Origin of the sequence: Mesorhizobium sp. B2-9-1, from assembly GCF_006439455.1 — a bacterium.
Lineage (GTDB): Bacteria > Pseudomonadota > Alphaproteobacteria > Rhizobiales > Rhizobiaceae > Mesorhizobium.
The window spans coordinates 55,195-170,537 of the sequence record NZ_VFTP01000002.1; the positions used below are offsets into that span (position 1 = coordinate 55,195).

The 115,343-nt window shown below is 64.4% G+C and carries 98 protein-coding genes and 1 pseudogene (2 of these 99 only partly in view); 41 read left to right on the forward strand and 58 right to left on the reverse strand.

The window, feature by feature from the left end; all coding sequences use genetic code 11:
• The 5 genes in view from FJW05_RS04530 to FJW05_RS04550 are tightly spaced (each overlapping or abutting the next) and all read left to right on the forward strand, a layout consistent with a single transcriptional unit that may run on beyond the window.
• A protein-coding gene (locus FJW05_RS04530) for a molybdopterin-dependent oxidoreductase (protein WP_246673209.1) crosses the window boundary here: on the forward strand, positions 1-1,923 show its 3' portion. It extends 840 nt beyond the left edge of the window; 1,923 of the gene's 2,763 nt are visible here — the last part of the coding sequence; the start codon falls outside the window, past its left edge; its stop codon occupies positions 1,921-1,923.
• The gene (locus tag FJW05_RS04535) at positions 1,920-3,461 is read left to right on the forward strand and encodes a 6-hydroxynicotinate reductase (RefSeq protein WP_140628399.1); all 1,542 of its coding nucleotides are present in this window, start codon (positions 1,920-1,922) and stop codon (positions 3,459-3,461) included. Before FJW05_RS04530 ends, FJW05_RS04535 begins: the two co-directional genes overlap by 4 nt.
• Positions 3,461-4,345 carry a UPF0280 family protein gene (locus FJW05_RS04540; RefSeq protein WP_140628401.1) on the forward strand — a complete coding sequence of 295 codons (885 nt, stop codon included), beginning with the start codon at positions 3,461-3,463 and terminating at the stop codon, positions 4,343-4,345. The genes FJW05_RS04535 and FJW05_RS04540 overlap by 1 nt, the downstream gene beginning before the upstream one ends.
• A complete protein-coding gene (locus FJW05_RS04545; protein ID WP_140628403.1) occupies positions 4,338-4,922 on the forward strand; it encodes an amino acid synthesis family protein in 585 nt (194 codons plus the stop codon). The genes FJW05_RS04540 and FJW05_RS04545 overlap by 8 nt, the downstream gene beginning before the upstream one ends.
• Positions 4,919-5,380: a MarR family transcriptional regulator gene (locus FJW05_RS04550; RefSeq protein ID WP_140546466.1), complete on the forward strand. Its 462-nt coding sequence runs from the start codon at positions 4,919-4,921 to the stop codon at positions 5,378-5,380. The genes FJW05_RS04545 and FJW05_RS04550 overlap by 4 nt, the downstream gene beginning before the upstream one ends.
• Before the next feature lie 288 nt (positions 5,381-5,668).
• Here FJW05_RS04550 and FJW05_RS04555 read toward each other — a convergent pair whose 3' ends face one another.
• Together FJW05_RS04555 and FJW05_RS04560 are read right to left on the reverse strand one after the other, a co-directional pair.
• Complete coding sequence (locus tag FJW05_RS04555; protein ID WP_140628405.1) at positions 5,669-7,357, reverse strand: hydantoinase B/oxoprolinase family protein; 1,689 nt, start codon at positions 7,355-7,357, stop codon at positions 5,669-5,671.
• A 1-nt stretch (position 7,358) separates the two neighbouring features.
• The gene (locus tag FJW05_RS04560) at positions 7,359-9,431 is read right to left on the reverse strand and encodes a hydantoinase/oxoprolinase family protein (RefSeq protein WP_140628407.1); all 2,073 of its coding nucleotides are present in this window, start codon (positions 9,429-9,431) and stop codon (positions 7,359-7,361) included.
• A 221-nt stretch (positions 9,432-9,652) separates the two neighbouring features.
• Between FJW05_RS04560 and FJW05_RS04565 the strand changes: the two genes are divergently transcribed.
• The 5 genes from FJW05_RS04565 to FJW05_RS04590 all read left to right on the forward strand — a co-directional run bounded on the left by FJW05_RS04565 (position 9,653) and on the right by FJW05_RS04590 (position 16,528).
• A complete protein-coding gene (locus FJW05_RS04565) occupies positions 9,653-10,480 on the forward strand; it encodes a ferredoxin--NADP reductase (RefSeq protein ID WP_140628408.1) in 828 nt (275 codons plus the stop codon).
• Between the two features lie 396 nt (positions 10,481-10,876).
• Positions 10,877-11,923, forward strand: a complete 1,047-nt coding sequence (gene deoC, locus FJW05_RS04570) for a deoxyribose-phosphate aldolase (protein WP_140628410.1) — start codon at positions 10,877-10,879, stop codon at positions 11,921-11,923.
• 235 nt (positions 11,924-12,158) lie between these two features.
• Positions 12,159-14,534: an aldehyde dehydrogenase family protein gene (locus FJW05_RS04580; RefSeq protein ID WP_140628412.1), complete on the forward strand. Its 2,376-nt coding sequence runs from the start codon at positions 12,159-12,161 to the stop codon at positions 14,532-14,534.
• Between the two features lie 220 nt (positions 14,535-14,754).
• Entirely contained in the window at positions 14,755-15,486 is a 732-nt protein-coding gene (locus tag FJW05_RS04585) for an SDR family oxidoreductase (protein ID WP_140628414.1), read from the forward strand.
• A gap of 196 nt (positions 15,487-15,682) precedes the next feature.
• Positions 15,683-16,528 carry a fumarylacetoacetate hydrolase family protein gene (locus FJW05_RS04590; RefSeq protein WP_140628416.1) on the forward strand — a complete coding sequence of 282 codons (846 nt, stop codon included), beginning with the start codon at positions 15,683-15,685 and terminating at the stop codon, positions 16,526-16,528.
• A 205-nt stretch (positions 16,529-16,733) separates the two neighbouring features.
• Here the strand turns inward: FJW05_RS04590 and FJW05_RS04595 are convergent, their stop codons facing one another.
• From FJW05_RS04595 to FJW05_RS04620, 6 genes are all read right to left on the reverse strand, one after another.
• Entirely contained in the window at positions 16,734-17,732 is a 999-nt protein-coding gene (locus FJW05_RS04595; protein WP_140628418.1) for an ABC transporter ATP-binding protein, read from the reverse strand.
• A 15-nt stretch (positions 17,733-17,747) separates the two neighbouring features.
• Entirely contained in the window at positions 17,748-18,809 is a 1,062-nt protein-coding gene (locus tag FJW05_RS04600; RefSeq protein WP_140628420.1) for a Gfo/Idh/MocA family oxidoreductase, read from the reverse strand.
• Positions 18,806-19,645: a carbohydrate ABC transporter permease gene (locus FJW05_RS04605; protein WP_140628422.1), complete on the reverse strand. Its 840-nt coding sequence runs from the start codon at positions 19,643-19,645 to the stop codon at positions 18,806-18,808. The genes FJW05_RS04600 and FJW05_RS04605 overlap by 4 nt, the downstream gene beginning before the upstream one ends.
• 8 nt (positions 19,646-19,653) lie before the next feature.
• On the reverse strand, positions 19,654-20,583 hold the full coding sequence (locus FJW05_RS04610) for a sugar ABC transporter permease (protein WP_140629709.1): 930 nt from the start codon (positions 20,581-20,583) through the stop codon (positions 19,654-19,656).
• 242 nt (positions 20,584-20,825) lie between these two features.
• The gene (locus FJW05_RS04615) at positions 20,826-22,085 is read right to left on the reverse strand and encodes an ABC transporter substrate-binding protein (protein ID WP_140628424.1); all 1,260 of its coding nucleotides are present in this window, start codon (positions 22,083-22,085) and stop codon (positions 20,826-20,828) included.
• Between the two features lie 154 nt (positions 22,086-22,239).
• Positions 22,240-23,148, reverse strand: a complete 909-nt coding sequence (locus FJW05_RS04620) for an N-acetylmuramic acid 6-phosphate etherase (protein WP_140628427.1) — start codon at positions 23,146-23,148, stop codon at positions 22,240-22,242.
• Between the two features lie 201 nt (positions 23,149-23,349).
• Between FJW05_RS04620 and FJW05_RS04625 the strand changes: the two genes are divergently transcribed.
• Genes FJW05_RS04625 through nagA form a run of 4 tightly spaced genes read left to right on the forward strand, consistent with a single transcriptional unit; the run spans position 23,350 to position 27,239 of the window.
• The gene (locus tag FJW05_RS04625) at positions 23,350-24,231 is read left to right on the forward strand and encodes an N-acetylglucosamine kinase (RefSeq protein WP_140628431.1); all 882 of its coding nucleotides are present in this window, start codon (positions 23,350-23,352) and stop codon (positions 24,229-24,231) included.
• A gap of 43 nt (positions 24,232-24,274) precedes the next feature.
• The gene (locus FJW05_RS04630; RefSeq protein ID WP_140628439.1) at positions 24,275-25,054 is read left to right on the forward strand and encodes a GntR family transcriptional regulator; all 780 of its coding nucleotides are present in this window, start codon (positions 24,275-24,277) and stop codon (positions 25,052-25,054) included.
• A complete protein-coding gene (locus tag FJW05_RS04635; protein ID WP_140628442.1) occupies positions 25,051-26,082 on the forward strand; it encodes an SIS domain-containing protein in 1,032 nt (343 codons plus the stop codon). The genes FJW05_RS04630 and FJW05_RS04635 overlap by 4 nt, the downstream gene beginning before the upstream one ends.
• Positions 26,079-27,239, forward strand: a complete 1,161-nt coding sequence (nagA, locus tag FJW05_RS04640; protein ID WP_140628445.1) for an N-acetylglucosamine-6-phosphate deacetylase — start codon at positions 26,079-26,081, stop codon at positions 27,237-27,239. The genes FJW05_RS04635 and nagA overlap by 4 nt, the downstream gene beginning before the upstream one ends.
• A gap of 229 nt (positions 27,240-27,468) precedes the next feature.
• On the opposite strand, the gene FJW05_RS04645 is transcribed toward nagA, so the two are convergent.
• The 12 genes from FJW05_RS04645 to FJW05_RS04700 all read right to left on the reverse strand — a co-directional run bounded on the left by FJW05_RS04645 (position 27,469) and on the right by FJW05_RS04700 (position 45,150).
• Positions 27,469-28,989: a malonyl-CoA synthase gene (locus tag FJW05_RS04645; protein ID WP_140628448.1), complete on the reverse strand. Its 1,521-nt coding sequence runs from the start codon at positions 28,987-28,989 to the stop codon at positions 27,469-27,471.
• Between the two features lie 108 nt (positions 28,990-29,097).
• Positions 29,098-29,835 carry a GntR family transcriptional regulator gene (locus tag FJW05_RS04650; protein ID WP_246673210.1) on the reverse strand — a complete coding sequence of 246 codons (738 nt, stop codon included), beginning with the start codon at positions 29,833-29,835 and terminating at the stop codon, positions 29,098-29,100.
• A gap of 261 nt (positions 29,836-30,096) precedes the next feature.
• On the reverse strand, positions 30,097-30,774 hold the full coding sequence (gene rpe, locus FJW05_RS04655) for a ribulose-phosphate 3-epimerase (RefSeq protein ID WP_140628456.1): 678 nt from the start codon (positions 30,772-30,774) through the stop codon (positions 30,097-30,099).
• Between the two features lie 171 nt (positions 30,775-30,945).
• Positions 30,946-34,830, reverse strand: a complete 3,885-nt coding sequence (locus tag FJW05_RS04660; RefSeq protein ID WP_140628459.1) for a DUF11 domain-containing protein — start codon at positions 34,828-34,830, stop codon at positions 30,946-30,948.
• An 11-nt stretch (positions 34,831-34,841) separates the two neighbouring features.
• Positions 34,842-36,806 (reverse strand): hypothetical protein, encoded by a 1,965-nt coding sequence (locus FJW05_RS04665; RefSeq protein ID WP_140628461.1) that lies wholly within the window; start codon positions 36,804-36,806, stop codon positions 34,842-34,844.
• A gap of 366 nt (positions 36,807-37,172) precedes the next feature.
• Entirely contained in the window at positions 37,173-38,105 is a 933-nt protein-coding gene (locus FJW05_RS04670) for an alpha/beta hydrolase (protein WP_140628466.1), read from the reverse strand.
• 214 nt (positions 38,106-38,319) lie between these two features.
• Entirely contained in the window at positions 38,320-39,102 is a 783-nt protein-coding gene (locus FJW05_RS04675; RefSeq protein WP_140628469.1) for a carnitinyl-CoA dehydratase, read from the reverse strand.
• Positions 39,095-41,173 (reverse strand): acetate--CoA ligase family protein, encoded by a 2,079-nt coding sequence (locus FJW05_RS04680; RefSeq protein ID WP_140628473.1) that lies wholly within the window; start codon positions 41,171-41,173, stop codon positions 39,095-39,097. The genes FJW05_RS04675 and FJW05_RS04680 overlap by 8 nt, the downstream gene beginning before the upstream one ends.
• A gap of 64 nt (positions 41,174-41,237) precedes the next feature.
• Complete coding sequence (locus FJW05_RS04685; protein WP_140628476.1) at positions 41,238-42,401, reverse strand: acyl-CoA dehydrogenase; 1,164 nt, start codon at positions 42,399-42,401, stop codon at positions 41,238-41,240.
• A gap of 4 nt (positions 42,402-42,405) precedes the next feature.
• A complete protein-coding gene (locus FJW05_RS04690) occupies positions 42,406-43,527 on the reverse strand; it encodes a carnitine 3-dehydrogenase (RefSeq protein WP_140628479.1) in 1,122 nt (373 codons plus the stop codon).
• A gap of 5 nt (positions 43,528-43,532) precedes the next feature.
• Positions 43,533-44,156, reverse strand: coding sequence for an HD domain-containing protein (locus FJW05_RS04695; RefSeq protein WP_140628481.1), 624 nt, complete (start codon positions 44,154-44,156; stop codon positions 43,533-43,535).
• Positions 44,157-44,226: 70 nt separating this feature from the next.
• Entirely contained in the window at positions 44,227-45,150 is a 924-nt protein-coding gene (locus tag FJW05_RS04700) for a 3-keto-5-aminohexanoate cleavage protein (protein ID WP_140546746.1), read from the reverse strand.
• A gap of 131 nt (positions 45,151-45,281) precedes the next feature.
• Between FJW05_RS04700 and FJW05_RS04705 the strand changes: the two genes are divergently transcribed.
• Positions 45,282-46,262, forward strand: coding sequence for a GlxA family transcriptional regulator (locus FJW05_RS04705; RefSeq protein ID WP_140628484.1), 981 nt, complete (start codon positions 45,282-45,284; stop codon positions 46,260-46,262).
• On the opposite strand, the gene FJW05_RS04710 is transcribed toward FJW05_RS04705, so the two are convergent.
• The 3 genes from FJW05_RS04710 to xylA all read right to left on the reverse strand — a co-directional run bounded on the left by FJW05_RS04710 (position 46,243) and on the right by xylA (position 48,765).
• Positions 46,243-47,004: a TIGR01458 family HAD-type hydrolase gene (locus FJW05_RS04710; RefSeq protein ID WP_348639802.1), complete on the reverse strand. Its 762-nt coding sequence runs from the start codon at positions 47,002-47,004 to the stop codon at positions 46,243-46,245. The two genes, FJW05_RS04705 and FJW05_RS04710, sit on opposite strands and share 20 nt — an antisense overlap.
• A gap of 60 nt (positions 47,005-47,064) precedes the next feature.
• Positions 47,065-47,268, reverse strand: coding sequence for a hypothetical protein (locus FJW05_RS04715; RefSeq protein WP_140546749.1), 204 nt, complete (start codon positions 47,266-47,268; stop codon positions 47,065-47,067).
• Between the two features lie 171 nt (positions 47,269-47,439).
• Positions 47,440-48,765 carry a xylose isomerase gene (xylA, locus tag FJW05_RS04720; protein WP_140628493.1) on the reverse strand — a complete coding sequence of 442 codons (1,326 nt, stop codon included), beginning with the start codon at positions 48,763-48,765 and terminating at the stop codon, positions 47,440-47,442.
• Between the two features lie 111 nt (positions 48,766-48,876).
• On the opposite strand from xylA, the gene FJW05_RS04725 reads away from it, so the two are divergent.
• Positions 48,877-49,239, forward strand: coding sequence for a nuclear transport factor 2 family protein (locus FJW05_RS04725; protein WP_140628501.1), 363 nt, complete (start codon positions 48,877-48,879; stop codon positions 49,237-49,239).
• A 197-nt stretch (positions 49,240-49,436) separates the two neighbouring features.
• Here the strand turns inward: FJW05_RS04725 and xylB are convergent, their stop codons facing one another.
• Both xylB and FJW05_RS04735 read right to left on the reverse strand, forming a co-directional pair.
• The gene (xylB, locus tag FJW05_RS04730; protein WP_140628507.1) at positions 49,437-50,891 is read right to left on the reverse strand and encodes a xylulokinase; all 1,455 of its coding nucleotides are present in this window, start codon (positions 50,889-50,891) and stop codon (positions 49,437-49,439) included.
• An 82-nt stretch (positions 50,892-50,973) separates the two neighbouring features.
• On the reverse strand, positions 50,974-52,299 hold the full coding sequence (locus FJW05_RS04735) for a tetratricopeptide repeat protein (protein ID WP_140628517.1): 1,326 nt from the start codon (positions 52,297-52,299) through the stop codon (positions 50,974-50,976).
• A gap of 323 nt (positions 52,300-52,622) precedes the next feature.
• On the opposite strand from FJW05_RS04735, the gene FJW05_RS04740 reads away from it, so the two are divergent.
• Positions 52,623-55,313 carry an autotransporter outer membrane beta-barrel domain-containing protein gene (locus tag FJW05_RS04740; RefSeq protein WP_246673213.1) on the forward strand — a complete coding sequence of 897 codons (2,691 nt, stop codon included), beginning with the start codon at positions 52,623-52,625 and terminating at the stop codon, positions 55,311-55,313.
• 216 nt (positions 55,314-55,529) lie between these two features.
• Here FJW05_RS04740 and FJW05_RS04745 read toward each other — a convergent pair whose 3' ends face one another.
• A complete protein-coding gene (locus tag FJW05_RS04745; RefSeq protein ID WP_140628546.1) occupies positions 55,530-56,153 on the reverse strand; it encodes a LysE family translocator in 624 nt (207 codons plus the stop codon).
• 304 nt (positions 56,154-56,457) lie between these two features.
• Between FJW05_RS04745 and FJW05_RS04750 the strand changes: the two genes are divergently transcribed.
• The 6 genes from FJW05_RS04750 to FJW05_RS04775 all read left to right on the forward strand — a co-directional run bounded on the left by FJW05_RS04750 (position 56,458) and on the right by FJW05_RS04775 (position 62,390).
• Complete coding sequence (locus FJW05_RS04750; RefSeq protein ID WP_246673246.1) at positions 56,458-57,147, forward strand: L,D-transpeptidase; 690 nt, start codon at positions 56,458-56,460, stop codon at positions 57,145-57,147.
• 85 nt (positions 57,148-57,232) lie between these two features.
• A complete protein-coding gene (locus FJW05_RS04755; RefSeq protein ID WP_140628570.1) occupies positions 57,233-58,399 on the forward strand; it encodes a diphosphate--fructose-6-phosphate 1-phosphotransferase in 1,167 nt (388 codons plus the stop codon).
• 14 nt (positions 58,400-58,413) lie between these two features.
• Positions 58,414-59,160 (forward strand): MBL fold metallo-hydrolase, encoded by a 747-nt coding sequence (locus FJW05_RS04760; protein WP_140628573.1) that lies wholly within the window; start codon positions 58,414-58,416, stop codon positions 59,158-59,160.
• Between the two features lie 189 nt (positions 59,161-59,349).
• Positions 59,350-60,888, forward strand: coding sequence for a DegQ family serine endoprotease (locus FJW05_RS04765; protein WP_140628576.1), 1,539 nt, complete (start codon positions 59,350-59,352; stop codon positions 60,886-60,888).
• A gap of 125 nt (positions 60,889-61,013) precedes the next feature.
• Positions 61,014-61,625 carry a sulfite oxidase-like oxidoreductase gene (locus tag FJW05_RS04770; protein ID WP_140628579.1) on the forward strand — a complete coding sequence of 204 codons (612 nt, stop codon included), beginning with the start codon at positions 61,014-61,016 and terminating at the stop codon, positions 61,623-61,625.
• A gap of 24 nt (positions 61,626-61,649) precedes the next feature.
• Positions 61,650-62,390: a ferredoxin reductase gene (locus FJW05_RS04775; RefSeq protein WP_140628584.1), complete on the forward strand. Its 741-nt coding sequence runs from the start codon at positions 61,650-61,652 to the stop codon at positions 62,388-62,390.
• Between the two features lie 12 nt (positions 62,391-62,402).
• On the opposite strand, the gene FJW05_RS04780 is transcribed toward FJW05_RS04775, so the two are convergent.
• Genes FJW05_RS04780 through FJW05_RS04800 form a run of 5 tightly spaced genes read right to left on the reverse strand, consistent with a single transcriptional unit; the run spans position 62,403 to position 66,808 of the window.
• Complete coding sequence (locus FJW05_RS04780; RefSeq protein ID WP_140628588.1) at positions 62,403-63,872, reverse strand: nucleotidyltransferase family protein; 1,470 nt, start codon at positions 63,870-63,872, stop codon at positions 62,403-62,405.
• Positions 63,872-64,549, reverse strand: coding sequence for a glycosyltransferase family A protein (locus FJW05_RS04785; RefSeq protein WP_140628591.1), 678 nt, complete (start codon positions 64,547-64,549; stop codon positions 63,872-63,874). Before FJW05_RS04785 ends, FJW05_RS04780 begins: the two co-directional genes overlap by 1 nt.
• On the reverse strand, positions 64,549-65,301 hold the full coding sequence (locus FJW05_RS04790; protein ID WP_140628594.1) for a glycosyltransferase: 753 nt from the start codon (positions 65,299-65,301) through the stop codon (positions 64,549-64,551). Before FJW05_RS04790 ends, FJW05_RS04785 begins: the two co-directional genes overlap by 1 nt.
• Positions 65,298-66,347 carry a serine kinase gene (locus tag FJW05_RS04795; RefSeq protein WP_140628597.1) on the reverse strand — a complete coding sequence of 350 codons (1,050 nt, stop codon included), beginning with the start codon at positions 66,345-66,347 and terminating at the stop codon, positions 65,298-65,300. Before FJW05_RS04795 ends, FJW05_RS04790 begins: the two co-directional genes overlap by 4 nt.
• 38 nt (positions 66,348-66,385) lie before the next feature.
• On the reverse strand, positions 66,386-66,808 hold the full coding sequence (locus FJW05_RS04800; RefSeq protein WP_140628600.1) for a PqqD family peptide modification chaperone: 423 nt from the start codon (positions 66,806-66,808) through the stop codon (positions 66,386-66,388).
• 622 nt (positions 66,809-67,430) lie between these two features.
• Here FJW05_RS04800 and FJW05_RS04805 point away from each other — a divergent pair.
• Positions 67,431-67,637 (forward strand): DUF680 domain-containing protein, encoded by a 207-nt coding sequence (locus tag FJW05_RS04805; protein WP_095768185.1) that lies wholly within the window; start codon positions 67,431-67,433, stop codon positions 67,635-67,637.
• Between the two features lie 68 nt (positions 67,638-67,705).
• Complete coding sequence (locus FJW05_RS04810) at positions 67,706-67,939, forward strand: DUF680 domain-containing protein (RefSeq protein WP_140546639.1); 234 nt, start codon at positions 67,706-67,708, stop codon at positions 67,937-67,939.
• Between the two features lie 84 nt (positions 67,940-68,023).
• On the opposite strand, the gene ugpC is transcribed toward FJW05_RS04810, so the two are convergent.
• The 5 genes from ugpC to FJW05_RS04835 form a co-directional block, all read right to left on the reverse strand.
• A complete protein-coding gene (ugpC, locus tag FJW05_RS04815; RefSeq protein WP_140546640.1) occupies positions 68,024-69,136 on the reverse strand; it encodes a sn-glycerol-3-phosphate ABC transporter ATP-binding protein UgpC in 1,113 nt (370 codons plus the stop codon).
• Positions 69,137-69,171: 35 nt separating this feature from the next.
• Entirely contained in the window at positions 69,172-70,836 is a 1,665-nt protein-coding gene (locus FJW05_RS04820) for an alpha-glucosidase (RefSeq protein WP_140628603.1), read from the reverse strand.
• 4 nt (positions 70,837-70,840) lie between these two features.
• Complete coding sequence (locus FJW05_RS04825; RefSeq protein WP_140546642.1) at positions 70,841-71,995, reverse strand: carbohydrate ABC transporter permease; 1,155 nt, start codon at positions 71,993-71,995, stop codon at positions 70,841-70,843.
• A 1-nt stretch (position 71,996) separates the two neighbouring features.
• Complete coding sequence (locus FJW05_RS04830) at positions 71,997-73,010, reverse strand: sugar ABC transporter permease (protein ID WP_140628606.1); 1,014 nt, start codon at positions 73,008-73,010, stop codon at positions 71,997-71,999.
• Positions 73,011-73,174: 164 nt separating this feature from the next.
• On the reverse strand, positions 73,175-74,530 hold the full coding sequence (locus tag FJW05_RS04835; RefSeq protein WP_140628609.1) for an ABC transporter substrate-binding protein: 1,356 nt from the start codon (positions 74,528-74,530) through the stop codon (positions 73,175-73,177).
• A 358-nt stretch (positions 74,531-74,888) separates the two neighbouring features.
• On the opposite strand from FJW05_RS04835, the gene FJW05_RS04840 reads away from it, so the two are divergent.
• Both FJW05_RS04840 and FJW05_RS04845 read left to right on the forward strand, forming a co-directional pair.
• Positions 74,889-75,911, forward strand: a complete 1,023-nt coding sequence (locus FJW05_RS04840; RefSeq protein ID WP_140628612.1) for a substrate-binding domain-containing protein — start codon at positions 74,889-74,891, stop codon at positions 75,909-75,911.
• Positions 75,912-75,999: 88 nt separating this feature from the next.
• Positions 76,000-76,359, forward strand: coding sequence for a VOC family protein (locus tag FJW05_RS04845; protein WP_140628614.1), 360 nt, complete (start codon positions 76,000-76,002; stop codon positions 76,357-76,359).
• An 80-nt stretch (positions 76,360-76,439) separates the two neighbouring features.
• On the opposite strand, the pseudogene FJW05_RS04850 reads toward FJW05_RS04845, so the two are convergent.
• A pseudogene (locus FJW05_RS04850) lies at positions 76,440-76,658 on the reverse strand (S8 family serine peptidase); the annotation flags it as partial.
• Between the two features lie 239 nt (positions 76,659-76,897).
• Between FJW05_RS04850 and FJW05_RS04855 the strand changes: the two are divergent.
• Positions 76,898-78,244, forward strand: a complete 1,347-nt coding sequence (locus tag FJW05_RS04855) for an FAD-binding oxidoreductase (RefSeq protein WP_140628617.1) — start codon at positions 76,898-76,900, stop codon at positions 78,242-78,244.
• A 535-nt stretch (positions 78,245-78,779) separates the two neighbouring features.
• Here FJW05_RS04855 and FJW05_RS04860 read toward each other — a convergent pair.
• Positions 78,780-79,319, reverse strand: a complete 540-nt coding sequence (locus FJW05_RS04860; protein ID WP_140628620.1) for a GNAT family protein — start codon at positions 79,317-79,319, stop codon at positions 78,780-78,782.
• 546 nt (positions 79,320-79,865) lie between these two features.
• Between FJW05_RS04860 and FJW05_RS04865 the strand changes: the two genes are divergently transcribed.
• Both FJW05_RS04865 and FJW05_RS04870 read left to right on the forward strand, forming a co-directional pair.
• A complete protein-coding gene (locus tag FJW05_RS04865) occupies positions 79,866-80,744 on the forward strand; it encodes a hypothetical protein (RefSeq protein ID WP_140628623.1) in 879 nt (292 codons plus the stop codon).
• A gap of 14 nt (positions 80,745-80,758) precedes the next feature.
• Positions 80,759-81,112 (forward strand): hypothetical protein, encoded by a 354-nt coding sequence (locus tag FJW05_RS04870; protein ID WP_140628626.1) that lies wholly within the window; start codon positions 80,759-80,761, stop codon positions 81,110-81,112.
• Positions 81,113-81,245: 133 nt separating this feature from the next.
• Here FJW05_RS04870 and FJW05_RS04875 read toward each other — a convergent pair whose 3' ends face one another.
• The 10 genes from FJW05_RS04875 to FJW05_RS04920 all read right to left on the reverse strand — a co-directional run bounded on the left by FJW05_RS04875 (position 81,246) and on the right by FJW05_RS04920 (position 94,299).
• Positions 81,246-82,769 carry a S8 family serine peptidase gene (locus FJW05_RS04875; protein ID WP_246673214.1) on the reverse strand — a complete coding sequence of 508 codons (1,524 nt, stop codon included), beginning with the start codon at positions 82,767-82,769 and terminating at the stop codon, positions 81,246-81,248.
• Entirely contained in the window at positions 82,759-83,424 is a 666-nt protein-coding gene (locus tag FJW05_RS04880; protein ID WP_140628629.1) for an anti-sigma factor, read from the reverse strand. Before FJW05_RS04880 ends, FJW05_RS04875 begins: the two co-directional genes overlap by 11 nt.
• Positions 83,421-83,987: a sigma-70 family RNA polymerase sigma factor gene (locus tag FJW05_RS04885; protein ID WP_140628633.1), complete on the reverse strand. Its 567-nt coding sequence runs from the start codon at positions 83,985-83,987 to the stop codon at positions 83,421-83,423. Before FJW05_RS04885 ends, FJW05_RS04880 begins: the two co-directional genes overlap by 4 nt.
• 280 nt (positions 83,988-84,267) lie before the next feature.
• Positions 84,268-85,107 (reverse strand): alkaline phosphatase family protein, encoded by an 840-nt coding sequence (locus tag FJW05_RS04890; RefSeq protein ID WP_140628637.1) that lies wholly within the window; start codon positions 85,105-85,107, stop codon positions 84,268-84,270.
• A 75-nt stretch (positions 85,108-85,182) separates the two neighbouring features.
• On the reverse strand, positions 85,183-86,772 hold the full coding sequence (locus tag FJW05_RS04895; protein ID WP_140628639.1) for an ABC transporter substrate-binding protein: 1,590 nt from the start codon (positions 86,770-86,772) through the stop codon (positions 85,183-85,185).
• Between the two features lie 178 nt (positions 86,773-86,950).
• Complete coding sequence (locus FJW05_RS04900) at positions 86,951-88,606, reverse strand: ABC transporter ATP-binding protein (protein WP_181164868.1); 1,656 nt, start codon at positions 88,604-88,606, stop codon at positions 86,951-86,953.
• 29 nt (positions 88,607-88,635) lie between these two features.
• Positions 88,636-89,457: an ABC transporter permease gene (locus FJW05_RS04905; RefSeq protein WP_140628644.1), complete on the reverse strand. Its 822-nt coding sequence runs from the start codon at positions 89,455-89,457 to the stop codon at positions 88,636-88,638.
• 58 nt (positions 89,458-89,515) lie between these two features.
• Positions 89,516-90,475, reverse strand: a complete 960-nt coding sequence (locus tag FJW05_RS04910) for an ABC transporter permease (RefSeq protein WP_140628647.1) — start codon at positions 90,473-90,475, stop codon at positions 89,516-89,518.
• A gap of 100 nt (positions 90,476-90,575) precedes the next feature.
• Positions 90,576-92,165, reverse strand: coding sequence for an ABC transporter substrate-binding protein (locus FJW05_RS04915; protein ID WP_140628650.1), 1,590 nt, complete (start codon positions 92,163-92,165; stop codon positions 90,576-90,578).
• A 148-nt stretch (positions 92,166-92,313) separates the two neighbouring features.
• The gene (locus FJW05_RS04920; protein ID WP_140628653.1) at positions 92,314-94,299 is read right to left on the reverse strand and encodes a CocE/NonD family hydrolase; all 1,986 of its coding nucleotides are present in this window, start codon (positions 94,297-94,299) and stop codon (positions 92,314-92,316) included.
• A 175-nt stretch (positions 94,300-94,474) separates the two neighbouring features.
• Here FJW05_RS04920 and FJW05_RS04925 point away from each other — a divergent pair, with 175 nt between their 5' ends.
• Positions 94,475-94,732 carry a BrnT family toxin gene (locus FJW05_RS04925; protein WP_140629714.1) on the forward strand — a complete coding sequence of 86 codons (258 nt, stop codon included), beginning with the start codon at positions 94,475-94,477 and terminating at the stop codon, positions 94,730-94,732.
• On the forward strand, positions 94,719-95,030 hold the full coding sequence (locus FJW05_RS04930) for a BrnA antitoxin family protein (protein ID WP_140628656.1): 312 nt from the start codon (positions 94,719-94,721) through the stop codon (positions 95,028-95,030). The genes FJW05_RS04925 and FJW05_RS04930 overlap by 14 nt, the downstream gene beginning before the upstream one ends.
• A gap of 10 nt (positions 95,031-95,040) precedes the next feature.
• Here FJW05_RS04930 and FJW05_RS04935 read toward each other — a convergent pair whose 3' ends face one another.
• The 4 genes from FJW05_RS04935 to puuE all read right to left on the reverse strand — a co-directional run bounded on the left by FJW05_RS04935 (position 95,041) and on the right by puuE (position 98,504).
• Positions 95,041-95,634, reverse strand: coding sequence for a nucleoside deaminase (locus FJW05_RS04935; RefSeq protein ID WP_140628660.1), 594 nt, complete (start codon positions 95,632-95,634; stop codon positions 95,041-95,043).
• A gap of 15 nt (positions 95,635-95,649) precedes the next feature.
• A complete protein-coding gene (locus FJW05_RS04940; RefSeq protein WP_140628663.1) occupies positions 95,650-96,141 on the reverse strand; it encodes an ureidoglycolate lyase in 492 nt (163 codons plus the stop codon).
• Complete coding sequence (locus FJW05_RS04945; RefSeq protein WP_140628666.1) at positions 96,138-96,998, reverse strand: bifunctional allantoicase/(S)-ureidoglycine aminohydrolase; 861 nt, start codon at positions 96,996-96,998, stop codon at positions 96,138-96,140. Before FJW05_RS04945 ends, FJW05_RS04940 begins: the two co-directional genes overlap by 4 nt.
• Before the next feature lie 81 nt (positions 96,999-97,079).
• The gene (gene puuE, locus FJW05_RS04950; protein WP_140628671.1) at positions 97,080-98,504 is read right to left on the reverse strand and encodes an allantoinase PuuE; all 1,425 of its coding nucleotides are present in this window, start codon (positions 98,502-98,504) and stop codon (positions 97,080-97,082) included.
• Between the two features lie 169 nt (positions 98,505-98,673).
• Between puuE and uraH the strand changes: the two genes are divergently transcribed.
• From uraH to xdhC, 4 genes are read left to right on the forward strand one after another with little or no spacing between them, the layout of a single operon-like run.
• The gene (gene uraH / locus FJW05_RS04955) at positions 98,674-99,048 is read left to right on the forward strand and encodes a hydroxyisourate hydrolase (RefSeq protein ID WP_140628674.1); all 375 of its coding nucleotides are present in this window, start codon (positions 98,674-98,676) and stop codon (positions 99,046-99,048) included.
• Positions 99,049-99,051: 3 nt separating this feature from the next.
• Entirely contained in the window at positions 99,052-100,527 is a 1,476-nt protein-coding gene (gene xdhA, locus FJW05_RS04960) for a xanthine dehydrogenase small subunit (RefSeq protein WP_140628677.1), read from the forward strand.
• On the forward strand, positions 100,527-102,890 hold the full coding sequence (gene xdhB, locus FJW05_RS04965) for a xanthine dehydrogenase molybdopterin binding subunit (protein ID WP_140628680.1): 2,364 nt from the start codon (positions 100,527-100,529) through the stop codon (positions 102,888-102,890). Before xdhA ends, xdhB begins: the two co-directional genes overlap by 1 nt.
• A 53-nt stretch (positions 102,891-102,943) precedes the next feature.
• Positions 102,944-103,846: a xanthine dehydrogenase accessory protein XdhC gene (gene xdhC / locus FJW05_RS04970; RefSeq protein ID WP_140628683.1), complete on the forward strand. Its 903-nt coding sequence runs from the start codon at positions 102,944-102,946 to the stop codon at positions 103,844-103,846.
• 38 nt (positions 103,847-103,884) lie between these two features.
• Here xdhC and dps read toward each other — a convergent pair whose 3' ends face one another.
• Positions 103,885-104,373, reverse strand: a complete 489-nt coding sequence (gene dps, locus FJW05_RS04975) for a DNA starvation/stationary phase protection protein Dps (protein WP_140628686.1) — start codon at positions 104,371-104,373, stop codon at positions 103,885-103,887.
• A 225-nt stretch (positions 104,374-104,598) separates the two neighbouring features.
• Between dps and FJW05_RS04980 the strand changes: the two genes are divergently transcribed.
• Positions 104,599-105,429 (forward strand): PhzF family phenazine biosynthesis protein, encoded by an 831-nt coding sequence (locus FJW05_RS04980; protein WP_140628689.1) that lies wholly within the window; start codon positions 104,599-104,601, stop codon positions 105,427-105,429.
• Between the two features lie 92 nt (positions 105,430-105,521).
• Here FJW05_RS04980 and FJW05_RS04985 read toward each other — a convergent pair whose 3' ends face one another.
• Positions 105,522-106,442, reverse strand: a complete 921-nt coding sequence (locus FJW05_RS04985) for a LysR family transcriptional regulator (protein WP_140628692.1) — start codon at positions 106,440-106,442, stop codon at positions 105,522-105,524.
• Between the two features lie 132 nt (positions 106,443-106,574).
• On the opposite strand from FJW05_RS04985, the gene FJW05_RS04990 reads away from it, so the two are divergent.
• The 4 genes from FJW05_RS04990 (at position 106,575) to FJW05_RS05005 (ending at position 110,956) form a co-directional block, all read left to right on the forward strand.
• Entirely contained in the window at positions 106,575-107,801 is a 1,227-nt protein-coding gene (locus FJW05_RS04990; protein WP_140628695.1) for a urate hydroxylase PuuD, read from the forward strand.
• Between the two features lie 2 nt (positions 107,802-107,803).
• Positions 107,804-109,117 carry a guanine deaminase gene (guaD, locus tag FJW05_RS04995; RefSeq protein ID WP_140628698.1) on the forward strand — a complete coding sequence of 438 codons (1,314 nt, stop codon included), beginning with the start codon at positions 107,804-107,806 and terminating at the stop codon, positions 109,115-109,117.
• 79 nt (positions 109,118-109,196) lie between these two features.
• Positions 109,197-109,700, forward strand: coding sequence for a heme-degrading domain-containing protein (locus tag FJW05_RS05000; RefSeq protein ID WP_140628701.1), 504 nt, complete (start codon positions 109,197-109,199; stop codon positions 109,698-109,700).
• Complete coding sequence (locus tag FJW05_RS05005) at positions 109,697-110,956, forward strand: glycerate kinase (protein WP_140628704.1); 1,260 nt, start codon at positions 109,697-109,699, stop codon at positions 110,954-110,956. Before FJW05_RS05000 ends, FJW05_RS05005 begins: the two co-directional genes overlap by 4 nt.
• Before the next feature lie 279 nt (positions 110,957-111,235).
• Here the strand turns inward: FJW05_RS05005 and FJW05_RS05010 are convergent, their stop codons facing one another.
• The 4 genes from FJW05_RS05010 to FJW05_RS05025 all read right to left on the reverse strand — a co-directional run.
• Entirely contained in the window at positions 111,236-111,979 is a 744-nt protein-coding gene (locus tag FJW05_RS05010; protein ID WP_281405764.1) for a UdgX family uracil-DNA binding protein, read from the reverse strand.
• A 78-nt stretch (positions 111,980-112,057) separates the two neighbouring features.
• Positions 112,058-113,464 carry a glutamine synthetase family protein gene (locus tag FJW05_RS05015; protein ID WP_140628711.1) on the reverse strand — a complete coding sequence of 469 codons (1,407 nt, stop codon included), beginning with the start codon at positions 113,462-113,464 and terminating at the stop codon, positions 112,058-112,060.
• Between the two features lie 11 nt (positions 113,465-113,475).
• Complete coding sequence (locus FJW05_RS05020; protein WP_140628714.1) at positions 113,476-114,852, reverse strand: aspartate aminotransferase family protein; 1,377 nt, start codon at positions 114,850-114,852, stop codon at positions 113,476-113,478.
• A gap of 131 nt (positions 114,853-114,983) precedes the next feature.
• Positions 114,984-115,343 carry the 3' portion of a WD40 repeat domain-containing protein gene (locus tag FJW05_RS05025; RefSeq protein ID WP_140628718.1) on the reverse strand. It continues 615 nt past the right edge of the window, so the window shows 360 of its 975 coding nt (coding positions 616-975); its start codon lies off the right edge, out of view; its stop codon occupies positions 114,984-114,986.

The following is a 115,343-nucleotide window of genomic DNA, read 5'->3' on the forward strand; positions in this document are numbered from 1 at the left end:
CTCGATCTCGACCTGACGGATTTTCCAATCAGCTGGACCGAGCTGCCGCACATGCTGCAGCCGCGCGAGGCGAAGGCCGAAGGCGCGGCACTGATCCATCCGCACCGCCCGGCGAATCTCCTGACCTCCGGCTATGTCGAACGCGGCGATCCCGATGGCGCGCTCGCCGGCGCAGCGGTCAGTGTCTCAGGCGCCATCGAGACCTCCTTTGTCGAGCACGCCTATATCGAGCCGGAAGCCGGCTATGCCTATATGGATGGCGATACGCTGGTCGTCGTCGCCTGCACCCAGGCGCCCTATATGGACCGCGACGACACGGCCAAGGTGCTGGGCCTTGCCGTAGACAAGGTGCGCATCGTGCCGACGGCGACAGGCGGCGGCTTCGGCTCGAAGCTCGATGTCTCGCTGCAGCCTCTCATCGGCCTCGTGGCGATGAAGATCGGGCGGCCGGCGGCACTTGCCTACACGCGCAACGAATCGATGATGTCGACCACCAAGCGCCATCCGGCCGAGATGAAGGCGACCATCGGCGCCGATGCCGAGGGCCGGGTCACCGGCATGGTCTTCGAGGGCGATTTCAACACCGGAGCCTATGCCAGCTGGGGCCCGACGGTCGCCAACCGCGTGCCGGTGCATGCCTCCGGTCCTTACTTCACGCCGAACTACCGGGCGACGGGCTACGCCATCCACACCAATGGCCCGATCGCCGGCGCATTCCGCGGCTTCGGCGTGCCGCAAGCCACCATCATGCAGGAGACGCTCTATGACGAGCTCGCCGCAAAGCTCGGCATGGATCGTCTCGATTTCCGGCTGAAGAACTGCCTTCGTAACGGGTACGAAACGGTCACCGGCCAGCGTCTGGAATCCGGTGTCGGTATCGGCGAATGCCTGGAACAGCTCAAGCCGCACTGGGCGCGTGCGCTGGCGGACGCGGAGGCGTTCAATGCGACCCATGCCGCAAGCAAGCGCGGCGTCGGCGTCGCCTCCTGCTGGTATGGTTGCGGCAACACCTCGTTGCCCAATCCGTCCACCATCAAGGTCGGCATCTCGGCCGCGGGTGACGTCGTCCTGCACCAGGGTGCGGTTGACATCGGCCAAGGCTCCAACACCGTCATCAGCCAGATATGTGCCGACGCGCTCGGCCTGCCGCTGGCCTGTTTCAAGCTGAAGAGCGCCGATACCGCCATCACGCCCGACGCCGGCAAGACATCCGCCTCGCGCCAGACTTTTGTAACGGGCAAGGCGGCGGAGAAGGCCGGCCGCGCATTGCGCGAAAAAATCCTGCGCTTCGCCAATGTCTCGGAACAGGCGTCGATCGCGCTCGACGGCGCCAGCATCTCCATCCGCGAAGGCGATGCCGCGCGGCGCATCGATCTTGCGGCGCTGAAGGCCGATGCCGACGGCTTCGTCTTCGTCGCGGAAGAAACCTACGACCCGCCGACGCTGCCGCTCGATGCCAAGGGCCAAGGCAAGCCCTATGCGGTCTACGGCTATGGCGCGCAGATCGCCGAGCTTGAGGTCGATCTCAAGCTCGGCACCGTGAAGCTAATCAAGATCACCGCCGCGCATGATGTCGGCAAGGCGATCAACCCGGTGCTGGTCGAAGGCCAGATCGAGGGCGGCATCGCGCAAGGCATCGGCATGGCGCTGATGGAGGAATATATCCCCGGCCGCACCGAGAACCTGCACGACTACCTCATCCCGACCATCGGCGACGTGCCGCCAATCGAACATATATTGGTCGAGGTTCCGGATCCGGAAGGACCCTTCGGCGCCAAAGGGTTGGGCGAGCATGTGCTGATCCCGACCGCGCCGGCGATCCTCAATGCCATTCGCCATGCCACAGGCGTCCTGGTCGCCAAGGTGCCGGCGACGCCGAGCCGCATCTTGGCGGCGATCCGCGAGAAGGAGGCGCGCCTATGAGCGAGCTTGCCGAACGTTTCGAGACCCATGACCCCGGCGAGAAGCAGGTGGCGGAAAAGATCCGCTGCGATGCCTGTCCGGTCATGTGCTACATCGCCGACGGCCGCACCGGCGCCTGCGACCGCTACGGCAATGTCGGCGGCCGCATCGTGCGCATGGACCCGCTGACCATCCTCGACCACGCGGCCGAAACCGGCGGCGCGGTCGTGCCCTTCGTCGCCGAGGGCGAGGCGTGGCGCGGCGAGCTGGTCAACACCGGACGCCGCTTCGTCACCGCGATCGGCGCCGGCACCACCTATCCGGATTATAAGCCGGCGCCCTTCATCGTCAGCCAGGAGGTGGAAGGCGTCGATCTCGTTACAATCGTCACCGAAGGCATCTTCTCTTACTGCGGCGTCAAGGTGAAGATCGACACCGACCGCCACATCGGCGACGAGACGGCGACGGTGCGCGCGCAAGGCGAGGCGATCGGCCATGTCACGACGGGCGAATACGGCTCGCAGATGCTGTCGCTCGGCGGTGTCCATCATTTGACCGGCGGCTCTAAGGCCGAAGGTCGCGCCACTTGCGACGCGCTGCTCAATCTGTGCAACCGCAAGCCCGTCGAGCTCACCATCGACGGCGGCGCGACGGTCATCGTCGAAGCCGGCAAGGCGCCGGTCATCGACGGCACGGTCGAGCATCGCATGCGAGTCGGCTGCGGCTCGGCCACCATCGGCATGTTCGCCACGCAATGGCGCGGCCTCGTCGACGAGGTGGTGGTGGTCGACGATCACATCACCGGCGTCGTCTCCGAGCATCAGGCCGGCAAGGTGCTGGGCTGGGAGGATACCGGGATAAAGATCATCGGCCGCCGCTCGACGCCCGGCCGCTACTTCAAGGTATCCGAGCCCGGTCTCGGCTGGGGCGGCACCACGATCTCCGACCCGCTGTCGATCCTCGGCGACTGGAACGCCAAGAAGGGCGCGCGTCCCGGCCTGTCGCTGCTGATGGTGTCGACCACCGGCGAGCAGTTCGCCTATTACGAGCTCGACGACCAGCTGAAGCCGATCCAGAAGCCATTTCCCGAGCGGCTGCAAAAGTCCGTCGGCCTGATCGAGGACAATTGCGAGCCGGCGCTGTGCACGGTGCTGTTCATCGGCGGCGCCGGCGGCTCGCTGCGCGCCGGCGTCACCGAAAACCCGGTAAACCTCACCCGCTCGGTGCAAGGGCTGAAGACCTATGTGACCGTCGGCGGCGCGCCGGTCTATGTCTGGCCGGGCGGCGGCATCACGCTGATGGTCGACGTCACCCGCGTGCCGGAAGGCGCCTTCGGCTATGTGCCGACGCCGGCGCTGGTGGCGCCGATCGAATTCACCATGCGCCGCGACGACTATGTCCGGCTCGGCGGCTATGAGAACGAGATCCGCAGCATCGAGGACATCCTCGCCAAGGGCGGCGAGTATCTCAACCCGCGCCGGGGCACCGGCGCGCCGGCCGATAACCCCTGGCCGCCATTGGCGCAGTTGCGGCGCGCCGTGGCGAACGGGGCCGGGTGATGAACGGCCCGCAGGCGCATTGGCTTGCCGACGGCAGGCGGCTCCATCTCAACCATGGGCCGATCGACCTCATCGTCGAGGCGTTTGGTACCGCCGATGAATGCCGCGCCGCTTACGAACAGGCTGTCGCCCGCTTTCAGACGATCCTGATCGAGGTGGTCGAGGAACTGCCCGAATTGCGCTTGCCGGCCTTCTTCCTGGCGCCGCGCGACTTCGCCGGCCCGACCGCGCGCCGCATGGAGGCTGCCGTCATGCCGTTGGCGGAATGCTTCATCACGCCGATGGCCGCCGTTGCCGGTTCGGTAGCCGACGAAGTTCTCAGCGCAATGCTCGCCGGTCGCCGGCTCGATCGCGCTTACGTCAACAATGGCGGCGACTGCGCTCTCCATCTTGGCATCGGCCAGACGATGACGGTGGCGATCGCCGGTACCGGGAATGGCATGGCCGACCGCGTCGCCATTCGCGCCGAGGACGACGTGCACGGCGTTGCCACCAGCGGCTGGCGCGGCCGGTCGTTTTCACTGGGCATAGCCGACGCCGTCACGGTGCTGGCGCCGACCGGCGCGGAGGCCGACGCGGCGGCAACGCTGATTGCCAACGCCGTCGATCTGCCTGGACATCCTGCCATTGCACGCGTTGCGGCGCGCGAGCTGGCGCCGGACAGCGATCTCGGCGAGATGCTGGTGACGCAAAGCGTCGGCGCGCTTGATGCCGCCGAAATTGCGCGCGCGCTGGACAACGGCCTTGCCGTCGCCGAGGATTTTCGCCGGCGCGGCCTGATCGCCGCATCGGCGCTGTTTCTGGCGGGCGAGGCCCGCATCAGCGGCTCGGTGACGCTCGCCGCGCCCAACAAACATAAAGCGAAGGAAATTGCCCATGCCTGACTTTCCGATCCGCAAGGTCGCGGTCTTGACCGAGGAGATTTTTCACGACGGCGGACCCGTGGCGAAAGAGCCGCGCCTGCGCGCGGCGGCTCTCGCCGTGGTCAAGAATCCCTTCGCCGGCCGCTATGTCGAGGACCTGCAGGGTGCGATGGAAGACCTGAAGCCTTTAGGACTTCTGCTCTCCGACAGGCTGATCGCGGCGCTCGGCGGCGACGTGAAGAAGATCGACGGCTACGGCAAGGGCGCCATCGTTGGCTCGGCCGGCGAGTTGGAACACGGCGCGCTGTGGCATGTGCCGGGCGGCTATGCCATGCGCGAGCGCCTCGGCGACGCCAAGGCCATCGTGCCGTCGGCCAAGAAGGTCGGCGCCTTCGGGTCAAGGCTCGACGTGCCGCTCGGCCACATCAACGCCGCCTATGTGCGCAGCCATTTCGACGCCATGGAGGTCGGCATCAGCGACGGCCCGCGTCCGGACGAGATCCTGTTTTGCCTCGCCATGACCTGCGGTCCGCGCGTCCACAACCGCATGGGCGGCCTGGCTGCCGAGGCTATCAAGGCATGGGACGGCTTGAGATGAGCGGCGAGGACAATCTGCTGCGGCTGGTCGAGGCCGAGGACGGCGACGAGAACAACTATCACCTGCAGGACCAGGTCGGCTTCATCCTGCGCAAGGCGCATCAGCGCCATGTCTCGATCTTTGCCTCGCACATCGGCGACCTGACGCCGCCGCAATTCGCGGCTTTGGCCAAGCTTCACGATATCGGCGAAACCTCGCAGAACCAGCTGGGAACGCTGATCGCCATGGACGCCGCAACCGTGAAGGGCGTCATCGACCGGCTGAAGGCGCGAGGCCTTGTCGAAGTCTCCAAGCACGAGGTCGACAAAAGGCGGCTGCTGGTCAATCTGACGCCGAAAGGCCGCGAGGCGATCGAGCGGCTGATCCCGCTGGCCCGCGCTATCACCGAGGAAACGCTGGCGCCGCTGACGGCCAAGGAAACCGCGACGTTCCTGCGGCTGCTGGCGAAGCTGGCGTGAGCTCCAAGGGCTCGATTGACCGAGCCCTCCCAACTTCGTCATTCCAGGGCGGAGCAGGAGCGAAGCTCCGTCGCGAAGACCCTGGAATCCATGCCGTGACCTCAGCCGAAGAAAGCAGCGGAGCAGAATTCTGCACCGTGAGCGGCACTCCTGCGTAACGGATTCTATGGTCTGCGCGCGTCGCTTCGCTCCTTGCCACGCCATAGAATGACGAAGCGATACGCATTGCGGCCCATCTCCAAACCGCCGGACCCGATGGCGCAAGCATGAGTCGCCACGCCCGTCCGCCTACACGTCCACTCCGAACATTTCCCTGGCCTGCTCAGCCGTATAGTAACCAAGCCTGACATCCTCGGCCACCTGCTTCGCGTCGCGCTCGCGCGGATCGCCGTAACCGCCGCCGCCCGGCGTGCCGACGCGCACGCGGTCGCCGGCCTTGAGCGCGATGTCCTGTTCTTTGGAAAGATGCGGCGGCACATGCGCTTCGCCGTTGCGGAACACGGTCACGCTGTTCGGCGCGCCGTCCTTGCCGCCGAGCGCGCCTTGCGGCCCGAAACGGCCGTGATCCATGACGAAGGACGCGCGCGCTTCGCCGCGCAATATCTCGACTTCATAGGCAAGCCCGAAGCCGCCGCGATGTCTTCCCGCGCCGCCGGAGCCTTCGCGCAGCGCGTAATGCCGGTAGAGCACCGGAAACGCCTGCTCCATGATCTCGACCGGCGGCGATTTCGAAATGCCGATGGTCGAGCAGCCATTGCTCAACCCGTCATGGCCGGCATTGCCGCCATAACCGCCGCCCGAGATCTGATACATGACATAGTCGCGGCCCCGTGCCGGATCGTTGCCGCCGAGCGCAAAATTGCCGCTGGAGCCGGCGGGCGCCGCCGTCACCTTTTCCGGCAGCGCCTGCACCATCGCGGCGAAAACGGCCTCAGCGATGCGCTGCGAAACCTCCGCCGCGCAGCCCGAGACCGGGCGCGGATATTTGGCGTCGAGGAACGTGCCTTCCGGCCGCTTGACGTTCAGCGGCTCGAAAGCGCCGGCGCTGATCGGTACCTCCGGAAAGATATGGCGCATGGCCAGATAGATCGACGACAAGGTCGTCGCCAGCACGCTGTTCATCGGCCCGGCGCAGGGTTTCGATGAGCCGGCAAAGTCGAAGGTCAGCATGTCGCCCTCTTTCTCGACGGCGAGATTGATGGTCAGCGGCTCGTTCACCACCCCGTCGGAATCAACGAAGGCCTGCGAGCGGTAGATGCCGTCCGGGATCACGGCGATCGAGGCGCGCATTTGCTCGGCGGCGCGGCGGCGCAGTTCCGCGATCGCCTCGACGACGGTTTCGTCACTGTAACGATCGAGGATTTCGTTCAGTCTGTCCTGGCCGATCAGCAGCGCGGCGGCCTGCGCGCGGATGTCCCCGATGCGCTGGTCGGCAACGCGGATGTTGGAACAGATGATGGCGTAGATCTCGGGATCGAGCGCGCCCTTCTTGAACAGTTTCACCGGCGGCAGCCGCAGGCCCTCTTGCTCAACCGCGGTGGCCGAGGCCGAGAAGCCGCCCGGCACCGAGCCGCCTATATCCGGCCAGTGGCCGGTGTTGGAAAGCCAGCAGAAGATCTTGCCGCCGCGATAGACCGGCATGACGAAGCGCACATCCATCAGATGCGTGCCGCCGAGATAGGGATCGTTGACGATGTAGATGTCGCCGGGCTCCGGCGCCAGGCATCGTCCGTTGGCGATCATCTCGATCACCGTCCTGGTCGAGTATTGCATGACGCCGACGAAGACCGGCAAGCCCTGGCTGCCCTGCGCGATCAGCGACCCATCGACGGCCGAATAGATGCCGTCCGAGCGGTCATTGGCCTCGGCGATGACCGGCGAGAAGGCCGCGCGCGAGAAGGTCAGGTCCATCTCGTCGCAGACCTGCTGCAGCGCCGCCTGCAGCACCGAAAGCGTGATCGTGTCGAGCTTTGCCATCTCAGGCCTCGCCGATGTCGATGATGATGTTGCCGTCCGCATCCGAGCGCGCCCGGTCGCCGGGTTCGAGCACGGTCGTGGCATCCATCTGCTCGAGAATCGCCGGCCCCTCAATTGTTGCGTCGAGCGGCAGCTTTTCGCGCGCATAGACCGGGGTGTCGTGCCAGCGCCCGTTATACCAGACCGGCCGGATCTCGCGCTGCGCCTCCTCGAGCGTGGCCGCGCGTCCCGCCGGGTCGATCAGCCGCGACAGGTCGATCTGCGGCCGCACGCCGGTGACCGAGGTGTTGAGGTTGACGAGGTTGGCGCGGATCTCCGGCAACTCGACCTTGAAGCGGGCGAAATAGGCTTTTTCGAACAGAAGCTGCAGTGTTTCTCGTGAAACCGACGAGGAGGGCAGCGGCACGTTGATGATGTGCGTCTGGCCGACGAACTGCATGTCGGCCGAATGCGTGACGCGGATCGCGTCCGGCTTCACCGCTTCCTTCGCGATCAGCGCCTCGCCTTCGTTACGGTGCCGTTCCAACACCTCGCGAAGCGCGGTTTCGTCGAGGCCGCCAACCGGCTGGTTGATTGTGTTGACGAAGTCATGCCGCAGGTCGGCAACGACGCAGCCGAGCGCATTGGTGATGCCCGGGCGCGCCGGCACCAGCACCGTGGGCAAGCCGAGCTCGCGGGCGAGCGCCGTCGCATGCAAGGGCCCGGCGCCGCCGAAGGCGAACAGCGCGAAATCGCGAGGATCGTGGCCGCGCGACACCGATACCATGCGGATGGCGCCCGCCATCTTCATGTTGCCGAGCCTCAAGACGGCACCCGCCGCTTCGACGCCGGAGAGCCCTGTGCGCTTGCCGATCTTGTCTTCGAAAATACCGGTGACGCGCTCGACCGTGACCGGATTGTCGACGGCGAGCAATTTCTTCGGCGCAAGGCGGCCGAGCACCAGATTGGCGTCGGTGATGGTCGGCTCGATACCGCCGCGCCCATAACAGATCGGGCCTGGGTTTGCGCCGGCGCTTTCCGGGCCGATCTGGATCAGCCCGGCCGCATCGACGCGCGCGATCGAGCCGCCGCCGGCGCCGACGGTGTGCACCGCCACCATCGGCACATGGATCGGCATCGCATATTCGATCTCGATCTCGTTGGAGACGGCCGGCTCGGCGTTGCGGATCAGCGCCACGTCGGTCGAGGTGCCGCCCATGTCGTAGGTGACGAGATTGCCGAAGCCGGCGCGCTTTCCCGTATAGGCGGCGGCGATCACCCCCGACGCCGGGCCGGACATCACGGTCTTTGCCGATTCCTGCGTGACGAAGCGGGCCGAGATCATGCCGCCATTGCCGTTCATGATCAGGAAGTCGCGCGCATAACCTTTCGCGGCAAGCTCCTTGCGCAGCCGCTCGACATAGCGTTCCAGGATCGGCTGCACTGAGGCGTTGACCGCCGCGGTGACGCCGCGCTCGAACTCGCGCGCTTCCGAAAGCAGCGCATGGCCGGTGGTGATGTGTCCGTTCGGCCAGAGCTCCGCCGCGATCTCGGCGGCCCGCCGCTCATGCGAGGGGTTGGCATAGGAATGCAGGAAATGGATGACCAGCGACTCGCAACCGGCATCGAGCAGCGTCTTCACCGCATCGCGCATCTCGGCTTCGTCGAGTTGAATGCGCACGGCGCCCGACGCCTCGACCCGCTCCGACACTTCCAGCCGAAGGTCGCGGGGAATGACGGGGACAAAAGTGCCCGTCATCCCATAGGCCTGCGGCCTTGTGCGGCGGCCAAGCTCGATCACGTCGCGAAAGCCGCGCGTGGTGATCATGCCGGTCCGCGCAAGGCGACGTTCCAGCACGGCGTTGGTGGTGGTCGTCGTGCCGTGCACGATGAGATCGATGCCGTCGATCGGAAAGCCGGTGGCGCCAAGGGCCGCGACCACGCCGAAGGCCTGGTTTTCCACTGTGGTCGGAGTCTTGGCGATATGGACCTTGCCGCCCGCCTTGCCGTCGATCAAAAGCAGGTCGGTGAAGGTTCCGCCGACATCGATGCCGGCAACGACGCTTCCCGCCGACGCCGAAAATTTCTCATTCATTGCCGAAACCCGAAATGCCAGGACTACGGATATGCCTCGGTTTGGAAAGGCGTTTTACGCCGCCATCTTGACCTGAAGATCATTTGTATACTAATAAATTATCGACACAAGAGCTTACCGCTTGACAGTGTGCAGGGAGCACGCCGGAACCTGACCGTTCGGGCGCGCACGAGAAGGCTTGGCGCCGGAAGGTTCCGTCTGGGCCGGAAAGTTGGGTTGGAATGAATACGACATCCGCGTTGAACGTCGCCGGCGCAAAGCCGCTGCAGTTCCCGATCCCGGCCAATGTCTATGCCGAGACCGTGGTGTCGGTGAAGCATTATACCGATCGGCTGTTCTCCTTCCGCATCACCCGGCCGCAGTCGTTGCGCTTCCGTTCCGGCGAGTTCGTCATGATCGGCCTGCCCAATGCCGAGAAGCCGATCTTCCGCGCCTATTCGGTCGCGAGCCCCGCCTGGGACGACGAGCTCGAATTCTTCTCGATCAAGGTGCCTGACGGTCCGCTGACCTCCGAGCTGCAGAAGATCGAGGTCGGCGATACCGTCATCATGCGCCAGAAGTCGACCGGCACGCTGGTGCTCGACGCGCTGACGCCTGCCAAGCGCGTGGTCATGATCTCGACCGGCACCGGCATCGCGCCCTTCGCCAGCCTGCTGCGCGACCCCGACACCTATGAAAAGTTCGACGAAGTCATCCTCACCCACACCTGCCGCGACAATGCCGAGCTCATCTACGGCCAGGAGCTGGTGGCGGCGCTCGAAAGCGATCCGCTGATCGGCGAGCTGACCGGCGGCCGCGTCACGCTCTACAATTCGACGACGCGCGAAGAGTCGGCGCGCATGGGCCGCATCACCGCGCTGATCGGCTCGGGCAAGTTCTACTCCGACCTGGGCATCGACAAGCTCAACCCTGAGACCGACCGCATCATGATCTGCGGCTCGATGCATATGCTGAAGGACGTCAAGGAGCTCGCCGAGAGCCTCGGCTTCCAGGAAGGTTCCTTGAGCCATCCGGCCAGCTTCGTCGTCGAGCGCGCCTTCGTCGGCTGAGGCGCGCCGCCGGCCAGCTCTGTTGGAGGCGTCTGAAATTAGCGACGACATTCGCGCTTCGTCATTCTAGGGCGGAGCAAGGAGCGGAGCGACGGGCGCAGACCCTAGAATCCATGCCGTTGCGCTAAGGCGTTGCGGCGGTTACAGAATTCTGCACCGTTGCACTCTGCGGCAGAGGTCACGGCATGGATACTCGGGTCAAGCCCGAGTATGACGAAGGGATGGGCGTTGCGGCCAATCTCAACGCAGGGGCGCCTACTCAGGATGATGTTTTGACCATACAGTCAAAAATCAACTGCTTTGGCCGCCTTTTTCCGCTATCACCCGCTGAAAGACTCGTGAAGGACAACTTCACGGGCTATCTTCGGCTGAGGTAGCTGAGTGAAAGGGCAGGAGATGAGCACGATCCGCGAGGCCGGCGCAGGCGCGCCCAAGGTGATGCCGCTGCCGGCGCGCGCCGCCGCCAACACGCCGCTGCCGCTGGAGCACGGCATTGCCCGCAATCCCGGCATGAAGCTCGATCTCGGTTTTCTGGAATCAGTGCGCAGCGTCAACCGCTCGGCGCTGGAGCGTCGCGTCGCCACGCTCACCAAGCGCCGCTCGATCAAGGCCGACAACCAGGCCGCCTGGCTCTTGCGCGCCATTGCCTGCATGGACCTCACCACGCTCAACTCCAACGACACCGACGAGCGCGTGCGCCGGCTTTGCGCCAAGGCGATCAACCCGCTGCGCCGCGATATCGTCGAGGGCCTCGGCATATCAGGCGAGGCGATCCGTCCGGCGGCGGTCTGCGTCTATCATCCCTTCGTCGCCACCGCAGTTGACGCCGTGCGCGGCACCGGCATCCATGTCGCTGCCGTTTCCACCGCCTTTCCGCACGGGCTTGCGCCGCTTTCGACTCGCCTGCAGGAGATCGAAGCATCGGTGAAGGACGACGCCGACGAGATCGACGTCGTCATTCCGCGCGGCCTGGTCTATGGCGCCAAATGGCGCGAGCTGTTCAACGAGATCGTCGCCATGCGCGCCGCCTGCGGCGATGCGCATCTCAAGGTCATTCTTGGCACCGGCGACCTCGCCACTTTGCGCAACGTCATGCTGGCCTCCATGGTGGCGATGATGGCGGGCGCCGATTTCATCAAGACGTCGACCGGCAAGGAAAGCGTCAACGCCACGCTGCCCGTAGGGCTTGCCATGGTGCGTGCCATCCGCGCCTATTTCGAGGAGACCGGCTATCTCATCGGCTTCAAGCCGGCCGGCGGCATTTCCACCGCCAAGGTTTCCCTCGATTGGCTGGTGCTGATGAAGGAGGAGCTCGGCCGGCCCTGGCTCGAGCCGGACCTGTTCCGCTTCGGCGCCTCCAGCCTGCTCACCGACATCGAGCGCCAGCTCGAACATCATTTGACCGGCCACTATTCGGCCAACCACCGCCACGCGATGGCGTGAGGCGAGTGAAGGCCTTGAACGCCGAGTTCCTTCGCGCCCCCCTCTGTCCTGCCGGACATCTCCCCCACGGGTGGGGAGATTGGCCGTCATCGAGGATTTCGCCAATCACCTACTTTGCAGACCGGGCGCCGACGGCCGCGAAGGCCAATCTCCCCCCTTGTGGGGGAGATGTCCGGCAGGACAGAGGGGGGCGCGAAGGAATGCCTTCCAAGACAATTATCTGGAGCGCCGTCCCATGAACATCCTCGAACGCTATCACGCCATGGAATACGGCCCGGCGCCGGAAGCCCGCAACGAGGCGGATGCCTGGCTTGCCGGCCGCGACTTCTCCAAGGCGCTGTTCATCGACGGCGCCTGGAAGGCGGCGGCAAGCGGCAAGACTTTCGACACCAGCGAGCCGTCTTCCGGCAAGCTGCTTGGCAAGGTCTCGGATGCGGGCGCCGCCGACATCGACGCGGCGGTCGCTGCTGCGGCAAAAGCGCTGCCGAAATGGTCGGCGTCATCGGGCTACGCCCGCGCAAAAGTGCTCTATGCCATCGGCCGGGCCATGCAGCGCCACCAGCGCCTGTTCGCGGTGCTGGAATCGATCGACAACGGCAAGCCGATCCGCGAGAGCCGCGACATCGACGTGCCGCTGGCGATCCGTCATTTCATCCATCATGCCGGCTGGGCGCAGACGCTGGACCAGGATTTTCCCGACCACAAGCCGGTCGGCGTCGTCGGCCAGGTCATCCCGTGGAACTTCCCGCTGCTGATGCTGGCCTGGAAGATCGCGCCGGCTCTTGCCGCCGGCTGCACGGTGGTGCTGAAGCCTGCCGAATTCACGCCGCTCACCGCCATCCTGTTTGCCGAGATCTGCGAGCGGGCGGGCGTGCCGAAAGGCGTCGTCAACATCGTCCAGGGCGGCCCTGAAGCGGGCGCTGCCATCGTCAACCATCCCGGCGTCCAGAAGATCGCCTTCACCGGCTCTTCGGAAGTCGGCAAGATCATCCGCAAGGCCACCGCCGGTTCCGGCAAGAAGCTTTCACTGGAGCTCGGCGGCAAGTCCGCCTTCATCGTCTTTGAGGATGCCGATCTCGACAGCGCCGTCGAAGGCCTGGTCGACGGCATCTGGTTCAACCAGGGCCAGGTCTGCTGCGCCGGCTCGCGCTTGCTGGTCCAGGAAGGCGTCGCCGAAGCCTTGATCGCCAAGATCAAGGTCAGGATGAGCCGGCTGCGGGTCGGCAGCCCGCTCGACAAGAACACCGATATCGGCCCGCTTGTCGACCGCACCCAGCTCGATCGCGTCAAGGGCATGATCGCCGAGGGGGCGAAACAGGGCGCCGTCTGCTGGCAGCCGGACGCTGCCTTGCCGACGACAGGCTATTATCATCTGCCGACGCTGGCGACGGGTGTTTCGCCGGCTAACATTCTAGCGCAGGAAGAGGTGTTCGGGCCGGTGCTGGCGACGATGAGCTTCCGCAATACCGAGGAGGCGATCGAGCTTGCCAACAACACGCGCTACGGCCTTGCCGCTTCGGTGTGGAGCGAGAACGTCAATCTGGCCCTGCATGTCGCGCCGCAATTGAAGGCGGGCGTGGTGTGGGTCAACGGCACGAACATGTTCGACGCCGCCTGCGGCTTCGGCGGCTATCGCGAAAGCGGTTTTGGCCGCGAGGGCGGCCGCGAGGGCATGTTCGAATATCTCGCGGCCAAGCTGCCGGTCGGGTCCGTCATCAAGCCAGCCGTGGCCGGAACGGCCCAGCCGGTCGAACAGGCCGACGGCACGGCGATCGATCGCACGGCAAAGCTGTTCATCGGCGGCAAGCAGGTCAGGCCGGATGGCAACTATTCGCTCGCCGTTGCGACCGCCAAGGGCAAGCTGGCCGGCGAAGTCGGCCTCGGCAACCGCAAGGACATTCGCGACGCGGTCGCCGCTGCCCGCGCGTGCAAGACCTGGCCGGAGGCGACCGCCTATAACCGCAGCCAGGTGCTCTATTATTTCGCCGAGAACCTTTCGGGCCGCGGCGATGAGTTCGCCGCGCGCCTTGTCCAGTTGACCGGCGTCACCGCCAAGGCCGCGCGCGAAGAGGTCGAGCAGTCGATCGAGCGGCTGTTCCTTTACGCCGGCCTTACCGACAAGTTCGAGGGCCGCGTCCACCAGCCGCCGGCTCGTGTCGTCACGCTTGCGCTGCATGAGCCGGTGGGCGTGGTCGGCATCGTCGCGCCGGACAACCAGCCGCTGCTCAACTTCATTTCGCTGGTCGCGCCGGCGCTTGCCATGGGCAACACCGTCGTCGCCGCCCCGTCCGAGCGGCATCCGCTGCTTGCGACCGACCTCTACCAGGTGATCGAATATTCCGACTTGCCCCCTGGCGCCATCAACATCGTCACCGGTCGCAGCGCCGAGCTCGCTGGCGTGCTGGCCAAGCATGACGACGTCGACGGGCTCTGGGTGTTCGCCGATGCCGACATTTGCGCCAAGGCGGAGGCTGACTCCATCGGCAATCTCAAACGCGTCTGGACCGGCAATGGCCGCAGCCTCGACTGGGCCTCGGGCGAGGCGGCAGGCGAGGCCTTCCTGCGCCGCGCCATCGAGGTCAAGAATGTTTGGGTGCCTTACGGCGACTGAGAAGGCCCGCCTGAGGCGCGCCGCGCGACGGAGCCATTTCACCCGCTGTCGCGAAGGTGATTGACCTCGGGCTTGACGCTCGGGCGCGTGTTCTTTAACGAGAAAAAACATCTTTATCTGTGAAGCGGAAATCTGACCGCACGATGCCGGTTGTCTGGCACACGACGCCTGGGCCGGCCATCGATAGAGGCGGACGCTCCAGGCAGGCGAGGAGAAAAACATGGCGGATCTGGCGGGTAAGGTGGCTGTGGTCACCGCGGCGGCGCAAGGCATCGGCCGGGCGAGCGCGCTGGCCTTCGCCAAGGCGGGCGCGACCGTTCATGCCTCCGATATCAACGAGCCGCTGTTGGCCGAGTTGGGCAAGACTGCCGGCGTCAAGACCCGCAAGCTCGATGTGCTGAACGACGCGGCCGTCGCTTCCGCCTTCGCCGAGATCGGCCGGGTCGATGTGCTGTTCAACTGCGCCGGTTTCGTCCATGGTGGCTCCATCCTCGAGATGAAGGACGAGGATCTCGACTTCGCGCTCAACCTCAATGTCCGTTCGATGATCCGCACCATCCGCGCCGTGCTGCCCGGCATGCTGGAGCGCGGCGACGGCTCGATCATCAACATGGCCTCGCTGGCAAGCTCGCAGAAGGGCGTGCCGAACCGCTTCGTCTACGGGCTGACCAAAGCGGCGGTCGTCGGCCTGACCAAGGCGGTCGCCGCCGATTATGTGGCCAAGGGCATTCGCTGCAACGCCATCTGCCCCGGCACGGTAGAAAGCCCGTCGCTGCAGGACCGCATGCATGCGCAGGGCGACTATGAGGTGGCGCGCGCGGCCTTCATCGCCCGCCAGCCCATGGGCAGGCTTGGCACGCCGGAGGAAATCGCCGATCTCGCCGTCTACCTTGCCGGCGCAACCTACACATCGGGGCAGGCCTACAACATCGACGGCGGCTGGTCGATCTGAGGGATCGTAAAGGGCTTGGCAGGAAGATCGGGTACTGCATCGATCAGTCTGAAAATCCCTTTCGCCAGATCGCCCGATGCGGCGTTCGCGCTTGCCGGGGGTCAGATCGATGGCTACGGTCCGCCCGGCTTTCGCAACGACCGCAATCGAAACGAATTTTGCAAATGGCTTCAGGCCGCACCTTAGGAGAAGAATGATGAAGTTGTTGCGCTATGGCGAAGCTGGCAGCGAAAAGCCCGGCCTGCTCGATGCGGACGGGACGATCCGCGACCTTTCGGCTCATGTCGCCGATATCGCCGGCACGGCGCTTCATCCGGCTTCGCTGGAGATGCTCTCGAAGCTCGATGCGAAGTCGCTGCCGGTGGTTCCCGGCAAGCCGCGCCTGGGCGCCTGCGTCGCCGGCACCGGAAAATTCATCTGCATCGGCCTGAACTATTCCGATCACGCCGCCGAGACCGGCGCCACCGTGCCGCCGGAGCCGATCATCTTCATGAAGGCAAGCTCGGCGATCGTCGGGCCGGATGACGACGTGCTGATCCCGCGCGGCTCGGCCAAGACCGACTGGGAAGTCGAGCTCGGCGTGATCATCGGCAAGACGGCGAAGTATGTCTTGGAGGACGACGCGCTGGATTATGTTGCCGGCTATTGCGTCGCGCATGACGTCTCCGAGCGCGCCTTCCAGGCCGAGCGCCAGGGCCAGTGGACCAAGGGCAAGTCCTGCGACACGTTCGGTCCGACCGGCCCGTGGCTGGTCACCAAGGACGAGGTCGCCGATCCGCAGAACCTTAAGATGTGGCTGACCGTCAACGGCAAGACGATGCAGAACGGCTCGACCAGGACCATGGTCTATGGCGTGAAGTATCTGGTCTCCTATCTCAGCCAGTTCATGTCGCTGCATCCCGGCGACATCATCTCCACCGGCACCCCGCCCGGCGTCGGCCTCGGCATGAAGCCGCCGGTGTTCCTGAAGCCCGGCGACGTCGTGGAGCTGGGCATCGAGGGATTGGGCCAGCAGAAGCAGACATTCAAGGCGGACGAGTAAGCTGCGACTACCCCTTCTCACCTTGTGGGAGAAGGTGGATCGGCGCGCAGCGCCGAGACGGATGAGGGGTGCTCCAGCGGAGTGCCGCCTTGAAGATTGAAGATATCCCACGCTTCATTCTGCTGCGGCGAGATCCTTCCAACACCCCTCATCCGGCCGCTTCGCGGCCACCTTCTCCCACAAGGGGAGAAGGAAAGGCCGCCGCCTACTTCAGCACCTTCCCATCCGGCCCAAACCGATACGTCTTCGCCGCATCGGGCGTTGCGTAGAGGGTCGCGCCCGGCTCGGCGTTGTAGACGCCGAAGATGCGCACGGTGATCAGCCCGGCCTTCTCGCAGTCGAGATAAAGATTGGTGTCGGCACCGAGATGCTCGGCATGCACGACCGTGCCTTTCCAGGCGCCCGAATTCGCGTCGACGGTGACGTGCTCCGGCCGCACGCCGATGGTCTTGGCCGTCTCGCCCAGCCTGGCGCCGTCGACGAAATTCATCTTCGGCGAGCCGATGAAGCCGGCGACGAATTCGTTGGCCGGCGAATTGTAGAGCTCCATCGGGCTGCCGATCTGCTCGATGCGGCCGGCATTGAGCACCACGATCTTGTCGGCCAGCGTCATCGCCTCGACCTGGTCGTGGGTGACGTAGATCATCGTCGCCTTCAGCCGCCGGTGCAGCTGCGCGATCTCAAGCCTGGTGTTGACGCGTAAGGCGGCGTCCAGATTCGACAGCGGTTCGTCGAAGAGAAAAAGCTTCGGCTCGCGCACCACGGCGCGGCCGATAGCGACGCGCTGGCGCTGGCCGCCCGACAGTTCCGCCGGGCGCCGCTCGATATAGGGCTCGAGCGACAGCATCGCGGAGGCGATCTTGATGCGCCGCTCGATCTCGGCGGCCGGCGTGCCCGCCTGCTTGAGGCCCAGCGCCATATTGTTCTTCACCGTCAGATGCGGGTAGAGCGCGTAGGTCTGGAACACCATGGCGATGCCGCGTTTGGCCGGCGGCGTGACGGAAACGTCCGTGCCGTCGATCAGCACGCGGCCGGAGGTCGAATCTTCCAGGCCGGCGATGACGCGCAGCAGCGTCGATTTTCCGCAGCCGGACGGGCCGACGAAGACGACGAACTCGCCGTCCGTCACCTCGAGGTCGATGCCCTTCAGCACCTCGACCGGCCCGAAAGCCTTCTTCACATTCTCGATCTTCAGCGAGCCCACGGCGTCGTTCCTGTTCTAGAGTTTTACGGCGTTGCCGCTGCGCACGCTCTCGTCGGCGGCAAGGCAGACGGCGAGCGACTTCACGGCATCGTCCATGTGGCGGGTGAGGTCGATATTTTCGCGTATGGCCTTGAGCAAGAAGGCCTGTTCGAGGTCGCAAAGCTCTTGGTGACCCGGTTCGCCTTCCATCGACAGCAGCTGGTCTTCCGTAGCGAATTTGCCGTCCGGCCCGGTCGCCGCGCTATGCAGCCTAATCGTCGAGGTCTTGGTGTGGGTGTCGATGTCGTCGGACCTGACGCCCTCCTTCATCACGATCGAGACGCAGCCCTTGGGCGACATGACGTCCTTCACGAAGAAGGCCGTTTCCGAGATCATCGGCCCCCAGCCGGCCTCGTACCAGCCGACCGAGCCGTCCTCGAACAGCACCTGCAGGTGTCCGTAATTATACATCGACGGCGCCACCTCGTCGCTCAGCCGCACCCCCATGCCGCGTACTTCGACGGGTCTCGAATCGGTGATCTGCAGCATCACGTCGAGATAGTGCACGCCGCAATCGACGATCGGCGACGTCGTCCGCATCAGCTGCTTGTGCGTCTCCCAGGTATGGCCGGAGGATTGCTGGTTGAGGTTCATGCGGAAGACATATGGCCCGCCGAGCTTGCGCGCCTCGGCGATCAGCCGCACCCAGGACGGATGGTGACGCAGGATATAGCCGATCACCAGTTTCTTGCCGTTGGCTTTGGCGGCATCGACGACGCGTTGCGCGTCGGCCACCGTCGTCGCCAGCGGCTTCTCGACAAAGACATGGCAGCCGGCCTCGAAGGCCCTGACCGCGTAGTCGGCATGGCTGTCGGAATAGGTGGCGACCGCCGCGACGTCCGGCTTCTCGTCGCGCAGCGCGTCGTCGAAGGAGCGTCTGATGCCGTAGCCGGCGAGCCCGTCCGGCAGCGGCACGTCGGAACGGTTGATCAGCGCCGCGATCTGAAAACCGGGATTTGTGTGATAGGCGAGCGCATGGCTGCGACCCATATTGCCGAGGCCGGCGACGACAACGCGAAGGGGTTTTTCCGAGCTCACTTGACCGCTCCTGACGTGATGCCGCGGATCAGCTGCCGCGAGAAGATGACATAGAGGATCAGCACCGGCAGGATCGCCAGCGACAGCGCCGCCAGGATCGCGTTCCAGTTGGTGACGAACTGGCCGAGAAAGAGCTGCGCGCCGAGCGTCACGGTCTTGGTCTCCTCCGAAGGCGCCAGGATCAGCGGGAACCACAGATCATTCCAGATCGGGATCATGGTGAATACGGCGACGGTCGCCATGGACGGACGTACCAGCGGCAGCACCAGCCGGAAGAAGATCGTGTACTCCGACAGCCCGTCTATGCGGCCTGCGTTCTTCAGATCGCTGGACACCTGCTTCATGAATTCCGACAGGATGAAGATCGCCAGCGGCAGGCCTTGCGCGGTATAGACCAGGATCAGCGCCGTCAGCGTGTTGACCAACCCGGTCGCCACCATCAATTGCAGGATGGCGACGGTGCCGAGCCTGATCGGGATCATGATGCCGAGCGCCAGGTAGAGCCCCATCATCGTGTTGCCGCGGAAGCGGTATTCCGACAGCGCGAAGGCGGCCATCGCGCCGAACAAGAGCACGAAGAACAGCGAGGCGACGGTGACGACGAGGCTGTTCTGGAAATAGTGGATGAAGTCGCCCTGGCCGATCACCGTGGTATAGCCGATCAGGTCGAAGGTCTTCGGTGTCGGCGGCGTCAGCGGCGCGCCGAAGATGCCCACGCGCGACTTGAACGAATTCATCACGACCAGGATCACCGGAAACAGCGCGATCGCCGTGTAGGTCAGGAGGATCGCATGCGCGCCGATGGCGCGGGGAAGCGAACGTGTGGCTGTGCTCATGGTGCGCCTCAGAACTGGTAGCGACGCAGGCGCGTCTGCACGAGGAACAGATACACGCAGACGCCGGCGAGGATGATCAGGAACATGATCGTGGCGATGGTCGCGCCCATATTGGGATCGCCGACCTGCAGCTGGAAGCCGAAGAAGGCGCGGTAGAGGAAGGTGCCGAGGATGTCGGTCGAATAGTTCGGCCCCGCGAGCGCCCCTTGCGCCGTGTAGATCAAGTCGAAGGCGTTGAAATTGCCGACGAAAGTCAGGATCGAGATGATGCCGATCGAAGGCAGGATCAGCGGCAGCTTGATCTTCCAGAACTGCGCCATGCCGGTGACGCCGTCGCATTCGGCCGCCTCGATCACCTCGTCGGGGATCGACAGCAGCGCTGCATAGATCAGCATCATCGGGATGCCGACGAACTGCCAGACCGAGACCAGGCTGAGCGCGGTGAGCGCATAATGCTCCTTGCCCAGCCACGGCGTGAAAAAGCTCTTCAATCCGACGAAATCCATCAGATGCGGCGCCACGCCCCAGATCGGCGACAGGATCAGCTTCCAGGCGAAGCCGACGATGACGAAGGACAGGATCGTCGGCACGAAGATCGCCGTGCGGTAGAAGGCGGTGAAGCGCAGCCGGGGGCTGGAAAGAAGCGCCGCCAGAAGCACACCGATCGGGTTCTGCACCAGCATGTGGATGATGAAGAACCAGACATTGTTCCGCAGCGCGTTCCAGAAATTCACGGACCAGTTCGGATCGCCGAACAGCGTGCGGAAATTGCCCAATCCGACAAAGACCTGGGACTGCTCGATGTTGCGGAACAGCGAAAGCTGCAGCGTGCCGAACAGCGGCAGGATCATGAATGCGGTGTAGACCAGCACCGCCGGCGCCAGGAAGACGCCGACATGCCAGCGGATCGCTCTTTTCGGTCGCGTTTCTGCAGCCATGAGTTCGGTAGCCATGAGTTCGGTTCCCCGCCGTCTCTGGGTTCCAGTTCGGTCGATGCTAGCTGATGCCTCGATGCACGGCTTGGCTGTCCCCTTCGAGGAGAAAGACAAGCCAGCGACAGATCGGCTCCGTCTTCCCCGCAAGCTGAGGGTAAGACCGGGAGGCAGCGCCGACAATCGCTATCGGGAACTGTTTGAATGCCGGCCGGGCCCGCGCCCGGCCGGCATCGCAATCGATGCTCTTACTTCGCCGGCTTGTACCAGCTGTCGAGACCATCCTGCAGCTTCTTGGCCGCGGCTTCCGGCGTGTCGGTGCCGTTGATCACATTGGCCGATTCGACCCAGGTCTCGTTCTCGAGGTTCGGCGTGCCGCGCGACAGGATCTGGTAGGTCGAGCGGATCGTCGACTTGCACTTGCCGCGCCAGGAGACGAATTCCTGCGCCAGCGGGTCTTCCATCTTCACCGGCGAGGAGTTCAGGCTGAAGAAGCCCGGCAGCGCGTTGGCGTAGATGGTGGCGAAATCCGGCGAGGCGACCCAGGACAGGAACTTCTTGGCCTCTTCCGCATGCTTCGATGCCGCATTCAGGCCCATGCCGATGTCGGTATGGTCGGAGATGTAGCAGGTGTCGCCGGCCTTCTCGACTGGCGGCGGGAAGGCGCCCATCTTGAACTGCGCCTGGGTGTTGAACAGGCCGATTTCCCACGAGCCGGCCGGGTAGATGGCGGCGCGGCCGAGCGTGAACAGGTTCTGGCTGTCCGGATAGGTCTGCGCCTCGAAGCCGTCGCCGAGATAGGGGTTCCACTTGGCCAATTCCTCATACGGCGCGACCCAGTCCTTATCGGTCAGCTTCTGCTCGCCCTTGATCAGCGCCTGGCGGCCTTCCTCGCCCTTCCAATAGTTCGGGCCGATATTCTGGTAGCCCATGGTCGCGGCTTCCCAGAGGTCCTTGGTGCCCATCGCCATCGGTATATAGGTGCCGTCCGCCTTGATCTTGTCGAGCGCGGCGAAGAACTCGTCGCGGGTCTGCGGCACCTTGATGCCGAGCTTGTCGAAGGCATCCTTGTTGTAGATGAAGCCGTGGATGACCGAGGCCATCGGCACGCAGAAGCTCGACTTGCCGTCGTCGGTCTGCCAGGCGGCCTTGGCGACGGGCGAGAAGTTCTCCATGCCAGGCAGCGAGCTCAGGTCGGCGAGGTTGCCCTTCTTGAACAGTTCCAGCGACTTGTCGAAGGGGCGGCAGGTGATCAGGTCGCCTGCCGAGCCGGCGGCGAGCTTGGCGCCGAGGGCCGCGTCGTATTCGGTCGGCGCCGAAGGCGCGAACACCACCTTGATGCCGGGGTTCTTGGCTTCGAAGGCCGGGATCAGCTTGTCCTTCCAGATGGTCAGGTCGTCGCCGCGCCAGCTTTCGATGTTGAGCGTCACGTCCTCGGCCAGAGCCATCCCGGTCGTGCCGAGGATGCTTGTGCCGAGCAGAAGGGCCGTCAGTAGTTTGGTCTTCATCTTCAGTCTCCCTGTTGACCTTTTTCAGGTTCGGTTTTGAGAACAGAGGCTCAGCGCCCCTTGCTCCCCTCGCAAGCCCGTTTCACCCGATGGAAATCGGGAGAAACAGGCCCTACTTCTTTGTTAGGGCATGATCTTTTCCGAAAAGCGGGTTCTACTTTTCGGGATCATGCCCCAGCGCGGAAAGCGCCGGCCTGAGCTTCTGGCCGGTTCCTTCCAGTATCTTCTCGGCCGCGTCGGCGCTGGCGGCGCCCGCGGCGAGCAGAATGGCAGTTTTCACGCCGCCGCGGCTCTCTTCGAGCAGGCGGGCGGCGTCGTCGCGGCTCTTGCCGCTGATGGCGGCGACCATGCGCACGGCGCGGTCGCGCAGCTTGATGTTGTCGGCGGTCAGGTTGACCATGTAGCCGTCATGGACATGGCCGAGATGGACGGCGGTGAGCGTCGACAGCATGTTAAGCGCGATCTTCTGCGCGGTGCCAGCGCCCATACGCGTCGAGCCGGCGATCAGCTCAGGCGGCGTTTCAAGCAGGACGGCGACGTCGGCCTGCTCGAACAGGACGGCGCCCCGGTTGTTGGCGATGGCGATGGTGGCGGCGCCCCGGCTGCGCGCGTCTTCGAGCGCCCGCACGGCATAGGGCGTGGAACCGCTGGCCGAAATGGCGATCAGGCAGTCGCCCTTGCCGATGGCAGCCGCGGCAACCGCCGCCGACGCTTCCTCGGTATCGTCCTCCGGTCCTCCGGCCAGCGTGCGGAAGGCTTCCTCGCCGCCGGCGATCAGGATGGCGATGCGGTCGCGCGCAATGCCGAAGGTGCCCGGCAACTCCAGCGCGTCGGCCACCGCCATCAAGCCGGAGCTGCCGGCCGCCGCATAGGCGAGCTTGCCGCCGCTCTTCAATTGCTTCGCGATGAGTTCGGCGGCAACGGCAATCGCCGGAATGGCTCCGTGCACGGCCTCGCCGGCCTCGATCTGGGCATTGGCCAGGAACGCCAGAATGGTTTCGGGGGCCTGGACATCCAGCCCCGCGGCATTCTGGTGGAGCGCTTCGGTGCGCGTCTCGGCCATCCATTTTCCTCCAACTGAAGCAACAATACCAAAAAAATACCACTTGTCCACACGGATTAACGAATTTCAGGCGATGGACCAAGCTTGCCGGCAAATTAACCTGCCTTTTCAATAAAATGCGCCTTAATGTTTTTTGGAACAGAAATTAACTCTTGGCTATTGGTATTTTATTGGTATTATTCCGGCCTGAGGAGAAATCGCGTGAAATTCGTGCTTGGCATCGATGGCGGCGGCACCAGCTGCAGGGCGGCCCTTGCGACCGTCGAAGGCGCTGTCGTCGGCCGCGCCAAGAGCGGCGCCGCCAACATCCGCACCGATCTCACCGGCGCCCGTGCCAACATCGTCGAAGCGGCGAGGCAGGCTTTCTTGGCCGCTGGCGCGGATCCGGAGCTGATTCCCCAAACGCCGGCTATTCTCGGTCTCGCCGGCGCCAATGTCGGCACCTACCGGCAGCAGCTCGAGGCGATCCTGCCCTTCAGCCGGAGTCGCGTCGAAACCGACGCCGAGATCGCGCTCGAGGGCGCGGTCGGGCCTAGTGACGGCGCCATGGCCATTCTGGGCACCGGGACCGCCTATATGGCGCGTAAAGCTGGCAAGTCGCGCGCCATCGGCGGCTGGGGTTTCCAGGTCGGCGACCAGGGCAGCGGCGCCCGCATCGGCCGCGACCTGCTGGAACAGACGCTGCTTGCCTATGACGGCATTCGTCCGGGCTCGCCCTTGACCGACGCCATGCTCGCCGTCTTCCGCAACAATCCCGAGGACGTGGTCGAATTCACCACCAACGCCAAGCCCGGCGATTTCGGCGGCTTCGCGCCAAAGGTTTTCGAGCATGCAGAAAAGGGCGATCTCGTCGCCAATTTTATCCTCGGCAAGGCGGTCGCCGATGTCGAGGCCTCGCTCGGCGCGCTCGATCTTGCCGACGATGCGCCGCTCTGCCTGCTCGGCGGCTTGGCGCCGCTTTACGCGCCGCGCCTTTCGGCACGCTATCAGGCACTGCTCAAAGCCCCGCTCGACGACGCGCTGGGCGGCGCCGTGCAGATGGCCCTGCGCATCTTCGCAAGTGGCTCGGAGGCCGCCCGATGAGCGCCGCCGATCAGATCTTCGCCATGTTGCCGGAGGCGTCGCGATGAGCGCCGCCGACCAGATCTTCGCCATGCTGAAAAAATCCTCGCAGAGCGGCGCGCCGCTTTACCTGCAGCTCAGGCGCAGCATCGAGGAAGCGGTCAATCGCGGCCTGATCGGTCCGGGTGACGCGCTGCCCTCCGAGCGCGACATCGCCAGCAAGGCCGATATATCGCGCGTCACCGTGCGCAAGGCGGTGCAGGATCTGGTCAAGGGCGGCATCCTCGTCCAGCGTCACGGCTCGGGCACCTTCGTCGCGCCGCGCATGGAGCGTGTCGAGCAGTCGCTGTCGCGGCTCACCTCCTTCACCGAGGACATGGCGCGCCGCGGCATGAATGTGCGTTCGGTCTGGCTCGACCGCGGCCTCTATGCGCCGTCGCCGGACGAGATGATGGTGCTGGGCCTCTCCTCGACCGAGCTGGTGGCGCGCGTCGCGCGCCTGCGCATCGCCAACGACACGCCGCTGGCGATCGAGCGCGCGGCGCTCTCGGCCAACGTCCTGCCCGATCCCGAAGCGATCGGCTCCTCGCTCTATGCGGCGCTGGAAACGACCGGCAATCGCCCGGTACGCGCCGTGCAGCGCATCTCGGCCACCAATCTCGGCGACGCCGATGCGCGCCTGTTGGAAGTGCCGCCGGGGGTTGCCGGACTGCAGATCGAGCGCATTTCCTATCTGGCGAGCGGCAAGGTGATCGAGTTCACCCGCTCGGTCTACAGGGGCGACGCCTATGATTTCGTCGCGGAACTCCGGCTGACCGGGCCGGGAGAGGAGCTCCGGCCATGAATGCCAGCACCACCCATATGCGGCGCGAGATCGACGAGATCCCGGAAGCGGCCGCGCGCCTTCTCGACGGCTCGTCCGCCGTGTTGGCCGAGGCCGGTCGCGGCCTGCGCGAGCGTGATCCACATTTCGTCGTCACCGTGGCGCGCGGCTCGTCCGACCATGCCGCGACCTTCATGAAATATGCCGTCGAGCTGACGGCAGGCCTTGCCGTCGCTTCGGTCGGGCCGTCGATCGCGTCCATTTACGGCGCCAGGCTCAGACTGCGCGGCTCCGCCTGCCTGGCGATCTCGCAGTCGGGCAAGAGCCCGGACATCGTCGCCATGGCTGAAACCGCGCGGGCCGGCGGCGCGCTCACCGTTGCCATCACCAACACGGCGGACTCGCCGCTGGCGCGGGCCTCCGACTATGCCATCGATATCCTGGCCGGACCTGAGCGCAGCGTCGCGGCCACCAAGACCTTCGTCAATTCGGCTGTCGCCGGTCTGGCGCTGATGGCGCATGCCACCGATGACCAAGCATTGATCAAGGCGCTCGCCGGCCTTCCCGGCCATTTCAAGAAGGCGATCGCCTGCGACTGGATGGCGCTCGCCGGCGCTTTGGAGAACCCGCAATCGCTGTTCATCCTCGGCCGCGGCCCGTCCTTCGCGATCGCCAGCGAGGCGGCGCTGAAATTCAAGGAAACCTGCGCGATGCACGCCGAGGCCTACAGCGCCGCCGAGGTCATGCATGGGCCGCTGGCGCTGGTCGGTCCGGGTTTTCCGGTCCTGGCGCTTGCCGCGCGCGATGCGTCCGAACCCTCGGTCGCCGAGGCGGCCGACGGCCTGACGGCCAAGGGCGCCGCCGCCTTCATCACCTCCGACAAGGCGAAGGCCGCGCGGCTTCTTCCCCACGTCGCCACCGGCCACCCGCTGACGGATCCGCTGCCGCTGATCGTGTCCTTCTACGGCTTCGTCGAGGCCTTCGCCCGCCATCGCGGCCTCGACCCCGACACGCCGCGCAACCTGCGCAAGGTGACGGAAACCGTATGAGCGACCGTTTCGCACTCACCGGCGCCCGCATCTTCGACGGTGCCGACTGGCATGACAATGCCGCCCTTGTCGTCAAGGGCGACGTCGTCGAGGCCATCCTGCCCGCCGGGGCGATTCCGTCCGGCGTTTCGGCGGTCGAGACTGGCGGCGGCCTGCTGGTGCCGGGTTTCGTCGACATCCAGGTCAATGGCGGCGGCGGCGTCATGCTCAACGACCACCCTGACGTCGGCTCGATCGAGACCATCTGCCGGGCGCATGCGCCCTTCGGCACCACGGCGCTGCTGGTGACGCTGATCACCGACACGCCGGCGATCACCGCCGCGGCGGCCGCTGCCGGCGCTGAGGCCACACGGGAGAAGGTGCCGGGCTTCCTTGGCCTGCACCTGGAAGGGCCGCATCTCTCCATAGCCCGCAAGGGCGCGCATGATCCGGCCCTGATCCGGCCGATGACCGACGCCGATCAGGCGGCATTGATTGCCGCGCGGCGGGACCTGCCGGTGCTGCTCACCACGATCGCGCCGGAATCGGTCGAGCCGGCACGTGTCGCGGCGCTGGTCGAGGCCGGCGTCATCGTCAGCCTCGGCCATAGCGACACCGATTACGCGACGGCCACCGCCTTCGCCAAAGCCGGCGCCACGGTGGTCACGCATCTCTTCAACGCCATGAGCCAGATCGGCAATCGCGAGCCGGGCCTGGCCGGCGCGGCGATCGACACCGGCGGCTTGTATGCCGGCATCATCGCCGACGGCATCCATGTCCATCCGGCAACGATGATCCTCGCGCTGCGCGGCAAGCAGGGGCCGGGCAAGATCGTGCTGGTTACCGACGCCATGGCGACGATCGGCACCGACATGACGTCGTTCACGCTCAACGGCCGCACCATCTACCGCAAGGACGGGAGCCTGCGGCTTGCTGACGGCACGCTGGCCGGCGCCGATCTCGACATGATTTCCGCCGTGCGTTACGTCCATCGCGTCGTCGGCCTGGAACTCGACGAGGCTCTGCGCATGGCCTCGCTCTATCCGGCCGAGGCGATCGGCCAGGCCCACAGGCTTGGCCGCTTCGCCAACGGGACAGCCGCCGACATTGTTGGGCTGTCGGAAGGGCTGGATGTCAGGAACGTCTGGATCGGCGGTAAGAAGGTCTTTGGCGCGTAGGCACTCGATCCACCGTCGAAGCCAATGCAAACGCCCGCGATTGGCCGGAGCCCCTCGCGCGTCGTCATCCTCGGGCTTGACCCGAGGATCCATTCCGTGACCTGTGGCGTAAAGTACAACAGTGCAGATTCTGCAACGTTAGCAACGCTTTAGCGTCACGGCATGGATCCTAGGGTCTGCGCGCGTCGCTTCGCTCCTTGCTTCGCCCTAGGATGACGACGGGGTGTTGTTAGCCGGCTTTGGCATAGATATCCTTATACTCATCACGCAGCACGTTCTTCTGCACCTTGCCCATTGCGTTGCGTGGCAGTTCGTTGACGAAGATTACCTGCTTCGGATGCTTGTATTTCGCCAGCCGTCCGGCGATGGCGCCGGCAATGTCGGCGGCGCTGATCGCCGAGCCCGGCTTGCGCACCACCACCGCGGTGACGCCTTCGCCGAAATCGGGATGCGCGACGCCGATCACTGCGCTTTCGCTGACGCCGTCGAGCGCTTCGATCTCGCTTTCGATCTCCTTCGGATAGACATTGTAGCCGCCGGAGATGATCAGGTCCTTGCCGCGCCCGACGATGTGGACATAGCCGTCGGCATCGATCAGGCCGAGGTCGCCGGTGATGAAGAAGCCGTCGTCGCGGAACTCGGCCTTGGTCTTGTCAGGCATGCGCCAATAGCCGGCAAAGACGTTCGGTCCCTTGACCTCGATCATGCCGATTTCGCCCGGGGCCAGCGGCTTGGCCGTCTCGGGATCGGTGATGCGCAACGAAACGCCGGGCAAGGGGAAACCGACCGTGCCCGGCCGCCGCTCGCCGTCATAGGGGTTGGACGTGTTCATGTTGGTCTCGGTCATGCCGTAGCGCTCGAGGATGGCGTGGCCGGTGCGCTCGCGCCAGGCCTTGTGCGTGTCGGCGAGCAGCGGCGCCGAGCCGGAGATGAAGACCCGGATCGTCCTCGCCGCCTCGCGTGTCAGGCCGTCCTGCTGCAACAGCCGCACATAGAAGGTCGGCACGCCCATCAAGGCCGTCGCGCGCGGCATCAGCGACAGGATGCGCGCTGGATCGAATTTCTGCTCGAAGAACATTTTCGCGCCGGCCATCAGAATGACGTTGGTAGCGACGAACAGGCCGTGCGTGTGGAAGATGGGCAGCGCATGGATCAGCATGTCGTCGGCGCCGAAGCGCCATTGCTCCACCAGCACGCGCGCGTTGGAGGCGAGGTTCTCATGGCTGAGCATCGCGCCCTTGGAACGGCCGGTCGTGCCGGAGGTGTAGAGGATCGCGGCAAGATCGTCCGGCCCGCGCGCGACGTCGCTGAAATCGGTTGCCTGCCGCGAAGCCTGGCTGGCCAGCGTTCCCGGGCCATCGCGGCCGAGCGTGAGCACCGTCGCGCCGACCGCCACGGCAAGCGGTTCGACGCCGGCAAGGCGATCCGGATCGCAAACGATCAGTTTCGGCCCGGCGTCACGGAAGAAATAGTCGAGCTCCGGCAGCGTGTAGGCGGTGTTGAGCGGCAGGAAGACCGCGCCGGCGCGTAACGAGGCGAGGTAGAGCAGCATCGCCTCCGGGCTCTTCTCGACCTGGACCGCGACACGGTCGCCGGGCTCGACGCCGGCCTGCGCGAGGGCATGCGCCAGCTGCGACGACTTCGCCAGCATGTCGCCATAGGTGATCGAACGGCCGTCATCCGTCTCCATCAGCAGCCGGCCGGGCGCCGGCATGCGGGAGCGGAAAGCGCTGAAGAGATGATTGGTCATGAAATGTCCTCAAGGCGGACGAAGGCCGAATGGCGCATGCCTTGCGCTCGCCTGAGCGAATACCAGAATTGGCGCCCAGAGCAAAAACTGCGTTGATTTTTCGATCGGCTATTTACGGCCGCGTTGGGACTTGCCGGCCCTCGGATCATAACCGTGGGCGAGGCGTTCCATGCACATCGCCGCAGTGAGGCGGTAATGATTGAGAAGCGCCTCGACCGCGCCGTCGGCGTCGCCGTCCAGCGTGCGCTCGGCGATGATGCGGTGCTCGCCGAGATCGTCGCGCCCCGTGCCTGGCGCATTTTGCGCGATCAGGCGGTAGCGCGAGGCCTGGTCGGAAAGCTGATCGCAAAAGCCGATCAGCCAGTGCGACCGGCAAGCCGCGATCAGCGCCCGGTGGAAGGCTCGGTGCAGCTTTTCCCATTCCGGATTGTTGGTTGCCGGGTCATCCGGCAGGCGGCGCTCCGCGCGCGCCAGGCGGTGCAGGGCAAGCACCAGTTGCTCTTCCCATTCGGCGGTCCGGTGCGCAATGGATTCGCGCAACGCCCGCTCCTCCAGCCAGCAGCGCGTGCGCGTCAGCTCCTCCAGTTCCGCGGCGCTGACCGGCATCAGGAAGAAGCCGCGTTGGTCGTGACGGCCGAGCAGGCCCTCGGCGGCCAGACGGTTGAGCGCCTCGCGCACCGGCGAAGCGCCGGCGCCATAGCGGGAAACGACCCACTCGACACGCAGTTTCGTCTCGGACTCCAGGGCTCCGCGCAGCAAGTCGTCGCGGAGTTGCTGGTAGACCGAACTGGCAAGCGTGCTTTTGGCGCCCTTGCTCTCGCCCGGCTCGGTGCTTCCGTTTGTCAATCGAACTCCTGTTGCTTTGCCCCTGGTTTGCCAGGGCCCCGCGGCGAAGCAATTCCCGTACATGTATCATACAGCCGGGCAATGAGGTGTCTCAAGCGGAAGATGCCGATATTCGACTTTAAGACAAGCGGACCGTCTATCTATTGAACAAGTAGAATCTCGGGGAAAAGACGATGTTCCTGCGTCCCTTCCTATATTGAACAGTCGTTCAATCGCTGCCGCGGTTGTGCAACTCCCGCGAGAGCTCGTACCGTTATATGTTTAACTGGCGGCCCTGTCGGCAGCCGTTCGAATTGCTTCGATATTTGCCTTATAGGCTTCGACGCTGCCGCCCTTGAAGACCGCGGCGCCCGCCACCAGCACATTGGCGCCGGCCGCGGTCACCAGCGGCGCCGTTTCGGCTGAAACACCGCCGTCGATCTCGATACGGATCGGCCGGCCGCCGATCAGCGCCTTGATCCGTTTCACCTTGTCGACGATCGCCGGGATGAAGGCCTGCCCGCCGAAGCCCGGATTGACGGTCATGATCAGGATGAGGTCCAGCCGGTCGAGCACATACTCGATCGCCGTTTCCGGCGTTGCCGGGTTGAGCGAGACGCCTGCCTTCTTGCCGAGATTCTTGATGGTCTGGAGCGAGCGGTCGAGATGTGGCCCGGCCTCGGCGTGCACCGTCATGCCGTCGCAGCCCGCTTCGGCGAAGGCCGCCAGGTAAGGATCGGCCGGCGCAATCATCAGATGGCAGTCGAAGAAGGCCTTGGTGCGATTGCGGATCGCCTTGATCACCGGCGGGCCGAAGGTGATGTTGGGCACGAAATGACCATCCATCACGTCGAGATGGATCCAGTCGGCGCCGGCCGCCACGACGGCCTCGACCTCGTCGCCGAGCTTGGAGAAATCCGATGCCAGCACCGATGGCGCAATCAGGGTCTTCTTGCTCATGCTGCTCGCCTCATTTCCGAATGCAAATCTCAGGACCGCCTAGAGCCGGATGATTTCAGCTCGAGTCGACCTGAAATCTGAATCCGGCTCTAAATCAAAGAGAGAGCATGAGGAAGTGGAAAAGAAAACCCGCCGGATCACTCCGGCGGGTCCTGGTCTCCAGCCGGGGGATTACGGCTTGGAGTTCTGAATGTTGGCGCCCGCCGGATCTTGCAGCACGCGCCGCGGCTGGCGTTGCGGCACCAGTTGCTGCAACACGTTCGGGTTGAGCAGCAGGCCGGGGTTGATCTCGATGCCCGGCCTTCTGCGGATCGGCGTGCAGTCCGGGAAGCGTCCCGTGGTCCCGGCGGGGCAGCGCTTGATCAGCACCGGCTGGCATTGGCCGTCGATGAAGCGCGAACCCGGCGCGCATTCCTGCTGCGGCTTACGGCAGGCGCCGTCGCGGATTTCGGTTCCACGCGGGCAGACACAGTCGCCCCGCTTGTTGTGGACCTGGCCGCGAATGGTGCATTGCTCCTGGCTCGGCTTCGGCCGCTGGCAGGCCTTGCCCCGCACCTCCAGCCCGTCCGGGCAGGCGCAATTGCCGTTGGCGTCGCGCACCTGGCCGCGGATCGGGCATTGCCTCGACACGATCGGCCGGCAGGCGCCGTCACGTACCTCTGTGCCGCGCGGGCAGACGCAATCGCCATCGGCGTTGCGGGACTGGCCGCGGATACGGCACTGAGCGGGCGGTTGCCGATCAGGCACGCAGGCCTTGGCCACTCGGTCGAGATGCGTGTTGTCCGGGCAGGTGCAGCCGTTTCCGTCCGAAGTCGGCACGGCGCCGCGCACCGCGCATTTTGGCGGGATGACCTGGCAGACACCGTTCACCAGCTCGCCGCGGCGGCACACGCAGTTGCCGTCCTGGTCGCGGTACTGGCCGGGACGCAGCGTGCACTGCGGCTCCTGGGGCTCGTCGCCCCGCACGCATTTGCCGTTTTCCAGCCCCGTGCCGCGTGGGCAGACGCAACGTCCGTCCGCTGTCCGGATCTGGCCCTGCAGCAGGACGCAGCGCGGCGGTGGCGGGAGAGGCAGCAGCTTGGTGCCGCCAGAGCCCCCATTACCGGAACATTGGCCGTTGCGGAAGGTGGTGCCGTCCGGGCAGGCGCAACGGCCGGCCGAGTTCAGCACCAGGCCATCCGAGCACTGGTTCTTCACCTCATGCCTGATGGTGAAGGGGTGGCATGCATAGGCCTTGCCGCGATCGCCCTGGACGTTGGTCAGGTCGCGGTTGAGCACGTCGCCGCCGCCCTGCACCGGCGTCTTAGGAGGCAACACGCCGACACAGTTCTGCCCGTTGACCGTCCCCTGCAGATTGGCGAGGCGCCCCTCCTCGGGAAGGATCACGGTGACGTGGTGGGTGTGGCTTTCGCCGGCGCCCAGCGTCAGGTTGGCGATACAGGATAGGGGCAGCGTCGTCGGTTCCGGCGAGCAGCCGAAAGGCGGATCGATCGAGGTGATCTCAACGCCTTCCAGCCGGCCCAAGCCTTCGACGCCGATCGCATCGCCGATGCGGACCGGACCGGAGAAGGGGTTCGGCCCGTCATTCGCGATGGTGATCTCGAACGAGCAGGGTTCTCCCGGCCGGCATTCGGCATCGCCGGTCTTCTCGACACGGATGGCGGACGTGCCGCCGCCCTTCGCGCAGGCCTGGCCGATCGGGTAGACGATATCGTCCCCCGGCGCCGGCCCGTAGGAGCCGCGCGCGCAGTTCTCGAACGCGCCACTGCCGCTCACCGTCACGTCGAAGTGCCGGCTGGTTCCGGGCGTCATCACGGCGCCGGGAATCTGGCACGACAGCGTGTTGGCGGGCACCGGTCCGCAGCTCCACCCCGCGCCGTCGGGGGTCACAGTCTGGATCTCGACCGGAGCACCCCCCGACACCAGGGCTGCGGCATCGTTGACCCGCACCGGACCGGTGGGGGCGGCGGTGCCGGCATTCGCGACGGTTATGCGGCAGGAAACCATTCCAGCACGCACGAGCTGATCGCCGCCGCAAACCTTGGTGATGCGCAGGCCGGGTTGGCCGCCATTCGGATGGCGGATGCGCTCGGTGGCGCAGGCCCTGTTGTTGGCGAGATCGACCTCGCCGGGAATGGCCTTAACCTCGGCGCAGTTTTCCACCGTATCCGGCCGGTAGCTTGCCGGCATCACCGCCTTGACGACGATTGGCGTCGAGGCGCCGGGAGGCAGCGAGATGCCGGCATTGTCGCAGCGGAACTGTCCAGGTCCGTTGGGGCCGCAGGTCCATGGCGGGCTCGGCCCGAAGGCCGACGAGGTGGGCGCGCCGCCGGGATAGTTGTCGATCACCGTCAGCGGCCCGTTATAGGTGCTGGTGCCGTTGTTGATGATGTCGATCACGAAATAGCAAACGCCGTCGGCCGTGCAGACCGGGGCGCGGGCGCGCTTCTTCAGGATCAGGTCCACCTTCTTTTCGACCGGTGGGTCGCACTGTGGATCGCGGTCGCCACGGCGGCAGATCGGGATCGAGGCGCAGCCGCGATCGTTGGTCTGGCTGCCGAACAGCGGCTTGCCGCTGGCCTGGTAGTCATAGGCGGCGCAATTGCGCAGCACGCTGCCCTGCCATCCGCCCGCCGGCCTGAAGCCGAGCTTGAGGTTGACGGAAGCGCCGGGGTTGAGCGTTGTCACCGGATAGGTGCAGGTCATCGGCGTCGTTCCGGGCACGCAGACCCAGGGCGCGTTCGATCCCGATGTCAGCACCGAGCCTGCCGGCAGCGTCACCTCGTCGAGCACGATCTTGCCGTTATAGGGCGCGTCGCCGACATTGGTGACGGTGATGGTGAAGTCGCAGCCGCCGGCCATCGTGCAACGCGGCACGTCGGCATGCTTCTCGACCTTCAGGTCCGGCTCCTTGTCCTTGGGCGGGCATCTCAGATCACGCGGGATGACGATGTCGATCACCTGCGTGCAGCAGAGCCCCCAGCCTTCCTTCGGCCCGGCATAGGTTTCGATGCCGGTGACGATGAGATGGATGGCCTCACCCGGCGAGGCGCCGATGATCTTCCAGTTCAGCACGCCGCCGCCGATCGGCACCTTCTGCGTGTCGGGAACGATGGTGACGCCGGGCGTCGTTGTCGACACCTGCACCCACTTGCCGCCCATCTCCGGGCCGACCGGCATGTGGTAGATGAAAGCGCCGCCGCCGGGCACGCAGTCGACCGTGCCGCGCTCGACCTTGAAGCATTCCTTGCCGGGAGGTGGAGGCGGGTTGCACTTGGTGACGTCGATATGGATCGTCGTCTTCGCGCCGGTGAGGATATTGCCGTCATCCGGCTTGCTCGGGTCCTGCGACGGGATAATGGTCCCCGGGCCGCCTGACATCGTCACCTTGATCTGGCCCTGGTTGTCGACATTGGCCGGCGCCGGAAACGCCGCCTGGTCTATTTTGGCCAGGATCCGGAAGGTGATGGTGCGTTCGTTCGGCGCGCCCGAGCCGTCGAGGTCGGAGGCGGAAATCCGGAAATCGGACACCGTCGCCGTGTCGTCGGGATTGGCCGAGCTGCTGATCGCAGCCGCCGGCAGCGGTCCGCCGGAAGCGTCGGTGCCGTCGCCGGTCACCTGCGCACCGACGATTTTCAGGCCATGCGCAAGCTGGTCCTTGAAATCGATCCTGGCGTTCTTCAGCGCGTTGACGAAGATCGGGTTGGCGAAGGCCTGCTCGTTGCCGCGCAGGCCGAAGGTCAGTGTGTAATAGACATAGTCGCAGCTGCGCTGGCCGCCCGTCTTGGTGAAGAAGGGGACGATGCGGCCAGGCTCCGGGTTGATGACGCGCGGATTGTCCAGGTCGAGCCTGGGCTCCGGTCCGGCGACCTCAGTGAGCTTGGCCGGAGCGGTGTCTTCCGCGAATGCCGGCAGCGCCGGCAGCATGGCGACCGCGATACCGGCCGCCATCAGCCAGCGCGCGCCGCGCCTGGCGTATGACAGGGGTTTCATGATCGTCTCCATGACGGGTTTCGGGTTGCTCGAAACGAAGCGGGAAAGGGCGAGATTGCTCATCTGTCCCTCCCTCAACGTTCGCAGCTGACGGCTGGCGTTCTGAGCGGCAGCGTCATCTTGCAGCAAGGGTAGTAGCCACCCTTGTCCTGATCGGACTTGCGGTAGAAGCAGAGCCCGACATTGACGGTGTCGCCAGGATCATGGCCGGTGATGTCGATCGTGTAGGGTTTGCCCGGGACATGCGACATGGGGGTTGATACCCCGACGCCGGGCGTCCTGGACTGTGCCTTGATCGAATCGCCGCCGAAGCCGGCATGGTCATGGAGATAGAGTTCGGCCTGAAGCCCGCGCGGCGTGCAGTAATAATGCACGTCCTCGATATCGATGCAGGGCGGCAGGTTGCCGGGAGGGGGGAAGTCCGGCGGATAGAACGGAGGCAGATAGCCGCCGCCCGGGATTTCCTCATAATAGCCGGCGCGGCCCTCACAGGGGCGCCAGACCCTTACGTCGCCGACATGGCCTTCGACCTCGGGGTCTTCGAAATAACCGTCGAAGTCGACGAACCATGAGCCGAAGGGCGGAACGTTCGCCGGCTTGACCAGCGCGCTTGGCGTCAGCTGGACGCCGTGCACGGCAAGCGGCCCGCCGGCGGCGAGGCGCTCGGCCAATTCAGGATTGTCGCGCAATTTGTCGCCGGTGTTGACGACGGTGTCGGTGCAGACGCTGGTGTCGATATTGCCGTCGGCACCATAGCCATATTGCAGGTCGACGCCGCCGGCCGACTGCCGGTTGCCTTGCGGGAAGCCGACCGCATATTCCTGCGGCACCTCGACCCAGCCCGATTCCGTTGCCGGATCGTCCGGGTCCTCGCGCCAGTAGCGGATCAGCTCGCCTTTGCCGGAATCGGCGAAGCGGCTGTAATCGTAACGGTTTTCGACCGGGCCGCGCTGGGCGAGGTACATGAAGCCCTTGTTGTCGAATGAGATGTCGGTGACGGCGTAGTCCTTGTCGGCCTTGACCGTCAGCTCCCAGCGCGGATCGCCGGCGAACGTGCCGTCGCGCGCAATGCCGACCGACCAGATCTCGGATTTTTCGCCGACCGAATAATAGAGCCGGCCGCCATGATAGGAGACCGCCCAGACACGGCGCCCGTCCTGCGTATAGCCCCAGGTCTCGGGGTCTTCCGTGTCGAAGGCGGCGCCCTGAATATCCATGACGGCGCCGTCGTCGGCAACCGGGGCCAGCCCATGCGCCGGGCGCCCGGCGACACCATGGTCGAACGTGTCGACCAGATGGCCGTTGGCGTCGATGCGGTGGATGAGGCCGGTGTCGAGGTCCGAGGCGAAGAACTGGCGGTGGATAGGGTCGAAGGCGAGATTGCCGATGCCCGGGCCGCTATTGGTGTCGATGTCGGCGAATTTCGAGACCGCGCCCGTGATGCCGTCGATCTTCCAGATCGTGCCTGGTCCGCCGCCATTCTCGGTGCCGAACTGGCCGTCCATGAAGGCAGCGCCGGCGGCGCCGCGGCGCTGCCGCTCCGGGCGCCCGTCGTCGTCGGCGTCCGGCGTGACGATCTCGACGCCATGCAGCGAGGTCGCGGCGGCATAGAGGTTGGGAATGCCCGAGGGCACGCCATCGCGCACGCCGTCGTCATAGGTCAGTCCGAACACCTCGCCGATTTGCCCGGCGCTTACCTCGAAGGGCGGCGGCGTGTTGACGAGCTGGCCGGAGGCCGGCCCGCCGAGATGCGCGACGTCGAAAATGCGCAAGGATGCCCGCGAGGTGTCGATGAAGGTCTCGTCGACCGGATCGGCGCCGGGCGGCAAGCCCTGATCGAAATTGGGGATCACGGTGCCGGGGAAGCCGGTGACCGCCATCGATCCGGGATAGATGATCTGCGTTTCCTGCGCCTTCGCAACGCCGCCGAGCCAGAGGCCGGCGGACAACGCCACGGCAAGTATTCCACCGGTTGTTGCTATTGCGCGGCGTGAACGGCCGCCACGAGAACGCACGAACGAGCCGCGACCGCCAGACATTGAACTCCCCCCGAAGCCGCAGGAAGGAACATCCGGTCTTGCCGCGCCAACCAGGGCAAGGCGCGGCGTTGCGGCACGTTCGTCCCCGATCGAATTGTCTGTTTTCCTCCTGGCGACGATACGCCTGCTCCTGTGCAGGGTCAACGGAATCAGCCGAAAGCCCAGCGCGTCGAGCCCTTCCCGAAGGCGGCGATCGCGCTGGGCTTCCGATGTTCCCGGAGACCGCGGAGTCTCTGGGTTTCTGGTCATGGCGGTTTTCCCTTTCCGGGCCGCACCATTGCGGCGCCTGGCCGTCAGTCGCTGGCCGGCGTGGAAAGGTTCATGGGAGGGCAGCGGAGCGGAAAGTGATTCCGGTCGCCAAGGTCGTTACCAGATCCAGTCGCCCCGGCCGAGCGCCGATACCGCCTCGACGATGCGGGTGAAGCTCGTCCGTGCCCGGCCGACCATGTGCCGGGCTCTGAGATAGCCATGCACCAGGCCCGGCTCCTCGAACCAGGCGGCGCGCCCGCCCGCCGCGATGACGCGGTCGCGATAGGCTTCGCCGTCGGACGACAGCGGATCGCACTCGGCGGTGATCAGCACCGTCGGCGGCAAATAGGCGAAATCGGCGTCGGCGAGCGGATAGAGCGTGATGTCGCCGGTCTGGTCGACGCCGCCGGTGCGGATATGCTTGTAGAAGTCGAGGTCGCGCACGGTCAGCATCGGGGCCTCGGCATGGGTGACGTAGGAGCCGCGCGAATGGTCGCCGCCGAGGCCGGGATAGATCAGCATCTGGCCGGCCGGCTTCTTTTCATGGCCGCGCGTGGCATGCGCTATCGCCGCGCAGAGATTGCCACCGGCGCTGTCGCCGCAAAGCACGACAGCGCAGTCATAGGTCCTGGCGGCCCATTCGAACGCGTCCATGGCGTCGTCGAAGGCGGCCGGATGCAGATGCTCCGGCGCCAGCCGATAATCGACCGAGACCACCTCGAAGCCGGTGCGGGCACAAAGCTCGGCGCAGACATCGTCATGGCTCTCCAGCCCGCCCAGAATAAAGCCGCCGCCATGAAGGTAGAGCACCATCGCGGCATTGTTCGGCTCCGCGTTGCGATAGATGCGGATCGGGATGCCGTCGGCGATGCCTGTCGTCAAGGCGGTCACGCCTTGCGGATAGCCGGCAAAGAACTCTCGGCACATCCGGTCGTAGATCGCGCGCTGCTCTTCGATCGTGTAGTCGATCGTGTCCGGCGGATAGTAGGAGTTGGTCTTCTCGATGAAAGCCCAGGTCTCGGCGTCGATGAGTGTTTTGTAGTCGGTCATATCGCATGACCAACTTTAGATGATTGCGCCCGGGCCCCCCTATCTGTCCTGCCGGACATCTCCCCCTCAAGGGAGGAGATTGGCAGTTTCGTCGACGGCACTTCTTTCCCAACGTCGGCGATTGGCGAAAGCGGGCGTGACATCTGATCTCCCCCCTTGAGGGGGAGATGCCCGGCATGGCAGAGGGGGGTGCCTCGCGCCGTCATCTCCGATGCTATCGTCCCTTCCACACCGGCTCGCGCTTCTCCGCGAAGGCCCGGAACCCTTCCATGTTGTCTTCCGACCCATAGAGAATATCGACCGTCGGCAACTGCCTGCGCGTCACCTTGTTCATGGCGTCCTGGAAGGTCAGCGCCTCGGCCACCCGCGCCGTCTCCTTGATCGAAGCGAAGACCAGCGGCGGGCCGCTTGCCAAGAGCCTTGCGATCTCCCAGACGCGCTCCTCGAGCTTGTCCTTGGGCAGCACTTCGTTGACCAGGCCCCAGCGATGCGCCTCGGCGACATCCATCCAGCGGCCGGTGAACAGAAGGTCCATGGCGATATGGTAAGGGATGCGCTTCGGCAGCTTGATCGTCGCTGCGTCGGCCAGCGTGCCGGCGCGAATCTCGGGCAGCGCGAAGGAGGAATGGTCCGAGGCGTAGATGAGGTCGCAGGACAGCGCCAGCTCGAAGCCGCCGCCCACCGCCATGCCGTTGACGCAGGCGATCACCGGCTTGTTGAGGTCGCGCAACTCCTGCAGCCCGGCAAAGCCGCCGACGCCATAGTCGCCGTCGACCGCATCGCCGGCCGCCGCCGCCTTGAGGTCCCATCCGGCGCTGAAGAACTTGTCGCCGGCCGTCTTGACGATGGCGACGCGCAGCTCCGGGTCGTCGCGGAACGCCTTGAAGGTCTCGCCCATCAGCCGCGACGTCTTGAGGTCGATCGCGTTGGCCTTCGGCCGGTCGAGCGTGACCTCGAGGATCGCGCCCTCGCGGCGGGTGGTGATGATTTCAGCCATTCTTCTTTTCTCCAAGCACCAGCAAGGCATCCGCGATCCAGGCGCCCTTGCCTTTGGCGCAGACAATCAGCGGGTTGATGTCGAGTTCCTCGATCTCGCCCTCGTTCTTCTGCACGAAGTCGGCAATGCCGGCGATGGCGTCGATGGCGGCGTCGACGTCGGCCCTGGGCCGGCCGCGATAGCCTTCGAGGAGAGGATAGAGCTTGAGCCCACGCAATGCCGCCTCGATGTCGTCGCGCGTCGCCGGCAGCATCAGGGTCACGCTGTCGCGCAGAAGCTCGACCAGCACGCCGCCGGTGCCGAGCGTCATCACCACGCCGAACATCGGGTCGCGGGTGAAGCCGACGATCAACTCGGCGACGCCGTCCCGCACCATGCGCTCGGCATAGAGCCCAGTGCCGAGCGGCAAAAGGTCATGCGCGGCGGCGCTGACGGATTCGGCGTCCTTGAGGTTGAGCCGCACCGCGCCGACTTCCGATTTGTGCGTGACGCCAAGCGCCTTCAGCGCCACCGGGAAACCCAGCGTCATCGACGAAATCACCGCCTCGACCGCATTGGAGGCGCGCTCGCCCTTCGGCACCGGCAGGCCGGCGTTGATCAGCCTTTCCTTGGCCTCGGCCTCGTCCGGCGTCACGCGCTTGGCTTCGGAAGCCCCCGCCGCGGTGGTGTCGACCGGCTGCGCCTGCGGCTCGCGCCAGGCCCAGCCGATGAAGGCGGCGGCTTGGGCGGCGTCCATGGCTTCCGGGATGCCGAACAACGGCACCATGCCGCGCGCCATCAGGCCGGCGGTGTATTCCTCCGGCAGGTTTTCCGGCAGCGAGGAGACGATCGCCCCTTGCGCCTCGTTGGTCTTCAATGCCGCCTCGAAGGCGCGCAGCGTCGCCCACCAGTCGACGTCGGAACAGCGGTCCGGGCGCGGGAAGTCGAGCACCAGCATGTTGAGATCGAAGCCGCCCGACACCATGGCGGTGAAAGTGGCCGTCATCGCCGGCTCGTTGTTCCAGATGAAGGTGTGGTAATCGAGCGGATTGGCGACCGCGACCAGCGGTCCGAGCGTCGATTTGACATGCGCGCGGTGCTCGGCCGTCAGTGCCGGGAAATGCACCCAGCGCCCTTCGGCGCTGTCGGCCATCACCGAAGCCTCGCCGCCCGAGCAGCTCATCGACGAGAGCCTGTAGCCGGGCAACGGACCAGTGATGTGCAACAGCTTCAGCGCCTCGATGAAGGCGGGAATCGAATCGACGCGCGCTATGCCGAGACGCTTCAGGAAGGCGCCGGAGGCGGCGTCCGAGCCGGCCAGCGAGGCGGTATGCGACACCGTCGCCTGCCGCGCCTGCTCCGAGCGGCCGACCTTCATGGCGATGATCGGCTTCTTCAATTCGCGCGCCCGCGCCGCCAGCCTTTCGAAGCCGGCGACCGAGTCGAAGGCCTCGATATGCAGGCCGAGCGAGGTGACGCGCTCGTCCTCGATCAGGCCCAACGCCATTTCCGAAAGGCCTGTCTGCGCCTGGTTGCCGGCCGTCATCAGGAAGGCGATCGGCAGACCGCGCTTCTGCATCGTCATGTTGATGGCGATGTTGGACGACTGGGTGATGATGGCGACGCCCTTGCCGCCCTCGGCCAGCCTGATCCCGCCGTGCTGGTCGGGCCAAAGCAGCGCGCCGTCGGCATAGTTGATCAGGCCGTAGCAGTTCGGCCCGATGATCGGCATCTGGCCCGCGGCGGCAACGAGCTCCGCCTGCAGCCGCTCGCCGTCCTCGTCATAGGCCTCGGTCTCGAGGAATCCGGCGGCAAAGCAGACGGCGCCGCCGGCGCCGCGCTCGGCCAGCGCCTTGATCACCTCGATGGTGAGATGCCGGTTGACGCCGACAAAGGCGGCGTCCGGCGCTCCGGGCAGCTCGGCGACGGAGCGGTAGGCCTTGCGTCCGGCGACCTCGTCCTTGGTTGGATGCACCGGCCAGATCTCGCCGGCAAAGCCCATCTTGATCGACTGCGCCACGACGGCGGCGGCCTGCGCCCCGCCGAACACGGCGATTGATTTCGGGCGCAGGAGACGTTCGAGTTTATGCATGGCCATCTTTTCGTTTGAGCGCGATCTTGTCCAAGGCCGGTCCCCGGTTTGGGGTAATCATGCTCTAAGCTCCGAACGGACGCAGCAGCGCCCGCGAAATAATATGTCGCTGAATCTCCGACGTGCCTTCCCAGATGCGCTCGACGCGCGCGTCGCGCCAGATGCGCTCCAGCGGCAGGTCGTCCATCAGACCCATGCCGCCATGGATCTGGATGGCCTCGTCGGCGACAAAGGCCAGCATCTCCGTGGCCTTCAGCTTGGCCATCGCCATATCCTGGTCGGTGACGGTGCCCTGATCGTACTTCCAGCCGGCTTCGAAGACCATCAGGTCCGCCGCCTTCAATTCCGTCGCCATGTCGGCGAGCTTGAACGAAACGCCCTGGAACTTGCCGATCTGCTGGCCGAACTGCTGGCGCTGCGCGGCATATTCGATGGCGTGCGAGAGCGCGCGTTCGGCGCGGCCGAGGCAGGTGGCGCCAACCTGGAGACGCGTCGCGCCGAGCCACGAATTCGCGACGTCGAAGCCCTTGTGCACTTCGCCGAGCACCTGGGACGCCGGCAGCCGGCAGTCGTCGAATTCCAGGATCGAATTGGTGTAGCCGCGATGCGAGACGTTGCGGTAGCCGTCGCGCACCGAAAAACCCTTGGTGCCCTTGTCGACGAAGAAGGCGGTGATCTTCTTGCGCTTGCCGCGCGGCGAATCCTCTTCGCCCGAGGCCATGAAACAGATCGCGAAATCGGCGATGTCGGCATGCGAGATAAAATGCTTGGTGCCGTTGAGCACCCAGTCCGAGCCGTCCTGCACGGCGGTCGCCTTCATGCCGCGCAGGTCGGAGCCGGCGCCGGGTTCCGTCATCGCCAGGCAGTCCGACTTCTCGCCGCGAATGCAGGGAAAGAGGTATTTCTCGCGCTGCTCCGGCGTGCCGGCGAGCAGGATGTTGGACGGACGCGCCACGCAGGTCCAGTGCAGCGCGTAATTGGCGCGGCCAAGCTCCTTCTCGTAGAGCAGCCAGCTTACCGTATCGAGGCCAGCGCCACCGACATCGGCCGGCATGTTGGCGGCATAAAGCCCGGCCCCGATCGCCTTCGCCTTCAATTCGTCGATCAGCTCGCGGCGCAGCACGCCGGTGCGCTCCACCTCGCGCTCATGCGGATAAAGCTCGTTCTCGACGAAGGCACGCGTCGTCTCGACGATAAGCTTCTGTTCTTCCGAAAGACCGAAATGCATTGCCTCAGCCCTTCTTCTTGCTCTTCTTCGCCTTGTCGGCCTTGGCGGACTTCTCAGCCTTTGCCGGCTTGGCTGCCTTCTTCGCCGGTTTGGCCTTTGCGGGAGCCTTGATAGAGGTCTCCTTCGCCGCCAGCTTGGCGAGCTGCCTGGTATAGTCCTTGTGCAGCGCGCCGGCGCCCCAGCCCTTGCCGTTGTTCTGCCTCGACAGCGCTTCCATGATCGCGACCAGATTGTCGTCGCGGATGCGCTCCAACTCGCGGATCGACAGGCCGTGCGCCTGCTCGTCCGACTGCGTGGCGATCAGGTCGACGAGCTCGTCGTTGAACTCGGGCACGTCCATCAGCTTGGTCCACGGCCATTTCAGGCAAGGTCCGAACTGCGCCATGAAGTGGCGCATGCCGGCCTCGCCGCCGGCGACGCGATAAACCTGGAACATGCCCATCTGCGCCCAGCGCAGGCCGAAGGAATAGCGCATGATGTCGTCGAGTTCCTCGACGGTGCAGATGCCGTCCTTGACCAGCCACAGCGCCTCGCGCCAGGCGGCCTCGAGCAGGCGGTCGCCGACAAAGGCCTCGATCTCCTTGCGCACCACCACCGGCTTCATGCCGATCGAGGCGTAGAGCTCCTTGGCCACCTCGATCGCCTCCGGGAAAGTCTGCTCGCCGCCGACGATCTCGACCAGCGGCAGCAGATAGACCGGGTTGAACGGATGGCCGACCACCAGCCGCTCCGGGTGCTTCCTCATCGCCACCTGCATGTCGGTCGGCTTGATGCCGGAGGTCGACGAGCCGACAATGGCGTTGGCCGGCGCGTGCGCGTCGATCTCGGCCAGCACCTTGTGCTTGAGGTCGAGCCGCTCCGGCACGCTTTCCTGGATGAAGTCGGCGTCGGCAACCGCCTCGGCGATGGTCTTGGCGAAGGTGAGCTTGCCTTCCTTGGGCAGGCCGGCGGGCAGCATCTGCTTGTAGGCCCGCCTCGCGCCCTTCATCACCTCGCCCACCTTGCGCGAGGCTTCCGGATCCGGATCGAAGATCGACACGTCGATGCCGTTCAAGAGCAGCCGCGCCACCCAGCCGGCGCCGATGACACCGCCGCCGATGGCGGCCGCCTTGTTGATGATGCTCATGCTTGTCAGGCTCCGGTTCTCGTCTTGGCTGTTTCGGGGTCGGTGAGGGCCACACGGTCGCCGGTGCGGATCACCGCCGGATCGTAGGCCTTGCGGGCGAACACTTCGAGCACGAAGGGCCGGAAGAACTCGACCGGCAGCGTCTCGTAGTCGGGATCGAAGCTCGACTGGTCCCATCGCTCGCAGAACTGGTCGCAGTCGTCGAAATAGAGGTGGCCGGCAAAGCGGTCGCGGGCATGCCGGTTGCCGCCCAGATGATGCGCGTAATAGAGGCGCTGGAAGTCGCCGTGCTTTTCCACCACCCAGGTGCATTGCTCGCGCACGAATGGTTTCAGGATCGCAGCCGCATATTCATCGTGGTTGTAGGGCGCGTAGATGTCGCCGATGTCGTGCAGCAGCGCGCAGGCGATCCAGTCGGTGTCGGCGCCGTCGCGCCAGGCGCGCGTCGCCGCCTGCAGCGAATGGCCGAGTCGGGTGATCTTGTAGCCCGACAGACCCTCGTCGAGCTGCACGAGCGCGTCGAGCAGCCGGTCGCCGGTCTTGGCGGCATAGTCGATCTCATGGGCGGTCAGGAATTCGTAGTCTTCCTTGTCGCCGTCCTTCATCGCGCTGAATTTGACGGTAGCCATGGTGCGCTCCCGAAGTCTTGTTTGAGCATGATCTGGTCCGAAAACCGGTTCCCACTTTTCGGGATCATGCTTATGCCGCGGCTGCGATCGGCGCCCGCTTGGTCAGGTTGAGCTTCTTGCGCACTTCCTCGGGTCCAAGTACACGCGCGCCGAGATTGGTGACGATGCTGGCCGCGCGTTCGACCAGCTGCGCGTTTGTCGCCAGCACACCTTTGTCGAGCCACAGATTGTCTTCCAGGCCGACGCGGACATTGCCGCCGGCTAGCACGGCCGCCGCCGCATAGGCCATCTGGTTGCGGCCGATCGAGAAGGCCGACCAGTTCCAGGTCGAGGGCACGTTGTTGACCATCGCCATGAAGGTGTTGAGGTCGTCCGGCGCGCCCCACGGCACGCCCATGCAGAGCTGCACCAGCGCGTCCGGGTTGAGCACATTCTCCTCGACCAGCTGTTTGGCGAACCACAGATGTCCAGTGTCGAAGGCCTCGATCTCAGGCTTGACGCCCAGCGCCGTCATCATGCCGCCCATGGCGCGCAGCATGCCGGGCGTGTTGGTCATCACATAGTCGGCCTCGGCGAAGTTCATCGTGCCGCAGTCCAGTGTGCAGATCTCCGGCAGGCACTGGCGCACATGTTCCATGCGGTTGGTGGCGCCGCCCATGTCGGTGCCCTTCTCGTTGAGCGGCAACGGCGCTTCCGGCGAGCCAAACACCATGTCGCCGCCCATGCCGGCGGTGAGGTTCAGCACCACGTCGACGTTCGCCTCGCGGATGCGCTCGGTCACCTCGCGGTAGAGATGCACGTCGCGCCTCGGCTTGCCGGTCTCGGGGTCGCGCACATGGCAATGGACGATCGCGGCACCCGCCTTGGCGGCGTCGATCGCCGAATCGGCGATCTGCTTGGGCGAGCGCGGCACATGCGGGCTGCGGTCCTGCGTGCCGCCGGAGCCGGTCACGGCACAGGTAATGAAGACCTCGCGGTTCATCGCAAGCGGCATTTTGATCCTCCCAGATTCGATCGGCCATGCATGCCATCCAGAAGCGGGAGCCGATAGCGGCACGGCATGCACGGCAATTCACCAAGAATGCCCTACTTGTCGGAAACTGTTTTGCGTTTTACGAAGGTCTCATGATCAAAAGCGAAAAGCCGACCATCTTTAGGTCCGAGCGCGGGACGCTCAAGGTTACGCTCCTGGTGTTCTCGGGGTCGTCGATCATGTGCGTGGCCTCGGCAGTCGATCCTTTGCGCGCCGCAAACCGCATCTCAGGCGAGATGCTGTTCGATTTCAAGCTGGTCTCGGTCACCGGCGAGGCGCCGGTCACGACATGCGGCCTTCCCGTGGCTGTCAGCGGCCGCTTCGACGCGGGCGAGGCCACCGACATGCTGGTCGTCGTCGCCGGCTTCGGCACGCAGAACTACGCCACCTCGGCATTGCTCGCGGGCTTGCGCAGGGCAGCGCGCGCTGCCCGCGCCTGTGGCGGCGTCGAGGCGGGCACCTGGCTGGTGGCGCGCGCCGGCCTGCTCGAGGGGCGCAGCGCCACCACGCATTGGGAGGACATGGAGGATTTCTCCGCCGCATTCCCGGGCGTCGATGTGCGGCCGGACCGTTACGTCATCGACGGGCCGGTCTTCACCTCCGGCGGCGCCTCGCCGACCTTCGACCTGATGCTACATCTGGTCCGCACGAGGCTCGGCATGGCCGCTGCGCTCGATGTGGCGAGCGTCTTCATCTATGACCAGGCGCGCGCCGCGACCGACGCGCAGCCGCTGGTCTCGCTCGGCCGGCTCGACGGCTACGATCCGCGGCTTGCCCAGGCGATCCGGTTGATGGAAGCGCATGTCGACCAGCCGCTCACCATCGACGCCGTGGCCAGACGCGCCGGCGTCACGGCACGGACGCTGGAAAGCATTTTTCGCAAGTCGATCGGCGAGACGCCCGGCGCCTATTATCTGAGGCTGCGCCTCAGCGCCGCTCGCCGTCTCGTCGTCGACACGCGCATCGCCATGGCGGACATTGCCGGGCGTACGGGCTTTTCATCCGCCGCGGCATTTTCCAGGGCATTTTCAAGGGCTTTCGGCGAGGCGCCGGTCAGGCTTCGGCGCGGTTGAGAATCCAGTCTGTCGCGGCGGCGAGGTCGTCGACCAACGCCGTCGGAGCCGGATCGTACCGCGTTTCCTCGTTGGGTCGGTACTTGCCGGTTCGCACGAGCAGCGCCGCGCCGAGCCCGGCACGCAGCGCGCCGGCGACATCGCTCTCCGCGTCGTCGCCGACCATGACCGCATCGGCCGCAGCGCAGTTCAAATCGGCGAGCGCCGAAAGGAAGAAGTCCGCCGACGGCTTGCCGAGCACGACGGGGCTTCGGCCGCTGGCGAATTCGAGGGCCGCAACGAAGGCGCCGGCGTCGAGGCTGAGCTGGCCGTCGGCATCCTTGAAGGTGCGGTTGGTGGCCAAAGCCACAAAATCGGCGCCGGCGATCAGCTCGCGGAAAGCCCGGTTGAGGCTGGCGTGGTCGAAGGACTCCCCGGCATCGCCGACGACGACCGCCTTGCTGCTTCCTCCCTCCAGGCCCGAAAACTCTGCTTCGAGATCGGGATGGACGAGCAGATGCGGCTCGCGGCCATGCCTGCGCAACCATTCGATCGCAGCGCGCGCCGGCGTCAGCAATTCTTCATCCGCAACTTCGATGCCCATCGCGGCAAGTTGCGCGACAATCTTGCTGCGCGGCGAGCGCGTCGTGTTGCTGACAAAGCGGAGCGGCAGCCCGGCCTTGCGCAAACGCTCGACCGCGGTCACGGCACCTGCGATCGGGGTATCGCCATCGTAGACGACACCCACAAGATCAAGCAGCACCGCGCGTATCATCGGTGCAGGATGGAGAAGCCACCTCTTTTCGTCAAATCACGGGAATTGTCAGGCGGCGTCGCGGCCGTCGCCGACGATGCGCGTGCGCATGCTCTTGGCCAGCGCCGTTTCCAACCGCGCGGCGACCGCGCGGTCCCATTCATTTGTCTTGCGGCCGCCGTCTTTCGAATGCGGCAACGCCATCAGCCGGTCGATGATCGATCCGGCTTCGCCGGACGAAAGCAGGGCGTCGATCTCGCGTTCATGCTGCATATCGGTTCGCCTCCTTCTTCTTCACCCGCCACAGGAGCCACGTTTATACGAGTTCCGTGACGGCTGTTTGAAGGCAAGAGCGGGGCGATTAAGGGGCGGCTCGGGGCAAAACCTTGTCGTGAAGTTCTGCCCCGCGCGAACGCTATACGGTCGGGCATTCCGCCTGAGCGATCAGACGTAGCGGTTGACGATGTTCTCCAGCAGCTCCTGCCGGCCGGAGCGCGGCTGCGGCTCGATCTTCTCCTTCACGACGCGCTCGGCGATCTCCTCCAGCGTGCGCTCGCCCGAAAGCATTGCCTTGCCTTCGGCGGTGTTCCAGCCGGCATAGCGCTCGGCGAGTGGGCCGGACAGCGCCTTGTCCTCGATCATCTTGGCCGCCGCCTTGAGGCCGCGTGCGCAGGCATCCATGCCGCCGATATGGCCGATCAGGAGGTCGTCCGGGTCGAGCGACTGGCGCCTGAGCTTGGCGTCGAAATTTGTGCCGCCGGTCTTGAAGCCGCCGCCCTGCAGGACCTGGTAATAGGCCAGCGCCATTTCCGGCACGTTGTTGGGGAACTGGTCAGTGTCCCAGCCCGACTGGTAGTCGTTGCGGTTCATGTCGATCGAACCGAAGACTCCAAGCGCGTTCGCCAAAGCCAGCTCATGCTCGAAGGAATGGCCGGCCAGGATCGCGTGGCCCTGCTCGATGTTGAGCTTTACCTCCTTCTCCAGCCCGAAGCGCTTGAGGAAGCCGTAGACGGTGGCGACGTCGTAGTCGTACTGGTGCTTGGTCGGCTCCTGCGGCTTCGGCTCGATCAGGATCGTGCCCGTGAAACCTATCTTGTGCTTGTAGTCGACGACGAGGTTGAGGAAGCGGCCGGCCTGTTCCTGCTCGCGGGCAAGGTCGGTGTTGAGCAGCGTCTCATAGCCCTCGCGTCCGCCCCACAGCACATAGTTCTCGCCCTTGAGCTTCTTGGTGACGTCGATGCAGCTCTTCACCGTCGCCGCCGCATAGGCGAACACATCCGGATCGGGATTGGTGGCTGCGCCCGACATGAACCGGCGGTGCGAGAAAAGGTTCGCCGTGCCCCAGAGGAGCTTGACGCCGGTCTCTTCCATCTTGGTTGCGAAATAGTCGGCGATCTCGTCGAGGCGCGCGGCGCTCTCCGAAAAATCCTTGCCTTCCGGGCGCACGTCTGCGTCGTGGAAGCAGAAATAGGGCGCGCCGAGCAACGAGAACATCTCGAAGGCGACGTCGGCCTTGAGCTTGGCCAGTTCCATCGTGTCGACGCCGCCCGGCTTGGCAAACCAGGGCCGGTCGAAGGTCTGGCCGCCGAACGGGTCGCCGCCCGGCCATGCGAAGGAATGCCAGTAGGCGACGGCGAAGCGCAGATGGTCTTCCAGCCGCTTGCCGGCCACCACCTCATCGGGGTTGTAGTAGCGATAGGCCAGCGGATTGGTCGAATCCGGCCCTTCATATTTGATTGTCTTGATGTCGCCGAAAAATCCGCTGCTCATGGTTTCCTTCCTCTCCGAGATGGTTTCCCGATTACCTCAGGCGTAATTGGTTTCACTCTTTTGCCGGGCGAAAAGCGTCATGTCGAAACGATCCAACGAAGGACCATGACAATGACCGACCTCAACACGATCGCCCGCAACTACATCGCCGCCTGGAACGAGATCGATGCGCAGCGCCGCAAGGCGCTGCTCGAAGCGGCCTTCACCAAGGATGTCAGCTATCGCGACCCGGTCATGCAGGGCGACGGCCATGCAGGCGTCGCGGCACTGATCGACGGCGTCCAGCAGCGTTTCGCCGGCTTCCGATTCTCGCTGAAGGGGCAGCCGGACGGTTTCGCGGACAAGATCCGCTTCTCGTGGAACCTGGGACCCGAAGGCACGGAGTCCGTCATCGAAGGCACCGACATCGGCGTTATCGAGAACGGCCGCCTGAAGAGCGTCACCGGGTTTTTGGACAAGGTGCCGGCGCAGTGAGGATAACCGGGTAAGAGTGGCGCGAGGCACCCCCCTCTGGCCTGCCGGCCATCTCCCCCTCTGAGGGGGAGATTGGCAGCTTCGAGGCCTCGCCTCTCCTTGCAACGCCGGCGATTGGCGAAAGCCGGCGTGACATCCAATCTCCCTCCTTGAGGGGGAGATGCCCGGCAGGGCAGAGAGGGGGGCCTCGCGCCTGCTCACGCGGTTACCGCTCTAATCGCCGGATAAAGTGCACGATACCTCTGATAAGCAGCGGCATAAGCACCACCAAGCCCGACGTCCGGCTCGATCGTCGCATCCGTCGCCGGCGCGGTGCAGACGCCAAGCGGATCGGCGCCGGTCGCGGCGATCAATCCCAACCGCGCCGCGCCGAAGGCGGCGCCGAAATCGCCGTCGGCCGGGATGTCGACCGGAACCTGCAGCGCGGTGGCGATCGCCTTCAGCCAATAGCGCGAGCGCGAGCCGCCGCCGATCGCGGTCACCCGGCTCAGTGTCGTTCCGGCCGTCTTCAGCGCCTCGAGACTGTCGCGGAAGGCGAAGGCGACGCCCTCAAGCACCGCCTGCGTCAGCACGGCCCGGCTCGATTGATGCGCCAGCCCGGTGAAGGAGCCGCGGATGGCGGAATCATTGTGCGGCGTCCGCTCGCCCGAGAGATAGGGCAGGAAAGAGACGCCCGTCGGCGCCTTCAGCATATCGCCGAGTTCATGCGTCAGGTCGCCGGCGCTCTTTCCGGTGATCTCCGACAGCCAGTTGAGCGAATCGGTGGCCGACAGGATCACGCCCATCTGGTGCCAGGTGTCGGGCAGCGCATGGCAGAACGTGTGCACCGCGCTTTCCGGATTGGGCAGATAGGAAGCGTTCGCCGCAAACAGCACGCCCGACGTGCCGAGCGACACGAAGGCGTGGCCGGCGCCGACCGTGCCCATGCCGCAGGCCGAGGCCGCGTTGTCGCCAGCGCCGCCGGCGATCGGGATGCCTGTCGCGACACCCCATTTGGAAGCGAGCTCGCCCCGCAAGGCGCCGGCCTTGGCCGTGCCTTCGACCAGCGAGGGCATGTGCTTTTCGTCGAGCGATGTCGCCGCCAGCAGTTCGGGCGCCCAGCGGCGCTTGCCGACATCGAGCCACGAGGTGCCGGCCGAATCCGACATTTCGGAGATGTGCTCGCCGGTCAGCCAGAGCCGCAGGTAATCCTTGGGCAGCAGCACCTTGGCCACCTTGGCAAAGATTGCCGGCTCGTTGTTCCTCACCCAGGCAAGCTTCGGCGCGGTGAAGCCCGGGAAGACGATGTTGCCGGTGAGCTTGCGGAAGCGCGGATCGGCGTCGAGCGCGGCCGCCTCGACATGGCTGCGCGTGTCGTTCCACAGGATGCAGGGGCGCAGCACCTTGTCCGAGGCGTCGAGAAGCGTGGCGCCGTGCATCTGGCCGGAAAGGCCGATGCCCTTGACCGCGGCCAGCTCCTTCGGATGGGAAGCCTTGAGTTCGGCAATCGCCGTCTCGCAGGCCTCGATCCAATGCGCCGGATCCTGCTCCGACCAGCCGGGATGCGGCCGCGAGACGTCGAGCGAGCCATGGCCGGAGCCGATGACCTTCTGGCCGTCGTCGATCAGCAGCGCCTTGACGCCCGAAGTGCCCAGGTCGAGGCCGAGATACATGATTTCCTCCCATTGCCGTTAATTTTTTCGGATCTCGAAAAAATCTGGCTTGGCCAGTTTTTAGGACAAGATCCGCTCCGGGTCAATTCTCTGACAAATCGGCGGCGCGACGCGAGAACAGCGCCGACAGCGGGCTGTCGGGCCGGGCGAGCTGCCGTTCGGCCGTCAGCGCCCGCGCGAGCGCCGTATCGCCGGCGCGCAGAGCGGCCTCGATCAGCGTCAGGTCGATCACATCGCGCTGCGCATGGCTGCCGCCGAAACGATGCGCGATCGAGCGGATCGGCCGGATCAGGCGCGCGGCCTCGTCATATTTGCCTTCGCCGAAGGCCTTGATCGCAAGCGTCAGCGGATGGCCGACATCGCGCGTGAAGGCGGCGTTGTCATCCTCGCCGCGCATCGCCTCGCGTTGCGCGTCGAGCAGCGTCTTGGCCGGCGCCTCCAGGCCTGCGCCGACAAAGGCCATCATCGCATGCGCATCGTTGAAGGCATAATTGCCGGCGGCGGCTTTTGGCATCCAGTTGCCGGCAAGCGTCGCCCAGCGGTCGCCGATATCGACGCCGCCCAGAGTGAGGCGCCACAGGATCGCCGAGGCATCGACCATATTGAGCGCCAATGTCGAGCGGTCGCCAAAGATCGGCCCGTCATAGAGCTTGAGCACCTCGTCGGTTTCGCCGAGATCGTAATGGAACAGCGCTAGGTGCCACCAATTGTGGATCTGGAGAAAACTCTCCCTGGTCCATGCATCTGGATTGGCGCGCATCCAGGCGATGCCGTCTCGTTGCCGGCTTTGCATTTCCATGACATGCGCGACCGCATGCTGCGCCCAGCCGTCGCGCGGCTCGATCTCCACAGCCTGCCGGCCGAAGGATTCGGCACGGCCATAGTCGCCCATCTCCTCCAGCCCGAAGGCTTGTATGCCGAGAATGGCGTGGTAGCCCGGCATGCCTTTTTGCCACGCCGGCAGCGCCCGGCCGATGCGGTCGCGCAGCATGCGCGCATTGCCGGTGAAGAAATCGATCTGATGCCCGACCTGCAGCGCCAGCGCATCGTGCGGAGTGTCGATCGCGATGTCTTCGAGGATGCGTGCGGCTTCATGCCAGCGGCCATCGGCGAGATGCCCAAGCGCCGCGACATGCGCCGCTTCGCGCGCGGTGGCGGCAAGGGGCAACGCCGCCTGATGGCTGGATCTAGCGACGGCCATCGCATCTCGCTCGGTGGCGAGGCCGAACAGATAGCCCTTGAACACATGCGCCATGACGAAGGCCGGATCATCGGCAATGGCGCGGTCGATGGAACCGACCGGGTCGCCGATGAAGCATTGCAATTCATGCACGGCGCGGGCGTAGGACGAAAACCCGGTTTCGGTCACGCCTGAGTAAGTCAGGCCGAATGCGTCCTTCAGCGCCATTGGATGCCCTTCGACGATCGTGAATTTGCGGTTCGGAGCGCGATCCTAAAGCATCGGCGCGGAGCCTGCCAACGACCGGCTGGGTCAATCAATACTCAGGTCTATCTGCCTGAGATTGCAGTTCATCAACCATGGGAAGCAGAATAAGCTTTGAAAAGCGAGACGAATTATGGCCTTATTGCGGCAGGGGCGGGGCGGCTTAAATCGCGATTTGCGAGGACGCGATGCGGCGCTTTGGAATTTCTCCCCCGAGACTGTTCTCGGAAGGTGAGATTATATCAGCAAATGCTGATCAAAAGATGAGAGGCCTCGATCATCCTTGGATGCTTGGCCTTCTAGCGTCGACAGCACTTACATTGCTGCCAGGCTCCCAGGCTTTTGCCGCATGCGTGCTGAGCCCGCCCGCCGGCAATACTGCCTATGTCTGCGACAGCGGCGATTCCGGCGGCAGCCTCACCGACACCAGCGGCGACAACGCGCTGACCTTCCCTTCCGGCGGCACCGGCCAGATCAGCGGCAATGTCATTTTCGGTGCCGGAACGGACCGCATCAACATGCAGTCCGGCACCATCACCGGCACGGTCGACCAGGGCGACGGCACCGATTTCTTCACCATTGGCGCCGGCACCGTCACCGGCAATGTCCAGCAAGGTGCGGGCATTGACGATTTCAACATGAGCGGCGGTCAGATCGGCTCGCTCAACCAGGGCGATGGGCTCGACACCTTTACCATGAGCGGCGGCCGCATCGTCGATTTCTTCGACGATGGCGACCGCGCCGTGATGACCGGCGGCCGCATCGGCCGCGTCAACATGAAGCTCGACAAGAACTACTTCAACATGTCCGGCGGTGTCATCGACCGCAACCTCGTCACCGGTTTCGACACCGATACCATCATTCTCTCCGGCGGCACGGTCGGCGGCAACATCAGCGTCAGCGGGGGCGACGACAGTGTCACGATCACCGGCGGCACGGTCGGCGGCGACGTGCTGATGAGCTTCGGCGCCGACAGCTTCGTCTGGGACGGCGGCGGCATCATCTATGGCAATGTCGATCTCGGCGCCGACAATGACACCGCCAAGCTCAGCAACCTCACCAAAGCCAATCTCGGCGGCGCCAAAACGCTCAACGGCGGTCTCGGCACCGACACGCTCACCTTCGACAACGTCAAGCTGGACGGCATCACCAGGGTCCAGAACTGGGAAACCATCAATGCCACCAACGACACGCAATTGACATTGGACGGCAACCTCGTGCTGGGCGACTCGGGCACGGGCACCGGCAAGATCAACGTCGACCTGGCAAGCACGCTCTATGGCGGCGGCTTCAATGCCTCGATCCAGGCCTTCACGTCAGGGCAGTTGGCCGAGGTCTTCAATGCCGGCCGCATCGACCTGACCAACGGCAATACCGGCGCCACCGACCGGCTGACGATCAACGGCAACTATACCGGGCTCGGCGGCCTGCTGTTGATCCAGACCGAACTTGGCGACGATTCCTCCGCCTCCGACCGGCTTGTGCTCTCCGGCGGCACGGCTTCCGGCTCCACCGGGATCGCGGTGGTCAATGTCGGCGGCGCTGGCGCCGAGACCACGGCGGATGGCATCATGGTCGTGCAGGCCGTCAACGGCGCCACGTCGAGCGCCAACGCCTTCGCGCTCGACGCGCCGGTCGCGGCCGGTGCCTTCGAATATTATCTGTTCAAAGGCGGCGTCAGCGCCGGCAGCGCGGAGAACTGGTACCTGCGCTCGGCGCTGATCACGCCGACATCGCCGGCGGCCGCGCCTGGAGCGCTGGACCCGACGGCGCAGCCGGAGCCCGTGGCGCCGGAAACCGAAGCGCCGCCGCCGCCGTCCGAACTGCCACCGGTGCCGGTGCCGACCGATGGCGATGCCAACAATCCGCCGGTCGACCCGACGCCGCCGGTGCAGGCGAGTGATCCTGAGCCCGAGGCGCCGCCGGCTCCGCCCGAGGCACCGCCGGCCGATCCGCCGCCGCCACCGCCCCCGGTGCCGACCGCCGTGCCCGATCTGCCGACGCCGGCGCCCGGCCGGGAAATCCTGCTTTATCGCGTCGAAGTGCCGGTCTATTCGGCCGTGCCGCCTGTCGCGCAGCATCTGACGATGGCGACGCTAGGCACCTTCCACGAACGCCGCGGCGAGCAGAGCCTGTTATCATCCGACACCGATCTGCAGCCGGTCTGGGGCCGGATCTTCGGCCAGGACGCCAAGATGGGTTGGTCGGGAACGGTCTCGCCCTCCTTCGACGGCACTTTGTTCGGGCTTCAAGCCGGGTTCGACCTTATGGGCCGCGAAACCGCCTCAGGGTCGGTCGACCGCGCCGGCCTCTTCCTTGCCTATGGCATCATGAACGGCGACCTGCGCGGCCAGGCCCTGGGCCAGGATGGTCTTGCGGTCGGCAGCCTCGACGTCAGCGGCACCAGCGTCGGCGGCTACTGGACCCGCATCGGCAAATCCGGCTGGTACCTGGACGGCGTGCTGATGGCGACCTTCTTCGGCGGCTCGGCCTCATCGTCGCGCAACATCGACATCGATGTCGGCGGAACCGGGGTCACCGCTTCGCTCGAAGGCGGCTATCCGGTTGCACTCGGACAAGGCTGGACGCTGGAACCGCAGGCGCAACTGGTCTGGCAGCATTTATCGCTCGACGACACCAGGGACAGGTTCTCCTCGGTATCGTTCGATTCCGACGATGACGTCGCCGGCAGGATCGGATTGAGGCTGCAAGGCGAAACGGTCCTCAGCGGGATGCCGCTGCAGCCCTACCTCAAGGCCAACCTCTGGCACGATTTCGGCGGCACCGACCGTGTCGATTTCGAGGGCACCGACATCTCGACGGAGAGCCGGTCCACCTCGTTCGAGTTCGGCGGCGGCATGGTCGCCAAGGTGACCGACAAGGTCAGCGTCTTCGCCACCGGCGACTACATGACCAATCTCGGCGGCGACAAGCGCCGCGTGCTGGAAGGCAATCTGGGTGTCAGCGTGAAATGGTGAAGGTGTGTCGATATTCAGGTGAGGCCGGCCTGCAAATGGCGGCTTCCTGCGCTTCCGGTGCTCGCGTACTCTAAGTACGCTCAGCTCCGGCCTTCGCCGGCCGAAGCCCTCATAAGAGTTTCCGCTCTGTGAAGGCTACGGCCGGCGTAGGCCGGGTCTCGGAAGCCACCACTTTCGGCTCGGCCTGACCTGAATCTCGACACACCTTAGGGCAGATCAATTCCCCGACCGCATCGCCACCGTGGCGATGCCGGCGCCGACCAGCAACGTGCCGCCGGTGCGGTTGAAGATGCGGATCGCCTTCGGGTTGCGCACGATCGCCCGGGCCCTGGATGCGATCAGCGCGTAGCCGAAGGCGTTGGCGAAGGCCAAGGTCAGGAAGGTCGTCTCGAAGATCAGCATCTGCGTCCAGAAGTCGGCATGCCGGTCGAGGAATTGCGGCAGAAAGGCGACGAAGAAGGTGATGCTCTTCGGGTTCAGCGCCGTCACCAGCCAGGCATGCGCCATCATCCGTGCCGCCGAAACCGCGTCGGTGCGCGGTTCGGCCTTCAGCGCGCCGCCTGCGCGGAACAGTTTTATGCCGAGATAGATGAGATAGCCGGCGCCGATCACCTTGAGCATGGTGAACACCGTCGCCGAAGCCGCGAGCAGCGCGCCGATGCCCAGCATCGACAGCGTCATGGCAGTGAAGTCGCCCAGCGCCACGCCCACCGCCATCGGCAACGCGGTGCGCCAGCCTTGCCCAAGCGCATAGGAGACGACTAGGAGGATCGTCGGGCCAGGAATGATGAGAAGGATGGAAGAGGCGGCGGCGAAGGCAGCCCAGTTTTCGAAGGACATTTCCCTGCTCCTTGAGCGCAAAGAAAAGGATAAATCCTGGGGCCGGCGAGAATGTAAAGGGGCCGTCGGAAAAATCTTCAGCCCCCGGCCGGCGGCTCATCTACCGCCATAACGATCCGTTAGGGTTAAGCTTGGCACGGGCTCTTTCACCCTTTTTCAACGATGAATGGCGAAAATGCCTGCGATCCGGCCGGACCCCCGCCGGCAGCGTAGGGTTTGGTGCATGCGCGAGTTGCCGCAACGTCTGACGCCGCCTTCCAACGGCGCCGCAATCGATACCGAAATTCAGCTTTCCCGCCGCGCCATGCTTTCCGGCGCCGGCGCCATGGCGCTGCTCGGCCTTGCCGGCTGCAGCACCACCGACGCACTCGACCTGCCGCAAATGCAGCTCGACAACACCGTCACCGGTTCCGTGCCGCCGATGCGTCCGGCGATCAGCGTCGACAAGAACATCACCGGCCCGGACGTCATGTATGCCTCGCTCACCGACGGCGGCTTCCAGGTGCCGGAGGTGCCGTGGCAGAAGGTCAAGCCGCAGTTCCGCCGCCAGATCGTCGTCGACAAGACCGGCGAGGCGCCCGGCACCATCGTCGTCCACTTGCAGGAGCGCATGCTCTATCTCGTCCAGCCGGGCGGCGACGCCATCCGCTACGGCGTCGGCATCGGCAAGGACGGCTTCCGCTGGTCGGGCCGCGCCAACATCCAGTACGGCCGCGAATGGCCGGTGTGGACGCCGCCGCCGGAAATGATCCAGCGCAAGCCCGAACTGGTGAAATGGCAGGGCGGCCAGCCCGGCGGCCTCACCAATCCGCTCGGCGCCCGGGCGCTCTACATCTACCAGAACGGCAAGGACACCGGCTACCGTATCCACGGCTCGCCCGAATGGTGGAGCATCGGCCAGGCCATGTCGTCGGGCTGCGTGCGCCTGATCAACCAGGACATCATCGACCTCTACAGCCGCGTTTCCAAGAAGAACCCGGTCGTCGTCGTCTGATCGCTCCGCCGGCCCACTCTTCCGTTGCGCGATGCCGCAAGACAGGCGAAGGTGCCGTGAAAACCTTCGCCTCGGGAGAAAAAGCATGGCCGGAACCTTCGTCATAGCGCAGGGCGGCGGCCCGACCGCCGTCATCAACCAGACGGTCGTCGGCGCCACGCTGGAAATCCGCAAGCGTCATCCTGGCGCCAAGGTGCTGGGCTCGCTCCATGGCGTGCGCGGCATCCGCGACGGCAACTATGTCGATCTCTCCGCCATCCCCGAAGACCGGCTGTGGCTGATCGCCGGCACGCCGAGCGCCGCCCTCGGCTCGACCCGCGACAAGCCGGACGCTGCCTATTGCGAGGTCATCCTCAACGGTTTGAAAAAGGCCGGCGCCGACGCCTTCATCTATATCGGCGGCAACGACACGTCGGGCACGCAGCAGATCCTGACCGATGCCGCCGGCGGCTCGATCGCCTTCGTGCATGCGCCCAAGACCATCGACAATGACCTCGAGGAGAACGACCACACGCCGGGCTTCATCTCGGCGGCCGAATTCGTCGCCGGCGCCTTCCTCTCCGTCGACCTCGATTTCCGCGCGCTGCCCGGCATCTATGTCGGCATCGTCATGGGCCGTCACGCCGGCTTCCTCACCGCCGCCGCGGCCGCCTGGCAGCTCGATCCCGACAGCGGCCCGCATCTGGTTTATGTGCCGGAGCGCGCCTTCTCGGCGAAGCGCTTCATCGATGACGTACGCGAGAAGCTGGACCGCCACAAGCGCTGCATCGTCGCCGTCTCGGAGGGCGTCAGCACCGCCGACGGCAAGGCGCTGGTCGAAAGCCTGGTGCCGCCGGACAAGCTCGAGCGCGACCAGCATGGCAACGTCAAACTGTCGGGCAGCGACCTGCCGGCGGCGCTCGAACGGGCCCTGGCCGAAGGCCTGCCGGGCAAGCGCGCGCGGGTCGACGCGCTGGGCTATATGCCGCGCGGTTATGTCGGCGCCATCAGCGCTGTCGATGCCAAGGAAGCCTTCGATGCCGGCGCCTTCGCGGTTGCCGTTGCCGGCGAAGGCGGCGGCTCGGTCGCGATCCAGTATGATGGCTCGAAGACAGTGCTGAAGAAGGTGCCGCTGAAGGCGGTGGCCGGCAAGACGCGTCACATGCCCGACGATTTCATGCAGCCGGACGCCAACCAGCTGTCGGAAGCCGGCATGGCCTATCTGAAGCGGCTGGTGCCGGAAAAATACAAGGTCGGCAAGCCCTTCGTCTGATGGGCGGCGGCTCGATGCCCGAGCTTGCGGTCGGCGACTGGTTCGGCAAGGCGAAAATCGATGCCGGCATGACGATGCTGACCGAACCCTTCGTGCATGATTTCGTGCGCGCCAACATGTGGCATTTGAAGGGCCGCGACGCGGATCTGCTGGTCGATACCGGCATGGGCATCCGTCCGCTGGCGCCTGAGATCGACACGCCGCCCGGCAAGCCGCTCATCGTCGTCGCCACGCATATCCATCTCGACCATGTCGGCTCGCTGCATGAATTCCCGCTGCGCCTGGGGCCGAAGATGAGCGCGGCGCGGTTCGACGTCATGGATGATGCCGTCACCTACGCTTACATGTTCCACAATCTCGACGGCGCCGTCTCGAAGCTGCCGGCGCCGGGCTGGAAGGCGGCTGATTACCGGATTCCCTCGGCACCGCTGACGCGTGCGCTCGACGAAGGCGACATCGTCGATCTCGGCGACCGCAAATTCCGGGTGCTGCATCTGCCTGGACACTCGCCGGATTCGATCGCGCTTTTCGACGAGGCCGATGGCCTCTTCCTCGCCGGCGATGCCATCTATGACGGCATGCTGATCGACGATCTGCCGGATTCGGACCGCACGGCCTATTGCCGCACCATGCGGCGGCTGCTCGACCTGCCGATCCGCATCGGCCATGGCGGCCATGGCCCGAGTTTTACCGGCCAGCGAATGCGTGAGACCGCCTCCGCTTATCTGCGCCGGAGAGAGCGATTCGTAAGCGCTCCCTGAATTAAATCTTCGTAAGGTCATCCAAAGGCCCTGATTCAGGCCATTCAGCACCCTAAATCTTGATTGTCGATCCGGCCGGCTGCCATGCAAGGCGAGGCAGGCAATCCCGGTCGCCGACACGCCAACGGATGCGTGCTTCGAGAGCCATCCGGGGCGCCGGATCAACCTCTCGCCCGGACAGAAACGACCATGTCACCCATGAACATTCTTCGCAGACATCGCGTCGCGGCCCTGTTGGGCGCTGCGCTGATCATTTCTCCCGTCGTCGTCTCCTTCGCCCAGAACAATGCCGGCCTGAGCACCGTGGCCGCGACGACGCAGACGCCGGTACCCGGCATCACCGTTCCGAATGGCTCCTTCGCGCCTGTCATCGCCGTCACCAAGCCGGCCGTCGTCACCATCACCTCGGTCACCAAGGCGCAGGCCCAGGACGAGGGTTCGCCGCTTGGCGGCAACGTGCCCTTCGACCAGTTCTTCCAGCAGTTCTTCGGCGATCAGGGCATGCCGATGCCGAAAGCGCCACCGCAGCAGCAGTCGCAGCGGCAGGAGGCCCTCGGTTCCGGCTTCATCGTCGGCGCCGACGGCACGATCGTCACCAACAACCATGTCGTCGACGGTGCAAGCTCGATCAAGGTGACGCTCGACGACGGCACCGAGCTTCCCGCAAAGCTCGTCGGACACGACGCCAAGAACGATCTCGCGGTGCTCAAGATCAAGGCCGACAAGCCGCTGCCGACCGTCAAATGGGGCGATTCCAGCAAGCTGATGACCGGTGACCAGGTGCTGGCGATCGGCAATCCGTTCGGCATCGGCACCACGGTCACCGCCGGCATCGTCTCGGCGCGCGGCCGCGACCTGCATAGCGGGCCGTTCGACGACTTCATCCAAATCGACGCGCCGATCAACCACGGCAATTCCGGCGGCCCGCTGGTCGACGTCAACGGCAATGTCATCGGCATCAACACCGCCATCTACTCGCCCAATGGCGGCAGCGTCGGCGTCGGCTTCGCCATCCCGTCGGACCAGGCTGAGAAGGTCGTCGCCAAGCTGATGAAGGGCGGCGACATCGAGTACGGCTATCTCGGTGTGCAGATCCAGCCGGTCACCCCGGATGTTGCCAGCGCCATCGGCATCGATCATCCGGGCGGCGCGCTGGTCTCCCAGGTCACCGACGGGTCGCCGGCGGCCAAGGCCGGCATTGAAACCGGCGACGTCATCACCGGCTTCGGCGGCCAGGAGATCAAGGATCCGAAGGATCTGTCGCGCGCCGTAGCCGACGTGTCGCCGGGCGCCAGGGAAACCGTCAATATCTGGCGCAAGGGCAAGGCGATGCAGATCTCCGCCGATGTCGGCCGCAACGCCGAAGATCAGAAGACGGCCTCGAACGGCAACCAAAGCCGCAGCCCGTCGGCCGAACAGGGCCTGCGCGTTCCCTCGCTCGGCCTCGGCCTGACCGACCTCACGCCCGATATCCGCGACCAGCTCAATCTTGCCGGCAACCAGCGCGGCGCGGTGGTCGAGCGGGTCAATCCGGACAAGGCGGCATCGGCCGCCGGCATCCAGCCCGGCGACGTCATCGTCGGCGTCGACCAGACGCCGGTGAAGACGGCAAGGCAGGCCAACCAGGCGATCGCCGGGGCGGGCAAGTCCGGCAAGAAGTCGGTGCTTTTGCTGATCGATCGCGGCGACGCGCAGATATTCGTCGCCGTGCCCTTCGCCGCCGGCTGACAAGGGCCTCGACAGAGCCTGCCGGCGTCTCCGGCAGGCTCTGTCTGCAAGATTTCTGTTGCTCCCCAGAGCGTCTTCGAGAACACTCCCCGCGATCGACCAAATCCGGCGCAAGGGATGTCTCGATGGTGACCCGTGGCTTCTTTTCCGGACGGCGTCCTCCTTCCGACACCGACACGCGCATCCCGCCGGGCCAGTATCTGGAGCAGGGTTTCCCGGTTCTGTCGGCGGGGCCGACGCCGCGGGTGCGCGCCGAGGATTGGTCCTTCACCCTCAAGCAGGGGCCCCGACCGCTCAAGACATGGAACTGGGCCGAATTCAACGCGCTGCCGCAAAGCAAGATGACGCGCGACATCCATTGCGTCACGGCCTGGACCAAGTTCAACACGCCCTGGCAAGGCGTGATGATCGACGACATCCTCGCCGATGCCGGCATCGAGCCGCCGACGCCTTACACGCTGGCGCTGTCCTTTGACGGCTATTCCACCAATGTGCCGACCAAGGACCTCGTCACCGGCAAGGCGATGGTGGCGCTGCTCTACGAAGGCAAGCCGATCACGGCCGATCATGGAGGGCCGGCCCGGCTTCTGGTGCCGCATCTCTATTTCTGGAAATCGGCCAAATGGGTGAACGGGCTGCAGTTCACCGAGCGCGACGAGCCGGGCTTCTGGGAGCTGCGCGGCTATCATATGTATGGCGACCCCTGGCGCGAGCAGCGCTATTCCAGTGACCCGTGAAGGGCGATTTGTGAGCAGCAATCGATGAGTGCCGAGCCGTCGCCGCAATCGCCCTGGCAGGCAGCCACGATCACCCGCATCCAAAAGCGCACGCCGCGCGTCACCAGCTTCTGGTTCCAGCCGACGCGACCCCTCACCCATCTGGCCGGGCAGCATGTCGACATCAGGCTGACGGCGCAGGACGGCTATCAGGCGCGCCGCTCCTATTCCATCGCCTCGGCGCCGGGTGGCGGCATCGAGCTGGCGATCGAGCGGCTCGACGACGGTGAGGTCTCGCCCTTCTTCCACGACGTGGCTGCCGTCGGCGACGAGATCGAGTTGCGCGGGCCGCTGGGCGGCCATTTCATCTGGGAGGAGAGCGACGGCGGACCGATCCTTCTGGTCGGCGGCGGCTCGGGCGTCGTGCCGCTGATGGCGATGCTGCGCCATCGCACGCTGCGCAACACGGCGGTGCCCGTCGCGCTGGTATTCTCGGCGCGGGTCTGGGACGAGGTGATTTTTCGCGACGAACTGATCGGCCTCGACGATCGTCGCGACGGGTTCGATCTGGTGCTGACGCTGACCCGCGAGCCGGCCAGGCGCCCCTCCGACTATTCCCGGCGCGTCGACGCCCGCATGATGGCGCAGGCCGTCGAGCGCCTGCCGAAGGCGCCGAGGCTGGCCTATGTCTGCGGCTCGAATACATTCGTGTCGGCCGCGGCCGATGCGCTGATCGGTGCCGGAGTTCCGGCAGGGTTGATCCGCACCGAGCACTATGGGGTTTGATAGAGGCCGCTATCAGCCGGTCGGAGAGAATTTCGCCGAAACGAGCTGGAAAGGCAGCGCGCCATAGGTGGCGACGGCCTGCTCGTTGTCCCAGACGCGAAACTGGCGTGACGGCCGAGCCTCCAGCACCAGGGCCCGTCCTGTCCGCTCAAGCTTCACCTTGCCGCGAAAGCTCAGCATCCGCTCCCCGCCGGAACGGCGTATCGCCATCGAGCGCAGCCGGGCTACGTGCCGGTCGCCCGCATTGATCTCCATCTCGATGCGTCGCCTGACCGGCGGGACGACGATGCGCACGATGAGATCGAGCATCATCTCGCTGGCTTCGCCCTGCGGCTCATCCAGGATTTGCGAGAGCACAAATGCGGCAGGCCCGCCTGTGGCCTTCGTCACGGACTTGCCGCGCCACACGATGTCCGGCTCGGTCTGTTTCAGCCGGCCTTTCTTGCGCTGCAGGCGCAGCTGCTTTGCAAATCCCCGCGACAGCCAGGTCAGTGCGCCGAAATCGGTGCGCGGCTTGGCCTGCAGAACCGACGACAGCCGCGCCGCGCCGGGCCGGTCGGCCATGTCCACCACCTTGGCCAGGACGACCTCCGGCACCGCGATGCCGATCTCCAGCGCAAGATAGGAAAGCGCCACCGCCGCGGCGACGGCGAGACTGCGCCTGGCGATGACATCGAGGAATATGGTCCAGTCGACAGTGCCGCCCTCGATGGCCACGGTGCAATCGACCAGCCAGTCGCTATGCGTATGCGCGTCGAGGCCGCCATGCGCGATGGCGAGCGCGATGCGGTCGGCGGGCGAGGGCACGACCACGCTGACATCGCTGAATTGGGCGGCGACCGCGCGGCGCCAGATGGCGAGGTCGTCCTCGGTGTTCTGCTGCGACCCGTCATAGGCAAGCTGATGCAGGTCTATGTCGCCGTAATTGCCCTTGAAGAAATTCATCGAGCGCAGCGATCCCAGCCGTGCGCGCAGATATTGCGGGGAAACGCCGCTGGCAATCTGCCAGCCACGGTCGCGCAACACATCGAAGGCCGGCTGCATATCGCCCGGCCGCACCAGCATATCGATGTCATGCGCCACGCGCCCGCGCTGCGCGGCGGCATCGAGCGCGATGCGGCTGGCGCCTTTGATCAACATCACCGTGCAGCCGGCATCGACCATCGCCTTCAGTGCGGGCTCGGCCTCGCGCATGGCCATGCGCGACTTGGTCCATAGCATCTTCTGCAGGCCGACCAGCCGCGGATAGGCGGCGTTACCGGCAAGCTTGCGGCCGAACCTGTCGGAAATCGCGGCAAGCAACCGGTGTTCCCGGAAGGAGACGTGGTCGATGTCGTTCTCGTTCAGCCAGCCGGCGGCGCAAAGGCGCGCCGCCCCTTCGTCGGGCAGAAGTGCTGCCTTGAGCAACTGGTCGAGCGAGCCGGTCGGCCAGGACCAGCCATAGTCTGGAAAACGCCTGCCGATGCGACGGATCTTCGCCATCAGCTGGAGCTGGCTTTGCTTTGCGCCCGTCGCAGCATGGCCAGGCGTGCCACTTCCAGGTAACCGCGGTCGCGTGCCGCGTCGCGCCCATAGGACAGGCTCCCCGGCCTGATGCGCCGCAGCGCCAGGACATCAGGCATCATGTCGAGGACAAAACCGCTTTCCCGCGCGCGGGCGATCCAGTCGATCATCTCGCCGCGGCCGCCCGGCGGATCGACCATCGGGCCGACGCTCTCCGCGGTCTCCCGGCGCATCAGCATCGTCGAGCGCGACCAACCGGGGGTTGCGGTCGGAGCCATCGCGTCGGGCTCTCCGTCGCGGAAGGCGCGCATATGGGTGAAGACGCCGGATATGCCGGGAAGCCGTTCGAGATGGGCAAGCTGCGCCGCGATCTTTTCAGGCAGCCAAAGGTCGTCGGCATCGAGCGTGGCGACGAAGGGCGTCGACAGCGCGGCGATGCCGCGGGTGGTCGCGCTGCCGGGTCCGGCATTGTCCTGGCGCAAAAGCCTGAGCGGCAGGTCGATGCCGCCGATCGCGGCGGCGAGATCGTCGGTCGAGCCGTCGTCGACCACCACGACCAGTTCGGGCCGCAAAGTCTGCGCCGCTACCGATCGCAGCGTCTCTGCGATCGTGGCGCTGGCGTTGTAGGCCGGAATGACGACGCCATATGCGCTCATCACATGAACTGCCAGTCCGCGAGTTTCTTCAGTTCGAAGATGCCTTCGATCGGCTTGAGCGAAGGGTTGGCCCTGCGCCGCTTCATCGACTTGTAGATCGCGCGCATGAACTCGCGCGACTGGACATCTTGCTGTCTTGTCATGTTGCCGGCGTGCCGCCGGTAATAAAGCGCCAGTGTGTCCGGAAGCACGCATCGCGGGCCGACCTCGAAGCTGCGCAGCAGGAAGTCCGTATCCTCGGCCTGAACGAAGTCCTCGTCGAAAGCGCCGATCCGGTCGACCAGACGGCGCGAGAAGATCGCCGCCGAGAGATGGATGCCGCGAACCGTGATGCTGTTGCTGTCGCGGGTCGGCTCCAGCGTCTCGTCGTCGATCCTGTCGACCAGCATCATCCTGGAATAGGTGAGCTCGAGAGACGGATCGCGCCTGAAAAGGTCCAGATCCGCCGCGAAGCGCCCGGCCGGCGAGATGTCGTCCGAATCGAGAAAGGACACCAGTTCCGTCTCCGGCTTGAGCCGGCTGAGCCCGCTGTTGCGCGCCCGGGTCACGCCCATGTTGTCCTGCCGAAACAGCCGGATGCAAGATGCTTCGTCCATCATCGCGCGCACCGCTTCGGCCGAACCGTCGGAGGAGCCGTCATCGATGACGATGATGTCGAGATCGGCGGCGTCGCGCTGCCTGATGAGCGAACGCAATGCCGCAACGACATAGCGCTCGCGGTTGTAGACAGGCATGATCACGCTCAACTTCACCGGGCGCTCCGGACAAGGAAATCCGCAATCGTACCGGCGATTTCTTCTGGGCGTGACCCAAGCGAAATCCGGTAGCATGGCAGTAGCCGGGTCAGATCGCTGAAGAATCGAAAACCGCTTTCGCGTTCGCCAGGCATCTGGGCGATGCCGGACGGCGCCAGCGCGATGATGGCATCCTTGCGCGAAATCGGTGCGATCGAACTTGTCTTTCCGCCGCTGACATGTGGCACCAGCAACGCGCAAATGTCCAGACTCTCACGTACTGGCCGGGGCGCGATCTCGTGAATGTGGAAGGCATGCTTGCCTTGCCAGTTGAGCGGGCGGTCGGTTCCCAGCCGCCTTTCCAGCCCGAGCCGGGCGAAACCCGGCGGATCCTGCTTCAGGATCGAAAACAGCGGTTGCGCGGTCACGCCGCCGGAAAGGTCGATCAGCACGTAGTCGTCGCCGACGCTGTCCAGCCCGTTGAGCAGTCCTGCAACGACAGTTCCGGATTTTCCCGCACCCCCGGCGCCTGCCAGCAGCACGCCCCTGCCGTCGAGGCCTAGCGTGCCGGCATGGGCAAGGCGCATGCCGCGCGCGGCGTATTCCCAGTGCAGGAAGGCGCGCAGCGGCGCCCCCTGCTCCCAAGGCGGAAACGCAGCGGGAGACCGCATCAACTGGACGCCGATCCGCCGGTCGGGATCGTAGACCTGCCAGAAATCCAGATCGTGGTAATGATGGCCGCGCAGCCCCGCCTCGGCGAGTTTCCGGGCGAAGCCGTGTTCGGTGAAATGCGCGTCGCCCCAGCTTGCCGGTTCCGGCATGTCGCCGATGCCTGGATGGCCGATGAAGACACGGCATTGGCGGGAGTCCCGCGGATCGCCTTCGGCTTCGATGAAGGCTTGGCCAAGGGCATCCGCGAGCGCGCCGGGATCGAGATGCGCGATCAATTCCAGCCCCGGCAGGTGGACAGCACGTCGGACCGGAAACTGCCCGGCCGCGCCTTCGGCGGCGGCGATGAGAAAGCGGGCATAGTCCGGCAGGGTCTCGAGCGTCACGCGTGGCATGGTCTGTTCCGGCCTGGCCTGACTCCTTCGCCTGTCGCTCAGGAAACCTGCTTGACGGCCGGCCAGCCGAGCGGCTCCTCGACTTCGTGGATCGGGTCGACGAGGATCAAGTCGGCAAGGTCGTCATGGACGCTGACGTTGAGCGGTTCGCTCGCCGCAGCCAGCGCCGCTGGCAAATCGTCGGATGACGGCAGCGGCGTTGCGCTGGAAGGCGCCAGCAGCCCGAACTCGACCAGCTGGGTAATGAATGCCTCGATCGCGGCGGCATCGATCCTGGCAGCGGCCGATCGGATCAGCTCTTCGGTGCCGACACCCGAGGACAGCGCCTGCCACACTTTGCTGCCGGAATCGGAGAAGCCGAAATATTTGCCGTTGGAGAGGTCGAGCACGACAGCTTCGCCGTCGAAGGATTCGAAAACGATGTCCCGGCCCGCAACTGCGTAGACGTCGGAAAGAGGCATGTCCTTGACCCCCGCTCTGCAATTCCGGCCGGCGGCTGCGCCGGTCGTAATCGTTGCCCTGACCCCTGGACAACGCCTGTAAACACTCGATCCTTGCTTGGCAAGGCAAGCCATAACGGCGCCATCTTGACCATTTTGGCGTTCAATTCGCGGTTCGAGCCCCGATTTCGGGCACCGACAAGCAGGGCGACCGCGACCCCTCCCGGCGCGAATGCCCGCTGGCCTTCAGTCTGAACACAGTCCTGGAGCGGACCGAATCGGCCCATGGAACCGAGATGTGATGGTTAATAGTATCGAAAAGTGACTATTAGGAGATTCTAAAATCGAACTGAACGGTTCGTTTCTGTTGACGGTGCGTGCAGGACGGTGTGAACGTTGGCCCTCCGACACATTTGGTGAGCCAACTGTAAAATTCGCATAAGTTATTGATTAAGCGTGATAAAAATAGAGTCGTAGGCATGCTTATCAAAACTTCAAGATGCGCAATCATGGTCCAGACGGAAAAACTTCGTGATTGGAATCCGGCCGTCGGCTCACCCAAATCAGCGCTGTCCGAACGACGCGATTTCACTCCCAAGACACGCCGCTAGACGGACTGAATAAAGATACTGGAGTAGCAAAAATGAAAAAGATTGTTCTCACTGCCGCAGCCCTTCTGGCAATTTCTGGCAGCGCCTTTGCTGGTAGCGACCATTACAACCCGAATGAAGCCAATCAGGCGGCGGCCAAGGTCGACTCGTCCTACACGGCTGCGGTCCGCCAGTCTGCGCCGGCCACTCAGCAGCCTGCCACGACGGGCGCCGACCACAACCTTTTCGGCAACAACTAACGGCCGACTTGAACCGGCGGCGGGCTCGCCCGCCGCATCGGTCGGACCACAAGATTCAGGAGCCTGAAATGAAGAAGATCGTTCTTGCCACGGCCGCCCTGTTGGCCGTTTCCGGCGCTGCTTTTGCGGGCAGCGACAATTACAACCACAGTGGCGTCAACCAGCCGGCCCCGGCGGTCGATACCACCCCTACGTCGTCGATCGGCACCGACTCGCCTGTCTACAAGCTGCTGAACTCGTCGCGCGACGTACAGAAGTCGGCGCCTCAGGGTGCCGACCGCGACCACTTCGGCAACCGTTGACAGCCGACTGTGACTTGAAAGAGAGAGCGGCGGGCCAGGCCCGCCGCTCTCTTTTTTGCCGGGAACGCCGGCCTGCCGGTAGCGTCAGGCAGCCTTTGCTTCCTCGCGATGCAGCGTGAACGAATGGCCGTCGGCGTCGAAGATGTGCAGATCGCCGCCGCCGGCATTGAGCCGCAGCGTCTCGCCGCGCTTGACCTCGACATTGCCCGGCAGCTTGGCAACCAGCGGCAGGTCGGCGCGGCCGATATCGATGTAGACGAGCTGAACCTCGCCGAGCTGCTCGATATAGTCGACCTTGCCTTCGAACAGATAGTCCGCGCCTGTGGCGATCGCCAGATCCTCCGGCCGCACGCCGAAGCTGACCGCCGCGCCATTGGCCGAGGCCGGCGTCGCGATCGGCACCGTCGCCTTGCGGCCGCCGACATGGCTGACCACCGTCGGATTGCCCGCTTTCTCGATCTTTGCCGGCAATATGTTCATGGCCGGCGAGCCGATGAACTGGGCGACGAACAGGTTGCCGGGCCGCTTGTAGAGTTCCATTGGCGTGCCGACCTGCTCGATAACGCCTTCCTTCAAGACCACGATGCGGTCCGCCAGCGTCATCGCCTCGACCTGGTCGTGCGTGACGTAGATCATGGTGGTGTTCGGCATCGATTCCTTGAGCTTGGCGATCTCGATGCGGGTGGCGACGCGCAGTGCTGCGTCGAGATTCGACAACGGCTCGTCGAACAGGAACACCTTCGGGTTGCGCACGATGGCGCGGCCGATAGCGACGCGCTGGCGCTGGCCGCCCGACATCGCCTTGGGCAGGCGGTCGAGATATTTGGTCAGTTGCAGGATCTCCGCCGCCTGGCGCACGCGCTTGTCGATCTCGGCCTTGCTTTCCTTGCCGATCTTCATCGAGAAGGCCATGTTGTCGTAAACCGTCATATGCGGATAGAGCGCATAGGACTGGAACACCATGGCGATGCCCCGCTTCGACGGCGGCACGTCGTTCACCACTTCGCCGTCGATCTTCAGCTCGCCCGATGTGATCTCCTCGAGGCCGGCGATCGATCTCAGCAAGGTCGACTTGCCGCAACCCGACGGCCCGACGAAGACGATGAACTCGCCTGATTTGATATCGAGGTCGATGCCGTGGAGAATGTTGAGGTTGCCGTATGATTTCTTCACCTGGTTGAGCGTGACATCGGCCATGTTTTTCTTCTCCCGTTGATTCCTGTTTTAGAAGTTCAGTCGATGCGTCCGAACCAGGCGCCGTAGCCGCCGAGGCGGACCGGCCCGGTGCCAGTCTGTCCCGAAAAGCTATGCCCGGGCAAGGGTTGCAGCGCACCTTTGCCGAGATCGACCTCGGCGGGCTTGCCGCCGAGGTTGAAGGCGCAGACGATCCGCTCATTGCCCTCGCGGCGTGTGAAAGCGACGGTGTCGCCATCGCTTTCGATAAAGTCGATGTCGCCCTTGGCCAGCGCCGGATGCTGGCGCCGGAAGGCGAGGAAGCGGCGGTAATGTTCGAGCAGCGAGCTTGCGTCGCCCTGCTGCACGTTGACCGCCTGCGACAGGTGCTTGCCCGGCACCGGCAGCCACGGCTTGGCGGTCGAGAAACCGCCATTCTTGGCGGCCGCGTCCCAAACCATCGGCGTGCGGCAGCCGTCGCGACCCTTGAACTCCGGCCAGAACCGGATGCCGTAGGGATCCTGCAGGTCCTCGAACTTCAGCTCCGCCTCGCCAAGGCCGAGCTCTTCGCCTTGATAGATGCAGACCGAGCCGCGCAGCGACATCAAAAGCGCCGAGATCACCTTCAGATAGGCGGTCGGATCCGCCTCGTTGGTGGCCCAGCGCGAGGCGACCCGCATCACGTCATGGTTGGAGAAGGCCCAGCACGACCAGCCGTCGCTGGCGACCGTGCCGAAGGCCTCCAGCACCGCGCGCGCTTTCGCCGCGCTGATCTTCTCCGGCGCCAGGAAGTCGAAGGAATAGCACATATGCACGCGCTTGCCGTCGGCGGTGTAGGCGGCGACCACCTCCAGGCCGCGCTGGGAATCGCCCACCTCGCCGACGGCCGCCTGCGCCGGATATTCGTCGAGAAGCGCGCGGAAGCGCTCCAGAAAGCCGAGGTTCTCCGGCCGGCTCTTATCGTAGATATGGTCCTGATAATTGTAGGGATTGACCGCGGGCGCCGTCTGGTCGTTGCGCTGTTCCGGCGGCAGCGGCGGATTGTCCTCCAGCCCTTGGCTGTGGAAGTAGAAATTGATCGTGTCGAGGCGGAAGCCGTCAACGCCGCGCTCCAGCCAGAAGCGGGTGATGTCGAGCAGCGCGTCCTGAACTTCTGCGTTGTGGAAGTTGAGGTCGGGCTGCTCGGCCAGGAAATTGTGCATGTAATATTGCTGGCGGCTGGTGTCCCACTGCCAGGCCGAGCCGCCGAAGATCGACAGCCAGTTGTTGGGCGGCGTGCCGTCGGGTTTTGCGTCCGCCCACACATACCAGTCGGCTTTCGGATTGTTGCGGCTGGAACGGCTTTCCTTGAACCAGGGGTGGATGTCGGCGGTGTGCGACAGCACCTCGTCGATCATCACCTTGAGCCCCAGCCGATGGGCTTCCGCCACCAGCGCGTCGAAATCGGCGAGCGTTCCGAACATCGGGTCGACGTCGCAATAATCCGACACGTCGTAGCCGAAATCCTTCATTGGCGATTTGAAGAAGGGCGAGATCCAGATGGCATCGACGCCGAGCGAAGCAATATAGGGCAGGCGCTGAACAATGCCCTTCAGGTCGCCGATGCCGTCGCCATTGGAGTCTTGATAGGAGCGCGGGTAAATCTGGTAGATCACCGCGCCCCGCCACCAGTCGCGGTCGACGGCGGCGTCTGGTTGCGACGTCGCCTTCAAAGCCGATTGCATGTCTTCAACCTCCTTTCACCGAGCCGGCAAGCAGCCCGCGGACGAAATAGCGCTGCAGCGAGAAGAACACGAACAGCGGCACGATGATGGTGATGAACGCCGATGTGGTCAGGATCTCCCACTTGCCGCCGCGCGAGCCGAGCAGCGCGTTGAGCTTGGCTGTCAGCACGATCTGATCGGGCGCCGTGCCAAGGAAAACCATCGCCACCAGCAGATCGTTCCATACCCACAGGAACTGGAAGATGGCGAAGGAGGCAAGCACCGGGAACGACAGCGGCAACACGATCTTGACGAAGATCTCGAAGTCGCTGGCGCCGTCGATGCGTGCCGATTCCATGATCTCGCGCGGCAGGCCGGCGATATAGCTCCTCAGCAGGTAGATGGCGAAAGGCAGGCCGAAGCCGGTATGTGCCAGCCATATGCCGAGATAGGTCTTGGACGGCACGCCGAAGAAGGCGCCGACCCCGTTATAGAGCCTGAGCAGCGGGATCAGCGACATCTGCAGCGGAACCACCAGAAGGCCGATGATCACCGCGATCAGCAGCGGCCGGCCGGGAAAGCGCATCCAGGCCAGCGCGTAGGCTGCGAAGGCTGCGATCAGGATGGGGATGATCGTCGCCGGGATCGTAACCGTCAGCGAGTTCATGAACGAGCGGCCGATGCCTTCTGAAAACAGCACCGCATCGTAATTGTCCGTGGTGAATTTCGGCGGCGCCGAGGAAGCGAAATAGACGCGCTGGCCGCGGTCGCCTTCGAAGGCCTTCGGTGACGACAGCACGAAGCCGCCGTCGGCATTCATCTGCAGCGTGACGCCGTCATTGAGGTCGGCAACCGATCCCGCCTTGTACTGCGTCGGCGCGGAGGACTTCACGCCGAAGGCGCTGATCTCGCGCTTGGGGCCATCGCCGAAGATATTGCCCTCGATGACGTATTTGCCGTCCTTCTGGGTTTGGCCCGACGCGCCCGGCAACCGTCCCGCCTCGCTCTGGCTGGAACTGGCGAAGGAGTTCCACCAGCCGGAGGCGACGATCTGGTCCTTGTCGCGCAGCGACGAGACGAGGATGCCGAGGGTGGGGATGGTCCAGATCGCCACGAAGACGAGCACGGCGATATGAACGCCGAAGCGGCCGACAAAGGACTTTCCGGTCTTGGTCGCCATCTCAGTGCCCTCCCGTCTCTTTGTTGGCCTGGCGGATGTTCCAGACCATGATCGGGATGACCGCGATCATGATGATGATGGCGATGGTCGCGCCGCGGCCGAAATCGCCGCCGCCGCGGAACATCCAGTCGAACATCAGATTGGCCAGCACCTGGCTGTTCCATTGGCCGTTGGTCATGGTCAGCACGATGTCGAACACTTTCAGCACCAGGATGGTGATGGTGGTCCACACCACGGCGATCGTGCCCCAGATTTGCGGCACCATGATCTTCCAGAAGATCTGGAACGGGTTGGCCCCGTCGATCACGGCCGCTTCCAGCGTCTCTTCCGGAATGCCGCGCAGCGCCGACGACAAGATGACCATCGCAAAGCCGGTCTGGATCCAGATCAGGATGATCATCAGGAAGAAATTGTTCCAGAACGGCAGCGATATCCAAACCTGCGGCTGGCCGCCGAAATATTGGATGATGGCGTTGAGCAGGCCGATCTGCACCTGGCCCTCGCCGCGATACTCGTAGATGAATTTCCAGATCACGCTGGCGCCGACGAAGGAGATCGCCAGCGGCAGGAAGATCAGGCTCTTGGCGATGGTGCCCCACCAGATCTTGTCGGTGAGCACGGCGATGATCAGGCCGAGGAAGGTGCAGGCAGCCGGCACCACGGCCAGCCACAGGATGTTGTTGAAGATCGAGTTGCGCAGATCGTGATCGCCGACCGCCCATTCATAATTGGCGAGCCCGACGAAATTGGTGCCGCCGCGATCGTAGAAGGAGAGCCACAGCGTCGCGATCACCGGGTAGATCAGGTAGACCGTCAGGATGATCATCGCCGGGCCGACGAAAAGCCAGGGTCGCACCATTCCCTGCCGGCGCAAATTGTCGACGGCGGCGGTGCCCGAGACGCCGCGTGACGGGAAGACAAGATCGAGCAGTTTGTTGGCGCCCCAGAAATAGGCGACACAGCCGCCGACGCCGATGATGATGACGAATATGGCCGAGAAAATCTGAGCCGCCATGGGTCCCTCTCCCTGCGCATGACCGGCCGGCCGAGGCTGGCGATCGGATGCACCGACTTTCGGTTATTCGGAACAATCGAAACGCGAAGGCTTCCGGCGCGGACCGCCGGTCGGACCCGGGCCGTAGCCCGGGTCCATAGGAGGATTAGGAAGATTTCAGGATGCTATTTGATGCCGTCCCAGCTTTTCTGGATGTCGGCGGCGACGTCCTGCGCGGACTTGCCGCCGACCAGGTCGACCATGCCGGTCCAGAACGAGCCCGCGCCGATCTTGCCCGGCATCAGGTCGGATCCGTCGAACCGAACCGTCGTGGCGCCGACCAGGATCTCGCCCTGCTTCTTCAGCGCATCGCTGCCATAGGCCTCCTTGTTGGCCGCCTTGAAGGGGGTAACGAAGCTCTTCTGCGCCATCCACAATTCATGCGCGAGCGGCATCTCGAGGAACTTGATGAACTCGCGCGAGGCCTTGGAATCCTTGGTGATCATCACCAGCGTGCCGGCCACTTCCAGCGGCGTGCCCAGTTCCGGCTTGGAGGCGTAAGGCGGGTAGGGGAAGAAGTCGGCGTCCTGGCCGAGCTTCACGTTTTCCGGGAAGAAGGAGGGGATGAACGATGCCTGGTGGTGCATGTAGCACTTGGGCGGCACGGTGAAGAGGCCCTTCGGACTGTCGCGGAAGTCGGTCGCCGCGACCGCCTTGGCGCCGCCGTCCACCATCTTGTCGTCGGTGGCGATCTTGCCGAAGATGTCGATGGCGTTGACCACGGCCGGGTCGGTGAACGGAATCTCGTTCTTCACCCACTTGTCGTAGACTTCCGGCGGCTGCGTCCTCAGCATAATGTCCTCGACCCAGTCGGTTGCCGGCCAGCCGGTGGCGCCGCCCGAACCGAGCCCGATGCACCAGGGCTTGCCGCCGTCGGCGACGATCTTCTTCTCCAGATCGGCAAGTTCTTCCTGGGTCTTCGGCACCTTGTAGCCGGCCTCGTCGAAATTGTCGGGCGAGTACCAGACCAGCCCCTTCACGTCGATCTTGTAGGGAAAGGCGTAGAAGCCCGGCTTGCCGTCCTTGCCATTATAGGTGCCGAGCTTGGCCCAGGAATCGCCGGCGGCGTAGTTTTCCTTGATCCAGGTCGCGACGTCGTCGCCCAGCGGGGTCAGCACGCCCTTGGACGCGAGATCCTGGATTAGGCCGGGCTGCGGCAGGACGGCGATGTTGGGCGGGCTGCCGGCCTGGGTGTCGATGACGATCTGCTGCTCATAATTCTCGGACGAGGAATATTTCACCTCCGCGCCGGTCGCTTCCTGGAAATAGTCGAGAACCGAACGCACAAGCGCCTCGTCCTCGCCGCGCCACGGCCCGAAGATGGTCAGCGTCTCGCCCTTGAGGTCGACCTTTTTGAGGTCGTCGTAGTTCGCCCAATGAAATTTCGAATCCTCGCCCGGCTTGAACTTCAATTCGGCTTGCGCCGGCAGGCTGAGGGTGAGTGCCGCGAACGCCGCACCCAAGAGAAGCATTTTCTTCATCGCAAGTCCTCCCAGTGATCACAAAAAGGACGAAACCTCCATCTCGTCCGCCGACGCCGCGGAACTGTGACTCAGCGAAAGGGCAACCGCAACCTTTCGAAGAGACTTCCAAAGCGCTTTGGCTATTTTGATCTCGCCATTGAATCTTCCGGGAGTCAAGAGGGCGACTTGATTAATCGATTTAAATTCGAGGAGACGGGGCGAGAAAAGTGCGGTGCAGCATGCTTTTTTGGCGATGCAGCAGCAATTTTGCTTCAAACGATGCTGTCTGGCCTCTAAGGTCGTCATGCTTGATGATCTCGCCAACAATCGTCAGATCGATTCAAAATTGAAAGCGCTTTGAGGCTGGAGGCCTCCGATGAACCTCAAGCAGCTGTCGCATATGCTGTCGCTCTCGCAGACCACGGTGAGCCGGGCGCTGAACGGCTACCCCGAGGTCAACGAGGAGACCCGGCGCCGGGTTATGGATGCCGCCAAGCGCCATGGCTACCGGCCGAACCCCAGCGCGCGCCGGCTCGCCACCGGCAAGTCGGGAATGATCGGCTATGTGCTGCCGACCGGGGCCGCCGTCGACATCGATCCGCACTTCGTCGAATTCCTCTCCGGCCTCGGCGACTATGCCCGTTCGCACGAGCTCGACCTTGTGCTTTCGCCCGCCGATGCCGACGACGAGGAAACGACCTACCGGCGCATCGTCGCCAACCGCCAGGTCGACGCCGTCTACCTGTCCTCGCCGCGGCCGGCCGACAAGCGGCTGGCGCTGGTCAACACGCTGGGCATCCCTTTCATCGCCCATGGCCGCAGCGAAGGCTTCGATTTCGACTATCCCTATCTCGACATCGACAATGAGGGCGCCTTCCACGAAGCGTCGAGGCTGCTGATCCAGCTCGGCCACAAGCGCCTGGCGCTGATCAACGGCAACGAGCGCGAGACTTTCGCCATCCACCGCGAGCGCGGCATGCGCCGCGCGCTTGCCGCGAACGGGCTGGCGCTCGGCGAACGCCACATCCGCTCGGCGGCGATGACCGAGGAAAACGGCTACCGCGCCGCCCGCCGCCTGCTCGAGGAGGCTGAGCCGCCGACGGCGATCGTGTGCTCCAGCCTGATCATGGCGCTGGGTGTGGTGCGCGCCGTGCGCGATCTCGGCCTCGCCATACCGGGCGACTTGTCGCTGGTCGCCCATGACGACGTCTTCCCCTGGCTGCGGCCGGAGAATTTCCCGGTGCCGCTGTCGACGACACGCTCCTCGATCCGCCTCGCCGGCGCGCGCGTCGCGGAACGGCTCGCGGCGCGGATATCGGGGTTGGAAGAGGGGGCGCGGGGAGAGGTCTGGCCGGTGGATCTGGTGGTGAGGGGATCGGTGGCCGGGGCGCCGGCGTAGAGATTAGACTCAACTACCTTGAGCGGCGGAGTTTCCTAACGGACGCTTTCATTCAAGCAAACGCGATAGAGGTCGCCAGGACAGCTGCATGATTCTTGAATTGCACCACATCCAGTTGGCTATGCCTGAAGGCGAAGAGCAGGCCGCACGGAACTTCTACTGTGGCGTCCTCGGCCTTTGCGAGGTCGACAAACCCGAGGAACTGCGTTCGCGCGGTGGAGCATGGTTCGAGAGCGGGAGCGTCAAAGTTCATTTGGGCGTGGAGAAGCCGTTTGCTCCTGCCAAGAAAGCGCATCCTGCGTTCCGGGTAGAAAAATTAGATCAAACAATCGCCGCACTTCAGTCGAGGAGCATCGGATTCTGGTTTGACGCTGATCTGCCGGGCATCAGGCGCATCTATGTCAGCGACCCATTTGGGAACCGTATCGAGCTTCTTGAGCTCGTATAGCGAAACGTCTCATTCGGCGTCGCCCAATACCCGTCCGGCAGCAGCCAACTACTGAGTTTGGCCCCGAGCGGTGCCCAAACTCACTCCTTCGCCGCCCCAGCCGCCTTGACGTCCAGCAACCCATAGCCGTCATTGTCCCGCCCCTTCGGGCCGAGATCCTTTGCGGTGGTGGCCAGCGCCTTCTCGATGTCATCGGACGAGCGGTCGGGCGCGGCGTGGATCAGATTGGCGATGGCGCCGGACACGATCGCGGCGGCGAAAGAGGTGCCGGTCACCACGTCCGAGCCGGCGCCGCTTGGCCGCGCGCATCTCGGGGCTGGAAGAGGGGCGCGCGGCGAGGTCTGGCCGATCGATCTGGTGGTGAGGGGGTCGGTGGCTGGGGCACCAGCGTAGGTCAGCATTCCGAAGGCTTCGCCGGTCGCCTCCTTCTGGGCTACCTTTGCTGCCGTGGGACAACGGTCAGCCTTCGGCTGCTCCTGATGCTGGACGGTGACAACCGGTAAGCCAGACCGTCAACCAGTCCTTCCAGGTGCGCCATTTGCCGACATTCCCGTTCACCGAAGCGGATCCAGTCCAGTACCCCGGTCCTCCGCCGAAGGCTTCGGAGGTGGTGATCGTCGGTGGCGGCGTCATCGGCGTAACGACGGCCCTCTTTCTTGCTTCCCGAAACATTCCGGTGACGCTGCTGGAAAAAGGCCGCGTTGCGGCCGAGCAGTCCTCCCGCAACTGGGGGTGGATCAGAAAGCAGGGACGAGACGCAGATGAGCTGCCGATCGTCATCGAGGCCTGTCGCCTATGGCGGCAACTGGCCGAGGAATGCGGCGAGGACATCGGGCTGAACCAGACAGGCGTGACCTACCTGGCGAACGCCGACAAGGACATGGCCAAGTTCGAAGAGTTCATGAAGATCGCCGCAATCCATCAGCTCGACACGCGACTTCTGGACGCCGACGAAACCGCTGAACTCATCAGCGGCATGTCGCGCAGGTTCAAAGGCGCGATGACGACGCCTTCCGATATGCGCGCGGAACCTTGGTTGGCGGTGCCTGCGTTAGCCAGGCTTGCCGTGCGAAAGGGCGCCAGGATCGTGGAGAATTGCGCAGCGCGGACCCTCGAAATCGCAGCCGGCAGGATCAAGGGCGTTTGGACCGAGGCGGGATATATCGAGACCTCAACCGTGCTGGTCGCGGGCGGCGCCTGGTCTTCCCTGTTCCTGGCGAGGCATGGCGTATCCATACCCCAGCTCAGCGTCCGGGTAACCACAGCCGCCACGGAACCCATGCCTGAGGTCTATCGAGGCGCGGCCGCCGACGACCACATCGCTTTCCGGCGCAGGCAGGATGGCGGATACACGCTCGCCGCTGGCGGCAGCCACTTGCTCTATCTAGGGCCTGACGCATTCCGGCACTTCACCAAGTATATTCCCGCCCTCAGGGACAATCCGTTCGGCACGCGCTATTTCCCGTTCGCTCCGTCAGGCTACCCGGATGGCTGGTCGACGCCACGCGATTGGGCGCCGGATTCCGCAAGCCCTTTCGAAAGAATGCGCGTGCTCGACCCAGCCCCTGAGCCGGCAAAGCTTCGCTCGGTCGAGCGCAATTTCAAACAGCTTTTCCCCCGGTTCGAGACGGTTCGCCTGAAGGTCGGCTGGGGCGGCATGATCGACGCCATGCCCGATGTCGTCCCCGTCGTGGATCGGGTCCAGGCGATCGGCGGTCTTTTCGTCGCGACGGGCATGAGCGGCCACGGGTTCGGCATCGGGCCTGGCATCGGCCGCGTCGTCTCCGACTTGATCCAGGGAAATGAACCCGGCCACGACCTCAGCCGCTTTCGGCTGTCGCGTTTCTATGATGGAAGCCCGGTACGATTGGGTCCGGCGCTTTAAGTGGCCGAAATCCATTCTTGATCGTCATCCGATGGACAATTGGTCGATCGCGGTCATCGCGATCCGCCGTCAAAGGCGGCTGGATGGCGACGCCGGGATAGATAAACCACAATTCTTCTGAAGCAATTAGTGCCACTGCACATAGTGCCACTGCACTGAGATTTTGACCGGTCGGCTCTGTTTGCGTTGGCAGGTGGCACGCGTTGGAGATTGGCCGAAAACGCCATCGCGATCGTCATTCCAGGGCGGAGCAGGAGCGAAGCTCCGTCGCGAAGACCCTGGAATCCATGCCGTTGCCTTCGCCAAGGCGTGCAAGGGAGCAAAATTCAGCACCGTGGCGGAGCTTCCAAGTCACGGCATTCTATGGTCTGCGCGCGTCGCTTCGCTCCTTGCTCCGCCATAGAATGACGACGTTGGGGCGGCCGCAACCAATCCCCCGGCGTTTGCGCTGATTTCACGGACATGAACGGAAAATCTTGCACCAAGACAAACGGCAACCTTTCAAAATCCCTGTGCCAGGGAACTAGGTTGATCATCAGATCGGACCAAATTCTCTGTCCAGCAGCCCCATAATGATGTCGTCCTGCCAAGCCCCGCTGACCAATGCGGCTTCGCGCTCACGTCCCTCCTCCACAAATCCGCACTTGCGATAGCAAGCGATCGCGCGGGAATTGCACGATAAGACTCTTAGGGAAATGCGGTGCAGGCCAAGACCAAACGCGTAACCGAGGACGAGCCTGATCGCTTCGGTACCATACCCCTTGCCGAGATATGCTTGATCGTCGATGCCGATGGCCAAGGCCGCCCTCTTATCGTGCCAGTCTATGCTGTGAAGGCGCACATGACCGACAAAGCAACCTGCATCGATCACCCATGCATAGTCCTGTTGCTCGATGAAGCGAATGGCTGCTTCGGCATCGGCTCGGGTAAAGATTGTGCTAGGGTCGAATATCCCACCGTAGGCTTCAACGATCTCGCGATGCCGACCGAGCGCTAGCCGCGTTTCCACATCTTGGGGAATTGGTCTGCGAAGGATGAGGCGAGCGCCCCGAAGTTCGGGAAGATCGGCATTCATCGGTAAGAACTAGGATGTTCGCGCCTGTTTGTCGAATGACCGGGCCCCTGTGAGGTCTGGAAGAGGGCGCGCGCGGCAAGGTCTGGCCGGTCGACCTGTTGGGGCGCGGGGACCGGTGGCAGGGGCGCGCCGGTTTAGAGTCAGAAACTCAATCGTCCTGAGCGACGAGTCAGCCGCTCTCCGTCTTCCACAGTAAACGGCAGCCCTGCGCCGCATTGTCGATCATGGAGGAGTCGGCTAGCTGCTTCTAGCGCGAGGCCGCTGTTCGGGCAGTCGTTTTCGGCACCAGCCGTCATTTCATGGCTTCCTGCTTGCAAGACCCTGCCACATGGGACCGTAATTGGAAAACTATAAAGCGAAACATACCCTTAGCAGTAACTTTGGTATAGTACTTGCTAATAGAATGTTTTTCTGCGAAATTAATAAAAAATAACGGATTGGCCTAAATAAAAGGCCGGGGGGAGGGGCACGTTGCGATATCGTCGACGCGTGGCTTTTGTTGTGACTGTAACCTCTGCAGTCTCTGCGTGCGCGGTGAGACCGACCGTGCACGACATGACAAGGTATTACGCACCCGAGATCGTCAGAAAGGTTCGCTGCGAGGCCTTGCAGGGCATAGCGGACGTGTATGCCGGGTGGCTAATCTATAACGACGACGATCCGTATGGGCAGGATGTTGCCAGGAAGGTTAGAGATCGAAAGATAAAGCTCTGGTCGATCGACTGGAAGAAGCTTATACCGGCAGATTACGCGTATGTCGAGTATTTTGACCCTACTGTCATCGCTTACGACTTCAATTTGGATAGTACAGAAACAAATGATGCAAGCTTTGACTTGAATTTCTTGAATGCCATCACCGATGGGACGGTATCAATACCCATTAAGACCGGAATAAATCGATCTAGAAATGGAGTTCAGACTTTTACCCTAACGGATACGTTCCATTTCCTTCTCAACGACCTCGATCACGATTACTGTGATCCGAAATCAGGCGATGTTCGCCCAGGATTCTTTTCGACGCAGCCAAATTTCGTGTACCCGATCGTCGGAAAGATCGGAATCGCTGATATGGTGAGTGACTTTGTTTCGCTAAAACTCTTTGGTCATCTGGGCACAGATGACAAACCGGCGATGGCTTACTCTCAGGAATTTACGACAAAGATATACGGCGACGTGAATCCTAAGATTGAAATCGTCTCATCGGCCTCTTTCAAGGACGGTACGCTCGGACTGACAAATTCAAGAGAAGATAAACACAAGGTCGTAATCGGATTTTCGGTAAAGGTTCCGCCGGAGTTCAGGTCCGAGGAGAAGAAGGTCGGGACATACGTGAGAATCGAAGGAGACGCAACGACAAGAAGGGCACTTGAAGAGGTCGACCGACTGATCCAGCGCACGGAAGGCAATGTGGTGACGCTTAAATAGGAAATATGAAGGCCATGGCGCGCAAATTGAAGAGTCGCAATGAACAAGACCCGAGGATGAAGTTGTTTCCGCCGCACAGAAAGTGGGTGGATATGAATGCTTTTACTTTCGCCAACCTTGTTCTTGAGAGTAAAGATCGAGGGAAGCTTGGAAATCTCATGGAGATTCTGAAGCAAGACCATGTAACGGTCAAAGCCGAGACAGTGAACGAGTCAAAGCGGATCCTCCGCGATGCTGACGCCGACCTGAGCAGTCCGTTCGCCCGCGTATATCTCAGGCTTGATCCAAAGCGCTGTAAGAAACGCCCCTATTCCCCACCGATTGGACGCGACCTCTCAAGTTCAGAAGCTGACGCTTTAGAGGAGTGATCTAGTCTGGTCGTTGGTTAGCGCAACCTTGCTGCGGCAAACCTACGCAAGATAGACCGGCACTGCCTGCCGGTCTCGGCCGTCGACGGCAAGTCGGTTGATTGAGTTTGACCCTGACGCAGGTTGCCCAAACTCACTCCTTCGCCGCTCCAGCCGCCGTGATGTCCAGCAGCCCATAGCCGAAGTCATTGTCGCGCCCCTTCGGGCCAAGATCCTTGGCCGTGGCCGCCAGCGCCTTCTCGATGTCGTCGGCCGAGCGGTCGGGCGCGGCGTGGATCAGGTTGGCGATGGCGCCGGACACGATCGCGGCGGCGAAGGAGGTGCCGGTCACCACGTCCGAGCCGGCGCCGCTCGGCGCCACCATTTCGACGCCCGGCGCCGAGATGAAGACATAGGCGCCGCGATTGGCCTGCGGCATCAGCCCGTCCTTGGCGTCGGTGGCGGTCACGGCGATCACGCCGTCGAAGGCGGCCGGATAGCCATAAGGCGCTTTCGGTCCATTGTTGCCGGCTGCTGCCACCAGCGCGATGCCCGCCGCCCGCGCATTGCGGCAGGCGGTGCCGAGCAGGTCATTCTTCGGCCCGACGAAGCTCATATTGATGATGCGCACATTCTGCTCGGCAGCCCAGTCGAGCGCCGACAGGATGACGTCCATGGTCGACTTGCCGCCTTCGAAGGCGCGGGCGTGGTAGATTTTGGCGCCCGGCGCCATGCCTTCCAGCGGACCGACGCCGGCAATCAGTCCGTCGACCGAGGTGCCGTGGTCGCGCTTCTCGATCGGCACGTTGGGCATGGCATCATATTGGCCGGCGATGACGCCGGCGAGCGCCGGGTTGGTGTCGTCGATGCCGGTGTCGATGACGGCGACCCGCACATTCTCGCCGCTCGCCTGCTTGGCATCGAGCGCGATGCGCTCGAAGGCATAGTTGACGATGCCCGCCGCCTGTTGCAGCGAATAGATATGGTTGGGCTCGCGCCGCTGCGTGCGCCCATCGGCTGCCAGCTGCGCCAGCACCACGCCGACCGGCCGCCCGTCGGTGATGCCGAAGCGCACCAAAGTGGTGCCGAGCAGCAGCGACTGGCGCTGCGAGCGAACCTGCAGGCCGAAGGAATTGGCGATCTGCTGCACCACGCCGGCATTGCCCTCGACCGTCACCAGCACCTCGTCGGGCACGAATTCGCCGCTGATCGCGCGCGGCGGTTCGGCAAGGTTGAGGCCCTGCGGCACCGTGACAGGCCCGCTCGGCGTCGGAGCGGGTGGCGGCGTGTTGCTGGAACCGTTCGATGACGATGTTCCGTTCGCCGGCGTTTGCGGGGCGGCGCCCGCCGGGGGATTCGGGAACAGGTCGACGATCAGCGCCGGCAGGAACGCCGCGCCGCCCGTGGCCGTGCCCGGCGTCGCGTCGCTGTTCCTGGCGCCGCCGTCCTTGTCGCAGCCGCCGGCCGACGTCGTGCGGTCCAGGCAATCGAGCTGTTTTTGCGTCAGGTTCGGATCGTTGGTCTGCGCGGAGGCAGGCGCGGCGACAAATGCCGCCGCCGCAAGGAGCGCCGCATGCAGAATGACTCTCAGCCTCGACGCAATTCCGGACGGAAGGCTACGGCGAAGTCGCCGAGCCCGACCACGGCGCACTTTTCCTGGAATTGCCTTAGCCGCCATCGGCCGGTTTCCTTCCCTGGATCACAGCCTCCGCGAAAGGCTGGACGGCAATAAGGCCGACGAGCTTGTCGTAATCGGCCGCCGTGCTGGCCGGAATCGTCAGGTGGAACACGCCGTCGGCGGTCGGACCGCCGGCGATCTTCAACCCGTTCTGGCCGAGGAAGGCGGCGATATCGGCCATCTTCGCATCCGGCTTGAACTTGACCAGCGCGAAAGGCAGCTTCGCCAGATCATCCTGGGTGCCGGCCACCTCGAAGTCGTTGCCCTTGCCGCCCGGCTGCTCAAAGGCCTGCACGATGACCAGCGCAAGCAGCGCCGCGGCAGCCGCCCAGGCGACACCGGCAGGCATTGCCGTCACCCGGCCGAAGACTCTTGCCAACCAGGATTGGCCGGGCGTGCGCACCGGACCGGCCTCGGCGTCCAGCGCCTTGGAGAAGCGGGAGAACGCGTCGGCGGGCGGCCGGATCGCCTCGTTGGCGGCTGCGGTGCCGGAGAACTCGGCCTCCGCTTCGCCAAGCGCATTCATCGCCGCCGGATCGGTGGCCAGCCACTCCTCGACGGCCTCCAGCTCGGCGCCCTCCAGCGAGCCGTTCAGGTAAAACGGCAGCAGCGTTTCCATCTCGTCGCGACGCGACATCTTTTCAGCGGCGCTCATGGCCAACCCCTGTCGTAACCGGCGGCCTTGAGGGCTTCGCCGAGTTTCTTGCGGGCGTAGAACATCCTGGTCTTGACGGTCGCGACCGGGATGTCGAGCACCTCGCCGATCTCGGTCACCGACTGGCCATGGTAATAGGCAAGGTCGATCACCGTGCGGTGTTCTTCCGGCAAGGCGTCGACGAAGCGCCGCAGGGCGGCGGCCTTGTCTTCCTTCATGGTCACGACTTCCGGCGTGTCGGCGCCGTCGGGAACTTGAGCCGCGTCGTCGTCGTCGATCCAGTCTTCCTTCTTCTTGCGCAGCATCGATAGCCCCTTGAAGCGGGCGATGCCGAGCAGCCATGTGGAAACTTCAGAGCGCCCCTCGAAACTGGGCGCCTGTTTCCACAGCTCCAGAAAGACCTCATTCGCGATATCGTCGGCCATCATTTCCGATCCCGTCTGGCGCGCCACGAAGCGGTAGATCCGCGCGTGGTGACGCATGAACAGGAGCCGGACGGCGGCCCGGTCGCCCTTCGCGACCCGGTCCACAAGCGCGCGATCGGTTTCCGTCGCCGCATTCATGGCCGGTTGAGCCGCCTGGCTCCTCGAAGCTCTGTCGTTGATCGGTCCAAAAAGGTTCACCCTCCGCCAAGGATTCTTTGGAGGCTAACTGAAGAGTGGGGAGGTTGCCAGTAGGGGCGCTTTTCCTTCTCCCCTTGTGGGAGAAGGTGGCCGCGAAGCGGCCGGATGAGGGGTGCTCCAGGGAAAGCCAGCGTCTCACTCCGCTGGAACACCCCTCATCTGTCTCGGCGCTGCGCGCTGATCCACCTTCTCCCATAAGGGGAGAAGGGAGAGGTGGCGCTTACCCCAAAAACACCTTCGCCTTCATCGTCTCTGGTATCGTCACGCCAAGCCGGCTCAGCACTGTCGGCGCGAGCTGCAGCTGGTCGAGCAGCGTGTCGGCCTCAGGCCCCTTCGCGGGTCCGAAATAATAGAGCGCGAAATCCTGCATCTCGTCGTCATGGCCGCCATGGTGGCCGCGGCCGGTCTGGCCATGGTCGGCCGTCACGATCACTTCATAGCCCGCCTGGCGCCATTGCGGCAGGAAGGCGGCGAGCATGCCGTCCATCGCGTAGCAGGCATGGTCCATCTCGTGGCAGTCATGGCCGAAGCGATGGCCCATCGAGTCCAGCGTGCAGGTGTGGAGAATGCCGTAGTCGATGCCGTGGCGTTTGGTCAGCATCGTCAGCGTCGCGAACAGATCGACGTCGCTTGGCGTCATCTGGTTCTTGAGATTGTAGCCGGTCATGGTGTGGAAGCGGCCATGTGTGATCGGCCCGCCTGGCTCATCGAACTCCATGTCCTCGACAAGGTCGAACGGATACGAGCGAAAGAATTCCGACCAGTAGGAATGGGTCACCGCGCCCGTCTTGCCGCCGGCCTTGCTCACTTCCGAGAAGATGTCCGGCTGGGTGACGCGAAAGCGGTTCTCGTTGGCAAGGATGCCATGTATCTGCGGCGAAACACCGGTGTGGATCGAGGCGTAGCAGCAAGCGGAGGTCGACGGCAGCACCGAGCGCATCTTCCACACCTGCGCCTCGCCCGACTGCGCCCAGCCTTCGAGATTGCCCATCAACCGGCGCCAGTTCCGGTAGGGCACGCCGTCGAGGATGATGAGCAGCAGTTTGGATTTGAGCGCCACGGCGGTTCTCATGCATCGAAAACAGAAGCGCCGCGTGTCGCGTGGACACGCGGCGCTGCTTTGGATAGCTTGATATCAGGCGTTCAGCCAGCACTCGTTGAGTGCATAGCCGTCCATCATCTCGCCATTCGGGTTCTTCACCCAGCCGCCGACCTTCTTGGTGTTGGCGGCGTCGACGAACTGGTTGAAGAACGGCACGATCAGGCCGCCTTCGTCGCGCATCAGCATCGCCATGTCGCGATAGATCGCCTTGCGCTTGGCCTGGTCCAGCTCGGCGCGGGCTGTGTAGAGCATCTTGTCGAATTCGGGCCGCTTGAAACGCGTGTCGTTCCAGTCGGCGGTCGACAGATAGCCGGTGGAATACATCTGGCCCTGCGTCGGCCGGCCGCCCCAGTAGGAGAGCGAGAAGGGCTGCTTGTTCCACACTTCCGACCAGTAGCCGTCGCCCGGCTCGCGCTTGATCTCTATCTTGATGCCGGCCTTGGCGCAGGACTGCTGGTAGAGTTGGGCGGCGTCCACGGCGCCGGGGAAGGCAACGTCGGAGGTACGCAGCAGGATCGAGCCGCTATGGCCCGACTTCTTGTACGCCGCCGCCGCCTTTTCGGGGTCGAACTTGCGCTGCTCGATATCGGCGGAAAACAGCGGATAGGCTTCGTTGATCGGGAAGTCGTTGCCGACCGAGCCGTAGCCGCGCAGGATCTTGTCCAGCATCTCCTCGCGGTCCATGGCGAGCTTGAGCGCCATCCTGAGGTCGTTTTTGTCGAAGGGCGCGGTGTCGCAGAACATGTTGAACGGGTAATAGCCGCGCCCGGCGACATTCTCGATGCTGACGCCCGGCATGCGTTTCACCAGATCGACCACCTTGGGCTCGACGCGGTTGATGAGATGCACCTGGCCGCCCTGCAGAGCCGCGAGCCTGGCCGTCGGATCGTTGATGACGACGATCTCGATCTGGTCGGCATGGCCTGCCTTGTCGCCGCGCCAGTAATTGGCGAAGCGTTCGCCGCCATGCTTCACGCCGGGCTGGTTGACGGCAACCTTATACGGCCCGGCGCCGATGCCGGCATTCGGGTTGTCCTTGCCGCCATTCGGCTGGATGACCAGGTGGTAGTCGGCCATCAGATAGGGGAAGTCGGCATCGGCGTCGCCGAGCGTCACCACCACGTCCTTGCCGTCGGCCTTGATGGTCTTGATGTTCTTCAGAATGCCGAGCGCGCCGGACTTCGACTTCTCGTCGGCGTGGCGCTCGAGCGTCGCGACGACATCCTCCGCGCTCACCGTCTTGCCGTTGTGGAATTCGATGCCGTCGCGGATCTTCATCGTCCAGGTCTTGGCGTCGGCCGAAGCGCCGATCTCCTCGGCGATCAGGTTCTCGACACCGCCTTCCGGGGTCAGCCGGACAAGGAATTCGCCCCACTGTTTGCAGAAGTTGTAGGTCACCTGGCTGAGATTCAGCGCCGGATCGAGGCTGTTGGTCGATTCGCCGCCCTGCAGGCCGGCCCTGATGATACCGCCCTTTACGGGCGTCGCGGCGAAAGCCTTGCCGGCAAGCGTCGTGGCGAGCGCCGCCGAAGCGCCAAGCGCTGCCGCGCGGCCGAGGAAGTCGCGCCGCGAGATCCTGCCCTTGCCGGCGAGTGCGGCGAGATGGTCGAGTTCCGTCTGCATGTCCTGCCCCCTTTTTGAGATTGATGGTGCGAGCCCTATCTTGCCTGCAGCCGATCTTTCCTCTTCCGCATTGCAGCCGCATGACAACGGCCGCCCGGATGCTGATTTTCGCGAGCTATCTCTTTGTTTTAACGCAATTCCGTGCGGAAAGCCGCTTAACGGCTCTACGGGAATTGCTTTAGTTTCCAGCGCTCGCCATGCGCCGGCCCTTGATCGCCTTCTCAAGCCAGCCGATCTCCATCTCCGGCACGGAAGACAGGAGAAGGTCGGTGTAGGCGTCGAAGGGCGGCGTCAGCACCTTGCTCTTGGCGCCGTAGCGCACCACCTCGCCGCGATACATGACCGCGATCGAATCGGCGATCGACTTAACCGTCGCCAGATCGTGCGTGATGAACAAATAGGCGACCTTTTCATGCTGCTGCAGGTTCAGCAAAAGCTTGAGAATGCCGTGGGCGACCAGCGGGTCGAGCGCCGAGGTCACCTCGTCGCAGATGATCAGCTTCGGCTTGGCGGCCAGCGAGCGGGCAATGCAGACGCGCTGCTTCTGTCCGCCGGACAGCTCGGCCGGGTAGCGGTCGATAAAACCCTTGCCCATCTCGATCTCGTCGAGCAGCTCGGCGACGCGCTTGTCGCGCTCGCGGCCCTTCATGCCGAAATAGAACTCCAGCGGCCGGCCGATGATGGTGCCTACCGTTTGGCGCGGGTTCATCGCCACGTCGGCCATCTGGTAGATCATCTGCAGCTGGCGCAGATCTTCCTTCGGCCGGTCGGCCAGCCTGTTGGCCAGCGGCCTGCCGTCGAAGGTGACGGTGCCTTGCTCGGGCGGCAACAGGCCGGTTATGGCGCGCGCCAGCGTCGACTTGCCGGAACCGCTCTCGCCGACGACGGCCAGTGTCTGTGCCGGGTAGATGTCGACCGAGACGTTCTTCAGAACCTTGACATGGCCGCCGCCATAGGCGGCGGTCACATTCTTCACCGACAGGAAGGGCGTTGTGCCGGGCTGCTGTTCCTGGTGCTCGATCTCGTGCACCGAAACCAGTGCGTTGGTGTATTCCTGGCGCGGCTCCTTGATGATCTGCTGCGTGCCGCCCCACTCCACCAGCCGGCCGTGGCGCAGCACCATGATCTCATCCGAGACCTGGGCGACGACGGCAAGGTCGTGGGTGATGTACAAGGCGGCAACATGGGTGTCGCGGATGGCGTCCTTGATCGCTGCAAGCACGTCGATCTGCGTCGTCACGTCGAGCGCCGTGGTCGGCTCGTCGAAGACGATGAGGTCGGGCTCCGAGCAAAGCGCCATCGCCGTCATCACACGCTGCAATTGGCCGCCGGAAACCTGGTGCGGGTAGCGCTCGCCGATCGTCTCGGGATTGGGCAGGCTGAGCTTCTTGAACAACGCGACCGCCCGCTTCTCGGCCTCGGCACGGTTCGCGGTGCCGTGCAGCAGGGCCGCCTCGACCACCTGGTCGATCAGCTTGTGCGCCGGGTTGAACGCCGCCGCCGCCGACTGCGCGACATAGCACACCTCGCGTCCGCGCAGCGCCCGCACGCCTCTTGGTCCGGCCTTCATGATGTCGCGGCCGTTGAGGATCACCTCGCCGCCGGTGATGCGCACGCCGCCGCGGCCATAGGCCATGGACGACAGGCCAATGGTCGATTTGCCGGCGCCGGATTCGCCGATCAGGCCGAGCACCTTGCCCTTTTCGAGCGTCAGCGAGACATCGTGGACCAGTGTGATGGTTTTCGGCGCCTCGCCCGGCGGATAGACGGTCGCCTCGATGCGCAGGTTGCGGATGTCGAGGAGCTTGCCTGGGCTTGCTTGCCCGTCGGCCATCGGCCGCGTCTTCGCCTGCTTGTCAGCCATCAGTCGCGTCCTCCCTTCAGGCTCGTCGTGCGGTTGAGCACCCAGTCGGCGACGAGGTTGACCGAGATCGCCAGCACAGCGATCGCAGCCGCCGGGATCAGCGCCGCCGGAATGCCGAACACGATGCCGTCCTTGTTTTCCTTGACCATGCCGCCCCAGTCCGAATCCGGCGGCTGCACGCCAAGGCCGAGGAAGGACAGCGCCGACAGGAAGAGCACGGCGAAGATGAAGCGCACGCCAAGCTCCGCCACCAGCGGCGACAGTGCGTTGGGAAGGATCTCGCGGAAGATGATCCAGCCCTTGCCTTCGCCGCGCAGCTTGGCCGCTTCGACGAAATCCATGACGTTGATGTCGACGGCCACCGCGCGCGACAGGCGATAGACGCGGGTCGAATCGAGGATGCCCATGACGAGGATCAGGGTCAGCGCATTGGTCGGCAGCACGGAAAGCACGACGAGGCCGAAGATCAGCGTCGGGATCGACATCAAAAGATCGACGAAGCGCGACATCAGCGTGTCGAACCAGCCGCCGAACACCGCGGCCGAGAAGCCGAGGATCGCGCCCAGCGAGAAGGACAGCGCCGTCGCCGCCACCGCGATCTCCATGGTGATGCGCGCGCCGTAGATCATGCGCGAGATGAGATCGCGGCCGAGATTGTCGGTGCCAAGCCAACGGGCGGCAGACATCGGCTCCCAGACGTCGCCGACGATCTCGCCATTGCCGTGCGGCGCGACCCAGGGCGCGAAGATGGCGCAGAACGCGAAAGCGCCGGTCAGGATCAGCCCCACCCAGGCGGTTATCGGGATTTGTCGTAGTGCCATTCGCCTCAGTTCCCCTTCTGGTCGTCTTGCATCCGGCCCGTCATTTCGGATGCCCCCGTCACTTCGGATGCCTCAGCCGCGGATTGGCCACGATCGCGGCGATGTCGGCGACGATGTTGAGCGTGATGTAGACCGCGGCGAAGATCAGTCCGACCGCCTGCACCACCGGCACGTCGCGCTTGGCGACATGGTCGACCAGATACTGCCCCATGCCCGGATAGACGAAGATCACTTCGACCACGACGACGCCGACGATGAGATAAGCGAGGTTGAGCATGACGACGTTGACGACCGGCGCGATCGCGTTCGGGAATGCGTGCTTGCGGATGATGTCGAAGGCCTTCAGCCCCTTGAGCTCGGCCGTCTCGATATAGGCCGACTGCATGACGTTGAGGATCGCCGCGCGCGTCATGCGCATCATGTGGGCAAGCACCACCAGCGTCAGCGCCGTGGCCGGCAGCACAACGGCCTGCAGCCTTTCCAGGAACGGCGTGGAGTCGTCCACCGTCGAGATGCTCGGGAAGATCTGCCAGTGCACGGCAAACACGAAGATCAGCACATAGCCGATGAAGAATTCCGGGAACGATGTCGAGGCCAGCGCAAGGCCGGAGATCAGCTTGTCGACGAAGCCGTTGCGATAGCGCACCGCAATGAGGCCGAGGATGATCGCCAGCGGCACCGCGACGACCGCCGCGCAGGTCGCCAGGAACAGTGTGTTCTTCAGCCGGGTGCCGATCGAGGTCGCGATGTCCAGTCCGCTCGACTGCGCCGTGCCGAAATCGCCATGCAGGATGCCCCAGAGCCAGTGCACGTAGCGCAGCCATGCCGGGTCGTTCAGCCCGAGCTGCTCGCGCAGGTTCGCCAGCGCCTCCGGCGTCGCCGATTGGCCGAGGATCGCCTGGGCGACGTCGCCCGGCAGGATCTGCGTGCCGGCGAAGATAAGCACCGAAACAGCCAAAAGAAGAACCAGGCCCAGCAAGACGCGCTGAGCGACCAATCTCAGGATCGGAGACGACATCGGCAACCCGCAATGGTGAAGAAGGGACGACGCCCGCCTTTCGGGCGGGTCATGAAAACGGAGAAGGGCCGGCTTGCGCCAGCCCTTCCCTTATCCTTCATCAGGCCTGCAGCCAGCACTCGATCAGCGCATGGCCGTTGCTGAGTTCCTGCGCCGGGTTGTCGACCCAGCCTTCGACGCCCTTGCCGGTCGCGTCGACGAACTGGTTGAAGAACGGCACGATCAGGCCGCCTTCGTCGCGCATGATCTCGCCCATGTCGCGGTAGATCTTCTTGCGCTTGGCTTCGTCGAGCTCGCCGCGCGCGGCAAGCACCATCTTGTCGAAATCCGGGCGCTTCCAGCGGGTGTCGTTCCAGTCGGCGGTCGACAGATAGGCGGTCGAGTACATCTGGTCCTGGGTCGGACGGCCGCCCCAGTAGGAGAGCGAGAAAGGCTGCTTGTTCCAGACTTCGGTCCAGTAGCCGTCGCCCGGCTCGCGCTTGATCTCGATCTTGATGCCGGCTTTGGCGCAGCTCTGCTGATAAAGCTGGGCGGCGTCGACGGCGCCCGGGAAGGCGACGTCGGAGGTGCGCAGCAGGATCGAGCCGCTATGGCCCGACTTCTTGTAGGCCGCGGCCGCCTTTTCCGGATCGAACTTGCGCTGCTCGAAGTCGCCTGCAAACAGCGGGTAGGCCTTGTTGACCGGCATGTCGTTGCCGACTTCGCCGTAACCGCGCAGGATCTTGGTCAGCATCTCCTCGCGGTCCATGGCGAGCTTCAGCGCCATCCTGAGATCGTTGTTGTCGAAGGGCGCGGTGTCGCAGAACATGTTGAAGGGATAGAAGCCGCGGCCCGAAGCGGCGCGGATGGTGACGCCGGGCAGCCGCTTGACCAGATCGACGATCTTCGGCTCGACGCGGTTGATCATGTTGACCTGGCCGCCCTGGAGCGCGGCCATGCGCGCCGTCGGGTCATTGACGACGACGATCTCGACCTGGTCGGCATGGCCGTATTTGTCGGCCTGCCAGTAATTGGCGAAGCGCTCGCCGCCATGTTTCACGCCGGGCTGGTTGGTGGTGACCTTGTAAGGGCCGGTGCCGATGCCGGCATCCGGCTTGTCCATGCCGCCATTCGGCTGGATGATCAGGTGATAGTCCGCCATCAGGTAAGGCATGTCGGCGTTCGGGTCCTTCAGCGTGACCACGACATTGCCGCCATCGGCCTTGATGGTGTCGATGCTCTTCAGCACGCCCAGCGCGCCCGACTTGGACTTCTCGTCGCTGTGGCGCTTCAGCGTCGCCACCACGTCGTCCGGCGTCACTTCCTTGCCGTTGTGGAACTGGACGCCTTTGCGGATTTTCATCGTCCAAGTCTTGGCGTCGTCCGAAGAGCCGATCTCCTCGGCGATGAGGTATTCGACGCCGCCGCCCGGAGCGAGCTCGACCAGCGTTTCGCCCCAGCATTTGCCGAAGGCGAAGGGAACCTGGCTAAGGAAGGTCGCAGGATCGAGGCTGTTGGTGGATTCACCGCCCTGCAGGCCGGCCTTCAGCGTGCCGCCTTTGACCGGGCCGGCGGCGCGCACGGCGTTGGAAAGCAGCGAGTTGGCAACGGTGGCGGCGACGCCGAGCGCCGCGGCGCGCCCGAGAAAATCGCGACGGCTAAGTTTTCCGGCCGCGACTCGCCGGCTGAGATAGTCGAGTTCGTTGGACATTAAGGTTCCTCACTCTGGATATCCGACCTTAGGGTCGTTTCTTGCTATTGGAGGAGATAATGACCGCAAGGGAAAGCGGCAGGCAAGACCGAATGCGACATGCGGTGGCGTAAATCGTACGCCGCATTTGGACCAATCTTGCCTCGACTCAAACCAACGAGCGGGGAATCGCCTGCTCGAAGTCGCGTTCGAAGACCAGCTTTTCGCCCTCATAGGCTTCGATTCTGGCGCTGACGATAAAGTTTGCGGCGTCCGATCGCATCTCGGCAAAAGTCTCGGTCCGCACCGACCATTCATCGCGCGACAGGGTCTGCGTCCAATGCGTGGCTCCGGTGGCCGACAGCGGGTCGTCGGGATGGATCGTCCATGTCTCGCGCACGATGCTGCCATTGGCCAGCCCATGTTCGATGTCGCGCACCTCGCCGAAATCGTCGGTTATTGAGAGTGTGACCAGACCGGTCTTCTCGTCGCGGCTGACATGGCGTTCGGAATTCGCCTGCCTGATCGTCTCGGTCGCCCATGGCGTCGCGCCTTCCGGCTCGGGGAACGAAACCTCATCCCTTCTTGCCAGCGGACGCAGCGGCAGCTTCAGCGTCGCCTTGGCGAGATCAAGTCGCACCGGCTCCGGCGAGGGCCAGATCATCGGCCAGTAGGCGGTCGAAACGGCGATGCGCAATTTGTGGCCGGCCGGCACACGATAGGCGCATTGGTCGAGCACGACGCGCGCCGAAACCGTCTCCCCGGGAACCAACGGTTCGGGGAATTCATGCGAGTTGCGGTGGGTCAGATTGAGCACGCCATATGAGATCAGCTCCGAGGCGCCGTCCGGATGCACGTCGCAGAGCCGCACCGCGATGTTGGCCTGCGGCCGGTCGGAGGCGAGCTGGACCTCGAGCTCCGGCGCCCCGACAATGTCGATCGCTTCGCCGAGCTCGGTCTGGTCGAAACAAACCGACAGCGCGTCATCGGGGCGTTGGTCGCCCGGCAGTTCCGGCCCGAAGGTGAAGGGAAAATATTCGCCGCCGGCGAGTCCGCAGGTCTGCGGCGACGCGACGATCGCCGGCTTGGCGCCGTCGGGGATGAGCTCGATCGTCTCAAGCTTGATGTTGGACGACGGCCATTCCTGTTCCGCCACCCAGCGGCCCGGTCGCTCGGGATGCCAGCGCGCCGGGCGCACGCTGTCCATCATATAGGCGCGGTAGTCCGGATCGGCCTCGACGCCGGTTTCCCCGCCCTTCAGCCAGCGGTCCCACCAGCGCAGCGCTTCCTGCAGGAAGCCGATGGCCGGGTTGGGCCCGGCGTAATGCGGGTATTTGTGGATCCAGGGGCCGACGATACCTTTGACCGGCGACTGGATGTTGGCGACGAGATGGGAAATCGTGTTGCGGTAGCCGTCATGCCAGCCGCCTATCGACAGCACGGCCGCTTTCACCGCCGAAAAATCCTCGCAGATAGAGCCGCGCTTCCAATAGGCGTCGCGATGCTGGTGGTTGAGCCAGAGCGGCAGAAGGAAAGGCTGGTTCTCCAGCCGGCTAAGCCACAAATCCCGCCAGCGGTTGCCGCCGGCGATCACCGGATCCGGCGGCCGCGACGAATAGGACAGCATCGTCGAGGCCCAGCCGAAATTTTCCAAGAGCAGGCAGCCGCCCTTGTAGTGGATGTCGTCGGCATAGCGGTCGACAGTCGAGCATAGGCTGATCACCGCCTTCAGCGCCGGCGGCTGCTTGGCAGCCACCTGCAGGCAGTTGAAGCCGCCCCAGGAAATGCCCATCATGCCGACATTGCCGTTGCACCAGGGCTGCGCCGCCGCCCAAGCGATGACGTCGCAGGCATCCTGCAATTCCTGCTCGGAATATTCGTCGTCCATCAGCCCTTCGGAATCGCCATTGCCGCGCATGTCGACGCGGATCGAGGCGTAGCCGTGCCCGGCGAAATAGGGGTGGGTGAGCTGGTCGCGAAAAATGGTGCCGTCGCGCTTGCGGTAAGGCAGGTGCTCGAGGATCGCCGGCACCGGATCGTCAGTGGCGTCCTGTGGCATCCAGACGCGCGCCGACAGCCGGCAGCCGTCCGGCATGACGATGCCCATATCGGGGAATTCGACGACCTTGCGCGGGAATTCGATGACGGTTTTCATGGGGCGCATAACGCTACGCAGCGTGGCGACTTTCAATCGCCAATCGCGACTGGAGCATCAAAAAATGCGACCTGGGTCGTTAGCGCACGCAGCCTCGATTATCCGGCTTCCTCTTGCATCCTCCGGGTAATTTATGTATTACATTTATTCACGTGGCCCGACGCAGACACAGTGGATGATCTCGCCTGAAAATCGTGAGCCAAAACGGGTGACGAACCTCGCAAGCCGGGGTCTCGACTTCGCCGATCTCGATATCGAGTTTTTTGCCACGTCAATCGTCCTCCCGGCCAAAGCCGGTCGGCTGAAGGCGATTGGAGAATTTGGAGAGATCATTCTCGCCGTGATCTTCAAGCCGCTTGGTTCCGAAGCGATCTCGGTGATCTCGATGCGTCATGCCAGCCGAAAGGAAAGGTCCGTATATGAGCAACACTAAGTCACACATTCGGCGGCTTACCGATGCCGAGGAAGCCGAAATTCAAAGACAGATTGCTGCCGATTCCGAGGACGGGGAGGCGACCGACGAACAGCTGGCACAAGCCAAGCCTTTCGCGGAAGCGCTCCCGGAACTTTTTGAGAGCATAAGGCGTTCCCGCGGCCGACCGGCCCTGGAGAAACCAAAGCAAGTCGTCTCCATCCGCCTCGACCAGGACGTTGTCAGAAAATTCAAGGCGACCGGCAAGGGTTGGCAGGCACGGATAAATGAAGTTCTGAAAAACGCGAAGGTAAGGTAGGCTATACACTTCAGTTCAGCGGGATGTCGTTGTCGGCCTTGCTTGCCTGATAGGCCTCCGACAGCTCGTCATAGCGCGCCGAAATCCTGCCGATCCGAGCCTCCAGCCGCTGGCGCTCAGCCTCGGGCAAAGCCCTGACCAGCCGGCGGATGGAAAAACTCTTCCAATAGGCGTTCTCGGCATTGTAGCCGCCTGGATCCAGGGTGAAGACCTCTTTCAGGATCTTCAGGTCGTGCGGGATGGCAAAACTGTCGCGCGAATCCTCGTGGCTGAAGAGGTAGTAGAAATTGTCGAAACCGGTCCAGGTGATCGCCGACAGGCAGAGCGAGCAGGGTTCGTGCGTGGCGATGAACAGCGCATCCTTGGTGTCGATGCGCTCGGCCTTGGGCATCTCGTAGAAGCGCTTCAGGCAATGCACCTCGCCATGCCAGAGCGGATTTTCCGTCTCGTTGTTGGTCTCGGCCAGCACCAGCGACCGGTCGTCCTTTCGCAGGATCGCGGCGCCGAACAGCTTGTTGCCGCGGGCGACGCCTTGCACCGTCTTTGGCACGATGTCGTGCTCGATCACATCGAGCAGGCGGTCGATCAGCGAAATGTCGGTCATGGGAATCGCGAGCTTTCAGGGAAGGTGGATCTCGTAAGGATGCGAGAAATGGAACTCTTCGAGATTGGAGCCGTCGCCGCCGCGGTCGACGATGAGAAAATCCTGCTCCTCGCCGATCGGCGTCAGCACGCCGTGCCAAAGGTTGCGGCGGTAGTTGATGCCTTGTCCGGGGCCGGCGAGAAAGGCCTGCGGTTCACCCGGGCCATCCTTGGTGTCATGGCAGACGACCACCAGGAACGGCCGCGGCGACAGCGGGATGAAGGCCTGGCTGCCAAGCGGATGGCGCTCGACCATGATCAGCTTCAGCGGCATCTCATAGGGCGTGCCGCGCACCATCGAGATCAGCACGCGCGCATTCGGGCCCGCAGCTTCCGCCGTGGCGAGGTCGTGATAGCGCATCGCCTTGCCGCCATTGATCGGGTAGCGGTTGTCGCCGCCCATGTCGATGACGTCGCCGAAGGGCGCGAAGGTCTCGCGGGTGAGTTGCTGGGCGACAATGCGGCTCACCGCGCCTTGCCTCCAAGATAGCCGCCAAGCCTGGCGTGACGGTTGACGTCCTTGTAGAGCAGGTAGCGGAAATTGCCGGGGCCGCCGGCATAGCAGGCCTGCGGGCAGAAGGCGCGCAGCCACATGAAATCGCCGGCTTCGACCTCGACCCAGTCCTGGTTGAGGCGGTAGACCGCCTTGCCTTCCAGAACATAGAGCCCGTGCTCCATGACATGGGTCTCCGCGAAGGGGATGACCGCGCCGGGCTTCAGCGTCACGATGGTGACATGCATGTCATGGCGCATGTCGGCCGGGTCGACAAAGCGGGTCGTTGCCCAGCGCCCTTCCGTGCCCGGCATCGGGCTCGGCGCCACATCCTGGTCGCTGGAGAAGAAGGCTTCCGGCGCGTCGAGACCGTCGACCACCTCATAGGCCTTGCGAATCCAGTGGAAGCGGGCAGCGCTGCCGCTCTCGTTGCGCACCGTCCAGCCGCTCGACGGCGGCAGGAAGGCAAAGCCGCCGGGGGCAAGCACATGTTTTTTGCCGGCAAGCGATACGGTGAGCTCGCCCTCGACGACGAACAGCACGCCCTCGGCGCCGGCATCGAGTTCCGGCCGGTCGCTGCCGCCGCCGGGCAGGACCTCGACGATATATTGCGAGAAGGTCTCGGCGAAGCCCGAGAGCGGCCTTGCGATGATCCAGGCCCGCGTCTCGTCCCAGAACGGCAGCGGACTGGTGACGATGTCCTGCATCACGCCTTTGGGGATGACCGCATAGGCCTCGGTGAAGACGGCGCGGCCGGTCAGAAGCTCGTTCTGGCCGGGATGGCCGCCATGCGGGGCGTAATAGGTTCGCTCGGCGGTCTTGATCATATCCATGTGGTCCTGACCCTCAGAGCAATTCCAGGAAAAGTGTGAAGTGGTTTTCGGTCCGGAATTGCGTCAACAGAAAAACAAACATTAGAGTGGCAGCATGTCTTTCAGGCGAAGCAGCGCGATGCGTTCGACCTGTTTGCAGGCGGTTTCGAATTCGGTGCCGCGGCTGTTGCCGATCCGCGCCTCGAACTCCGCCAGGATCTCGTCCTTGGTCTTGCCCTTGACCGCGATGATGAAGGGGAAGCCGAAGGTGGTGACATAGGCGGCGTTGAGTTTCGAGAACAGCTCGCGTTCCTTGTCGGTCAGCGCGTCGAGCCCGGCGGACGCCTGCTCCTTGGCCGATTCCGGCGTCAGCCGCTTGGCCGCCGCCAGCTTGCCGGCGAGGTCCGGATGGGCGTTGAGCACGGACAGCCGCTGGGCCTCCGTTGCCGCGCGGAAGACGCGGCAGAGCGCGTTGTGGAGGCCGCCGGCGCTGTCATGCGCGGGCCCGAGTTCCAGTTCGTAGGCGCGCTCGGCGATCCAGGGCGAATGCTCGAACACGCCGCCGAAGGCATGCACGAATTCCTCGAACCCCATCCGCGACGGCCGCAGTGCCGGCGCCCGGTAAGGATGCGTCTCGCGCCAATGCCTGGCGATGTCGATGCGCCGTGTCAGCCAGACCTTGTCATGCGATTTCACATAGTCGACGAAGCGCTTCAGCGCCGCGACCCGTCCGGGACGGCCGACCAGCCGGCAATGCAGGCCGATATTCATCATGCGCGGCCGGCCCGCCTTGCCCTCGGCATAGAGCGTGTCGAAGCTGTCCTTCAGATAGGCGAAGAACTGGTCGCCGGAGTTGAAGCCCTGCGGTGTCGCGAAGCGCATGTCGTTGGCGTCGAGCGTGTAGGGGATGATGAGCTGCGGCTTCTCCAGCCCGTCGCGATCGAACCAGTAGGGCAGTTCGTCGTCATAAGTGTCGGAGACATAGTCGAAGCCGCCTTCCTCGGCGACGAGCCGCACGGTGTTGACCGAAGTGCGGCCGGTGTACCAGCCGGTCGGCCGCGCGCCGGTCACCTCGTAATGCAGCTTGATCGTCGCTTCGAGATCGCGCCGCTCGTCCTCGGCGGAGTGGTCGCGATAGTCGATCCATTTCAGGCCATGCGAGGCGATCTCCCAGCCAGCCGCCTGCATGGCGGCCACTTGGTCGGGCGAGCGCGCCAGCGCGGTGGCGACGCCGTAGCAGGTCACCGGCACTTGCGCTTCGGTGAACAGCCGGTGGAGCCGCCAGAAGCCGGCCCGCGCGCCGTATTCATAGATCGATTCCATGTTCCAGTGGCGCTGGCCGACCCAGGCGGCGGCACCGACGATTTCGGACAGGAACGCTTCCGAAGCCTTGTCGCCATGCAGCACGCAGTTCTCGCCGCCCTCTTCATAGTTGACGACGAACTGCACCGCCACATGCGCACCGCCGGGCCATTTTGGGTCCGGCGGATTTGCCCCGTAACCGCGCATGTCCCGATCGTAACGCATTGCCGCTCCTGCCCGATGGTCGAGATGAAGATATCGAAAGGAGTGCGGATGCATTCCCCCGAAAATTTTTGAAAGTGCTTTTTGCCATGCTCCGCTCGACCGGGGCTTATGCATAGCCTTTAATTGGCGCACAATTGACCTGAAACTGAACCGGGATGGGAGGCGGCCAGTGGCAGAGACGTCGAAAGCCGATGGCGGGCGCCTGACGACCCATGTGCTCGACACCGCGACCGGTCGGCCTGCCAAGGGCCTGTCGATCGGCCTTTTTCGCATCGAGGGCCAGGGCCGCACGCACCTCAAGACCGTCGCCACCAACGATGACGGGCGCTGCGACGCGCCGCTGCTCGCCGGCGCCGATTTCCGCACCGGCGAGTATGAGCTGGTCTTCGCCGCCGGCGACTATCTGCGCGGCCAAGGGATCGACTTGCCGCAACCTGCTTTCCTCGACATCGTGCCGATCCGCTTCGGCATGGCGGAGAAGCTGCATTATCACGTCCCGCTCTTGATTTCGCCCTATGGCTACTCGACCTATCGGGGGAGCTGAGACATGGTTGAGACCCGCAACGAAATACGCTTCATCTTGAACGGCAACGGCGTGGCGCTGAGAGACGTCGCGCCCGATGCGACTTTGCTCGACTGGCTGCGGCTCAACCGCTCGTTGCGCGGCACCAAGGAAGGCTGCGCCGAGGGCGATTGCGGCGCCTGCACGGTGCTGGTCGGCAAGCTTTCCGCCGAAGGTCTCGTCTATGAAAGCGTCAATGCCTGCATCCGCTTCATGGGCTCGCTTGACGGCACCCATGTCGTGACGGTGGAGCATCTGCGCGGCGACGGTGAAAAACTGCATCCGGTGCAGCAAGCGATGGTCGATTTCCACGGCTCGCAATGCGGCTTCTGCACGCCGGGCTTCGTCATGTCGCTCTACGGGTTGTGGATGAAAACGCCCGATCCGTCCAACGCGGTGATCGAAAAGGCGCTGCAGGGCAACCTCTGCCGCTGCACCGGCTATGAGGCGATCATGCGCGCCGCGCACGCCGTTTCGAGCTATGGCAAGGCGGCTAAGGATCCGCTGGCCGTGGAACGCGAGGACATCACCGCACGGCTAAAAGCACTGCGCGATGGCGCCAGGGTCGAGATCGGCTCGGGCAAGGCGCGATTGATCGTGCCGGCCAGCGTCGACGATTTCGCCGCCTTGATCGAGAAGGAACCGGGCGCCACCATCGTCGCCGGCTCGACCGATGTCGGCCTGTGGGTCACCAAGCACATGCGCGACATCTCGCCGGCGATCTTCATCGGCGGCCTCGACGGCTTGCGTACGACCTCGGAAAAAGACGGCGTCATCACCATCGGCGCCGGCGTGACCTACACCGAAGCCTTCGAGACGCTGTCGAAGCGCATCCCGGCTTTGGGACCGCTCGTCGACCGCATCGGCGGCGAACAGGTGCGCAACATGGGCACCATCGGCGGCAACATCGCCAACGGCTCGCCGATCGGCGATATGCCGCCGCCGTTGATCGCGCTCGGCGCGCAGCTCACGCTGCGCAAGGGTCAGGTCCGTCGCACGATACCGCTCGAAACCTTCTTCATCGCCTACGGCAAGCAGGACCGACAGCCCGACGAATTCGTCGAATCCGTGCATGTGCCCTTGCCGGCAAAAGGAACGAAGTTTGCCGTCTACAAGGTCACCAAGCGGCGCGATGAGGATATCACCGCGACGCTCGGGGCATTTTACCTGACCTTGGCCAAGGATGGAACGGTGGCCGACATCCGCATCGCCTATGGCGGCATGGCGGCAACGCCGAAGCGCGCCGCGGCGGTCGAGAAGGCGCTGATCGGCAAGGTCTGGAACGAAGCGACCGTGGAGGCCGCGATGGCCGAATATGCCGGCGACTTCAAGCCGCTGACCGACATGCGCGCGACCGCCGAATACCGGGCGCTGGCGGCAAGGAACCTTCTGCTGCGCTTCTATATCGAGACGACGGGAACGAAGGCGCCGTTCCAGGTCTCGCGCAACGAGGCCGCCTGATGAACAAGCACGCCACTCCCAACCTCAAGGCGGAAAAGATCGCCGGCGGTGTCGCCACCGACCAGCGGCACGATTCCGCGCACAAGCATGTCAGCGGCGCCGCCGTCTATATCGACGACATGCCGGAGCCTGCCGGCACGCTGCATATTGGCCTCGGCCTCTCCAAGATCGCGCACGGCACGCTGAAAAGCGTCGACCTGTCGGAGGTGCGCTCAGCCCCGGGCGTCGTCGACGTTCTGACCCATGCCGACGTTCCCGGCGAGAACGATGTTTCGCCGAGCAACATGCATGACGATCCGGTGCTTGCCGAAGGCAAGGTTGAGTTCTACGGCCAGCCGATCTTCGCCGTGATTGCCGAGACGCGTGAGGAAGCGCGCCGCGCGGCGCGTCTCGCAAAAATCGAGTATGACGATCTTCCGGCCGTCATCGACATCTGGAATCTCGACCCGGTCAACGACAAGCAGGTCACCACGCCGTTGATCCTGAAGCGCGGCGATGCCGCCGCGGCGATTGCTGCCGCCCCGCGCCGCATCAAGAACCGCATGTGGCTCGGCGGCCAGGACCATTTCTATCTCGAAGGCCAGGTCTCGCTGGCGATCCCCGGCGAGGACGACGAGGTCGTCGTCTATTGCTCGACGCAGGGCCCGAGCGAGACGCAGCATCTGGTTGCCCATGCGCTCGGCGTGCCGAGCCATGCGGTGACAGTCGAAGTGCGCCGCATGGGCGGCGGCTTCGGCGGCAAGGAAACGCAGGCCAACCAGTGCGCCGCAATAGCGGCAATCGCCGCCAAGAAGCTGAAGCGCGCGGTGAAGATCCGGCTCGATCGCGACGAGGACATGACCGCCACCGGCAAGCGGCACGACTTCGCCATCGACTACGAGGTCGGCTTCGACGACGAGGGCAACATCCTGGGCGTCGACTTCACCTATGCGCTGCGCTGCGGATTCTCCGCCGACCTCTCCGGTCCGGTCGGCGACCGCGCGCTGTTCCACTGCGACAACGCCTATTTCTATCCGGCGGTGCATGCGAAATCGGCGCCGCTCTACACCAACACCGTGTCCAACACCGCCTTCCGCGGCTTCGGCGGCCCGCAAGGCATGGTCGGCGCGGAGCGCGTCATCGACGAGGTTGCCTTCGCCGTCGGCAAGGATTCGCTCGAAATCCGCAAGTTGAATTTCTACGACCCGATGGAGGCCATCGGCGAGCGCAGCGTCACGCCCTATCACCAGAAGGTCGAGGACTGCATCATCCAGCGCATCGTGGCCGAGCTGGAGGAAAGCGCGGACTATGCGCGGCGACGCCGCGAGATCGGCGCCTTCAACAACAACAGCCGCTTCATCAAGCGCGGTCTGGCGCTGACGCCGGTAAAGTTCGGCATCTCCTTCACCAAGACGGAGGCGAACCAGGCCGGCGCGCTGGTGCATGTCTATGCCGACGGCTCCGTCCATATGAACCATGGCGGCACCGAGATGGGCCAGGGCCTGCACCTCAAGGTGGCGCAGGTCGTGGCCGAGGAGTTCCAGATCGACCTCGACCGGGTCAAGATCACCGCCACCACCACCGCCAAGGTGCCGAACACCTCGCCGACGGCCGCGTCGTCCGGCGCCGACCTCAACGGCATGGCGGCGCAGGACGCCGCCCGCCAGATCCGCAAGCGGCTGACCGATTTCGCCGCCGACAAATACCAGGTTCCGCACGACCAGGTCGTGTTCCTGCCCAACCGGGTGCGCATCGGCAACCAGGAAGTGGCCTTCAACGATCTGGTCAAGCAGGCCTATGTCAATCGCATCCAGCTCTCGGCGGCAGGCTTCTACAAGACCCCGAAGATCCATTGGGACCGCAGCAAGGGCCGCGGCCATGCCTTCTATTATTACGCCTATGGCGCGGCCTGCTCGGAAGTGTCGGTCGACACGCTCACCGGCGAATATGTCGTCGAGCGCACCGATATCCTGCATGACGCCGGCCGCTCGCTGAACCGGGCGATCGATCTAGGCCAGGTCGAGGGCGGCTTCATCCAGGGCATGGGCTGGCTGACGACAGAGGAGCTGTGGTGGGACGACGGCGGCCGGCTGCGCACGCATGCGCCGTCGACCTACAAGATCCCGCTCGCGTCCGACCGTCCGAAAATCTTCAACGTTAAGCTGACCGACTGGTCGTCTGCCTATGAACCGACCATTCATCGCTCAAAGGCGGTGGGCGAGCCACCGCTGCCACACGGCATGTCGGTGCTGCATGCGCTGTCGGACGCGGTGGCCAGCGTCGCGGATCACGAGATTTGTCCACGCCTTGATGCGCCGGCGACGCCGGAACGGGTGCTGATGGCGATCGAGTGGCTCAAGCAGGAGGCCGCGAAGCCGGCTTGAAACGTGCAATTCGGGCCGAAAAACACTATATTTCCCAAGTGGAAATGCAGACGATGAACTCGAAAGCACAACAGCTGAAGGAATTCCTCGGCCGGGTCGGCCAGGCTGCGTTGGTTGAAGTGGCGGCGACGAAGGGTTCGACCCCGCGCGAGGCCGGTGCCTTCATGCTTGTCTCGGCCTCGTCGATTCTTGGCACCATCGGCGGCGGCCAGCTCGAATACATGGCGATCGACAAGGCGCGGCAGGTATTGAATGCAGGGCAGCGGCCGCGATCTCCCGCCAGTGAAGCCCGCATCGAGGTCGATGAGGTCTGCGCAACGCTGGACGTTCCGCTCGGGCCGGAGATCGGCCAATGCTGCGGCGGCCGCGTCGAGGTGTCGATCCGCCTCGTCGATGGTTCACTGGAACAGCAACTGATCGCCAAGGCCGAAGCGGAAGAGGCCCATCTGCCGCATGTCTATGTGTTCGGCGGCGGCCATGTCGGCCAGGCGCTGGCCGCGTCGCTCGCGCTGCTGCCGATCCATGTCGTCGTCGTCGAGACCCGCGCCGAGGCGCTGGAAGGCATGCCGGAAACGGTGAAAACACGGCTGACATCGTTGCCCGAAGCCGTGGTGCGCGAGGCGCCGGCCAGATCGGCCTTCGCGATCCTGACTCATGATCATGCGCTGGATTTCCTGATCGTCGCCGAGGCGCTGAAGCGTGACGACAGCGCCTATGTCGGCATGATCGGTTCGAAGACCAAGAAGGCGACCTTCAGGAACTGGTTCCTGAAATCCGCGGAGGGCAGCGAAGCGCAGTTCGCCCGGCTCGTCTCGCCGATCGGCGGCAATGCCGTGAAGGACAAGCGCCCGCCGGTGATCGCCGCGCTCGCCGCCGCAGAGATCATGACGTCGCTGGTGGCGCACACCGTCGAGGCGCCAAGGGCCGCCGGCGCCGAGAAGATGATGGCCGGCTAAGTCCGCCGGCCATGTTGTGAAAGCCGGGAAGCGTCTGGCTATTCCTTTTCCTGGGTGTGCGCCTCGAGGAACCACAGCAATTTGTCGAGCGAGCGCGAATAGGCGGTAAAGATGTCCGCCGTATCGCGATCACCGGCGTCGTCGGCCTCGTCGATTGCTTCGCGGGTCAGCTTGGCGGCCGTGGCATAGCGGTCGATCAGCGCCGCCAGATGATCCTTGGTTTTGTGGATGTCGGTCGGATAAGGCCTCAGCTTGGTCGCTTTCGACACCTCCTGCGAGGTGCCATGCGCGGTGCCGCCGAGCTGCACGGCGCGCTCGGCGATAATGTCGACATGGCCGTCGATCTCCTCGCGGAATTCGTCCAGCATCTCGTGGATGGCGATGAATTGCGGGCCCTTGACGTTCCAATGAGCCTGCTTGGTGATCAGCGCCAGGTCGATGGCGTCGGCAAGCCTGGCGTTGAGCAGATCGATCGATTCCTTCTTGGCATCGGATTTGAGGTCGTTCTTGGTGACGATGGCGTCCATGGTCGGCTCCTGTCCCGCTGCGTCGCTTGGTGAAAGCTGAAGGCGGCCCGAGCGACCGCCAATCGTCAGAACGGCGATGACCAGAATTTCGTTCCGCGTTGGATCGAGGGACACCATCCCCGATTGCAGGTGTGAGTGGCGCTCACCGCTGCTTGCTGCTTTCCTCATTTCCCAAAGCGGCGCGAAACGTGTTTGTTGCGCCTCACGGACAACGGGGTCAGGAACATGGACATATTGAAGATCGCCGCATTTTCGGACGGGAACACCGGCGGCAATCCCGCCGGCGTGGTGATTGGCGAGATGCTGCCCGACGTCGCCGACATGCAGCGTGTCGCGGCAGAAGTTGCCTTCTCGGAAACCGCCTTCGCGGCGCCCGAAGGCGGCGGCTGGCGCGTGCGCTATTTTTCGCCGGAGTCGGAAGTGCCGTTCTGCGGCCATGCCACCATCGCGCTCGGCGCGGCGCTGGTCGGAAAGTTCGGCGACGGCATCTTCAGGCTGACCCTCAATCAGGCAGACATCACCGTCGAAGGCTTTCGCGATGGCGCCAACTTTGCCGCCGCCCTGCAGTCGCCGCCGACGCGCAGCAGGCCTGCGTCGGCCGAACTGGTTGGCGAAGCGCTCGCTCTGTTTGGTTATAAGCGGGGCGATCTCGACCCTGCCATTCCGCCAGCGCTCATCCATGGCGGCGCCGATCATCTCGTGCTGGCGCTGAAGTCGCGCCAGGCGCTGGCCGCCATGTCCTATGATCTCAAGAAAGGCCAGTCTTTCATGCGGCGCGAAGGCTTGGTCACCATCCTGCTCGCCTATGCCGAAACGCCGCGGCTCTTTCACATGCGCAATCCCTTTGCGTCCGGCGGCGTCTACGAGGACCCGGCGACGGGTGCCGCGACCGCTGCCTTTGCCGGCTATCTGCGCGATCTCGGCTGGCCGCATGGCGGCGCGATCGACATCGTCCAGGGCGAGGATATGGGCATGCGTTCGCGCCTTCACGCCGACATTCCGCCCGCGCCGGGCAGCTCGATCGGGGTGTCCGGAACGGCCAGGCTAATGGACTGATCTGAAGCAATTTCGGGAAAAGCGTGCTTCGGTTAGGCCGGGCGTCTCGCCGTAGCCTTCCGTCCGGAATCGCGACGCAGCTCTACCGGTCGTTACTTCCCAGCCAGGAGGTCCTTGATCAGCCGCTGGCAGCGCTCGGCCATGAAGTCGAGCAGCAGCCGCACCTTCGGATCCTGCAGCTTCTTGTGCGGATAGACGGCGGCGAATTGCACCGGCGTCGGCGGCGCCTGGGGCAGGATCACCTTCAAACGCCGGTCGCGGATGAACGGCTCGACCTCGAAACGCGGCTTGTTGATGATGCCGCGCCCCGACAGCGCCCAGCCGGTCAGAACGTCGCCGTCGTCGGTGTCATAGGGACCGTGCACCTCGAATTTCTGCGGTCCGTTCGGCATCTGCAGCGTCCAGACATATTCGCGCGCGCCGGCATAGCGCAGCATCAGGCAGTCGTGCTTCTTGCCGATCAGCTCCTGCGCCTCGGCCGGCTCGCCGCGCGCTTCCAGATATTTCGGCGCCGCCACCAGCACGCGCTCGCATTCCATGATGCCGCGCATCCTGAGGCTCGAATCCTCGATGATGCCGAGCCGGAAGGCGACGTCGATGCCTTCCTTCATGATATCGACATTGTGGTCGGAAAGCCGAAGCCGCACCTCGATATCGGGATATTTGTCGTGGAAGTCCGGAATGCCTGACGCGATCAGCCTCCGGCCGAGGCCGAGCGGCGCCGTAACCCTGATGGTCCCGCGTGGCTGGCCGGAGAGCGCGGCGACCGCCGCTTCCGCCTCGGTGATCGCGTCCAGCACCTGCTTGGCGCCGGTGTAGAACACGGTGCCATGCTCGGTCGGCATCAACTGCCTTGTCGTACGGTTGAACAGCCGCACCCCAAGATGCTTCTCCAACTCCTTGATCCGGTTCGAGGCGACCGCCGGCGAAATGCGCATGTCGCGCCCCGCCGCCGACAGATTGCCGAGCTCGACGACGCGAACGAAGACAGCGATGTTGTCTAGATAGGCCATGTGTGGCTCTCAAAAGGCTGAGCGGGGCAACCCTAGTATTTTCCATTTTTTTTTGAAAGTCATCGCGCACCTCGCCTCTTTTCGTTTGCGCGCCAGACCGTAAAGTCGCTCTCATCGGCAGGGACGAGTGCAATGATGGATTTCGCGATTTTCTGGGACTGGCTGAGCTTCGCGGTCCGCTGGCTGCATGTCATCACCGGCATCGCCTGGATCGGCTCGTCCTTTTATTTCGTCGCCCTCGACCTTGGCCTGCGCCAGCGGCCCGGCCTGCCCGCCGGCGCCTTCGGTGAGGAGTGGCAGGTGCATGGCGGCGGCTTCTACCACATCCAGAAATATCTGGTTGCGCCGGCCGAAATGCCGGAGCACCTCACCTGGTTCAAATGGGAATCCTACGCCACCTGGCTGTCGGGCTTCGCCATGCTCTGCGTGGTCTATTATGCCGGCGCCGATCTCTTCCTGATCGATCCCAACGTGCTCAACATCTCGGTGCCGGTCGGCATCCTCTTGTCGCTGGCCACCATCGGCGTCGGCTGGATCGTCTACGACCTGCTCTGCCGCTCGCCGCTGGGCAAAAGCGACACCGGGCTGATGCTGGTGCTTTATTGCGTGCTGGTGTCCATCGCCTGGGGGCTGACGCATCTTTTCACCGGCCGCGCCGCCTTCCTGCATCTTGGCGCCATCACCGCCACCATCATGTCGGCCAATGTCTTCATGGTCATCATCCCCAACCAGAAGATCGTCGTCGCCGACCTGATCGCCGGCCGCAAGCCGGACCCGAAATACGGCAAGATCGCCAAGCAGCGCTCGCTGCACAACAACTACTTGACCTTGCCGGTCCTGTTCCTGATGCTGTCGAACCACTACCCGCTGGCTTTCGGCACTGAGTTCAACTGGGTCATCGCTTCGCTGGTCTTCATCATCGGCGTTCTGATCCGGCACTATTTCAACACCGTGCATGCAAGGAAGGGCAACCCTACCTGGACATGGTTGGGCGCGGCCGTTCTGTTCATGATCATCATCTGGCTGTCGACCGTGCCAAAGGTGCTGACCGGCGAGCCCAAGATCTCCGCCGCATCCGCCGCCGCGCAGGTCTACATCGCCTCGGCGCATTTCCCGGCCGTGCGCGATACCGTGCTTGGCCGCTGCTCGATGTGCCATACGGAGGCGCCGGTCTATGAAGGCATCTACCATGCGCCGAAGGGGGTGCTGCTCGACACCGACGAGCGCATCGCCGAGCATGCTCGCGAGATCTACATCCAGGCCGGCCGGGCGCATGCCATGCCGCCCGCCAATGTCAGCCAGATAACCGACCAGGAACGGGCCCTTCTGGTCGCCTGGTTCGAAGGGGCCGGAAAATAAGCATGACATCGAAATTCCTGCGCGGCCGCACGCTCTCCTTCCTGCGCTGGCCCGAATCGGTCGACGATTATTCCGCCTGGCGCTACGAGGAGGATGGCGGTCTGCTGATCGAGAACGGCAGGATCGTCGCCGCCGGTTCCTATGCCGAAGTCGCGAAGAAGGCCGGCGCCGGTGTCGAGACGGTTGACCATCGTCCGCATCTCATCTTGCCCGGCTTCATCGACGCGCATGTGCATTTTCCGCAGATGCAGATCATCGCGTCTTACGGTGCGGAACTGCTGGACTGGCTGAACAAATACACTTTTCCGGAAGAGGCGAAGTTCCAGAACGCGCAGCATGGCCGCCGCATCGCGCGGCTGTTTCTCGACGAGATGCTGCGCCATGGCACGACGACGGTCGCGGCCTATTGCTCCGTGCACAGATCGTCGGCGGAAGCCTTCTTTGCCGAGTCGCATGAACGCAACATGCTCAACATCGCCGGCAAGGTGATGATGGACCGCAATGCGCCCGACGGCGTGCTCGACACGCCGCAAACCGGCTATGACGATACCAAGGCGCTGATCTCCGAATGGCACGGCAAGGGCCGCCAACTCTATGCCATCACGCCGCGCTTCGCCATCACCTCCTCGCCCGAGCAGATGGAGATGGCCGGTGCACTCTGCCGCGAATATCCCGATCTCCACATGCAGACGCATCTGTCGGAAAACCACGCCGAGATCGCCTTCACCCAGGAGCTCTACCCTTGGTCGCGCGACTATACCGACGTTTACGAACATTATGGCTTGCTCGGCAAAAAGGGCCTGTTCGGCCATTGCATCCACCTCTCGGAACGCGAGGCGGACGCGCTGTCGCAATCGGGTTCGGTGGCGGTGTTCTGCCCGACCTCCAATCTCTTCCTGGGCTCCGGCCTGTTCGACTATCAGCGCTATCGCCGGCGCGAGAAGCCGCTCAGGATAGCGGCGGCCACCGATGTCGGCGGCGGCACCAACTATTCGATGCTGCGCACCATGGATGAAGGCTACAAGGTGATCGCGCTGAACGGCGAGAAGCTCAATCCGTTCCAGTCCTTCTGGCAATTGACGCGCGGCAATGCCGAAGCGCTGTCGGTGGCCGACAGGGTCGGCACGCTGGACGAAGGCACCGATGCCGACATCGTCGTGCTCGATGCTCATGCCACACCGGGCATGCGGCTCAGGATGGAGACCGTGGAGACGCTGGCGGAAGAGCTCTTTCTGCTGCAGACGCTGGGCGACGATCGCGCCGTGCGCGAGGTCTATGTGGCGGGCCGGCCGGCGAAGAGTGGCATTGTGGCATAACGCCATTCCATGCCCTCCGCGCTTGACCCGGCGTCAGCCATCGGCCAAAGCGAGCGTCGACATTTGACAGGGGAACGCCATGGCCATCGCCGACGACATCGCTCTGATCAAGAAACAGGAAGCCACGCTGGTCTTTCCGGCCTTCGATGAGGCTGTCGCCTTCAAGATCGGTTCAGCCATCAGGGACCGGGCGCTGAAGGAAGATCTTCCGATCATCGTCGACATCAGGACTTTCGATCGGCCGCTCTTCTATGCCGCCATGCCGGGTTCGAACGCGTCAAATCCCGATTGGGCGCGACGCAAGATCAATGTCGTAAGGCGCTATCTCAGAAGCACCTATCGCCTGGTGCTGGAGCAGCAGCGCCCGGACCGCACTTTCAAGGTCGGCGAAGCGCTCGACATTGCCGATTATGTGCTCGCCGGCGGCGGCTTTCCGCTCACGGTGAAAGGCGCCGGCGTCATCGGTGTCATCGCCGTCTCGGGCCTGCCCGAGCGCGAGGATCATGGCGTCGTGGTCGACGCGCTTTGCGCGCATCTTGGCATCGATGCGAGCGGGCTCGCGCTGCCGCCGGAAGAAAAATGACCGACCCGAAAAGCTTCCTCACCTCGATCTTCAACGCCGCCGTCGCCGCCGCCGATCCGGAAAAGACGATCTGCAATCATTTGCCGGCAAAGCCGAAGGGCCGCACCATCGTCATCGGCGCTGGCAAGGGGTCGGCGCAGATGGCCGCCGCCTTCGAGAAGGTCTGGGACGGACCGATCGACGGCCTTGTCGTCACCCGCTACGGCTATGGCGCCAGATGCGAGCGTATCGAGATCATCGAGGCGGCGCACCCGGTGCCGGATGCCGCTGGCCTCGAGGCGTCGCGCCGCTTGCTGGAGAAGGTGCGGGGCCTGACCGCTGACGATCTTGTGGTAGCGCTGATTTCCGGCGGCGGTTCGGCATTGCTGCCGTCGCCGGCTCCCGGGCTGACGCTTGCCGATGAGATCGTCGTCAACGAAGCGCTGCTTGCCTCCGGCGCGCCGATCGCGGCGATGAACACCATCCGCAAGCATGTCTCGACGATCAAGGGCGGGCGCCTGGCCGCCGCTGCCTATCCTGCGAGGGTGGTGTCGCTGGTCGTCTCCGATATCCCCGGCGACAATCCGGCACTGGTTGCCTCGGGACCTACCGTTCCCGACACCGGCAGCCGCGCGGATGCGCTGGCCTCGATCGCCGCCTATGGCATGAAGCTGCCGGCCTCGGTCATGGCGCATATCCAGTCGCCGGCCGCCGACGCGCCGCGCCCCGATGATCCGCGCTTCGCCGGCAATGAAGTGCACCTGACCGCCTCTGCCGGCGTCTCTCTCGAAGCCGCCGCCGCCGAAGCGAAGCGGCAAGGCATCGAGGCCGTCATCCTGTCGGACGCCATCGAGGGCGAGGCGCGCGAGGTCGGCGGCGTCCATGCCGCGATCGCACGCGAAGTGGCGACGCGCAACCGCCCCTTCGCCAAGCCGGTGCTGATCCTCTCCGGCGGCGAGACCACGGTGACGTTGCGGGCGAAGGGCAAGGGCGGCCGCAATTCCGAATTCCTGCTCGCTTTCGCCATTGGCATCGACGGCATGAACGGCATCGATGCCTTGGCCGCCGACACCGACGGGATCGACGGCTCGGAGAACAATGCCGGCGCCTTCGCCGACGGCTCGACCGTGGCGCGCATGCGCGCGGCAGGCGTCGATGCCAAGACGATGCTCGCCGGCAACAATGCCTGGACGGCCTTCAACGCGGTCGGGGATCTGTTCGTGCCTGGTCCGACGGGGACGAATGTGAATGATCTGAGGGCAATTCTCGTTAGGTAGCGCGATAAGCGCTGACGTCGTCATTCCAGGGCGAAGCAGGAGCGAAGCTCCGTCGCGAAGACCCTGGAATCCATTCCGTGACCTGAGCCGTAGGATGCAGCGGAGCAGAACTCTGCACCGTTGCGACGCTCGTATGTCACGGAATGGATCCTCGGGTCTGCGCGCGTCGCTTCGCTCCTTGCTCCGCCCGTGGATGACGACGCGACGAGCGTTTCCGCCAATCTCCTAAGTCGCAGGATACGTGCGTCTACGCGAGGCTCGTTCGGGCGCCTAAATTGATCACGCCCTCATCAGCCCCTTCACCTTCCGCATATCCTGCAAAAACCGGTCCCTCTCCGCCTCCTTGTCCTCATGATCGCGGATGCGCAGGATGAAGGACGGGTGGACGGTCACAAACACGCGCAAGCCATCCTCGCGCTCGATCACATCGCCGCGCATCTTGGTGATCGGCACCGCCTTGCCGAGCAGCGACTGCGCCGCCGTCGCGCCGAGCGCCACCACGAGGTTCGGCTTGACGAGGTCGAGCTCCTTGTCCAGCCACCAGCGGCAGGCCTGGATTTCGCCGGCATTGGGCTTGGAATGGATGCGCCTCTTGCCGCGCGGCTCGAATTTGAAGTGTTTGACCGCATTGGTCACATAGACCTTGCGGCGATCGATTTCGGCGTCGTCCAGGATGCTGTCGAATATTCTGCCGGCCGGGCCGACAAATGGTTTGCCGGCCAGATCCTCCTGATCGCCTGGCTGTTCGCCGACGAAGACCACGTCCGCGCTTTCCGGTCCTTCGCCGAACACGGTCTGCGTTGCGTCATGCCAAAGCGGGCAGCGGCGGCAGCCTTTCGCCTCTTCGCGCAACTCCGGAATATCTTCGGCTTCAGGCGCCACCACATCGGCCGGCTCGGGCGTCGGCCAATGCTTGGCCTTCACCTTGGCATGGCGCGGTACTGGGGTGGTTGGCATCCGGTCGATCATCTCTGACGCGGCTCTGTCTGCTCCTGCTATCAAATCTGGAATGAGCGAGGCCACGGGAAGGTTCCGCCAATATTTCTTCGGCGTCTCCTGTCGTCGGCAAAACGTGATCGCCGCGCCTGTCGGGTCCTGTGCTCAAACCTCATGCAGATAGAGATGATAGTCCAGCTCACTGACGGTCCGCGCAACGCGCAGATATTCCGCCTGCTTGATCGCCACGAAGGTTCTGTGCAGGTCGGGGCCGAGCGCCGACCTCAGGAAATCGGAGCCTCTGGCCGCCTCGATTGCAGCGCGCCAGTCGGCCGGCATGGTCGATTTCTCCGTTGCCTGTTCATAGCCGTTCCCGGTCGTCTCGAGACCAGGGTCCAGACCCTCGTCCAGCCCCTTGACGATGCCGGCCAGCACCGTTGCGGCGACCAGGTACGGATTCGCGTCGACGCCCGACGGCCGGTGCTCGATGCGGCGGTTCCTGGCGTCGCCCGCCGGCACGCGCAGCGCCACCGAGCGATTGTTGACGCCCCAACTGGGCGCCACGGGGGCATAGGATTGTGAGACGAAGCGGCGCCATGAATTGGCGTGCGGCGCAAACACCAGCATGGATTCCGCCATGGTGTGGATGAGGCCGCCAAGCGCGTTGAGCAGGCTTAGCGACCATTTCTCGCCGGCTGCCTCGGTGAAGACGTTGCGGCCGCCATCGTCCTGCAGCGAGACATGGAAATGCATGCCCGATCCGGCATAGGCCTCGATGGGCTTGGCCATGAAGCAGGCGGTGACGCCGTACCGGCGCGCCTGCGCCCGCACCAGCCGCTTCAGCATGACGAGATCGTCGGCCGCCCGCATCACGTCCTTGCGGTAGTTGAGCGTCAGTTCGTACTGGCCGGGCGCGTATTCGGAGATCACCGTCTCGGCTGGAATACCTTGCGCCCTCGCGGCTGCGTAGATGTCGGAAAACAGCGGCTCCATGCCATGCAGATGGTCGACCGAATAGACCTCGGTCTTGGCCGAGCGGCGGCCGTCGAGCACCGCGCGGGCGGCTTGCACCTTGCCGTCCGCGTCGCGCTCATTGGACAGCAGGAAGAACTCGAGCTCGAAGGCGCCGGCCGGATGCAGGCCGCGCGCCGCCAGCAATTCCACCTGCCTTGCCAGCACCAGCCGCGGGTCGGAGGTCATCGGCTGGCCGTCGAGGTGGTGCATCGACATCAGCACCTGGCCGCGCGGCGGGTTGGTGCCGAAGAGCGGCACAAGCGTGCCGGGGATCGGCCATGCCCTGAGGTCGCCGTCGCCGGTGTCCCACACCAATCCGGTCTCGTGCACATCCTCGCCGGTGATGTCGAGGCCGAGGATCGAGATCGGCAGATGCCGGCCGTTCTCGAAAATGCCCATCAGCTCGTGCCGGCGCACGATCTTGCCGCGGCCGATGCCGTTGGCGTCGGTGAGCACGATGTCGAACGCCTCGATCTCAGGATGCGCGTCGAGAAACGCCTTCGCCTCGGCGGGCGTCGAGCCGGAAGGAGAGGTGGTAGCGGCGTTCAGATTGTCCATCGCCGCTTGTCTCACGCCGCAAGCTTGCCCGCAACCGCGGCGAAGGCGGCGATCAGTCGGCTCACTTGCGCCGAAGTCGTTGCCGGCGAAATCAGCATCATGTTGTGGAACGGCGCGATCAGCACGCCGCGATTGACCAGCGCGACATGGATGGCGGCTTCGAGCTCCGGCGCATGCGCCTTCTCGGCCTCGCCGCCGTTTTGCAGCGGTCCGGGCGCGCAGATAAACTCGACGCGGGCGCCGACCCGCGCGACATGCCAGGGCAGCTTGTTTCGCTGGACGACGGCGGAGAGCCCCGCATCGAGGCGGCGCGCCAGCCGGTCCATATGGGCGTAGGCCGCCTCGGTCATCACCTCTTCGAGAGTCGCGCGCATTGCCGCGAATTGCAGCGGATTGGCCGACAGCGTGGTGCCCATGCCGGAATAGCCGGGCTCCTTCACCCGGTTGTAGGCGCCGTAGCGCGTGGCGACCTCCTCGCTCATGCCCCAGATGCTCGCCGGCACGCCGCCCGCCACCGGCTTGCCGAGCACGAACAGGTCCGGCTCCAGCCGGTGCTTGCGCGTATAGCCGCCCGGGCCGGTCGAAATCGTGTGCGTCTCGTCGATAAGCAGCAGTGTGCCGGCCGCGCGGGTCAGGCGCCGCAGCGCGTCGTGGAAACCGGGTTCCGGCAGCACCATGCAGGAATTGGTCAGTACCGGCTCGGTGATGACGCAGGCGACATCGCGATCGGCAAGTGCTGCTTCCAAGGCGGCAACATCGTTGAATTCGACGATCTTCGTTGTCCGCGTCAGGTCGCGGAATTCGCCGGCCAATCCAGGCCGGTTCACCGGCTTGCCGTCGATCAGCCGCACCATCGTCTCGTCGACCGAGCCGTGATAGCAGCCGTTGAAGACCAGGATCTTCTCGCGCCCGGTCACCGCGCGGGCGACGCGCAGCACAAAGCGGTTGGCGTCGGTGGCGGTGGTGGCGATCTGCCAGTAGGGTAGACCGAAGCGCTGCTGAAGGAGTGGGCCGATCGCCAGCGCATCCTCGCTTGGCAGCATATAGGTCAGCCCGCGTCCGGATTGGCGGCGGATCGCACGGGCGACCGCCGGCGGCGAATGGCCGAGCATCGAACCAGTATCGCCGAGGCAGAAATCGTCGAGCCTATTGCCGTCGATGTCGGTGATGGTAGCGCCCTTGGCGCCGTCGACCAGGATCGGGAACGGCGTCGGCCAGTCGCTCATCCAGTGCATCGGCACCCCGCCGAGGAAACCGGCAATGCCGTTGCCGAGCTTCGCCTCGGATTTCGGCCGCGCCTTGCGGAACGCGGCCGCCTCCGTCTCGCGCAATTCGGCGATGCGGGCGACGTCGATGCCGCCGATGGAAGTCCGGTCGATTGAATGCATGAAGTCCCCCTCAGGCAGTAGGCAGTAGGCAGTAGGCAGTAGGCAGTAGGCAGTAGGCAGTAGGCAGTAGGCAGTAGGCAGTAGGCAGTAGATGCCGTCGTCCCTAAGCCCTACTGCCTATTCCCCACTGCCTACGCAGTGATATCGATCACGCCGCAGTCGCCGGCGGCGCTGCCGAAGACGATGCGGCGTTCTTCCTTGTCCCACATCATCGACGTGATGGCGCCCTTGCCGGGGCGGCGCAGCAGCACTTCCTTGGCGTCGGCGAAGCGCGCCGCGATCACCATGCCGTCCTCATAGCCGATGGCCGTGACCTCCTGGCTTGGATGGCAAGCGACGCAGGTCACCATCGTGTTGCCGCGCGTGCCGAGCTCCAGCGGCGCCTTGCCCATCGGTCCGTCTTTGCTGGCGAACGGCCACACGATCGCCGCCGGCGCGCCGGAGCTCGCCAGCCATTTGCCCTTGACGCTCCAGGACAGGCTCTTGACCTT

Coding starts and splice junctions, on each gene's coding strand:
- FJW05_RS04540 (WP_140628401.1), top strand. CDS start 3,461: ATGAACGGCCCGCAGGCGCATTGGCTTGCCGACGGCAGGCGGCTCCAT.
- FJW05_RS04745 (WP_140628546.1), bottom strand. CDS start 56,153: ATGTCCTTCGAAAACTGGGCTGCCTTCGCCGCCGCCTCTTCCATCCTT.
- FJW05_RS04985 (WP_140628692.1), bottom strand. CDS start 106,442: ATGGCCTATCTAGACAACATCGCTGTCTTCGTTCGCGTCGTCGAGCTC.
- FJW05_RS04875 (WP_246673214.1), bottom strand. CDS start 82,769: ATGGCGGCTAAGGCAATTCCAGGAAAAGTGCGCCGTGGTCGGGCTCGG.
- FJW05_RS04700 (WP_140546746.1), bottom strand. CDS start 45,150: ATGCCGCTTGCGATGAACCGCGAGGTCTTCATTACCTGTGCCGTGACC.
- FJW05_RS04660 (WP_140628459.1), bottom strand. CDS start 34,830: ATGAGCAATCTCGCCCTTTCCCGCTTCGTTTCGAGCAACCCGAAACCC.
- xylB (WP_140628507.1), bottom strand. CDS start 50,891: ATGTATCTCGGCCTCGACCTGGGCACTTCGGGCGTCAAGGCGCTGCTG.
- FJW05_RS04560 (WP_140628407.1), bottom strand. CDS start 9,431: ATGAATGAGAAATTTTCGGCGTCGGCGGGAAGCGTCGTTGCCGGCATC.
- FJW05_RS04630 (WP_140628439.1), top strand. CDS start 24,275: ATGAGCGCCGCCGACCAGATCTTCGCCATGCTGAAAAAATCCTCGCAG.
- FJW05_RS04820 (WP_140628603.1), bottom strand. CDS start 70,836: ATGCAATCGGCTTTGAAGGCGACGTCGCAACCAGACGCCGCCGTCGAC.
- FJW05_RS04880 (WP_140628629.1), bottom strand. CDS start 83,424: ATGAGCGCCGCTGAAAAGATGTCGCGTCGCGACGAGATGGAAACGCTG.
- FJW05_RS04585 (WP_140628414.1), top strand. CDS start 14,755: ATGGCGGATCTGGCGGGTAAGGTGGCTGTGGTCACCGCGGCGGCGCAA.
- nagA (WP_140628445.1), top strand. CDS start 26,079: ATGAGCGACCGTTTCGCACTCACCGGCGCCCGCATCTTCGACGGTGCC.
- FJW05_RS04760 (WP_140628573.1), top strand. CDS start 58,414: ATGCCCGAGCTTGCGGTCGGCGACTGGTTCGGCAAGGCGAAAATCGAT.
- FJW05_RS04870 (WP_140628626.1), top strand. CDS start 80,759: ATGGCGCGCAAATTGAAGAGTCGCAATGAACAAGACCCGAGGATGAAG.
- FJW05_RS04935 (WP_140628660.1), bottom strand. CDS start 95,634: ATGACCGACATTTCGCTGATCGACCGCCTGCTCGATGTGATCGAGCAC.
- FJW05_RS04775 (WP_140628584.1), top strand. CDS start 61,650: ATGAGTGCCGAGCCGTCGCCGCAATCGCCCTGGCAGGCAGCCACGATC.
- FJW05_RS04535 (WP_140628399.1), top strand. CDS start 1,920: ATGAGCGAGCTTGCCGAACGTTTCGAGACCCATGACCCCGGCGAGAAG.
- xdhB (WP_140628680.1), top strand. CDS start 100,527: ATGAACAAGCACGCCACTCCCAACCTCAAGGCGGAAAAGATCGCCGGC.
- guaD (WP_140628698.1), top strand. CDS start 107,804: ATGACATCGAAATTCCTGCGCGGCCGCACGCTCTCCTTCCTGCGCTGG.
- FJW05_RS04555 (WP_140628405.1), bottom strand. CDS start 7,357: ATGGCAAAGCTCGACACGATCACGCTTTCGGTGCTGCAGGCGGCGCTG.
- FJW05_RS05020 (WP_140628714.1), bottom strand. CDS start 114,852: ATGCATTCAATCGACCGGACTTCCATCGGCGGCATCGACGTCGCCCGC.
- FJW05_RS05005 (WP_140628704.1), top strand. CDS start 109,697: ATGACCGACCCGAAAAGCTTCCTCACCTCGATCTTCAACGCCGCCGTC.
- FJW05_RS04835 (WP_140628609.1), bottom strand. CDS start 74,530: ATGAAGAAAATGCTTCTCTTGGGTGCGGCGTTCGCGGCACTCACCCTC.
- FJW05_RS04810 (WP_140546639.1), top strand. CDS start 67,706: ATGAAGAAGATCGTTCTTGCCACGGCCGCCCTGTTGGCCGTTTCCGGC.
- FJW05_RS04565 (WP_140628408.1), top strand. CDS start 9,653: ATGAATACGACATCCGCGTTGAACGTCGCCGGCGCAAAGCCGCTGCAG.
- FJW05_RS04905 (WP_140628644.1), bottom strand. CDS start 89,457: ATGGCACTACGACAAATCCCGATAACCGCCTGGGTGGGGCTGATCCTG.
- FJW05_RS04680 (WP_140628473.1), bottom strand. CDS start 41,173: ATGCATAAACTCGAACGTCTCCTGCGCCCGAAATCAATCGCCGTGTTC.
- FJW05_RS04895 (WP_140628639.1), bottom strand. CDS start 86,772: ATGCAGACGGAACTCGACCATCTCGCCGCACTCGCCGGCAAGGGCAGG.
- FJW05_RS04930 (WP_140628656.1), top strand. CDS start 94,719: ATGAGCAACACTAAGTCACACATTCGGCGGCTTACCGATGCCGAGGAA.
- FJW05_RS04685 (WP_140628476.1), bottom strand. CDS start 42,401: ATGCATTTCGGTCTTTCGGAAGAACAGAAGCTTATCGTCGAGACGACG.
- FJW05_RS04925 (WP_140629714.1), top strand. CDS start 94,475: ATGATCTCGCCTGAAAATCGTGAGCCAAAACGGGTGACGAACCTCGCA.
- FJW05_RS04805 (WP_095768185.1), top strand. CDS start 67,431: ATGAAAAAGATTGTTCTCACTGCCGCAGCCCTTCTGGCAATTTCTGGC.
- FJW05_RS04750 (WP_246673246.1), top strand. CDS start 56,458: ATGCTTTCCGGCGCCGGCGCCATGGCGCTGCTCGGCCTTGCCGGCTGC.
- FJW05_RS05000 (WP_140628701.1), top strand. CDS start 109,197: ATGGCCATCGCCGACGACATCGCTCTGATCAAGAAACAGGAAGCCACG.
- xylA (WP_140628493.1), bottom strand. CDS start 48,765: ATGAGCAGCGGATTTTTCGGCGACATCAAGACAATCAAATATGAAGGG.
- FJW05_RS04825 (WP_140546642.1), bottom strand. CDS start 71,995: ATGGCGACCAAGACCGGAAAGTCCTTTGTCGGCCGCTTCGGCGTTCAT.
- FJW05_RS04615 (WP_140628424.1), bottom strand. CDS start 22,085: ATGAAGACCAAACTACTGACGGCCCTTCTGCTCGGCACAAGCATCCTC.
- FJW05_RS04785 (WP_140628591.1), bottom strand. CDS start 64,549: ATGAGCGCATATGGCGTCGTCATTCCGGCCTACAACGCCAGCGCCACG.
- FJW05_RS04550 (WP_140546466.1), top strand. CDS start 4,919: ATGAGCGGCGAGGACAATCTGCTGCGGCTGGTCGAGGCCGAGGACGGC.
- FJW05_RS04605 (WP_140628422.1), bottom strand. CDS start 19,645: ATGAGCACAGCCACACGTTCGCTTCCCCGCGCCATCGGCGCGCATGCG.
- FJW05_RS04725 (WP_140628501.1), top strand. CDS start 48,877: ATGACCGACCTCAACACGATCGCCCGCAACTACATCGCCGCCTGGAAC.
- FJW05_RS04795 (WP_140628597.1), bottom strand. CDS start 66,347: ATGCCACGCGTGACGCTCGAGACCCTGCCGGACTATGCCCGCTTTCTC.
- FJW05_RS04740 (WP_246673213.1), top strand. CDS start 52,623: ATGCTTGGCCTTCTAGCGTCGACAGCACTTACATTGCTGCCAGGCTCC.
- FJW05_RS04690 (WP_140628479.1), bottom strand. CDS start 43,527: ATGAGCATCATCAACAAGGCGGCCGCCATCGGCGGCGGTGTCATCGGC.
- FJW05_RS04980 (WP_140628689.1), top strand. CDS start 104,599: ATGGACATATTGAAGATCGCCGCATTTTCGGACGGGAACACCGGCGGC.
- deoC (WP_140628410.1), top strand. CDS start 10,877: ATGAGCACGATCCGCGAGGCCGGCGCAGGCGCGCCCAAGGTGATGCCG.
- ugpC (WP_140546640.1), bottom strand. CDS start 69,136: ATGGCCGATGTCACGCTCAACCAGGTGAAGAAATCATACGGCAACCTC.
- FJW05_RS04840 (WP_140628612.1), top strand. CDS start 74,889: ATGAACCTCAAGCAGCTGTCGCATATGCTGTCGCTCTCGCAGACCACG.
- FJW05_RS04920 (WP_140628653.1), bottom strand. CDS start 94,299: ATGAAAACCGTCATCGAATTCCCGCGCAAGGTCGTCGAATTCCCCGAT.
- FJW05_RS04770 (WP_140628579.1), top strand. CDS start 61,014: ATGGTGACCCGTGGCTTCTTTTCCGGACGGCGTCCTCCTTCCGACACC.
- FJW05_RS04990 (WP_140628695.1), top strand. CDS start 106,575: ATGATGGATTTCGCGATTTTCTGGGACTGGCTGAGCTTCGCGGTCCGC.
- FJW05_RS04610 (WP_140629709.1), bottom strand. CDS start 20,583: ATGGCTGCAGAAACGCGACCGAAAAGAGCGATCCGCTGGCATGTCGGC.
- FJW05_RS04705 (WP_140628484.1), top strand. CDS start 45,282: ATGATCAAAAGCGAAAAGCCGACCATCTTTAGGTCCGAGCGCGGGACG.
- FJW05_RS04620 (WP_140628427.1), bottom strand. CDS start 23,148: ATGGCCGAGACGCGCACCGAAGCGCTCCACCAGAATGCCGCGGGGCTG.
- rpe (WP_140628456.1), bottom strand. CDS start 30,774: ATGAGCAAGAAGACCCTGATTGCGCCATCGGTGCTGGCATCGGATTTC.
- FJW05_RS04860 (WP_140628620.1), bottom strand. CDS start 79,319: ATGAATGCCGATCTTCCCGAACTTCGGGGCGCTCGCCTCATCCTTCGC.
- xdhA (WP_140628677.1), top strand. CDS start 99,052: ATGGTTGAGACCCGCAACGAAATACGCTTCATCTTGAACGGCAACGGC.
- FJW05_RS04590 (WP_140628416.1), top strand. CDS start 15,683: ATGAAGTTGTTGCGCTATGGCGAAGCTGGCAGCGAAAAGCCCGGCCTG.
- FJW05_RS05015 (WP_140628711.1), bottom strand. CDS start 113,464: ATGGACAATCTGAACGCCGCTACCACCTCTCCTTCCGGCTCGACGCCC.
- FJW05_RS04910 (WP_140628647.1), bottom strand. CDS start 90,475: ATGTCGTCTCCGATCCTGAGATTGGTCGCTCAGCGCGTCTTGCTGGGC.
- FJW05_RS04580 (WP_140628412.1), top strand. CDS start 12,159: ATGAACATCCTCGAACGCTATCACGCCATGGAATACGGCCCGGCGCCG.
- FJW05_RS04735 (WP_140628517.1), bottom strand. CDS start 52,299: ATGGCGCTGAAGGACGCATTCGGCCTGACTTACTCAGGCGTGACCGAA.
- FJW05_RS04675 (WP_140628469.1), bottom strand. CDS start 39,102: ATGGCTGAAATCATCACCACCCGCCGCGAGGGCGCGATCCTCGAGGTC.
- FJW05_RS04765 (WP_140628576.1), top strand. CDS start 59,350: ATGTCACCCATGAACATTCTTCGCAGACATCGCGTCGCGGCCCTGTTG.
- FJW05_RS04915 (WP_140628650.1), bottom strand. CDS start 92,165: ATGTCCAACGAACTCGACTATCTCAGCCGGCGAGTCGCGGCCGGAAAA.
- FJW05_RS04780 (WP_140628588.1), bottom strand. CDS start 63,872: ATGGCGAAGATCCGTCGCATCGGCAGGCGTTTTCCAGACTATGGCTGG.
- FJW05_RS04800 (WP_140628600.1), bottom strand. CDS start 66,808: ATGCCTCTTTCCGACGTCTACGCAGTTGCGGGCCGGGACATCGTTTTC.
- FJW05_RS04900 (WP_181164868.1), bottom strand. CDS start 88,606: ATGGCCGACGGGCAAGCAAGCCCAGGCAAGCTCCTCGACATCCGCAAC.
- FJW05_RS04715 (WP_140546749.1), bottom strand. CDS start 47,268: ATGCAGCATGAACGCGAGATCGACGCCCTGCTTTCGTCCGGCGAAGCC.
- FJW05_RS04755 (WP_140628570.1), top strand. CDS start 57,233: ATGGCCGGAACCTTCGTCATAGCGCAGGGCGGCGGCCCGACCGCCGTC.
- puuE (WP_140628671.1), bottom strand. CDS start 98,504: ATGCGTTACGATCGGGACATGCGCGGTTACGGGGCAAATCCGCCGGAC.
- FJW05_RS04670 (WP_140628466.1), bottom strand. CDS start 38,105: ATGACCGACTACAAAACACTCATCGACGCCGAGACCTGGGCTTTCATC.
- FJW05_RS04545 (WP_140628403.1), top strand. CDS start 4,338: ATGCCTGACTTTCCGATCCGCAAGGTCGCGGTCTTGACCGAGGAGATT.
- dps (WP_140628686.1), bottom strand. CDS start 104,373: ATGGACGCCATCGTCACCAAGAACGACCTCAAATCCGATGCCAAGAAG.
- FJW05_RS04830 (WP_140628606.1), bottom strand. CDS start 73,010: ATGGCGGCTCAGATTTTCTCGGCCATATTCGTCATCATCATCGGCGTC.
- FJW05_RS04645 (WP_140628448.1), bottom strand. CDS start 28,989: ATGACCAATCATCTCTTCAGCGCTTTCCGCTCCCGCATGCCGGCGCCC.
- FJW05_RS04665 (WP_140628461.1), bottom strand. CDS start 36,806: ATGTCTGGCGGTCGCGGCTCGTTCGTGCGTTCTCGTGGCGGCCGTTCA.
- FJW05_RS04945 (WP_140628666.1), bottom strand. CDS start 96,998: ATGGATATGATCAAGACCGCCGAGCGAACCTATTACGCCCCGCATGGC.
- FJW05_RS04695 (WP_140628481.1), bottom strand. CDS start 44,156: ATGGCTACCGTCAAATTCAGCGCGATGAAGGACGGCGACAAGGAAGAC.
- FJW05_RS04885 (WP_140628633.1), bottom strand. CDS start 83,987: ATGAATGCGGCGACGGAAACCGATCGCGCGCTTGTGGACCGGGTCGCG.
- FJW05_RS04635 (WP_140628442.1), top strand. CDS start 25,051: ATGAATGCCAGCACCACCCATATGCGGCGCGAGATCGACGAGATCCCG.
- xdhC (WP_140628683.1), top strand. CDS start 102,944: ATGAACTCGAAAGCACAACAGCTGAAGGAATTCCTCGGCCGGGTCGGC.
- FJW05_RS04845 (WP_140628614.1), top strand. CDS start 76,000: ATGATTCTTGAATTGCACCACATCCAGTTGGCTATGCCTGAAGGCGAA.